The following is a 98,045-nucleotide window of genomic DNA, read 5'->3' as shown; positions in this document are numbered from 1 at the left end:
TGCAGATGGAAACCGTCCAGCGAACCATCGCCCAGCGGATCCGCCGCGTACCCGACCTTCGCCAGCGCGCGCTTGGTGAACTCGTCGGTGTTCACGATGATCTCGGCACCACGCGGCAGGTCCGGCAGGTTCGCCTTCAACGCCGCCGGGTTCATCGCGACCAGCACGTTCGGCGCGTCACCCGGCGTCAGGATGTCATGATCCGCGAAGTGCAACTGGAACGACGACACACCCGGAAGAGTCCCGGCAGGCGCCCGGATCTCCGCCGGGAAGTTCGGCAACGTCGACAGGTCGTTACCGAACGACGCCGTCTCCGACGTGAAACGGTCACCGGTCAACTGCATACCGTCACCGGAATCACCGGCGAAACGAATGATCACCCGATCGAGTCTGCGGATCGGCTTGCCCGGCTTCACGGGAGGGCCGCCCGTGGCCGGCGGTCCCGCGGGAGCGGCCGAACCCGAGCGGACACCGCCGCTCCCGGCGCGGGCCTCGTCGCCGTCCGGACCGTCCACTGCCTCTGACTGATCGACCTGACTGGTCACTGCCGCGGACCTCCTCGTGGGCGCACCACCGCGGGCGCGGCCCCGTGCCCCGTCCGCCTGGTGCACCTCTCGCATCCTATGCGGGCCGACTCGACGGCGGCCGGAGCCACGGCAGTTAATTCACCGGCCCGCGGCAACACAGCACACAAGCGTCAACACCCGCCTGCCGGAGATCATTCCGGCTCCGGCGGGCGGGCGCGAGCCACCTGGCGAACCTTGGCCGAGATGCGCTCAACGAGGCGGGTGTCAGGAGTTGAGGTAGGTGAGCACGGCCAGCACCCGGCGGTGGTCCTCGGAGCTCTGAGCCAGGCCCAGCTTGAGGAAGATGTTGCTGACGTGCTTCTCCACCGCGCCGTCCGAGACCACCAGCTGCCTGGCCACCGCGGCGTTGGTGCGGCCCTCCGCCATCAGCCCGAGCACCTCGCGCTCGCGCGGCGTGAGATTGGCCAGAACATCGCCCTTGCGACTGCGGCTGAGGAGCTGCTGCACCACCTCGGGGTCCAGCGCGGTGCCGCCCTCGGCGACCCGGACCACCGCGTCGGCGAACTCGCGCACCTCGGCGACCCGGTCCTTGAGCAGGTAGCCGACGCCCCGGGTGGAGCCGGCCAGCAACTCGGAGGCGTAGCGCTCCTCCACGAACTGCGACAGCACCAGCACGCCCAGCTGCGGGTAGCGGCCGCGCAGCTCCACGCAGGCGCGCAGGCCCTCGTCGGTGTGGCTCGGGGGCATCCGCACGTCGGAGACCACCACGTCCGGCAGGGCGTCGGCCGCGGCCAGGTCGTGGATGGTCTTCACCAGGGCGTCGCCGTCCCCGACCCCGGCCACGACCTCCAGGCCGCGATCGGTGAGCAGCCGGGTCAGTCCCTCCCGCAGCAGTACGGAGTCCTCGGCGATGACGACGCGACGCATAACGACCTTCCCGGCAGGCGTGGGCTGACGGGAGTCAGTCTCCCCCATCCCCGGACGCGCCGAGGGGGCGGGCCCGGCCACATCGCGGCCGGGCCGGCGCGGCCCCGGTCGGGGCTCACATGGTGCGGATCGCCACCGCGTCGCAGAGGCCCTCCAGGGCGGCCTTCGCCGCGCAGTCCGGCAGCGGGGCGAGCAGCGCCCGGGCCTCCTCGGCCCGGCGCAGGGTCTCGGCGCGGGCACGCTGCAGCGCGGGGTGGGCGCGCAGCAGGCGCAGCGCCTCGGCGTGCAGGTCGTCGTCGGAGAGGTCCTGGTCGAGCAGTTCGCGCAGCCGGGCGTCGTCCGGGTCGGCCGGGTCGGCGGGCATCTGCTGCAGCAGCAGGGTCGGCAGGGTCGGCACGCCCTCGCGCAGGTCGGTGCCGGGGGTCTTGCCGGACTCGTGGCCGTCGCTGGCGATGTCGAGCACGTCGTCGGCCAGCTGGAAGGCGATGCCGATCCGCTCGCCGAACTCGCCGAGGGTGTCCACCAGCTCGCGCTCGGCACCGGCCATCAGCGCTCCTATCCGGCAGGAGACGGCGATCAGCGAGCCGGTCTTGCCCTCCAGGACGTCCAGGTAGTGCAGCAGCGGGTCCATGTCCTGGCCGGGGCCGCGGGTCTCCAGGATCTGGCCGGTGACCAGCCGCTCGAAGGCCTCGGCCTGCATCCGCACGGCCTCCGGGCCGAGGTCGGAGAGCACCTGGGAGGCGCGGGAGAACAGGAAGTCGCCGGTGAGGATCGCGACCGAGTTGTCCCAGCGGGAGTTGGCGCTCGGGGCGCCCCGGCGCACCGGCGCCTCGTCCATGACGTCGTCGTGGTACAGCGTGGCCAGGTGGGTCAGCTCGACCACCACGGCGGCGGGCACCACGCCGGGCGCCCCCGGGTCGCCGAACTGGGCCGCCAGCAGCAGGAGCAGCGGACGGAAGCGCTTGCCGCCGGCCTCGAGGAGGTGACTGGCGGTGACGGTGATGAAGGGGACGTCGCTCTTGACGGCCTCACCGAGCGCCGCCTCCACCGCGTCCAGTCCGGCCTGGACGTCCCGGGTCAGGTCGCGGTCCTGCACGCTGAGCCCGAAGGGTTCCACGACGGTCACGAAGACCACTCCTCTGTCCCTGGTCGATCTAGCGGCCTGGTCCCTGAGTGCCGCCGCTGGCCATACAGGCAGGGTATCCGGTCGCGAGTGGATCACTGCACGGGCGTGCGGATCCTGTCATGATCGGGCCTGATGCCCTGGTCAGGGCGGCTGTGCGGGCCGGACGGCGGTGGGGGCGAATTCGGCTGGAAATAAAGGTGGGAGAGCTCCCGGAACTCCCCCGGCCCCCGTACCCGACAAAGACCCGTCCGGGCCGCGCGAACTGGGCGCGGCCCGGACGGGGCCCTGGTCGGAGGCGGGGGAGGTGAAGGTCAGCGCACGAACAGCGAGGCCTTGGACGCTAGGTCGAGGAAGTACTGGGGCAGCAGCCCGAGACCCAGCGTGACCAGCACCCCCACCCCGATCGCGGTCGCCGTGAAGGCGCTGGGGATCGCCACCGTGGGGCCCCCGGGCTGCGGGTCCGAGAAGAACATCAGCACGATGACCCGGATGTAGAAGAACGCGGCCACCGCCGAGCTCAGCACACCGACGACCACCAGGGGCATCGCCCCCCCGCTGGCCGCGGCCTGGAAGACCGCGAACTTCCCGGTGAACCCGGAGGTCAGCGGAATTCCGGCGAAGGCCAGCAGGAACAGCGCGAACACCGCCGCCACCAGCGGCGAGCGCCGCCCCAGCCCGGCCCAGCTGGACAGGTGGGTCGCCTCGCCCTTGGAGTCGCGCACCAGGGTGACCACCGCGAACGCGCCGAGCGTCACGAAGGCGTACGCCAACAGGTAGAACAGCACCGAGGAGATGCCCTGCTTGTTGACGGCGATCACGCCGGTCAGGATGAACCCGGCGTGCGCGATCGAGGAGTACGCCAGCAGGCGCTTGACGTCCTGCTGGGTGACCGCGAGCACCGCGCCCACCACCATGGTGAGGATCGCCACGCCCCACATGACCGGCCGCCAGTCCAGCCGCAGACCGGGGAAGGCCACGTAGAACAGCCGTAGGAAGGCCCCGAAGGCCGCGACCTTGGTGGCCGCCGCCATGAAGCCCGTCACCGGGGTCGGCGCGCCCTGGTAGACGTCCGGGGTCCAGGAGTGGAAGGGCACCGCGGCGACCTTGAACAGCAGGCCGACCGCCAGCATCGCCAGGCCGGTCAGCACCAGCGCGTCGCTCTGGGTGGTGCTCAGCTGCGCGGGGGTGGTCATCGCCTTGCCGGAGATGACGTCCCCGATGTCGCCGAGCTTCACGCTGCCCGCGTAGCCGTACAGCAGCGCCGTGCCGAACAGGAAGAAGGCCGAGGCGAAGGCACCGAGCAGGAAGTACTTGACCGCCGCCTCCTGGGAGAGCAGCCGGCGGCGCCGGGCCAGCGCGCACAGCAGGTACAGCGGCAGCGAGAAGACCTCCAGCGCCACGAACATGGTCAGCAGGTCGTTGGCGGCGGGGAACAGCAGCATGCCGCCGACCGCGAACATGGTGAGCGGGAAGACCTCGCTGGTGGCGAAGCCGGCCCGGACCGCGGCCCGCTCCTGCTCGCCGCCGGGGGTGGCGGCGGCCTGGGCGGCGAAAGCGTCGGCGGGCAGGCCGCCGGCCTTGGGCTCCAGCCTCCGCTCGGCGTAGGTGAGCACCGCGACCACCGAGGCCAGCAGGATCACGCCCTGGAGGAACAGCGCCGGGCCGTCCATCGCGACCGTCTCCATGGCCAGCAGGTCGATCCGGGTGAAGCCGTGGCTCTGCACGGCCAGCACCACCACGGCGACGAAGGCGCCGCCCAGTCCGGCCAGGGCGAGCGTCACCTGGGTCCAGTGCCGGTACCGGCGGGGTACGAAGGCCTCCACCAGGACGCCGGTCACGGCGGCAGCGAACACCACGAGCATCGGGGACAGCTGCCCGTACTCGATGTGCGGCGCCGGGATGCTGGCGGTGTTTCCGCCGGCGGCGGCGAGCACTGCGGTGGCGCTCACTTCTGCTCACCTCCTGAGGTGGCGGCGACCGGGTGGGCCGGCGCCGGGTCGGTCTGGTGGATCTGCGAGAGCGTCGCGTTCACCGAGGGGTTGACCAGGTCGGTGAGCGGCTTGGGGTAGACGCCGAGCAGGATGGTCAGCGCCACCAACGGGCCGACCACGGCGAGTTCGCGGAGCTTGAGGTCGGGCATGGTGCGCACGTCGTCCTTCACCGGGCCGGTCATGGTGCGCTGGTAGAGCAGCAGGGCGTACAGCGCGGCCAGCACGATGCCGAAGGTGGCCACGATGCCGATCGCCGGGTATCGGGTGAAGGTGCCCACCAGCACCAGGAACTCGCTGACGAACGGGGCGAGCCCGGGCAGCGACAGGGTCGCCAGGCTGCCGATCAGGAACGTCCCGGCGAGCACCGGGGCGACCTTCTGCACTCCGCCGTAGTCGGCGATCAGCCGCGAGCCGCGACGGGAGATCAGGAACCCGGCGACCAGCATCCACGCCGCCGTGGACAGGCCGTGGTTGACCATGTAGAGGGTGGCGCCGCTCTGGCCCTGACTGGTCAGGGCGAAGACACCCATGATGATGAAGCCGAAGTGCGAGATCGAGGCGTACGCCACCAGGCGCTTGATGTCCTTCTGGCCGACCGCCAGCAGCGCGCCGTAGACGATCCCGACCAGCGCGAGGACCAGGATCGCCGGGGCGAAGGTCTTCGAGGCGTCCGGGAACAGCCCGAGGCAGAAACGCAGCATCGCGAAGGTGCCGACCTTGTCCACCACGGCGGTGATCAGCACCGCGGTGCCGGCGGTGGACTCGCCCATCGCGTTCGGCAGCCAGGTGTGCAGCGGCCACAGCGGGGCCTTCACCGCGAAGGCGAAGAAGAAGCCCAGGAACAGCGCCTTCTCGGCGGTGCCGGTCAGCTGGAGCCGGCCGTCCGCGATCGCGGAGGTCAGCGTCGGCAGGTCGAAGGTACCGAAGCCCTGGTCCTGCGCGATCACGTACAGGCCGATCACCGCGGCCAGCATCACCAGGCCGCCGAGCAGGTTGTAGAGCAGGAACTTCACGGCCGCGTAGGAGCGCTGGCGCGCCGAATCGGGGCCGCCCGCGCGGTCCCCGAAGCCGCCGATCAGGAAGTACATCGGGATCAGCATGGCTTCGAAGAACACGTAGAACACGAAGACGTCGGTGGCGTAGAAGGAGACGACCACCATCGCCTCCACCGCGAGGATCAGGGCGAAGAAGCCCTGGGTGCGGCGCCTGTTCTCGAAGCTGCCGTCGGGCCCGGCCGGCCCCGGGTCGGCGTCGTGCCAGGAGGCGAGGATCACCAGCGGCACGAGCACGGCGGTGAGCAGGGCGAGCACGGCTCCGATGCCGTCCACGCCGAGCGAGAAGTTGATGCCGAAGGAGCGGATCCAGCTGTACGACTCGTTCAGCTGGAAGCGGGTGCCGTGCGGGTCGAACCGGGTCGCCACCACGGCGGCCAGCGCCAGGGTGACGACGGAGACGCCCAGCGCGACGGCCTTGGTGGTCCTGCGCCGGCTCTCGGAGGACCCGGCGGGCAGCGCGGCCGTCAGCACCGCGCCGGCCGCCGGGACGGCGCAGGTGGCGGTCAGAAGGACGCTCATGCCCGCTCCCCCCAACGGATATCAGGACGAGTCATCACGTGGACCTCATCAGGAGAGTCGTGGCGACCAGCACCAGCGTGCCGCCGAACATGGAGAGCGCGTACGAGCGGACGAAGCCGTTCTGGATCCGCCGCAGCCGGCCGGAGAGCCCGCCGATCCCGGCGGCCAGGCCGTTGACCACGCCGTCCAGGCCGCGGCTGTCGAAGAACACCAGCGCCGCGGCGAGCGCCGAGCCCGGCCGCACCAGCACCGCGTGGTTGAAGTCGTCCTGCAGCAGGTCGCGGCGGGCGGCCCGGGTGAGCGGGGAGCCGACCGGCGGCACCACCGGGACCGGCGAGCGCCCGTACATCAGGTACGCGAGGCCGACGCCGGCCAGCATGCAGGCCGTGGTCAGCAGGGTGACGGTCAGCGGGGCGAGCGGGGAGTCGCCCTCCTCGTACCCGGTGACCGGCTCCAGCCACCTCAGGAAGGAGTCGTGGAAGGCGAACAGCCCGCCCGCGAAGACCGAGCCGAAGGCCAGCAGGACCATCGGGACGGTCATCGTCCGGGGCGACTCGTGCGGGTGCGGGGTGTTGCCCTCGCCCGCGGCGGAGCCGCTGGTGTCGTCAGTGGGCTGCCAGCGCTTCTCCCCGAAGAAGGTCAGCACCATCACCCGGGTCATGTAGAACGCGGTGACGGCCGCGCCGACCAGCGCGCACAGCCCGAGGATCCAGCCCTCGGTGCCGCCCTTGGCGAAGGCCGCCTCGATGATCTTGTCCTTGGAGAAGAAGCCGGACAGGCCGGGGAAGCCGATGATCGCCAGGTAGCCGAGGCCGAAGGTGACGAAGGTGACCGGCATGTACTTGCGCAGGCCGCCGTAGTGGCGCATGTTCACCTCGTCGTTCATGCCGTGCATGACCGACCCGGCGCCGAGGAACAGCCCGGCCTTGAAGAAGCCGTGGGTCACCAGGTGCATGATCGCGAAGGCGTAGCCGATCGGGCCGAGCCCGGCCGCCAGCACCATGTAGCCGATCTGCGACATGGTCGAGCCGGCCAGCGCCTTCTTGATGTCGTCCTTGGCACAACCGACGATCGCACCGAACAGCAGCGTCACCGCGCCGACCACCACCACGGCGGTCTGCGCGTCCGGCGCCAGGTCGAAGATCGCCGAGGAGCGGGTGATCAGGTAGACGCCGGCGGTCACCATGGTGGCCGCGTGGATCAGCGCCGACACCGGGGTCGGGCCCTCCATCGCGTCCCCCAGCCAGGACTGCAGCGGCACCTGCGCCGACTTGCCGCAGGCCGCCAGCAGCAGCATCAGGCCGATCGCCGTCAGCTTGCCCTCGCTCGCCTCGTGCGCACCGCCGAAGACCGGGCCGAAGGCGAAGGAGCCGAACTCGGCGAACATGAGCATGATCGCGACGGACAGGCCGACGTCGCCGACCCGGTTGACGATGAAGGCCTTCTTCGCCGCCGTCGCCGCGCTCGGCTTGTGCTGCCAGAAGCCGATCAGGAGGTACGAGGCCAGGCCCACGCCCTCCCAACCGAAGTACAGCAGAAGGTAGTTGTCCGCGACCACCAGCAGCAGCATGGCGGCCAGGAACAGGTTCAGGTAGGCGAAGAAGCGGCGCCGGCGCTCGTCGTGCGCCATGTAGCCGACCGAGTAGAGGTGGATCAGCGTACCGACGCCGGTGATCAGTAGGACGAAGGTCATCGACAGCTGGTCGAGCAGGAAGGAGGCGTCGGCCTGGAAGCCGTTCACCGGGATCCAGCTGAACAGGTGCACGCCGACCGCCCGGTGCTCGGCGTCACGGCCGAGCATGTCCGAGAACAGGGCCAGACCGAAGCCGAACGAGAGCGCCGCGAGTGCGGTGGCCAGCCAGTGGCCGTACCGGTCCAGAGCCCGGCCGCCGAGCAGCAGCAGGGCGGCGCCCGCCAGTGGAGCCGCCACCAGCAGCGGAATGAGAGAGTTCACCGAAGGCCCTCCGCCTACAGCTTCATCAGGTTGCTGTCGTCGACCGAAGCGGAGTGCCTGGTCCGGAAGATGGAGACGATGATGGCGAGGCCCACCACGACCTCGGCCGCCGCGACCACCATCGTGAAGAACGCGATGATCTGACCGTCCAGGGTCCCGTGCAGCCGGGAGAACGTCACCAGGGCGAGGTTCGAGGCGTTCAGCATCAGCTCCACGCACATGAACAGCACGATCGCGTTGCGCCGGATCAGCACCCCGGCCGCGCCGATGGTGAACAACAGGGCCGACAGGTAGAGGTAGTTGACCGGGTTCACTCCGTGCCCTCCTCGCCGGCCGGATGCTTCACGTTGTTCGCCGCCACCGGCTCGCCGTTCGCCGCGGCCCGCTCGCCGTTCGCCGGACCGCCGTTCGCGGTCCCGCCGTTCGCGGGCACCGGCTCCAGCGACTTGCGCGGGGACGCCACCGCCGGCCGCTCCGAGGACGGACGGCCCAGCCAGTCCGCCGTGGTGTTCTCCAGCTCCGCCATCCGCTGCAGCATCGCCTGGCTGACGTCCCGGACCTGGCCGCGCTCGCGCAGCGTCGCCATCACCGAGTCCTCGGCGACCGTGCCGTCCGGCAGCAGCGCCGGGACGTCCACCGCGTTGTGCCGCGCGTACACGCCCGGCGCCGGCATCGGCGGCACCTGGATGTTGTCCCTGATCCGCTGCGCCGCCAGCTCGCGCTGCGTCTTCGGCGCCTTCACGTGCTCCCGGTGGGTCAGCACCATCGCGCCGATCGACGCGGTGATCAGCAACGCGCCGGTGACCTCGAAGGCCCACACGTACCGGGTGAAGATCAGCCGGGCCAGGCCCGGCACGTTGCCCTCGGCGTTCGCCTCGGACAGCCCGGTGAAGTGGTTCAGCTTCGCGTTGGCGATCCCGGCGATCAGCAGCACGCCGAAGCCCAGGCCGCACAGGGCCGCGGCGAACCGCTGGCCCTTCAGCTGCTCCTTCAGGGAGTCCTCGCTGGTGACGCCGACCAGCATCACCACGAACAGGAACAGCATCATGATCGCGCCGGTGTAGACCACGATCTGCACCACGCCCAGGAACACCGCGCCCTGGGCCATGTAACAGACCGCCAGCGCCAGCATGGTGGCCGCCAGGCAGAGCGCGCTGTGCACGGCCTTGCGCATCAGCACCATGCCGAGCGCACCGCCGACCGCGACCACCGCGAGCACCCAGAACTGGAAGGCCTCACCCGTCGAGGTCGTCCCGGTCGCCTCCGCCAACCGCGCGATCACTGCCGCACCTCCTTGTCCCGGTCGGTGCGCTCCTGCTGGACCGTCCCCGGCGCCGCCGCGGTGACCTCGCCCCGGTAGTACGCGCCCTCGTCGGTGCCCGGGAAGATCGCGTGCGGGGTGTCGACCATGCCCTCGGACAGGCCCACCAGCAGCTGCTCCTTGGTGAAGATGAGGTCCCGCCGGGAGGAGTCGGCCAGCTCGTACTCGTTGGTCATGGTCAGCGCCCTGGTCGGGCAGGCCTCGATGCACAGCCCGCACAGGATGCAGCGGGCGTAGTTGATCTGGTACACCGCGCCGTAGCGCTCGCCCGGGGAGTAGCGCTCCTCGTCCCGGTTGTCCGCGCCCTCCACGTAGATCGCGTCGGCCGGGCAGGCCCACGCGCACAGTTCGCAGCCGACGCACTTCTCCAGGCCGTCCGGGTGCCGGTTCAGCTGGTGGCGGCCGTGGAAGCGCGGAGCGGTGGGCTTCTTCTGCTCCGGGTACTGCTCGGTGAGCCGCTTCTTGAACATGGCCTTGAAGGTCACGCCGAAGCCGGCGGCCGGGCCGAGGATCGACGGACGGTCGGCCCGCTCGGGGCGGCCCGCACGATCGGACTGGTCGGACATCTCGGTTCAGCTCCCTTCGGAATGGTCGGCCCCGTTGAGGGCGTCCTGGAGTTGCTTCGGGGCGCGACTGCGCCGGCGCGGCACCGGCGGGAGCACCTGGCCGGGCATCGGCGGGACCGGGTAGCCGCCCGCCATCGGATCGAACTCGCCCTTGGGGGGCGCCTCCTCGACCTCCGGCTGCTTCCGCATGAAGTCCCGCAGCAGCGCCAGCAGCAACAGCACCCCGACCGGGGCGCCGACGTACAGCACCACCTGACCGAAGCCGTAGCCCTCGTTGCGCAGCGCCCGCACGCTCGCGATCAGCACCAGCCACACCAGCGAGACCGGGATCAGCACCTTCCAGCCCAGCTTCATGAACTGGTCGTAGCGGAACCGGGGCAGCGTGCCGCGCAGCCAGATGAAGAAGAACAGCAGCAGCTGGATCTTCAGCGTGATCCACAGCATCGGCCACCAGCCGTGGTTGGCGCCCTCCCAGAAGGTCGACACCGGCCACGGGGCCCGCCAGCCGCCCAGGAAGAGGGTCGAGGCCACCGCCGAGACCGTCACCATGTTCACGTACTCGGCCAGCATGAACATCGCGAACTTGAGCGAGGAGTACTCGGTGTTGAAGCCGCCGACCAGCTCGCCCTCGGCCTCCGGGAGGTCGAACGGCGCCCGGTTGGTCTCGCCGACCATCGCGATGACGTAGACGATGAACGAGACCGGCAGCAGCGCCGCGAACCAGGTCGGTTGCTGGTGCGCCACGATCTCCGAGGTCGACATCGAGCCGGAGTAGATGAAGACCGCCGCGAAGGACAGACCCATCGCGATCTCATAGCTGATCATCTGCGCGGACGAGCGCAGCCCGCCCAGCAGCGGGTACGTCGAACCCGAGGACCAGCCGGCCAGCACGATGCCGTAGATGCCCACCGAGGCCGTCGCCAGGATGTACAGCAGCGCCACCGGGAAGTCCGTCAGCTGCAGCGGCGTGCGGGTGCCGAAGATCGACACCTCGTTGCCGGCCGGGCCGAACGGGATCACCGCGAAGGCCATGAACGCGGGGATGGCGCAGACGATCGGGGCCAGGATGTAGACCACCTTGTCCGAGCCCTTGACCACCAGGTCTTCCTTCAGCGCCAGCTTCACGCCGTCCGCCAGCGACTGCAGCAGGCCCCACGGGCCGTGCCGGTTGGGCCCGATGCGCAGCTGCATCCAGGCCACCACCTTGCGCTCCCAGACGATCGCGATCAGCACCGTCAGGACCAGGAAGGCGAAGCAGAACACGGCCTTCAGCAGCACCAGCCACCACGGGTCCTGCCCGAAGAAGTGGAGCGTCTCGTACGGCTGCGAAGTCATCGGTCCTCCCCTTCGCCGGCGGTGTGGTCCGCGGTCTCCTGGGCCTTCGCCGCCCGGGCCTGTGTCGTCGGCTCGGATTCGGGTTCGGTCTCGGCTGCGGGTTCGGCCGCGGATTCGGTCTCGTGCTCGGCTGCGGGTTCGGCCGCGGGTTCCGTCTCCGGTTCGGGTTCGGGTTCGGAGTCGGGTTCGGAGTCGGGTTCGGCCGCGGTGATCGTGACCAGGTGGCCGACGGTGGTGCCGAGCGCGCGGCGGGCGCCGCCCGGCGTGGAGTCGAGCGGGATCCAGACCGTGCGGTCCGGGATCGAGTCGGTGACCTCCAGCGGCAGGGTCAGTGATCCGGCCGGGCCGGTCAGCCGCAGCGCGGCGGCCGCCTCGGCGCCGACTTCCTTGGCCGTCTCCGCCGAGATCCGCGCCACCGCCCGGTGCCGGGTGCCCGCCAGGTTCGGGTCCCCCTGCTGCAGCACGCCGTTGTCCAGCAGCAGGCGCCAACCCGCCAGCACCGCCTGGCCGGCGGCCGGCCGGGGCAGCACGCCCGGGTGCGCCGCCGGATCGGCCGCGCGCTCACCCTCCCAGGGGGTGAAACGGTCCAGCTCCAGCCGGGCCGCCCGGACGTCCGGCAGGCCCAGCCGGTGCCCCAGGGCGTCGGCCAGCATGCTCAGCACCCGCAGGTCCGACTGGAGGTGACGGCCCATCTGCTGGTCCGGCTTGAGCGCGGACTCGAACATCCGCACCCGGCCCTCCCAGTCCAGGAAGGTGCCGGCCTTCTCCGCCACCGCCGCCACCGGCAGCACCACGTCGGCGCGCGCCGTCACCGCCGAGGGCCGCAGCTCCAGCGACACCAGGAACGGCACCGCCGCCAACGCCTCGTCGGCCAGCGCCGGATCCGGCAGGTCGTCCGGGTCCACCCCGCCGACCACCAACGCCTCCAACTCGCCGGCCACGACCGCCGCCAGGATCCCGTCGGTGTCACGGCCCGGCCGGGACGGCGGCTCTGCCCCGCCCCACACCGCGGCCGCCTCCGCCCGGGCCGCCGCGTCCGCCACCGGACGGCCGCCGGGCAGCAGGCCCGGCAGCGCACCCGCCTCGACGGCCCCGCGCTCACCGGCCCGGCGCGGCACCCAGGCGAGCTTCGCGCCGGTCGCGTGCGCCAGCCTCAGCACCGCGGTCAGTGCGCCCGGGACGGCGGCCAGCCGCTCGCCCGCCAGGATCACCGCACCCGGCGTGCGCAGCAGCTCGGCCGCCCGGCCCGCCTCGTCGTTCAGCGGCTCGTCCGCCGCCAGCGCCGCGAACCACTCCGGCTCGGTGCCGGGGGCGGCCGGCAGCAGCGCGCCGTGCAGCTTGGCCAGACCCCGGGAGCCGAACGCGGCCACCGAGAACACCTTCAGGCCCGCCGCCCTGGTCGCCTTGCGCAGCCGCAGGAAGACGATCGGCGACTCCTCCTCCGGCTCGAAGCCCGCCAGCAGCACCGCCGGCGCCCGGTCGAGGTCCTCGTAGGCCGGCCCGGCGCCGTCCAGGTCGACGCCCCGCCCGGCCACCGCGGCGGCCAGGAACTCCGCCTCCTCACCGCTGTGCGGGCGGGCCCGGAAGTCCACGTCGTTGGTACCCAGGGCCACCCGCGCGAACTTCCCGTACGCGTAGGCGTCCTCGACCGTCACCCGGCCGCCGGCCAGCACCCCGGCCCGGACCCCGCGCAGCCCCTCGGCCGCCCGGGCCAGCGCCTCCGGCCAGGAGGCCGGCACCAGTTCGCCGTCCACCCGCACCAGCGGGGTGGTCAGCCGGTCGCGCTGCTGGGCGTAGCGGAAGGCGAACCGGCCCTTGTCGCAGTTCCACTCCTCGTTCACCGCCGGGTCCTCGCCCGCCAGCCGGCGCAGCACCTTGCCGCGCCGGTGGTCGGTGCGCTGCGCGCAGCCCGAGGCGCAGTGCTCGCACACGCTCGGCGAGGAGACCAGGTCGAAGGGGCGCGAGCGGAACCGGTACGCCGCCGAGGTCAGCGCGCCCACCGGGCAGATCTGGATGGTGTTCCCGGAGAAGTACGACTCGAAGTCGTCGCCCTCGCCGGTGCCGACCTGCTGCAGCGCCCCGCGCTCCACCAGGTCGATGAACGGGTCCCCGGCGATCTGCTGCGAGAAGCGGGTGCAGCGCGCGCACAGCACACAGCGCTCGCGGTCCAGCAGCACCTGGCTGCTGATCGGCACCGGCTTCTCGTAGGTGCGCTTCATGCCCTCGAAGCGGGAGTCGGCGGCGCCGCTGGTCATCGCCTGGTTCTGCAGCGGGCACTCGCCGCCCTTGTCGCAGACCGGGCAGTCCAGCGGGTGGTTGATCAGCAGCAGCTCCATCACGCCGCGCTGGGCCTTCTCGGCCACCGGCGAGCTGAGCTGGGTGCGCACCACCATGCCCTCGGCCACCGGGATGGTGCAGGAGGCGACCGGCTTGCGCTGGCCCTCGATCTCGACGATGCACTGGCGGCAGGCACCGGCCGGGTCGAGCAGCGGGTGGTCGCAGAAGCGCGGGATCTGGGTGCCGATGGTCTCGGCGGCCCGGATCACCAACGTTCCCTTGGGGACCCGCACTTCGACGCCGTCGATGGTGAGCGTGACCAGTTCGACCGCGGTCTCGGAGGCGGTTGGCTCTGTGATCGTCACGCGTGCACCTCCCTTTCGGTGGCGGACTGGTGGCCGGGGCGGGGGCCGTCGGCCCAGACGGTGGAGGCGGCCGGGTCGAACGGGCAGCGGCGCTCGGCCAGGTGCTGCTCGTACTCGGCCCGGAAGTGCTGGAGCGAGGAGACGATCGGGCTGGCCGCGCCGTCGCCCAGCGCGCAGAAGGACTTGCCGTTGATGTTGTCGGCGATGTCGAGGAGCTTCTCCAGGTCCCCGTCGACGCCCTCGCCCGCCTCGATCCGCTTGAGCAGCTGGACCAGCCAGTAGGTGCCCTCGCGGCAGGGGGTGCACTTGCCGCAGGACTCGTGGGCGTAGAACTCCGTCCAGCGGGTGACCGCCCGCACCACGCAGGTGGTCTCGTCGAAGACCTGGAGCGCCTTGGTGCCGAGCATCGAGCCGGCCGCCCCGACGCCCTCGTAGTCCAGCGGGACGTCGAGGTGCTCGTCGGTGAACATCGGGGTGGAGGAGCCGCCCGGGGTCCAGAACTTCAGCCGGTGCCCGGGGCGGATGCCGCCGCTGAGGTCGAGCAGCTGGCGCAGCGTGATGCCGAGCGGGGCCTCGTACTGGCCGGGGTTGGTGACGTGGCCGGAGAGCGAGTAGAGCGTGAAGCCGGGGGACTTCTCGGTCCCCAGCGCCTTGAACCACTCCTTGCCGCGGGACAGGATCGGCGGCACCGAGGCGATCGACTCGACGTTGTTGACCACCGTCGGACAGGCGTACAGGCCGGCGATCGCCGGGAACGGGGGCCGCAGCCTGGGCTGGCCGCGGCGGCCCTCCAGGGAGTCCAGCAGCGCCGTCTCCTCGCCGCAGATGTAGGCGCCGGCGCCGGCGTGCACGGTGATGTCGAGGTCGGTGCCGGAGCCGAGGATGTTCCGGCCCAGCAGCCCCGCCCCGTACGCCTCGGCGACGGCCGCGTGCAGTCGGCGCAGCACCGGGACGACCTCGCCGCGCAGGTAGATGAAGGCGTGGTCGCAGCGGATCGCGTAGGAGGCGATGATCATGCCCTCGATCAGCGCGTGCGGGTTGGCGAACAGCAGCGGGATGTCCTTGCAGGTGCCCGGCTCGGACTCGTCGGCGTTGACCACCAGGTAGTGCGGCTTGCCGTCGTTCTGCGGGATGAACTGCCACTTCATGCCGGTGGGGAAGCCGGCGCCGCCGCGGCCGCGCAGGCCGGCGTCCTTGACCAGGGCGATCACGTCGTCCGGTGGCATGGCGAGGGCCGCCTTGAGGCCCTCGTAGCCGTGGTGGCGGCGGTAGGTGTCGAGCGTCCAGGGGCGGCCGTCGTCCCAGGAGTCGGACAGGACCGGGGTGAGCAGCTTCTCGGCCGGCTCGGCGGAGGTCATCACGCCTCGCTCCCTTCCTGGCCGTTGGTCGGCTGGCCGCTGGTCGGTTGACCGTTGACCGGTTGGCCGTTGGCGGGCTGGCCGTCGCCCGGTTGGCCGGTGGCGGGCTGGCCGTTGGCTGCCCGGCGGGGCGACTCGGGGCGGGGGGAGACCACCTTGGTGCCGGGGGTGCCGGGCAGGGCCTCGCCGCGGGCCAGCCGCAGGCCGGCCAGGGAGGGCGCGCCGCCGGCGCCGGACTCGTCGTTGGCGCCCGGGCGCTCGTCGGGGAAGCCGGCCAGGATCCGGGCGGTCTCCTTGAAGCCGCACAGCCGGGCGCCGCGGGTGGGCCTGACCTCGCGGCCGGCGCGCAGGTCGTCGACCAGCTGCCGGGCGCTCTCCGGCGTCTGGTTGTCGAAGAACTCCCAGTTGACCATCACCACGGGCGCGTAGTCGCAGGCCGCGTTGCACTCGATGTGCTCGATCGAGAGCTCGCCGTCCTCGGTGGTCTCGTTGTTGCGGATGCCCAGGTGCTCCTGGAGCTCGGCGAAGATCTGGTCGCCGCCGAGCACCGCGCACAGGGTGTTGGTGCAGACCCCCACGTGGTACTTCCCGGCCGGGCGGCGCCGGTACATGGTGTAGAAGGTCGCGACCGCGGTGACCTCGGCGGTGGTGAGGTCCAGCTGCTCGGCGCAGTAGCGGATCCCGGTCGGGCTGACGAAGCCCTCCTCGGCCTGCACCAGGTGCAGCAGCGGCAGCAGCGCCGAACGGGGCTGCGGGTAGCGGGCGATCAGCTCGGCGGCGTCGGCGGCCAGCCGGGCGCGCACCTCCTCTGGGTACGGTGCGGCCGGCAGCGCCGGCAGTCCCAGTTCGACGTTGGTCACCGGTCCACGCCTCCCATCACCGGGTCGATCCCGGCCACCGCGACGATCACGTCGGCCACCTGGCCGCCCTCGCACATCGCCGCCATCGTCTGCAGATTGGTGAACGACGGATCCCGGAAGTGGACCCGGTACGGGCGCGTCCCGCCGTCGCTGACCACGTGCACGCCCAGCTCGCCCTTGGGCGACTCGACCGCCGCGTACGCCTGGCCGACCGGGACCCGGAAGCCCTCGGTGACCAGCTTGAAGTGGTGGATCAGGGCCTCCATCGAGGTGCCCATGATCTTGCGGATGTGGTCGAGGGAGTTGCCCATCCCGTCCGGGCCGACGGCCAGTTGGGCCGGCCAGGCGATCTTCTTGTCGGCCACCATGACCGGGCCGGGCCGCAGCCGGTCCAGGCACTGCTCGACGATCCGCAGCGACTGCTTCATCTCCTCCAGGCGGATCAGGAAGCGGCCGTAGGAGTCGGCGCTGTCGGCGATCGCGACCTCGAAGTCGTAGTCCTCGTAACCGCAGTACGGGTCGGTCTTGCGCAGGTCGTGCGGCAGGCCGGTGGCGCGCAGGATCGGGCCGGTGGCGCCGAGGGCCAGGCAGCCCGGCAGGTCCAGGAAGCCGACGTCGACCAGGCGGGCCTTGAACACCGGGTTGCCGGTGGCCAGCTTGTCGTACTCGTGCATCCGGGAGCGGAAGACCTTGACCGCCTCGCGGATCTGGTCGACGGCGCCGGGCGGCAGGTCCTGGGCGAGGCCGCCGGGGCGCACGTACGCGTGGTTCATGCGCAGGCCGGTGACCAGCTCGAAGACGTCCAGGATCAGCTCGCGGTCCCGGAAGCCGTAGATCATCAGCGTGGTGGAGCCGATCTCCATGCCGCCGGTGGCCAGGCAGACCAGGTGCGAGGCGATCCGGTTGAGCTCCATCATCATCACCCGGATGACGCTGGCGCGGTCCGGGACGTCGCCGGTGATCCCGAGCAGCTTCTCGACCGCCAGGCAGTAGGCGGTCTCGTTGAACAGCGGGGTCAGGTAGTCCATGCGGGTCACGAAGGTGGTGCCCTGGACCCAGCTGCGGAACTCCATGTTCTTCTCGATGCCGGTGTGGAGGTAGCCGATGCCGCAGCGGGCCTCCTTCACCGTCTCGCCGTCGATCTCCAGGATCAGCCGCAGCACGCCGTGGGTGGACGGGTGCTGGGGGCCCATGTTGACGATGATGCGCTCGTCGTCGGCCCGGCCGATCGCCTCGACCACCTCGCCCCAGTCGCCGCCGGTGACGGTGAAGACCCGGCCCTCGGTGGTCTCGCGGGCGTCCGCTTCCTCGGTCTCTCCAAAGTGCTGGGTGTTCATCAGCTGTACGACCTCCGCTGGTCGGGAGCCGGGATCTGGGCGCCCTTGTACTCGACGGGGATGCCGCCGAGCGGGTAGTCCTTGCGCTGCGGGTGGCCCAGCCAGTCGTCCGGCATCATGATCCGGGTGAGCGCCGGGTGGCCCTCGAAGACCAGGCCGAAGAAGTCGTAGGCCTCGCGCTCGTGCCAGTCGTTGGTCGGGTAGACGCTCACCACGGAGGGGATGCGCGGGTCGGCGTCCGGCGCGGTGACCTCCAGCCGGATCAGCCGGCCGTGGGTGATCGAGCGCAGGTGGTAGACCGCGTGCAGCTCGCGCCCCTTGTCGCCGGGGTAGTGCACGCCGCTCACGCCCAGGCACAGTTCGAAGCGCAGCGCCGGGTCGTCGCGCAGGATCCGGACCGTCCTCAACAGGTGGTCGCGGTCGACCTGGAAGGTGATCTCGCCGCGGTCGACCACGGTCTTCTCGATCACCTCGACCGGGTCCAGGCCCTGCTCCTCCAGAGCGCCCTCCAGCTCGTCGGCCACCTCGTCGAACCAGCCGCCGTACGGGCGTTCGCTCGGACCGGGCAGCACGATCGGGGCGGCCAGGCCGCCGAAGCCGGAGGTGTCGCCGCTGCCCTTGGCGCCGAACATGCCCTGGCGGCGGCCGACCACCTCGACCGGGATCTCGCGGACCGGCTGCTCGCGGCGGGTCTCGGGTACCTGGTCGTTCATCGCAGCTGCCCCCGCATCTCGCTGATCGGGGTGGCCTTCAGGGCGAGCGCCTCGCCGAGCGCCTCGGCCCGGCGCTTGTTCACGCCCAGCGGCTCGTGCTGGATCTTGTCGTGCAGCTTCAGGATCGCGTCCATCAGCATCTCCGGACGGGGCGGACAGCCGGGCAGGTAGATGTCCACCGGGACGATGTGGTCGACGCCCTGGACGATCGCGTAGTTGTTGAACATCCCACCGGACGAGGCGCAGACACCCATCGAGATGACCCACTTGGGATTGGGCATCTGGTCGTACACCTGGCGCAGCACCGGGGCCATCTTCTGGCTCACCCGGCCCGCCACGATCATCAGGTCGGCCTGCCGGGGGGAGCCCCGGAAGACCTCCATGCCGAACCGGGCCAGGTCGTAGCGGCCCGCCCCGGTGGTCATCATCTCGATCGCGCAGCAGGCCAGACCGAAGGTGGCCGGGAAGAGTGACGCCTTGCGCACCCAGCCGGCGGCCGTCTCCACGGTCGTGAGCAGAAAGCCGCTCGGCAGCTTCTCCTCGATTCCCATCAGATCCCTCTCAATGCCCTCAAGTCCTCTGATACGTGGGCCGGTTCTGGCTTGTCCGCTCGTTCACAAGCGGGCGCGCAGCCGGCGGACGGGTGGAGTAGCCACCCCGCGCTCGGACCGCCCCGCGCTCAGTCCCACTCCAGGCCGCCGCGCCGCCACACGTAGGCGTACGCGACGAAGACGGTGGCGATGAACAGGAGCATCTCGACCAGCCCGAAGATCCCCAGGGCGTCGAAGGTCACCGCCCAGGGGTAGAGGAAGACGATCTCGATGTCGAAGACGATGAAGAGCATCGCCGTCAGGTAGTACTTGATCGGGAACCGACCGCCGCCCACGGGCTGCGGGGTCGGCTCGATGCCGCACTCGTACGCCTCCAACTTGGCCCGGTTGTAGCGCTTGGGGCCGGTGAGTGAGGCCATCACGACGGAGCCGACCGCGAACGCCGCCGCGATGGCACCGAGTACGAGGATCGGCGCGTAGGCATTCATAGCCCCCGCTCCCTCCGTCCAGTCGTCCTTGACTGCAGATCGGAACCGGCGGGTCACGCTGAGGTGAACCCGCGCTCCAGTTCCCGAGATCCACCTCATGTGAGGCAGTTCACAAACCCTGGAACGAGCGCATCCTATGCCCGTCGGCTTGTGATCTGCGACACGCAGTTCACCGCCTTCTTTGTGATCTACGACACCATACGAATGGGGTCGAATACGAACATGCCCAAATTTGTCGACGCAAAGCAGTCGAATGATCACAAGCTGTCGCATTTGCTCGTGAAGCGGCTGGTCAGGGGCGTGTTCCTATATCAACTATGCGTCGCTTGGAGCAAATTTCCTGGCGTCATGTTGACGTGTTATAGCGGCTCACTCGGAGGGGTGGCGGGGGGCCGAACGCTCGCTTGACCCTTCGTTCACAAGCGCTCGAGGCGATCTTCGGCGCTGCACCGGTGCTGGTCGCCCCGGCCCGGAGTGCGGGCCCGCACTCCGGGCCGGGGCCGGTTGCCCGGGCCCTCGTACTCCGGGCCGGGGGCTGGTTGCCCGGGCCCTCGCACTCCGGGCCGAGGCCGGTCGGTTACTGGTGGCCGGCCGCCTGCTCCCAGACCCAGGCCGCGATGCCCACCCGGTTACGGGCTCCGATCTTGCGCTGGACATTGGCGAGGTGGTTCTTCACCGTTCCCGGTGAGATGAACAGCCCGGCGCCGATCTCGGCATTGGTCGCGCCGTCTGCCACCAGCTCGGCGATCTCCCTCTCTCTCGCGGTCAGTTCCTCCGTCGGCCCGGCTGTCGGTTGCGCCGCGGCCGCAGCCGACGTGGCGCCCGGCCCGGGCTTCGGCTCCATGCCGGGGATGGCCATGTGGCGCAGGAGCCGTACGGTGATCTGCGGGCTGATCAACGCGTCCCCGGCCATCGCCGCCCGGACCGCCTCGATCAGCAGCACCGGCCCCGAGCGCTTCAGCAGAAACCCCGCCGCTCCGTGCCGCAGTGCCGTGTGCACGTACTCGTCCAGGTCGAAGGTGGTCACTACGATCACCTTGCACTGGTCCGCCAACTGGCGTGTGACCTCCAGCCCGTCGAGCTTCGGCATCCGGATGTCCGCGAGCACCACATCCGGCCGCAGCCGCCTTGCCTCCTGCACGGCTGCGGCACCGTCCGCCGCCTCCGCCACCACCACCATGTCCGGCTGGACGTCCAGGATCATCCGGAACGCACTGCGAACGTCCGCCTGGTCGTCCGCGATCAGGACCCGAACCGGCCCTTTGCCACTGCCCATCCCCGTACCTCCCCGTCACCGATCCGCTACCGATCCGCCGGCAGCCGCTACGATCCCGCCGGCCCCGCGCCGGCCTGCTCCAGCGGCAGCACCGCCCTCACCCGCCAGGCCTCCCGCTCGTGCGGGCCGGCCTCCAGCGAACCGCCGAGGGCCTCCACCCGGGCCGCCAGCCCCGGCAGCCCGCTGCCGCCGCCCCGGCGAGACCGCCCCGCCGGGCCCGGGGCCCGACCGTCGTTGGTCACCGTCAGCTCCAGCCGTCCGCCGCTGCGGCGGGCCCGGATCTCGACCGCCCGCGCCGCCGGAGCGTGCCGCCGGACATTGGTCAGGGACTCGACCACGATCCGGTGGACGGTACCCTCCACCTCGCGCGGAACCGACTCCTCCGGCAGCTCCAACCGGACCTCGGCGCCGCCGGTCGCGGTGAACCGCTCGGCCACCCCGTGGAGTTCGGCGAGCCCGGGCTGCGGACCGCGGCCGCCGCCTTCCTCGCTGCGCAGCAGTTGCACGGTCCGGTCCAGCGAGGCCAGCGCCCGCTGCCCGGCCTGCTCTATTCGCTGGAACATCTCGGCCGCCCGGGCCGGATCGGCCCCCGCCAGATAGGCCCCCGCCTGGGCCTGGGCGACCATGCCGCTGACATCGTGCGCCACGAAGTCGTGCAGGTCATGGGCCAGTTCGAGCCGCTGTGCCCGCCTGGCCTCGGCCACCGCCTTCCTGCGCCCCTCGTCCAGGCCCCGTAGGTAGAGCCCGACCAGCACCGCCGGCAGGGAGAGCATCGACCCGAACCCGAAGAGCGTGAGCGTGTCCGCGGGCCCCTCGACGAACGCGAAGCGGGACGGCCAGAGGGCGACCGCTCCGCAGGCCGTCCAGGCCGCCGCCGCACACCGCGGGCCGTCCTCGGCTCGCAGGCTGACGACCACGGCCAGCAGCAGGACGGCCAGCTCGGCCAGGCCCGCCAGCCCGGCCCAGCGCTGCCCCTCCGCCCAGCGGCCGAGGAGCCAGACGGCGACCGTGACCACGACCGACGCCGCCCCGAGCGCCATCGTCACGGCCACCGGCCCGTGCCGCCGCCACGCCGCCCAGGCCGGCGGCACCAGGACCAGGACGGCCCCGGACAGGATCTGAGTCATCGTCACCACCTCTCCTCGACTCTTCGACTGCCGTCACACTACGACGCCGCCCGGGCGGTACGCCTGTGCCGATCGGCATATTTCAAAGGCCGGTTGAGCAGGGGGAACAGCCCGATCGGCATCTGCCGCGAACCCCCGCCGGGCCTCCAGTCTTGAGTCATCGCACCGGCCACGGAGGCCGGAGCCGAGAGGAGGCCACCATCGTGTCGAAGCTCGTGATCAATGCCCGCGCCGCCACCCGCCGGGCCGGCACCACGGCCCCGGACGTCCCGCCCGCACCTCGCTGGGCCCGGCTCGCCGCCAAGGCCGCCGTCCTCGCCACCGTCCCCTCGGGGCTGTGGCGGATCGTCTTCGGGTTCGGCGTCCCGCTCGGCTTCACCGGCGCGACGGCCGCGGCGTACGCCGAGCACCAGCCGGGCTGGGGCACGGTCTACTGCGTGGCGTTGAGCGTCCTGGCCGAGTCGCTGGCCTTCCTCACGCTGGGCCTGGTCCGGCCCTGGGGGCTGGTGGCGCCCCGGTGGATCCCGCTGATAGGCGGGCGTCGGGTCCGGCCGCTCGCCGCGATCGTCCCGGCGCTGCTGGGCTCGGTGGTGCTCACGGTCCTCGGCATGGAGGGGCTGTTCGGCCGCTGGGCCCACAACCTGGCCGAGCCCGGTTCGCCGCAAGGCTTCGCCGCCGTGGTGATGACGCTCGCCTACCTGCCCCTGGTCGCCTGGGGCCCGCTGCTCGGCGCGGTCACGCTCGACTACGCCCGCCGGACGTTGCGGCGGCACCGGTGACGAGGGCGGCCGGTCACACCGGAGTCGGCTCCGGGCTCGGCCCCGTCGCATCGCTCTCGTTCGAGCCCTCGACCCCGGCCGGGCCGGGCACGGGTTCGATCGCGGGCACGGGTTCGGTCGCGGGCGGAGGCACGGGCGCGGGTGCGGTGCGTCGGCCCCACTCGGTCGCGACCAGGACCAGGACCCCGCCGAGCAGGGCGAGCGGGCCCATCCGGTTCCCGGCCACGGTGATGCCGAAGACGGCGGCCCACAGCGGCTCGGTGCCGAGCAGCAGGCTGACGCGGGAGGGCGAGGTGGCCCGCACGGCCCACATCTGGACGAAGAAGGCGAACAGGGTGCAGAACAAGGACAGATGCAGCAGCCAGGCCCACTGGCCGGCCCCGTACGAGCGCGCGACCGTCCAGGGCGCGGGCCCCACCACGAGCGCGACGACGGCGAACACCCCGGTGGTCACGGCAAGTTGGACCCAGGTGACGGCGAGCATGTCGGTGTCGCGGACGGCCCGGGTGCGGGCCGTCGCGAGGACGTACGCGGTCCGGACGAGGGCGGCGCCCAGCACCAGCAGGTCACCGAGCGTGGGAGGGCGCAGCCCGCCGTCGCCGGTGAGCAGGGCGACACCGAGGACGGCCAGTCCGGCGGCCGCGAGGAAGGCCTTGGGTGGCGCGGTCCGGCCGAGGGCGCTCTCGCCGAGCGGGGTCAGCACCATCGCGAGGCTGATGATCAGCCCGGCGTTGGTCGCGGAGGTGTGCACGGCTCCGTAGGTCTCCAGCAGGAAGATCCCGCTGAGCACCAGCCCCAGCGCGGCGCCGCCGAGCCACTCGGTGCGGCTCAGCCTCCGCAGGGCGCGCCAGGCGACGGCCCCGAGCAGCGGCAGCACCAGCCCGAACCGCAGTACGAGCATCGCCACGACCGTCCCCGGTTCGGCCACCCGCTGGACAGCGAGGAAGCTCGACCCCCACACCACGGCCACGAGCAGGACCGGAAGATCACGAAGGACCGACGAGGACGACCTCTTGGACAGGTCGGGCAAGGAGGCTGGCATGCGAAAGACCCCTCCGAACGGACGGAACCGGCAGGCGCGAGTACCGTACGGCGTCGGACGGACCCAGGAGCCGGGCGGAAGGCCCGGCGGTGGACGGGGTGGAGCACGGAGCAAGGGTGCGCCATCTTCGCGCACCGGGCCGCCGGTGATCAATGCCCTGCGGGGGCGCGGGTGGATCAGACGGCGAGCAGACCGTTCGCCGTGGCGATCGCCTCGATGTCGGCCGGGGTGCCGGACATGATCGCGCGGACGTGTTCGGTGACCAGCTCGGTCGGCCAGTCCCACCAGGCCGCACGGAGCAGGCGCGCGATGTCGGCCTCGTCGAAGCGGCGGCGGATCGGGCGGCCCGGATTGCCGCCGACGACGGTGTACGGCTCGACGTCGGAGGTGACCATCGCTCCGGCCGCGATGATCGCGCCGTCGCCGATCCTGACGCCGGGCAGGACGGTGGCCCCGTGGCCGAACCAGACGTCGTTGCCGATCACGGTGTCGCCCCGGCTGGGCAGGCCCGCGACGATGTCGAGGGTCCGCTCCGTCCAGCTGCCGCCGAACATGGTGAAGGGGAAGGTGGAGACCCCGATGGTCGGATGAGCGGCGCCGGCCATCAGGAACCGGGTGCCGGTGGCGATCGCGCAGTACTTGCCGATCACCAGCCGCTCGGGGCCGTACGCGTAGAGGACATTGCGCTCCTCGAAGCGGGTGGCTCCGTCGGGGTCGTCGAAGTAGGTGTACTCGCCGACCTCGATCCGCGGGTCGGTGACGAGCGGGCGCAGCAGGACGACCCGGTCGTGGCCGGCGAGCGGGTGGAGGGCGGTGGGGTCGGGAATGGCGGTGGCGGGCACGCAGACTCCTCTCGTAATGCGACATAAGTCGCATTACGATGAGCATCGCATGACCGCCACCCCGTGGCAAGCCTTAATGCGACTGGAGTCGACTTTGACTGAAGCAACCCGCCCCGGGCCGGAGCCCCGCACCCCCACCCCGCGCCCCGGCGGCCGCAGCACCCGGGTCCGGGCGGAGGTGGTCGCCGCCACACTCGCCGAGGTGACGGCCAAGGGCTACGACGGCCTCACCGTCGAGGCGGTCGCCACCCGCTCCGGCATCCACAAGGCGACCCTCTACCGGCGCTGGGGCGGAGTGGACGGCCTGATCGCCGACGCCCTGACCGCCTCCGCCGACCAGCCCTGGCCCCTGCCCGACACCGGAGACCTCCAGCAGGACCTCCGGCGGATCACCCAGGAGGTGTTCAGCGTCTTCACCGACCCGGAGCTCGGCCCCACGCCCACCGCGCTGATCTCCGCGGCCCAGCGCTCGGACGCCGGCGCGACCGCCCTGCGCGCCTTCTTCGCGGCCCGCCACCACCAGGCCGCCGAGGTGGCCGAACGGGCCGTCGCCCGGGGCGAACTGCCCGCCGGGACGGACGGCGCCGAGGTGGTCCGGGCCGCCACCGCACCGCTCTACTACCGGCTGTTCGTCTCCGGTGAGCCGCTCGACGCCCGCACCGCCGAGCGGGCCGCCGACGCCGCCGCCCTGGCCGCCCGCGCCGGACTCTTCGCACCCACCACGGCCACCCCGGAGGTGAACTGACGAATCATCACGCCGCTGCCACCCGAGGAACCACGGCCGCCCCAACCCTCTACCGCATCCCCGCCCGGCCGTGGATGATGCACCCATGACAATCCCGCCGTCCACCACCCCCCGGAAGGCCCGTCACGTGAACCGCAGGCACTGGGCGCTGGTCGCCGCCGCCACCGTCCTCCCGCTCGTGGCGAGCACCGGCACCGCCATCGCGGACGCCCCCACGGCCGCCGCCCCCGCCGCGGGCTGCACCTACACCCCGGCCGTCCCGGCGGACAACTTCAAGGGCATCCCGGTGTTCGACGCCAAGAAGGCGGCGAAGCCCTACCGCGCGACACTACGGACCACCCAGGGCCAGATCACCTTCGAGGCCCTGACGGACAAGGCGCCCTGCACCACCTTCTCGTTCCGGTTCCTCGCCGAGCACGACTACTTCGACCGCAGCCACTGCCACCGCCTCACCACCCAGCGGATCTACGTCCTCCAGTGCGGCGACCCGACCGGCACCGGCAGCGGCGGTCCCGGCTACTCGTTCCCGGACGAGAACCTGACCGGCGCCACCTACCCGGCCGGCACCGTGGCCATGGCCAACGCCGGCCCGAACACCAACGGCAGCCAGTTCTTCTTCGTCTGGAAGGACACCAAGCTCTCCCCCGCCTACACCCCGTTCGGCCGGATCACCGCCGGCCTGGACGTCCTCCAGAAGATCGCCGCCGGTGGCGAGGACGACCAGAACAACCCGGGCGACGGCTTCCCCAACCTCCCCGTGAACATCCGCAACGTGAAGATCAGCACCCACTGATCCGCACACACTGATCCGCGCTCACTGATCAGCGCCCGCTGATCCGCACCCACCGACCCGGCGGGCCGGACGGCCCCGGCCCGCCGTCCACCCCGCCTACCGCCCGTCCTCCCGCCGGCCCCGCTCCCGTACGGTGGCAGCACCAACGACACCGCATGGGAGCAGGAGCAGCGCCGCATGGACAGCCGGATCTGGGAGAGCGTCGACCACCTGGTCGCATGGCTGGACGAGCAGGGCACGCAGTCGCCCCAGGAGGAGCGGCTGCTGCGGATCCTCAAGCTCTCCGAGGAGGTCGGCGAGGTCGGCGCGGCGGTGATCGGTGCCACCGGTCAGAACCCGCGCAAGGGCGTCACCCACACCTGGGAGGACGTCCAGCACGAACTCTGCGACGTCGTCTTCTCCGCCCTCGTCGCCCTCAGGACCCTCACCCCCGACGCGGCCCGGGTCTTCGCCGAACGCCTCGCCTACGTCGAACAGCGCTCCGCCGCCTCCCGTCGAACGACGGACGCCGCTCCGGCCCCGGCTGAGGCGCCCGACGAGGCGTAGCCGACCGCTCCACCCGGGGCTGGGCGTCTCCGCGACAGGGGTGAGGCCGGGGTCAGGCCTCCGGTCGGAGCGCGGTGAGGAGGCTGCCGCGGTGGGCTTCGGCGACGCGGTCCACGGAATGCCGGTCCCGGGACGAACGCCCGGGACGAACCCCCGAGCCGAACGCCCCAGCCGAACCCCCGGGGCGACGCGTCAGGCGTTCGGCGCGACCCTGGCGAGGCCGTTGATCACGCGGTCCATCGCGTCGCCGCCCTGCGGGTCGGTGAGGTTGGCGAGCAGCTTGAGGGTGAAGCGCATCAGCATCGGGTGGGTGAGGCCGCGCTGAGTGGCGATCTGCATCACCTTGGGGTTGCCGATGAGCTTCACGAAGGCGCGACCCAGCGTGTAGTAGCCGCCGTACACGTCCTTGAGGATGCGCGGGTAGGCCTGGAGGGCGCGCTCGCGGCCGCCGTCGGTGACCCGGGCGAGGGCCTGCACGATGACCCCGGCGGCGATCTGGCCGGATTCCATCGCGTAGGCGATGCCCTCGCCGTTGAACGGGTTGACCATCCCGCCCGCGTCACCGACGAGCAGCAGACCGCGGGTGTAGTGCGGCTGCCGGTTGAAGGCCATCGGCAGTGCGGCGCCGCGGATCGGCTCGGTCATGTTCTCAGGGGTGTAGCCCCACTCCTCCGGCATGCCGGCGCACCAGGCCTTGAGCACCTCGCGCCAGTCCAGCTCGCCGAATGCCGGCGAGGAGTTGAGGATGCCGAGGCCGACGTTGGAGGTGCCGTCGCCCATGCCGAAGACCCAGCCGTACCCGGGCAGCAGCTTGCGGTCACCGTCGCGGGTGTCCCACAGCTCCAGCCAGGACTCCAGGTAGTCGTCGTCGTGGCGAGGCGAGGTGAAGTAGGTGCGGTAGGCGACGCCCATCGGGCGGTCCTCGCGCCGGTGCAGGCCCATGGCGAGCGAGAGCCGGGTGGAGTTGCCGTCGGCGGCGACCACCAGCGGGGCCCGGAAGGTGACCGGCCGCTTCTCCTCGCCGAGCTTGGCGGTGACGCCGACGATCCGGCCGGTGCGCTCGTCCAGGACCGGACCGCTGACGTTGCAGCGCTCGTAGAGCCGCGCGCCGGCCTTCTCGGCCTGACGGGCCAGCAGCTCGTCGAAGTCGGCGCGCTTGCGGACCAGGCCGTAGTCGGGGAAGGAGGACAGCTCGGGCCAGTCCAGCTCCAGCCGGACGCCGCCGCCGATGATGCGCAGGCCCTTGTTGTGCAGCCAGCCGTTCTCGGTGGAGACGTCGATGCCCATGTCCACCAGCTGCTTGGTGGCACGCGGGGTCAGGCCGTCGCCGCACACCTTCTCGCGCGGGAAGGCGGTCTTCTCCAGCAGCAGCACGTCCAGCCCGGCCTGGGCCAGGTAGTACGCGGTGGTGGAGCCGGCCGGGCCCGCGCCGACCACGATGACGTCGGCCGTGCTCTCCACGGGGCTGTCCGGCTTCGTCAGATCGGCTGCGGTCTCGGACACGTGGACACACTCCTGGAACTGCGGCGGGGGACGGCGGCTTTGTCTCCGGCAGTCTAGTTCCGCTCACGCCACGGGCTGCGCCCCCGCCCCCGACCACCGCCCCCGACCACCGGCCGCGAACCGGCCCCGTCCCCGACCGAGGCGCCCGCCGCGTCCGTCACGTCCGCCGCGTCCACCGCGTCCACCGCGTCCACCGCGTCCACCGCGTCCACCGCGTCCACCGCCCGGCTACGCGATCTTGTACGCCCGGTGCAGCGCGACGATCCCGCCGGTCAGGTTCCGCCAGGCGACCTTCGACCAGCCGTTGTCCTGGAGCTTGGCGGCCAGCCCCGGCTGGTCCGGCCAGGCCCGGATGGACTCGGCGAGGTAGACGTACGCGTCCGGGTTGCTGCTGACGGCGGTGGCCACCGGCGGCAGCGCGCGCATCAGGTACTCGGTGTAGACCGTCCGGAACGGCGTCCAGGTCGGGGTGGAGAACTCGCAGATCACCAGCTTGCCGCCGGGCTTGGTGACCCGCAGCATCTCGCGCAGCCCCGCGTCGGTGTCCTGGACGTTGCGCAGCGCGAAGGAGATCGTCACCGAGTCGAAGGTGTCGTCCGCGAACGGCAGCCGGGTGGCGTCGCCGGCGGTGAGCGCCAGCTCGGGGTGGCGGCGCTTGCCCTCGGCGAGCATGCCGACCGAGAAGTCGCACGGGACGACCTTCGCGCCGGCCTCGACGAAGGGCAGCGAGGAGGTGCCGGTGCCGGCCCCGAGGTCGAGCACGATGTCGCCCGGCCCGGCGTCCACCGCCTCGGCCACCGCCCGGCGCCAGGCGCGGGCCTGGCCCAGGGAGAGCACGTCGTTGGTGCGGTCGTACTTGGCCGCGACGTCGTCGAACATGGCGGCGACTTCGTGCGGCTGCTTGTCCAGAGAGGCTCGGGTCACGCCCCCCATTGTTCACCCTCGCACGGACACCCCGACCAAGGGGGCACACCGACCCCCGGAGCGCACCAGGAGCCCCACCCGCCGGGCCGCGCCCACGGGCCCGTCAGCGCTGAGCGCACCGCCCGTGAGTGCCGGGCCCGTGAGTGCCGAGCCCGTCAACGCCGAGCCGGTCAGCACCGAGCCCGCCGCCCGTGAGTGCCGGGCCCGCCATCCGTCAGCGCCGAGCCCGCCGCCCGTGCGTGCCAGGCCCGCCATCCGTCAGTGCTGAGCGCGCCGCCCGCCCGCGCGGCGCCGCCGGCGGGACCGCTTGCCGTGCGTTATCGCGGGCATCCCGTCCGCCAGCGCTCCGGTCGCCAGGGCGAGGTTGGCGGCCAGCTTCCCCTTCCCGCTGCGGACCGCGAGGGCCTTGTGGTGCCGCCAGATGCGCAGCACGCAGATCAGGAAGAGCACGACGCCCACCGGCACGCTGAACCGGGCCAGGCCCACGCCGACCGGCTGCGGGTAGGTGTCACCGCAGATCCGCACCGCGCCCGGGTCGTCGGCGGCGTGCTCCAGGCAGACCTTGTCGCCGAGCCTGGCGCCGTCCGAGAGCGGAAGCGCGGCCGCGGTGTGCGGTTCGCCGCCGGCCCGGTAGCTGACGGCGCTGTAGGTGCCGCCACCGGTCGGGAGCTGGGTGACGACCCCCTCGACTCTCACCGGGTGTGCCTCGATCCGGTCGGCCTGGTCGGCCTGACGCCAACCCAGCAGGCACATGCCGACGGCCAGCACGGCGCTGAGCACGGCGGCGAGGTACCAACCACGGCCCAACCGCGGGATGCGCGGCGGGGGAACGGTCGCGGTTCGCATGGTTCCTGTCCTGGCTTGCCTTCGGGGCCGGGGACACGGCCCCGCCGCCCGCGGGCGCGGGCGGTGGTGTGGTGAGGGTACGGAGGGAGCTGTCCGGGATCGTATCCGCTGGCGGGCCCTCAGGTCACGATGAAAGGGCAATCACTCCCCGGAACCGGCACAGGAGTTCGGGTGCACACGAAGGAAGTCCCGTACGCCACAAGGGATTCCGGCTACTGGCGGGTACGTCACACCCGCCGTGACGGTCGTCTCACCGTCGGCGGTACACCAACCGCCCGCCCAGAACCGTGGCCAGGCACCCGCCCGCCGCCGGTTCGACGTCCACGGCACCCCCGACACCCGCGACGTCCGCGGCACCCGCGCCACCCGCGCCACCCGCGACCGCGAACACCGCGAAGTCCGCCCGCCCCCCGGCCGCCACCCGCCCGTACACGGCCTGCGCCAACGGCAGCACCGCCAGCGGGTCCAGCGGCCCCACACCCCCACCCGAGGAGCCCGAGGAGCCGGTAGGACCTGGGCCGGAGGAGCCGGTAGGACCTGGGCCCGAGGAGCCGGAAGGGCCGGAGCCGGCGGAGCCGGAGCCAGGCAGCCCCACCACCCCCGACCGCGCCACCGCCGTGCGCACCGAGGCCCGCTCGAAGGGCCCGGCCACCGCCGTCACCCCGTACCCGAGCATCCGCTGCAGCCCCCGCCGCGCGCTGGCCCCGCAGCGCGTCTCGTCCGTGGACCCGGCCAACCCGTCCGCGACCGGTTCGAGGCCGACCTCCTCCCGCGGATCCGGGTGGTACGCCCGTTCCAGCAGCCAGTGCCCGTACGGATTGCGCAGCCCGGGGGCGAGCACGGCCGCCCCCCAGTCCCGCACCCGCGCGCCCGGGTGCGCGGCCGTCAGCTCCTCGTACGGTCCGACCGCCTCCACCAGCTCGCCACGCACCACCACCGCCCCGTCGGCGATGGACGGGGCGGTGGGATCGGCCGGGTCGGGCAGCAGGAACGCCGCCCGGTGCAGGGTCAGCATGACGGGGTCAGCACACCGTGGGGAGAGGGGTCAGTTGTCCAGGATCTTCAGCTCGGGGTGCGCGGTGCCGCCCTCGATCGCCGTGGAGGCGATGTGCGAGGCGACCCGCGGGTCGACCGGGTCGTTGGCCGGGTCGTCCAGCACGCGCAGGTGCTCGTAGGTGGTCGAGCGCTGCGCCGGGACGCGGTCGGCGGCCCGGATGAGGTGGATCAGCTCGGTGAGGTTGGAGCGGTGCTTGGCGCCCGCCGCCGAGACGACGTTCTCCTCCAGCATCACGGACCCGAGGTCGTCCGCACCGTAGTGCAGCGACAGCTGGCCGGCCTCCTTGCCGGTGGTGAGCCAGGAGCCCTGGATGTGGGCGACGTTGTCGAGGAACAGGCGGGCGATCGCGATCATCCGCAGGTACTCGAAGACGGTGGCCTGGGTCGAGCCCTTCAGGTGGTTGTTCTGCGGCTGGTAGGTGTACGGGATGAAGGCCCGGAAGCCGCCGGTGCGGTCCTGCACGTCGCGGATCATCCGCAGGTGCTCGATCCGCTCGGCGTTGGTCTCGCCGGTGCCCATCAGCATGGTGGAGGTGGACTCCACGCCGAGGCCGTGGGCGATCTCCATGATCTCCAGCCAGCGCTCGCCGGACTCCTTCAGCGGGGCGATCGCCTTGCGCGGCCGCTCCGGCAGCAGCTCGGCGCCGGCGCCGGCGAAGGAGTCCAGGCCCGCCTTGTGGATCCGGGTGATGGCCTCCTCGACGGAGACGCCCGAGATCCGCGCCATGTGCTCGACCTCGGAGGCGCCCAGCGAGTGGATCACCAGCTGCGGGAAGTCGGCCTTGATCGCCGAGAACGCGCGCTCGTAGTACTCCACGCCGTAGTCCGGGTGGTGGCCGCCCTGGAACATGATCTGGGTGCCGCCCAGCTCGACCGTCTCGGCGCAGCGGCGCAGGATCTCGTCGAGCTCGCGGGACCAGCCCTTGTCGCTCTTCGGCGGCACGTAGAAGGCGCAGAACTTGCACGCCGTCACGCAGACGTTGGTGTAGTTGATGTTGCGCTCGATGATGTACGTCGCGATGTGCTCGGTACCCGCGTAGCGGCGGCGGCGCACCGCGTCGGCGGCGGAGCCGAGCGCGTGCAGCGGCGCCGAGCGGTAGAGCTCCAGCGCCTCCTCCGGGGTGATCCGGCCGCCGGCGGCGGCCCGGTCGAGCACGGCCTTCAGGTCGGTGCTGGACGCATCGAGGGTGGTCGCTGCGAGCTCGGTCACCTGGCGGCCTTCTCTCTCTCAAGTGCTACTGGGGTACGGCCGAACCAGCCTACGCCAGCACATTCGGCCGCCCACCTCCGCTGTCACCCCCCGGCGACGGCGCCGGTCACCCCGGCGGCAGGGCCCGTCGCCCGGGGCGGCACGGCCCGTCACCCCGGCGGCACGGCCCGTCGCCCGGGGCGGCAACACCGATCACCGGCCGCCCCCGGGCGGCAACGCCCGGCACCCCGCAGGCAGGACCGGTCACCCCACCGGCAGGGCCGCCGGCTCCAACAGCCGCACCGCGACATCCGGGGCGAACCCGCTGTCGTGCGCGACGCGTCGGGCGAACTCGGCGACGCCGGCCAGCTGCCGCTCGCCGAGCGAGAAGTCGAGCGCCTCGCTGAAGTACCGCTCCAGCACGTCCGCCCCGAAGGACTCCCAGCGGGCGGCCTGCTCGGCCACCTTGGTGGCCTCGACCAGCGACAGGTCGCGGGACTCCAGGAAGGCCCGGTGCACCGCGGCGGTCAGTTCCGGGGCGCGCTCGGCGAACTCGCGCCGCACCGCCCAGACCGCGAAGACGAACGGCAGGCCGGTCCACTCCTTCCACATCTCGCCGAGGTCGTGGACGGTGAGCCCGAGGTCGGCGGCCTGTCCGAGGTAGGCGCGCAGGGCCGGGTCGCCGATCAGGACGGCGGCGTCGGCCTCGGCGAGCATCGCGCTGAGGTCCGGCGGGCAGCTGAAGTAGTCCGGACGCACGCCCTCACGCTCCTCCAGGAGCAGCCGGGCGAGCCGCACGGAGGTGCGGCTGGTGGAGCCGAGGGCGACCCTGCGGCCGTCGAGGTCGGCGAGCGGCACCTTGCTCACGATCAGGCAGGACATCACCGGGCCGTCGCTGCCGACCGCGATGTCCGGCAGGACCAGCAGGTCGTCCGCGTTGCGCAGGTACTCCACGCAGGTGATGGGGCCGATGTCGAGGGCGCCGCCGACGAGCTGGTCGCTCAGCTTCTCGGGGGTGTCCTTGGTGAGATCCAGGTCGAGCAGGTTGCCGGTCCTGGCGAGCCCCCAGTAGAGGGGTACGCAGTTCAGGAACTGGATGTGGCCGACCCTGGGCCTGACCGGGGTGTCCGGGGTGTTCTGTCGGGGCTCCCGCGTCCGCGCGTCCGGGGTTCGTGCTTCCGGTGCTGCCACTGCGCCGCTCCCTTGCTGTTCGTGCCTCCCCGCAGCGTATGCCTGCTGTTCGCGGCGGCCCGCACCGGCCACCCGACACGCCCTCGCGCGCCTCCGGCACGCCTTTCCGCGACCGCTCCCGCCCTTACGACACGCGCCTTCCACGCCGCAAGTGACCTCTGGTCGTCACAGCGGCCGCATGCTAGCGTTGCCCTCAGTTGCAGTTTGATTCCCCTTGCAGTACTTGAAGCCTGCGGAGCATGTAACCGCAGGCTTTTTGTAGTTTTTCAGCAATATCGAAAAATTTCGGACACGTCCGGAGGCAGGGCGATCAGCGCAGCGGACCGGGTGTCACACGGTGTGGCCCCCGACACGCATCGCAAGGAGAACGGCATGGCTCAGGGAACCGTCAAGTGGTTCAACGCTGAGAAGGGCTTCGGCTTCATCGCCCAGGAGGGCGGCGGCCCCGACGTCTTCGTTCACTACTCCGCCATCAACGCGAACGGCTTCCGCTCGCTGGAGGAGAACCAGCAGGTCACCTTCGACGTCACCCAGGGCCCGAAGGGCCCGCAGGCGGAGAACGTCAGCGCTGTCTGACCATCCTCTGATGATCTGATCGCTCGGGACCCGAACGGGTCCGCCGGCGGCTCCCGACAGCCGCCACCATGAGCACAAGAGCAGTACCCAAGGGGGCCCGCCCATCCGGCGGGCCCCCTGCCTTTTCGAAAACCGCGGCCGGACGGAAGTTCGGGTGCGGAACGAAGGAATGCGGAAAGGGCCCTCTCCCGTCACCGGGAGAGGGCCCTTTCCGTCGCGGATCGAACGCCCCCTCTGACGTCCGATCGGACATCCGACCTCCGACCTCCGGCCGAGCGGCCTGGCCGGAAGGCCGGACGAGCCTCAGGCCGCGGCCGGGGCCACCTCGCCCTGACCGGCGGCGACGGCCGGCTTGGCGTCCTCCTCGTACAGGTCCCCGGAGGGGTTGTTGTACGCGGCGACGTCCAGGATCCGCTCCCGGGCGGCGACCACGATCGGCACGACGACCTGGCCGGCGACGTTGGTCGCGGTGCGCATCATGTCCAGGATCGGGTCGATGGCGAGCAGCAGGCCGACGCCCTCCAGCGGCAGGCCCAGGGTGGACAGGGTCAGCGTCAGCATGATGATCGCGCCGGTGAGGCCCGCGGTGGCGGCCGAGCCGACCACCGAGACGAAGGCGATCAGGATGTAGTCCTTGATGCCCAGCTCGACGTTGAAGACCTGGGCGACGAAGATCGCGGCGACGGCCGGGTAGATCGAGGCGCAGCCGTCCATCTTGGTGGTGGCGCCGAACGGCACCGAGAAGGACGCGTACTCGCTCGGGACGCCGAGGCGCTCGGTGACGCGGCGGGTGACCGGCAGGGTGCCGACCGAGGAGCGGGACACGAAGGCCAGCTGGATCGCGGGCCAGGCGCCCTTGAAGAAGTGCACCGGGTTGAGCCCGGCGGCGAAGCGCAGCACCAGCGAGTAGACGACGAACAGCACCAGGGCGCAGCCGAGGTAGATGTCCAGGGTCAGCGTGGCGAAGGGCTTCAGCAGGTCCCAGCCGTACTTGGCGACGGACTTGCCGATCAGGCCGAGGGTGCCGAGCGGGGAGAGCCGGATGACCCACCACAACGCGGTCTGGGTCAGCTCCAGCACGGACTCGCTGAGCTTGAGGACCGGCTCGGCCTTGGCGCCGAGCTTGATGATCGCCGCGCCGACCACGACCGCCAGGAAGACGATCTGAAGGACGTTCACCTTGGCGAAGGAGTCGACGATGTTGGTCGGGAAGATCCCGGTCAGGAAGTCGACCCAGGTGCCCTTGGAGTCGAGCGCCTTGAGGCCCTCGGTCTTCAGGTCGGTGCCCTCGCCCGGGTTGGTCAGCAGGCCCAGGCCGATGCCGATGCCGACCGCGATCAGCGAGGTGATCATGAACCAGAGCAGCGTGCGGGTGGCCAGGCGGGCCGCGTTGGTCACGTTGCGCAGGTTGGCGACGCTCACCACGATCGCGGTGAACACCAGCGGCGGGACGGCCAGCTTGAGCAGCTGGACGAAGATCTTGCCGATGGTCTCCAGGGTGGTGGCCAGCCAGGAGATGTCGGCGGCACGGGCCAGGTAGCCGAGGCCGACGCCGAGCACGAGGCCGGCGACGATCTGCACCCAGAAGGGCGTCTTGCGGATGCGGGCGAGCACGGACGGCGACGTGGTCGCCTCGGGCGCTGTGGACATGGGGGAGCGTCTCCGGGGAGGGCGTTGCTGACGGTGAGGTGGGGGCGGAGCAGGCGGCACGGCGCGGGGCCGGACGGGAGAGGTCGGGCCCCCGGTCAGGGGCGTGCCGCCGCGGTACAGCACAGGGCAGTACAGCGCGGGGCGCGACAACGGCGCGGGCTGTCCACAGCACCGGCCAGAGCACACGGGCGGGCGGCGCCGGGCAGCTGGCCCGGGCCGTGCATCCGCAGTGCGTCTGAGGCTGTCATGGCCGATACGTTAGCAGCAAAGGTTTGAGATGTTCAAAGTACTTGTTTGAGGTCACGCAGAGCTCCTGCCCCCTCCGGGCCCGCCGCGAACTCGAACTCCGGACACGAACGAAGCTGACGCCCCATCAGGTCGGCTCGGCGGTCCGATTGACCGCTGAGCGGTTATACGTATAACTTTGTCGGCGTCCCCGCCCCTGCCTGCCCACCCGGAGAGGACGCCGATGGGCTACCTCGCCCTGCTCCGTGCCCCGCACGTCACCCGTCTGCTGCTCGGCACCCTGCTCGGCCGTCTGCCCGCCGGCATGACCGCCCTCGTCATCGCCCTCGCCCTGCGCGACGCCGGGGTGCCGTACGGCCGGGTCGGACTGGCCACCTCCGCCTACGCGTTCGCCGTCGCCATCGGCGGGCCGGTGCTCGGCCGGATCGTGGACCGCACCGGGCAGCCGAGGGTCCTGCTCGTCTCCGCCGTGGTGGCCGGCGGCGGGTACGCGCTGCTCGCCCTCGCCCCCGGCTCCGCGATAGGCGCACCGGTCGGGGCCGCGATCGCCGGCCTCGCCATGCCCCCACTGGAGCCCTGCCTGCGCTCGCTCTGGCCGGACGTGGTCGAGGAGAAGCAGCTCGACACCGCGTACGCCTTCGACTCCGCCTCCCAGCAGACGCTCTACGTGGCCGGGCCGCTGGCCGTCGCCGCCATCTCCGGACTGTTCAGCCCGGTCGCCGCGCTCTGGGTGGCCGCCGGGCTCGGGCTGGCCGGCGCGCTGATCGTGGCCACCACCGGGCCGGGGCGCGCCTGGCGCGCCCCGGCCCGGGAGCAGTCCGCCGGACTGCTCGGACCGCTGCGCTCCCCCGGCCTGGTGCTGCTGCTGATCGGCCTGGCCGGGGCCGGCTGGGCGGTCGGCGCCCAGAACGTGCTGTTCATCGCCTACGCCGAGCGGCACGCCGGCGAACTGCCGGGCGGCGGGAGCACCCTGCTGGCGCTGGCCGCGCTCGCCGGCCTGCTCGGCGCGCTCGCCTACGGCGCGGTCGACTGGCGGCAGAGCACGGCCACCCGCACCTGGGCGATGGCCCTCGCGATGGCCGCCTGCTACCTGCCGCTGGTCACCCTGCCCGGGCCGTACCCGATGGCCGCGCTGGCCTTCCTCTCCGGGATCATGCTGGCCCCGCTGCTCGCGGCGGCGTTCGTGCTGGTCGCCGAACTGGCGCCGACCGGCACCGTGACCGAGGCCTTCGCCTGGCTGATCACGCTGTTCGCCACCGGCAACTCGCTCGGCTACGCCGTCTCCGGCAAGCTCGCCGAGGACTCGCTGCGCCCGGTGGCGCTGTGCGCGGTGGGTGGGATCGCGCTCGGCGGACTGCTGCTGTTCGGCGCCCGGCGCTGGTTCCGCCCGGCGCCGGTGGCCACCACCGCGCAGCCCGTCCCGGTGGGCTGACCCACCCCCACAGACGACTGTGCCCGCCGGCGGTCTGGCCGGCGGGCACGGTCTTGTCCTTCGGTCGGTTACGGATGATCAGCTGTGACGGCCCCGACGGCGCCGGGCGACCACCGTGAACAGCACGCCGAAGCCCAGGGCGACGGCGCCCAGCACGGCCGGCAGCAGGCCGGGCCCACCGGTGTGGGGCAGCTCGCCGCTCCCCTGACCCGGGGAAGGCCGCTGCGGATCCTGCGACGGGGCGCCGGGCTCACCCGTACTCGGGGGCTCGGTCGACGACGGGCCGTTCGACGGGCCGTCGGTCGGGGTGCCCGACGGGGTGCCCGACGGACTGCCGGTCGGGCCGCCCGACGGCGAGGGCGAACTCGTCGGCGAGCCCGTCGAAGTCGGCGAACCCGTCGCGGAGGGCGAACCCGTCGCGGACGGCGAGTTCGTCGGGGTGGGCGTCGGCGACGAGGTCGGAGACGGGGACGAGGTCGGCGTCGGCGAACCCGTCGAAGTCGGAGTCGGAGTCGGCGTGGGCGTGGGCGCCAGTACCAGCCCCAGGTCCAGGCTCAGGTCCCGCGCCCCGCCCGAGAGCCGCACCGTCTGGGTGGTCCCGGTGGCCGGGTCGGCGTCCGAGTCCCGCGCCGGGTCCTTCCCCGCGTGCCGCACGGTGACCTTGGCGTCCGCCGGGACGGTCGTCAGGTCGAAGCGCACCGCGTACTCCCCGTCCGGCAGCTGGTCGAACAGGTAGTTCCCGTCCGCGTCCGTGACCGTGGTGACCGGCTTGCCCAGCTTGTCGCGGACCGGCTGTCCGGTCCCGTCCAGCAGTTCCACCCGGACGCCCGGGACTCCGCTCTCGCCGGCGTCCTGGAGGCCGTTGCCGTCGCGGTCGGCCCAGACGTGGTCGCCGAGCGCGTTGTTCGGCGGCGCGGGTGCCTGGACGCCGACGCCGACCTTGGCGGGCTCGGCCGGCAGCAGCGGACTGCCGGTGGAGTCGGTGGCGGTGTAGGCGAAGCTGTTCCACGCGAAGTCGGCGTTGCCGGCGTCCACCGAGGCGACCATCGGCCAGGTCAGGGTGAACAGTCCGCCCGACGGCAGGGTGCCAGGACGGCTGACCTTGAACCAGGTGGCGTTGCCGGGGCCGGGGAAGTCGGTGCTCCACCGGGCGCCGGCGTCGCACGGCCCGGGCACGGTGATCGCGCCGGTCAGGCAGGGCTTCGGCGAGGTGGCGTACTCGATCACCACGGTCGGATCGCTGGAGGTCAGCGGCCGGGTGAGCGAGGGTGTCCAGGCGGAGCCGCGCGGGACGTCCGGGCGCAGCAGGTAGGAGTCCCCCGGGGTGGGCAGCTTGTCGTACGCGACGAAGTCGGTGACCGGGTCGGGCGAGTCGTTGCGCACGGTCAGCCGGTAGGAGAGGCCGCCGCCGGGCGTGGTGGTGCCGGTGGTGGCGTAGTCGTTGTCCAGGTCGCCCCTGACCTCCTTGAAGGAGCGCAGCACGGCCGGGACCTGCACCTCGACCTTGGAGGAGGCGTGGCACATGGTCTCGGTGGTGTTGCCGTCGCCGTTGAGGTCGCGGGTGTCCGGCACGCCGCTGTCGGTGCCGAAGTAGGAGCAGGTGACCGGCTCCCTGGCGCCCTCGGTGGTGACGTACACGTCGTTGGTGAGGGTGCCGGGCCTGGCGCTGCCGGCCACCTGGACGTCGATCAGGGTGCGGTGGGCCCGGTGGTCGTCGAGGTAGGTCATGTCGGGCGCGCCGGCCGGCCAGGTCAGCTTGAGCAGCTGGCGGCCGTCCGGCCCGGGCAGCACCTGGACGGACTGCGGGGCGACGGACTCCGGGTAGCCGGGGTCGCGGCGGGCGCTGCCGTCCTGGTAGACGAGGCCGGCCGGCAGCAGGTCGTACATCACCAGCGGGGTGCCCAGGGTGCGGCCGGTGCGGTTGTACGGGGTGATCTGGAAGGTCGCGATGCCGCCGGGGGCGAGCACCTCCCCGGAGATGGTGGTCTTGGCGGCGCCCAGGTTGGTGGCCGCGGAGACGTCGGCGTCGGCGCAGGCGCTCGCCGAGGAGGTCGCGCCGGCGGCGTCGGTGCCGGTCACGTCCACGCAGTTGTGCAGCGGGCCGGGCGCGGTGCGGCCGTCGTGGCCGGGGGTGACCACCTGGGCGAGCACCTGGACGGCGTTGCCGGGGCTCCAGCCGGTGGGGACGGGGCCGTTCCACTCGAAGCGCAGCCCGTCCAGCCGGCGCCCGGCGGGGATGCCGAGCTCGTCGTTCGCGGGGTTGCCGGCGCCTGCGGCGAAGGTGATCCGGCGGCTGCCCGAACCGTCGAAGGGCTTGCCGGGGGTGAAGGTCCGCCAGGTCGGGTCGCCGTCCAGCCGGTACTGGAGGGTGAGGCCGATGCTGGTGGGGTTCCAGGCCTCCAGCTGGATGGACTGCGGGATCAGCCAGTTGTAGAGGTTCGCGGTGGTGCCGCTGCCCGGGTCGGTCATCACCAGGCGGGTGGCGGGGCCGGCGATGTTGCCGGGGTGGAGGCTGAAGGAGGCGATGTCGCCGGAGACGACCTCGTCCTGCCAGATCTTGGAGGCGGTGACCTGGAGGCCGGTGGTCGGCGGCTGGAAGGTCGGGGAGTCCGCGGTCGCCTTCGAGAGGTCGCGCATGCCCTCGGAGCCCAGAGGATCGCCTTGCAGGACCACCGAGTTGGTGGAGGTGGTGCCGCTGGGGAACGTCGGGTCGGGGTAGTTGACGACCAGGACGCCGGGATTGCGGCAGCCCGCCTGGCCGTTGCCGGCCCGGAAGTCGCCGATGTCGAACACCCAGCGGTCGGGGTCGGCCGGGTCCCGGGTCCAGCCCGGCGAGCGGCCGGTGTCGACGACGGCGCCGGGCGGCAGGGTGTCGACCAGGCGGGCGGCGTCCAGGTCGACGTTGGGGACGCCGCTGGTGGAGCAGGCGCTGAACTGGTAGGTGACCGACCGGCCGTCCTGACTGCTGGTCTGGACGCCCTTGGTGACCTTGTAGTCGGGCTGGACGACGGCGCCGGTGGTGGCGGAGCCGGACTGCTCGGGCTCGCCGTCGGCGGTCAGGGTGGCCGAGTTGACGGCCTTGGTGCCGTTGGGGGTGGTGAAGTTGGGGAACCTGAGGACGACCTTGACGGTCGCGGTGGTCCCCGGGGTGAGGGTGAGGAGCCTGATGTCGAGGGTGCCGCCCATGGTGCCCGCCGCCGGGACGGTCGAGCCGGCGACGTCGACGGTGCTCGCGTCCGGGGTCCAGCCGACGAACTCCATCCCGGCGGGGAGGGTGTCGGTGATCCGGCCGTCGGCGCAGTCGGTGACCGAGCAGGTGTAGCGCAGGGTGTAGGTGATGTTCTCGCCGGGTGCCGCCGTCGGCTTGTCCACCGTCTTGGTGAAGCTGACGGCGGCTTCGGCGGTCGGGGCGGTGAGGGTGCCGGTGAGCAGCGTGCCCGCAAAGAGGCCCATGGCCATGGCCGTACGGCCTGCCCTGGACGAGGGTGAGGGTATTGATCGGAGCGTCCGCATGCTGGAATCTCACCCTCTGTTAATTCGAATGGAGGTACGGCGCGAGAGCGAGGGAGTACTTTTCACCCGATCGGAGCAGCCAACGGGCAAACCGGACGGAACAACGCCACCCGGCGATTACGAAAAGTGATCAGATTGTCGGGGGCGTACCGGCCGGCGCCGTGGAGGAGCGCAGCACCAACGAGGTGGCCAGCGGCGCGACCGGCGCCACCCGCTCGCCGCGCAGCAGGCCCGCCAGCGCGGCGGCGCCCGCCCGGCCCAGCTCCTCACCGGGCAGGTCGACGGTGGTCAGTGGCGGGGCGAGCAGCGCGGCCACCGCGACGTTGTCCATGCCGACCACCGACAGGTCCTCGGGCACCCGCAACCCCAGCTCGGCGGCGGCCTGGTAGACCCCGGAGGCGACCACGTCGTCGTCGCAGATCACCGCGCGCGGCCGGTCCGCCCGCTCCAGCAGCCGGCCCGCGACGGTCCGCGCGGCCCGGTGGCCGTCGTTCAGACTCACGCCCAACTCCACGACGTCCAGGTCGAGTTCGCGCACAGCCTGCTCGAAGGCGGCCTGCCGGACCCGGAAGGTGTACGCGGAGTGGCTGGAGCGCAGCCGACCGATCCTGCGGTGGCCGAGCGCGGCCAGGTGCTCGACCGCGGCGCGCATCCCACCGGCCACGTCGAGCTCGACGGTCGGGCGCGCCCGGTCGGTGCCGGGGTCGGCGTCCAGGAAGACGGCGGGGGTGTCGGCGGGCAGCTCGCCGAGCTGGCTGTCGTCCGGGGAGCAGATCAGCAGGCCGTCGAAGCGGCCGGCGGTGGCGGCCTCGGCGAGGGTGGCCCGGCCCCAGCCGGAACTGACCACGACGGCCAGGCCGTTGCGGCCGGCCTCCTCGTGGACGCCCTCCAGCACCCGGCCGAAGAACGGGCCCTGGAGGTTCGGCACGGCCAGCAGGATCATCCCGCTGCGGCCGAGCCGCAGCTGCCGGCCGGCCGCCTGCGGGCGGTAGCCGAGGCTGCGGGCGGCCTCCCGGACCCGCTCCCGGGTGGCCTCGGAGACCCGTCGGCCGGCCTCGGCACCGGAGAAGACCAGGGAGACGGTCGCCTGGGAGACCCCGGCGAGCCGGGCCACGTCCCGTCCGGTGGGCCGGCGGACGGGGGCCGGCCAGGTGCCGAGCGCCCCCTCGGCGGGCGGCCCCTCGACGGGCGCCGCCTCAGCGGGCGTCCGCTCGGACGACGGCTCGGGCGGCTCGGACGGCTCGGAGTCTCTGGTGGCGGGCACGGCGACTGCGCTCGTGGGGCGGGACGGAGCCGGGGTCAGCTCTGGCCGGCGGTGGCCGCGCGGGCGGCGTCGTCGGCGGCGTCCTCCTCGGCGTTCTGCGCGGCGATCCGCTCGGCGGTACGGCTGCGCCTCCCGGAGACCTTGCCGCTGATCTGCGCGGACATCTCGTCGCGCTGCTTGCTCAGCAGCGCGTAGCTGAGCGGCGCGGAGGCGATCGCGGCCAGCAGGAACAGGAAGATCATGCCGGCCTCACCGCTGACCGGGATGATCTGGAAGTGCCCGAGCAGCAGGGCCACCAGCAGGCAGCCGAGGAAGATGCTGACCCGCAGGGAGGTGTAGCGGAGCGTGGCGTGCGACTTCTCCGGGCCGTTGCTGGTCACTCGACACATCCTTCTTCTTGCGCTGGGGCGGGTCCTCCAGTCAAGCATGCCTGACGGCCGGCGCGGGGCACGGGGCACCGATCCGGCCCGCCCGGCCGCCCCGGCTCCGTCCCGGTCCGTCCCGGGCGGGTGTCAGCGCAGGTCGAGCCACATGGTGATGTCGTCCCGGTCGTCCCCGGGGGCGACCCGGATCGCGGCCGGCACCCGGCCGACCTCCCGGTAGCCGGCGCGGGCGTAGAAGTGCTCCAGCCCCAGGCCGCCGCGCGCGGTGAGCCGCAGCGACTCCAGGCCCCACTCCCGGGCCACCCGCTCGGCCTCGGCGAGCAGCCCGGCCCCGTGGCCGTGGCCCTGGAAGTCCGGGTGCACCATGACGCGCTTGAGCATCCGCCAGTGGTCCATCAGGCCGAAGCGCATCGACTCGAAGAACAGCAGGCCGACCAGCCGGCCCGTCCCGCTCTCGTGCGCGACCAGCAGCCGGTCCGGGCCGTCCGGCTCGACCCCGGCGAACTGGCGGTCGGCGGTGTCCCAGACCTCGTCCTCGGTGACCGGAGCCACGAAACCGACCGCCCCGCCCGCGTTGGTGACGTCGGCCCACAGTCGGACGATGTCCGTGCGCAGGTCGGGGTCGAGCTTCGGGTCCAGGGTGAAGATGAGCGCCATGAGGCGGAGCCTAGACCTCCGGTACGACCGTCCTACCGGGAGGTCCGGCACCGCCCCCGCCCACCGGGCCCCGCCGTCACGAGAGCGCCGGCACCGCCCCGCCGTCACCGGCCCGCCGGCACCGCCCGACCGTCACGAGAGCGCCGGCACCGCCCCGCCGTCCCGCCCGGTGCCGCGCAGCGCCAGGCAGAGCCCGACCGCGACCGTGCACAGCGCGCCGGCGCCGTACCAGGTGAGGTCGTAGTTGCCGAGCGCGTCCCGGGCCAGGCCGGCCAGCCCGGCGACGACGGCCGCGCCGATCTGGTGGGCGGCGAGCACCCAGCCGAAGACGATCGGGGCGTCCTCTCCGAAGTGCCGGCGGCACAGCGCGACGGTCGGCGGCACGGTGGCCACCCAGTCCAGGCCGTAGAAGATCACGAAGGCGAGGATCGGCGGCTGCAGCGAGCCGGCCAGCAGCTGCGGCAGCAGGAGCAGGGACAGGCCGCGCAGCCCGTAGTAGACGGTCAGCAGCAGCCGGGAGTCGACCCGGTCGGTGAGCCAGCCGCTGAAGACGGTGCCGAGCACGTCGAACACGCCGATCAGGGCGAGCAGGCTCGCGGCGGTGGTGACGGGCATGCCGTGGTCGTGCGCGGCCGGGATGAAGTGGGTGCCGACCAGGCCGGCGGTGGTGGCGCCGCAGATCGCGAAGGAGCCGGCCAGCAGCCAGAACGCCCGGCTCCGGGCGGCGTCCCGCAGCACCCGCAGCGAGCGGGTGAGGGCCCGGCCGTCGGCGACCGGCGCGGGCGGGGCTTCGGTGGCGCCGTACGGGAGCAGGCCGAGGTCGGCGGGCCGCTCGCGCATCAGCAGCAGGACCGGGACGGCGACGGCGCTGGCGGCGAGCGAGACCACGACCACGGCCGAGCGCCAGCCGTGCTGCTCGACCAGCCAGGCGCCGACCGGCAGGAAGACCAGGTTCCCCGCCGCGCCGGCGGCGGTCAGCACCCCGGTGACGAGGCCCTGGCGGGCCCGGAACCAGCGGCCGGTGATGGTGGTGGCGAAGGCGCCGGCCATCGAGCCGCTGCCGAGGCCGACCAGCACGCCCCAGCAGAGCACCAGTTGCCAGGGCTGACGCATCAGCATGGTCAGCCCGGCACCGACGGAGATGGTCAGCAGCGCGCAGACCACCACCAGGCGCACCCCGAAGCGGTCCATCAGGGCGGCGGCGAAGGGGGCGGTGAGGCCGTAGAGCGTCAGGTTGACGGAGGTGGCGCTGGAGATCGTCCCGAGCGACCAGCCGAACTCGTTGTGCAGGGCGTCCATCATCAGGCTCGGCGTGGAGCGGAAGCCGGCCGAGCCGAGCAGCACGAGCAGGGAGACGGCGGCCACCACCCAGGCGTAGTGCACCCGGGGGCGTCGGGCCGGGGCGGGCGGTTCGGCGTGGGGGACGGTGGGGGCGGGGGCGCTGCGTTCGGTCACGCGGACGAGTGTTCCGGGCGGTCCGGAGCCGGACGAGTGGCCTGAATGACAGCTTTCGCAAGAATCGGGCCAAGGGTCGCGCTAGCCTGGCCCGGACCCACCGACACCCGAGGGGACGGCATGGCACACCTGGTCGCGGTACTCGCGCTGGAGGGCGTGATCGCCTTCGAACTCGGCATCCCCGCCCGCATCTTCGGCGGCGCCAGGGACGCGGCCGGTCGGCCGCTGTACGAGGTGGCCACCTGCACCCTGGACGGCCGGCCGGTCACCACCAGCGCCGACTTCCGGGTGCTGGTCGACCACGGGCCCGAACTGCTGGAGCGGGCCGACACGGTGCTGATCCCGGCGTCCGCCGACTCCGCCCCGGACGTCGCCGACGCCTGCTTCACCCCGGCCCTGGCCGGCGCGCTGGCCAGGATCCGGCCCGGCACCCGGCTGATGTCGATCTGCACCGGGTCCTTCGTCCTGGCCGCCGCCGGCCTGCTGGACGGCCGCCCGGCCACCACCCACTGGCGCTACACCGAGCACTTCGCCCGGTTGTTCCCCCGGGTGCGGCTGGACCCCGACGTGCTCTACACGGACGACGGCGACGTCCTCACCTCCGGCGGGGTGGCCGCCGGGGTGGACCTCTGCCTGCACGTGGTGCGCCGCGACCACGGCAGCGCGGTCGCCAACGCGGTGGCCCGCAACTGCCTGGTGCCGCCGTGGCGCGAGGGCGGCCAGAAGCAGTACGTGGAGGCCCCGAGCCCGGTGGACGCCGACGACAGCGGCACCGCCGCGGTGCGCGCCTGGGCCCTGGAGCACCTGGACGAGCCGCTGGCGCTGCGCCGGCTCGCCGACCGGGCCGGGATGAGCGTACGGACCTTCACCCGGCGCTTCCGCGAGGAGACCGGCGCCAGCCCCGGCCAGTGGATCACCACCCAACGCACCGAGCGGGCCCGGCAGTTGCTGGAACGGACCGATCTGACGATCGACCAGGTCGCCCGGGAGTCCGGATTCGGCACCGCCGCCTCGCTGCGGCTGCAGCTGCGCGGGCGGCTCGACGTCGCGCCGAGCGCCTACCGGCGCACCTTCCGCGCCGTCCCGGACGGACACGCCCACTCCGGAAGCACCCGCCCCGAAGGCCCTGCCCGGCAGGCTTCCTGAGTGCGGCCGGGGACCCGGGCCGCCGGTGGCCGGATCTCATCGTTCCCCGACGGCGCCTTGGATGGCGGCAGGCCGCGCGTGCCTCCGGCACAGCACGGCAGGCCGCCATCCAAAAACGGCGCGCGGACCCTGAACCAGCGCCACACCCTCCGCACTCGCCGAGGAGCGGCCCATGACCGGCCGTCCGCGGTCCCCCCTGCTGGCACGAATCCCCTGGACAGCAGCACCGCGGCGGTGGACGGACTCCCCTCGGCGTCCCCTCGCGACGGAGCGCCGCACCCAAGCGTGATCAGTCGGATACGTCACGTCAATGGCTAGTCCGAAATTCGGAATGGTTGCGTCACCTTTCGGCCGGTGATCAGCACCGGGGTTCGGCACCGTCCGACGGCCGCCGCGACAGCCGCTATTGCGCCAAAGCCGCCCAGTCCACGTCGGCCAGCGGATCGGCCGGGCGGGCGTCGCTGCCGATCTCGCACCAGACCCGCTTGCCCGAGCCCTCCGGATCCCAGCCCCAGCGCTCACAGAGCAGCTCGACCAGTTCCAGGCCGCGGCCGTTGGTCGCGTCCTGGTCGGCGCCCGCGTGCCGCGGGGTGGGGGCGGCCTGGCTCGCGTCGGCGACCTCCACCCGCAGCGGCGCGGCCGGCCCGCCCTCCTCGCTCCCGTCCGCCACCGGAAGACAGAGTCTCAGCACGGCCGGACAGCCGGTGTGCACCACGGCGTTGGTCACCAGCTCCGAGACCACCAGCACCACCGTCTCGGCCATCGGCGCGTCCGGGTCCACCCCGTGGTTCAGCAGCCTCGAGCGCACCCACCGGCGGGCCCGGCCGACCTCGGCGGGGTCAGCCTGGACCGCCAGCTGTACCTGAAGAACCTGCACCGCTCCACCACCCGCACTCGCAGTTCGGCCTTAGTTCCGATCGGGCCGGATCGGCCGGCGGGCCCTCGCACGTCGCCCGGTACCACCCGAGCCGCGCCCGGGCGCCCGCCCGATCCGTCCGCCCGCGCCCACTCGTCCGCGCCGCCTCGTCGGTCGGGTACCGGCCGCGACACGAATACGCCTCAGGATGGGCGGGGGGACCGACAGCAGCAAGCGCTTCGGGCATATTCCGGCGATCGGGCGACAGGGCAGTGCATACTGTCCCGCTCACTCTCGCGAGCCTCGCACCGGTGATCGTCCGGGCCGGGCCGACCTGCCGGTCCCGCGGTCGGGAACCTACCGCCGCGCGCCGCGCGAGCCCCGCCCGCCCCTCGCGGACCACCCGTGCGACATGTGTCCGACGGCCGTCGGACAGCGGCACCCCGAACGGCCCCCGGACGGCCTCGGGACGGCCTCGGGACGCACTCCCGGACACTCCCCGAGCCGGGAGCCGGAAGGCGTGCGGCACCTCCCTACCGGAGGGCCCACCCATGAGGAGGGCGAAACGCTCGGAACGGTTCCGATCTTGCCGGAATCGCTCCCGGCGCCACCCGGCCGCAAGATACCGTTGGGTACGCCAGCGAACCCGGTCAGGAGGGTGGTTTCCCGATGGCCACCCCGGAGCGGAACCCGCGCTGGGACGAGCAGTTGCAGCGCCGCCTCGCCCGCGGCGAGGAGACGGCGCTCGGCGAACTCTACGACCAGCTCGCACCGATGGTGCACGGCCTGGCCGGGCGGATACTGGCCGACCAGGCCGCCGCCACCCAGCTCACCCGGGAGATCTTCGCCCACGTCTGGGAGCACCCCGAGGACTACGACCCCGCCCTCGGCACCCTGCGCTCCTGGCTCGGCGCGCTGACCCACCACCGCGCGGTCGAACGGCTGCGGGCACGGCGGGCCGCCGAGCGGGCACCGGGCGCGGAGGCCGAGATACGCGCCGTGGCCACCGCCGCACGGGTCCAGTACGTGGTCGACTCCCTGCCCCAACCCCTGCGTGAGACCATCGCGGTGACGTACTACGACGGCCGCACCTACCGCGAGACGGCCCGGCTGCTCGGCATCAGCGAGCAGGCCGCCAAGCAGCGGATGCGGCTCGGTCTGGAGCTGCTGGCCACCGAACTGGCCGACGAGCGCGCCCGCCAGGCCGCGGCCGGGGACGGGAACGGGGAGACGTGAGCAGCACAGAGGAGCGACACGACGCCCTGCGCTCGCTGCTCGGCGCGTGGGCCCTCGGCGCCTGCCCGGCCCGCGAGGCCGCCGAGTTGGAGCAGCACCTGGGCGACTGCCGGGAGTGCGCCGAGGAGGCGGCCCGGCTGCGCGAGGCGGCCGGCTGGCTCTCCCTGGACGAGCCGCTGGACCAGCCGGGCCCGCTGCGCCAGCAGGTGCTCGACTGGTGCCTGGCCCGCCGGCCGGCCGAACTGCCCGTCCCGGCCTGGGGCATGCCGTACACCGCGGAGACCGCCAAGCTCGACGCGCTGCTGCGCGACCTCGGCCCGGAGGAGTGGCAGGAGGTGGCCGAACTGCCGTGGCACGGCGGCACCGAGCGGCTGCGCCCGGCCGAGGTGCTGGGCCACCTGACCGCGGTGGACGGCTTCCTGGCGCTGGCGCTCGGCCTGCCCGACCCGGTGCCGGCCCTCCCCGGCCTGGCCGCCGCGCCGGCCGGACGGCGGGTACCGCCGCAGGAGCCGGCCGCCGGGCCGGCCGTACCGCGCGTCCCGCCGCAGGGCGGCCCGTACGACACCATCACCGCGCGCTCCGCCCGGCTGATCGCCGACCAGGGCGGCCTGGCGCCGCAGTCGGTGCGCTCCCGCTGGCGGCGGCAGGCCCACGAGCTGGTGCGCAGCGCCGCGCTCGCGCCCCAGGGCAACACCCCGGTCGACTACGGCTTCGCGGTACTGCCGCTGCGGGACGCCTTCGTGGACCGCGCCTTCGAGTGCTTCGTGCACGGCGAGGACGTGGCCAGGGCGGTCGCCTACCCGTACGATCCGCCGGCCCCGCAGCACCTGCGGCAGATGGTGGAGCTGGTGGTCCGGCTGCTCCCCCGGGCGCTGGCCGGGCTGCGCGCGGCCCGGCCCGAGCACGCCGGGGCGCCCGGCCTGCCGGAGGGCGGGGTCCGCCCGGCCCGGCGGGTGCGGCTGATGGTCGACGGCCCGGCGGGCGGCGAGTGGCTGATCACCCTCGACGGCGACGAACGCGCCGGCGGGGCGGGCGGGGAGCCGGTGGCCTCGATGGTGCTGGACGGCCTGGAGCTGTGCCAGCTCGCCGCGGCGCACCGGGACCCGGACCGGCTGCCGGTCGGCGAGCACGGCGACCGGGCCGCGGTGCGCGAGGTGCTGCACGCGCTCCCGCTGCTCTCCCGGCCCTGACCCCGGTTACGCGAAGACGACCGTACGGGTCCCGTCCAGCAGCACCCGGTGCTCGCTGTGCCACTTCACCGCGCGGGCCAGCGCCTGGCACTCGACGTCCCGGCCGAGCGCGACCAGCTGGTCGGGGCTGACGTCGTGGGTGACCCGGGCGACCTCCTGCTCGATGATCGGGCCCTCGTCCAGGTCGGCGGTGACGTAGTGCGCGGTGGCGCCGATCAGCTTCACGCCGCGCGCGTGCGCCTGGTGGTACGGCTTGGCGCCCTTGAAGCTCGGCAGGAAGGAGTGGTGGATGTTGATCACGCGGCCGGACAGCTCGGTGCACAGCTGGTCGGAGAGCACCTGCATGTAGCGGGCCAGCACGACCAGCTCGACGTTCTCCGCCGCGACCAGGTCGAGCAGCTGCCGCTCGGCCTGGGCCTTGGTGTCCTTGGTGACCGGGATGTGGTGGAAGGGGATGCCGTAGCTCTCGGTCAGGTCCCGCAGGTCGGTGTGGTTGGAGACCACCGCGGCGATCTCCACCGGCAGGGCGCCGATCCGGGTGCGGTAGAGCAGGTCGTTCAGGCAGTGCCCGAACTTGCTGACCATGAGCACGATCCGCATCCGCTGCTCGGTCGGGTGGATCTGCCAGTCCATCCCGAAGGAGGCGCCGATCGCGGCGAAGCTGGCCCGCAGCTTCTCCACGGTGACCGGCTCGGGGGCGGAGAAGTGCACCCGCATGAAGAAGAGCCCGCTGTCGCCGTCCCCGAACTGCTGGCTGTCGATGATGTTGCAGCCGGTCATGAAGAGGTAGCTGGAGACAGCGTGGACGATGCCCTGCTTGTCGGGGCAGGACAGCGTGAGGACGTACTGGGCGCCGGCCGGCTGCTGTACCACTGGGGGTATCCCGTTCTGAGGTCGTGACGTGCGTGGATGGTCCAGCGTGTCACATCCCGGACACCTGCCGCCCCGCTGCCCGTACTGCGGGACGGCCGGCGTCCGGAGGTCAGACCTGGGTGAGGATGCGCAGCACGTCCAGCGACTTCGGCGGCGCGTCCGGGTCGTCCCCGTCGCCCGTGGCCAGCGCGACGTGCGCCTCCCGGGCGGCCCGGACGGTCTCCGGCCAGTCGGGGTGGCCGAGGTAGGCGGAGGCCGGCGCGTCCGCACCGACCTCGTGCAGCATCTGCACGGCCCGCAGCACCGCGACGTCCACCAGCGCGGCCTCGGCCGGGTCGCGGAAGATCGTCCCGACGTACTTCTCGGCCGACCAGCGGTCCAGCCAGGTGTCCTCGACCAGCCGGTAGACGGCGTCGGTCACGTCGCCGTAGCCCTCCCGGCCGATCAGCCAGGTGTCCTGCTGGAAACCGGGGTCGGACAGCATGTGCAGCGCCGAGCGCAGTCGGGCTCGCCAGCGCCACCAGGGCAGGTCGTTGAGCGGCATGCCGCCCATCGTGCTGGAGCGGTGGCTCGGACGAGAAGTGTTTCGGGCAGACCGATACGAAGATTCTGTGCTGGCGGACATGGTGAACGATCGTACGTTCCCCGTCTGTTCGTGCTCCACTCGCGATCTACACGCGTACCTCCTCGGAGTTCGGCGGCCGTTCGCCATCCGTTCGCACTTCGGCCCTCTCGACTTGCGGCACCGGGGCTTGGCTTGCTCCGGCGCGCCGGAGGGCGCCCAGAGAGGGAATACCGATGACCAGCCGAAGGGACTCCTTCCAGGCCCGTCCCCAGGTCGTGCGACGCCGCCGCCGACGCCCGATCGCAGCCGCCGTGAGCACCGCGGCCCTGCTCCCCACCCTCTTCTCGGTCTCCGCGTGCGGCGGATCGGCCGATGCTTCCACCAGCGGCAACGACCTGACCGTGATGACCTGGGCCCCGGCCGGCACGGGCTCCGCCGACCGCCCCGGCATGACGGCGCTCGCCTCCGCCATCGGCCAGGACGTCAACACCAAGGGCGGACTGAACGGCCACCGGCTGCGCGTGATCACCTGCAACGAGCACAACAGCGCGGACGGTGCCCGCGCCTGTGCCCAGCAGGCGGTGGACGCCAAGGCGGTCGCCGTGGTCGGCTCCTACAGCCAGTGGGGCGAGGCGTTCATGCCGGTGCTGGAGCGCGCCGGCATCCCGCTGATCGGCGGCTACGGGCTCTCCCAGCCGGAGTTCTCCAGCCCGCTGTCCTACCCGGTGGACGGCGGCATGCCGGCGCTGATCGCGGGCAACGGCCGCCAGCTGGTCGACGCCGGCTGCAGGACCGTCTCCCTGATCCGCCCGGACACCCCGGCCGGCGACAACCTGCTCGGCTACCTGGGCACCGCGCTGCGGCCGGCCGGGATCAAGCTGACGGACGTCAAGGCGCCCGAGCAGTCCTCCGACTACACCCCGGTGATCCGCAAGGCGATCGGCAAGGACGAGCAGGGCAACTGCATCACCAGCGCCCTGGCCGCCGAGCCGACCGGCAACCTGCTGGACGCCTACCGGCGGGTCAACGTGAAGAACACCCGGATCGCCTCGGTGATCGGCAGCGTCCAGCAGTCGGTGGTGGACTCCACCGGCGGCGACACCGGCCCGCTCGGCGGCGCCTACGTCACCAGCTGGTACCCGCCGGAGTCCGCGAAGATCTGGGACGGGCTGCGCGCGACGGTGCGCACCGACACCACCGGCGGGCACCCCATCGACGTCTCCGACCCCGGTGTGCAGACCACCTGGGTCGCGTACGAGGTGTTCCGGACGGCGACGCAGAAGCTGGCGGAGGCCGGGAAGCCGATCACCTCGAAGGCCGTCTCCTCGCTGCTGGACAGCGGTGAGGGCATCGACGTCGGGATCACCCCGCCGCTGAACTGGGGCACCACCAACATGCTGCCCAGCAGCGGGTCGCCGCGGCTGGTGAACACCTGGGTCACCTACCAGGTGGTCAAGAACGGCCGGATGACCCTGCAGCAGCCGGGCTTCGTGGACATCCGCTGGGCGCTCACCGGGGGCCGTCCGCCGGCCTGACCCGGACCGCGCGCGGGAGCGGGAGGGGGACGGGCCTTCGGGTCCGTCCCCCTTGTCGTTCACCGGCCCTCGTCGTTCACCGGCCCCCGTCGCTCACAGGTCCCCGTCGCTCCGGTTGGGCAGTCCGGTCTGGGCGGCGATCGCGTTCCAGAGCGTGGCGGCCTGCTTCTTCGCGGTGGTCGCGGTGCCGCTGGCCTGGACGGCGTTCTTGTAGTGCTGGTTGTCCTGCTTCTTCGCGTCGCAGGAGCCCTGCGCGTCCTGCGCCCAGGCCGCGTACTCGTCGTCGGCCTGGGCCGAGGCCGTCCAGGCCGCGTTGAGCTGGTCGACCAGCTGCTGGCCGCCGGGCAGCTTGTCGGTCTTCAGCTGGCCGAGCTTGCTCTGCAGTTCGCGCCGCTTGCCGGCCGCTCCGGACAGCGCCTGCTGGGACTCGGGCAGCTTGTCGCACTTCTGCACCGAGGCGACCGCGGACACCACCGCGCTGCGGCTGTCGCTCGCGGTGCCCAGCAGGTCCGACAGCGGCTGCGCCTGGGCCTTGACGTCCGGGTCGACGGCCGCGCCGGAGCCGCTCGTGCTCGGCGTCCCGGCGGTGGGGGCGGTGCTGGCGGTGGCGGCCACCGGGGAGGTCTTCTTGTCGTCCTTGGCGTCGTCGCCGCCGCCCAGCAGCACCGCGACCAGGATGCCGGCCACCGCGCAGCCCGCCACCACGCCGCCGATGATCAGCTTGTTGGACGGGCGGCCGCCGCGTCCCTGAGCGCCCGCCTGGGTGACGCCGAAGCCCCGGTCGAAGCCCTGGCCGTAGCTCTGCCCCTGCTCGGGGGCGTAGCCCTGCTGGTAGTCCTGGGCCGGGTAGCCCGGCTGCGGCTGCGCGGCCGGCGGGTAGGCCTGGTAGCCGGGCGCGGGCTGCGGCTGCGGCTGCGGCTGCGGCTGCGGCTGCGGCTGCGGCTGCGGGTAGCCGGGCTGGGCCTGCGCCGCCGGGTAGCCGGGCTGCGGGGCGCCGGCCGGGTACGGCGGCAGGTACTGGGTCTCCGGGGCCGGATCGGGCTGCGGGGCACCGTAACCGGGCTGCTGCCCGCCCCACGAGGCACCCGGCCCGGGCATCGGCTGCGCGGGCATGGCCTGGGTCGGCAGCGCGTGCGCACCGTCACCGAGGTACTCCGGCTGCCCGGAAGGCTGCCCCACCGGCGGCACGGCCGTGTGGGCCTGCGGCTGCCCCGGCTGCCCCGGCTGGCCGGGCTCGGGGCGGAACAGGTCGTCCAGGTTGAAGTCACCGGAGTTCGGGTACGAGCGGCGCTGACTCAACGCGATTCCTCACCTGTGCAGGACCGCGCACTGATGGCGGACCACATCTCGTCGGTTCTTGGGAGCATCACAGTTCCTTGGACGTCGCGCCCACGCTACCGGTTCGCCTCACCGGGTGACCACGTGGGCGGGACATCCATCACGCTCCCTGCACAGACGATCCGCGGCCGCCCCGGGCTCGGGCCGCCGCCCGGGCCCCGGGGACCGGGAGGAGCCGCGGAGACGGCCGCTACGCCGCCTCGGCGTCCGCCCGGGCGTGGAACTCGCGGACCACCCGCTGCTCCCGGTACGGCTCCAGCCGGCGCCGGAACTCGTCCAGGTACTCCACGCCCCGGTTGGAGCGCAGCCCGCTGAGCAACCGGACCGCCTGGGCACCCGTCTCGCAGGCGCGTTCCAGGTCCCGCTGCTGGAGCTGGGCGGTGGCCAGCAGGACGAGGTCCACCGCGCGGCGCCGGACCCTGGTCGGCGGGTGCAGGTCGAGCGCCCGGCGGGCGTAGTGCTCGGCCTGGCCCGCCTGTTCCAGGTCCCGGTGGCAGTGGGCCAGCTCGTCCGCGAGGTAGGCGTCGTCGAAGTGGGCGATCCAGTCCGGGTCGTCCTCCGGGCGGCGCTTCTCCATCATCTCCAGCGCCCTGGCCGACACCGCCTCGCAGGAGCGGGCGTCGCCGAGCAGGGCGTGGCCGCGGGCCTCGGCGGCGTAGAACATCGCCATCGCCGTCGGGGTGGCCACCGAGCGGGCGCCCTCCTGTGCGGCGCGCGCGAGTTGGGCGATCTCCCGCGGGTTGCCGAGGGTCGCCGCCAGGTGGCTCATCGAGGCGGCCAGCACGTAGCCGCCGTAGCCGCGGTCGTCGGCGGCCTGGGCCAGCCGCAGCGCCTGGATGTAGTAGCGCTGGGCGAGCCCGGGCTGCCCGGTGTCCACCGCCATGTAGCCGGCCAGTTCGGTCAACCGGGCCACCGCGGCGAAGAGTTGGCGCCCGGTCTCCTCCCGGTAGGCGCCGCCGAGCAGGCCGGAGACCACCGAGTTGAGGTAGTGCACCACCACCGGGCGCACATGGCCGCTGCCGAAGCGGTGGTCGAGGTCGACCAGCATCGCGGTGGTCGCCCTCACCGCGGCCACGTCCGTCGGACCGACCCGGGGGCCACCGGCCCGCGCCACCACCGGGTCCGGCGGGGTGATCAGCCAGTCCCGGCTGGGCTCCACCAGCGCGGAGGCGGCGACCGTCGCGCCGGTCAGGAAGTCCCGCCGGCCGACGTCGCTGCGCCACAGCTCGCAGACCTGCTCCAGGGCGGCACCGATGGTCGGCGCGAACTGGAGCCCGATGCCGGAGCTCAGGTTCTTGCCGTCCGCCATGCCGATCTCCTCGACCGACACGCTGCGGCCGAGCTTGCGGCCCAGGGCCTCGGCGATCACGGCCGGCGCCTGCCCGCGCGGCTGTTGCCCGCGCAGCCAGCGGGCCACGGAGGTCTTGTCGTACCGAAGGTCCAGCCCGTGTTCGGCGCCGCAGAGGTTGACCCTCCGGGCCAGGCCGGCGTTGGAACAGCTGGCCTCCTGGATCAGTTGCTGCAGACGCTCGTTGGGCTGTCGTGCGACGAGTGGTCTCGCGGCCATTGGGCTTCGCCTCCCCACACCCTCCGGTCCCGGCCGGCGGGCGACGCTTCTGCTGATCTGTTGCCGACTGTCCGACCATCCAAGGAATCTGACACAAGGTTAGCGATCAGCGACGCCAGCGGGATACCCACGGTGACGAACCGCACCCCCCTTGCGCCCCGGGAAATGCTCCTGTGCGCCCCCGCTGCGCCTGCCCTCAGCCCCTTCAACTCGGCCGACTAACCGGAACGGGTGACATTGCCGGGATACGCCCAACCGGGCGCCATCGGGCCGTAACCAGCCTCACACACGGTAGTTGAGCACCCCGTGGAAGACATCCCCGACGCCCAGGACCGGAACGAGAGGGCCGACCCGCCCCTCTTACTCGCGGAAGCCGTCGGCTACGCCGAGACCCGCCACTGGGAGGTGGCCCCGGGCGCCTGGCTGGTCGACGACGGCGACGGCGCAGTCCGCTGCTCCTGCGGGGACCGGCGCTGCACCCTGCCGGGCGCCCACCCGCTGGACCCGGACTGGGCGAGGCAGGCGAGCGCCGGCCCCGGTGCGGTGCGGCGCTGGTGGACCGAGCGGCCCGACGCGTCGGTCCTGCTGCCCACCGGGCGCTCCTTCGACGTCCTGGACGTCCCGGAGACGGCCGGCTGCCTGGCGCTCGCCCGGATGGAGCGGATGGGCCTCCAGCTCGGCCCGGTGGTGGTCCAGCCCGCCGCGCCCGGGCGGATCGGGCGGCGGCTGCACTTCCTGGTGCTGCCCGGAGGCGCGGCCAGACTCCCGGAGATGCTCCGCCGGCTCGGCTGGCCGCCCGGCCGGCTGGACCTGGTCGCCCGCGGCGAGGGGGACTGGACGGTCGCCCCGCCGTCCCGGATCGGTTCCCTGGGGTACGCCCAGTGGGCCCGCTCCCCCTCCGCGCTCAACCGCTGGCTGCCGGACGCCGCCGAACTGATCAGCCCGCTCGCGTACGCCTGCGGCCGCGAGACGCCCTCGGCCCGCACCGCCCGGGCCGCCCAGCCGGCGCCGGTGGGCTGAACACCGCCCACCCCGGAACGGCCGCCCTCTGCCGATCGGGTGAGGGCGTGCACCGCGCGACACAACGCGCGCACGTGACGGGCCTTGTCTCCCACCGGAGACGGGGCCCGTCATACGCATGTCCGGATAAGGCTTCCGTGTACCCGCTGGTCAACCGGCAAAGCCCCTCGTACGAGTGACAGCGCTCAAGGATTGCCATGATCGGCCGAGGGGAGGAATTGCGATGTGTGGGGACGCCGGCAGGGGCGCTCGGACGGGGAAGCCGGGCGGCGGCGGTGGAGGTGGAGGGGAGCGGGAGGGGCCGGGAGGGGCGGAGGGGAGAGGGAGGGAACGGGGAGGGCGAAGGGGCCCGCTGCACGGAGAGCAGCGGGCCCCTTCTCGATACCGACGGGATGTCGGCTCAGGCCTGGGCGACGAAGACGTGCTGGGCGATGTCCTTGCCCAGCTCCGCCGCGTTGTCCCCGGTACCGACCAGCACGCCGCCGACGCCGGCGGACACCTTGACCGTGGAGCCCGGCCGCACGCCTGCCCGGCGCAGGGTGCTCATCAGGGCGCTGTCGGTCTGGATCGGCTCGCCGATCCGACGGACCACCACGTCGGCCCCGGCCTCGCCCGGCTTGACGGTGTCCAGCGGGACGAGCCCGGCGTCGAAGCCCTCGCCCTCGGCCTTGGTGTCACCCAGCTCGTCCAGGCCCGGGATCGGGTTGCCGTACGGGGACTGGGTGGGGTGGCCGAGCATGGCGAGCACCTTGCGCTCGACCGTCTCGCTCATCACGTGCTCCCAGCGGCAGGCCTCCTCGTGCACCTGCTCCCACTCCAGGCCGATCACGTCGACGAGCAGGCACTCGGCGATGCGGTGCTTGCGCATGACGCGCACCGCGAGCCGGCGCCCCTCCGCGGTCAGTTCGAGGTGGCGGTCCCCCGCGACCTGGAGCAGCCCGTCTCGCTCCATCCGGCCGACCGTCTGGCTGACCGTGGGGCCGCTCTGTTCCAGGCGCTCCGCGATCCGGGCGCGCATCGGGACGATGCCTTCCTCCTCCAGCTCCAGGATGGTGCGAAGGTACATCTCAGTGGTGTCGATCAGCCCAGACATCGCCGCTGGCTCCGTTCTTCGGTGTCCTCACCGCCAATTCTGACGTACGGGACCGACAACCGGGCCCGCCCGGGGGCCACGGAGCCCCGTTTCGTTCCTGTTGACAACGGTGCCGCCGGGGCGCGACCGTGCTCGCCGAAGCTTTCTCCACCGGCGGTCTGGACCACCCGGACCACCCCACCCGGCCGGATCCCCCACCCGGCAGAGAGCGAAGGCACCAGATGAACGACCTGGTCGACCGGTACTTCGACGCCGCGATCGCCCACCTCCGGCGGGTCCGCGTGGAGGAGGCCGACACCATCGAGGCCGCCGCCGCGCTGCTGGCGGAGGCGATGACCGAGGGTCGCCGGGTCTTCACCTTCGGTGCCGGGCACTCCGCGCTGGCGGCCCAGGACGTGGTCTACCGGGCGGGCGGGCTGGTCCCGGTGAACCTGCTGAACGTGCCCGGGATGGCCGGGGTGACGGTGATGCCCGCACCGCTGTCCAGCGCGCTGGAGCGGGTCTCCGGGCTGGCCACCGCCACCCTGGACCTGACCCCGGCCACCACCGGGGACCTGCTGTTCGTGATCTCGCTCTCCGGCCGCCAGGTGATGCCGGTCGAGCTGGCCCGGTACGCCCGGGACCGCGGCCTCAAGGTGGTCGGCGTGACCTCGCTGGCCTACCCGGCGGAGGTGTCCTCGGCGCACCCGACCGGCACCTACCTGAAGGACCACTGCGACGTGGTGCTGGACAGCAAGATCGCGGTCGGCGACGGCGAGCTGACCCACCCCGGCGCCGAGACCACCTTCGGCCCGGTGTCCACCATCGTGACCAGCGCGCTGATGCAGGCGGTGGTCGCCTCGGCCGTCGGCCGGCTGGCCGACCGGGCGGCCGCCGGGGAGTGCCCCGCGCCGCCGCTGTTCCGCTCCGGCAACGTCCCCGGCGGCACCGAGTGGAACGCCAAGCAGATGGCCGAGAACGCCGACCGGGTCTTCTACACCTACTGAGCCCCCTCCCGCACCCGCCGAGCCGCCCCGCCCACCCCCGGCCGGTCGCCCGCGCACGCTCGCGGGCCGCCGCGCGCCCCCACCGCCTCCCCGCACGCTGGGTGCAGAAGCGAACACGAGGAGTACCGGACAAAGCAGCGGGCCTTCCCGGCCACATCCGGCCGCACCGGTCGTCACCAGGCGTACCGGCCTGCCCCCCGGGGCAGGAGAGCGGTGCGACCGGAGCGACTGGTGGGGGCCGAACATGGCGTCTGTTGCGGGACGGACCGGGTGGGTGCGCGAGCGGGACCTCCTGCCCGAGTTCTTCTGGGCCGCCGACGCGGCCTCGCTGCGCGGGCAGCGGCGTTCGGTGCTGCTCTGCGCCTGGGAGCTGGTCCTGCTGGTGGCCGCCGCGGCGACCGGCTCGGCCGACGGCGAGCCCTGGGCGTGGCCGGCGGCCGCGGCCTACCTCGGCGCGATCGCGCTGGCGGTGGTGGTCAGCCGGCAGAACCCCCAGGGCCTCTGGTACGAGGGCCGGGCGGCCGCCGAGTCGGTGAAGACGCTGGCCTGGAAGTACGCCGTCCGGGCCGACGCCTACCAGCCGCCGCCGCGCGCCCTGCCGGACGCCGAGGGCCTGTACCGCTTCCAGCTCGGCCGGGTGCTCGGCGCGTTCCGGGACAGCCCGGTCGCCGTCCCGGACGGCGGGGTGGAGATCACCCCGGCGATGCACGACCTGCGCGGACAACCGCTGGCGGTGCGCCGCGAGGTGTACCTGGCCGAGCGGATCCAGCTGCAGCACGACTGGTACCGCGCCAAGGCCCGCTACTGCGCCCGCGCCGGGCACTGGGCCGGGGTGCTGGGCGTGCTGCTGCCCGCGCTCGGCCTGGTGCTCGCCCTGCTGCGGGCGCTCGGCGCCTTCAGCTACGACGCGCTGGGCACGGTCTCGGCGGTGGCCGCCTCGGTCGCCGCCTGGGCGCAGCTGCGCCAGTACCGGCCGCTCGCGGCCGCGTACGCCCTGGCCGCCGAGGAACTGGCGCAGATCCAGCACCAACTCGCCCAGCTGGACCTGGAGTCGATGGAGGCCGAGGAGGTCTGGGCCCGCCTGGCCCGGGACGCCGAGGACGCGATCTCCCGCGAGCACACCACCTGGCAGGCCCGCCGGGAGGTGCGCACCACCACCGACCGGGAGCACGCAACCGACCCGGAGCACTGAGGAGGCCGCAGGTGTCGTTACGGACGGTCAAAACGGCGGACGACCGCGCCCTCGCCGTCGAGTCCCTCGGCGACCCGCGCGGCCGTCCGGTGTTCCTGCTGCACGGCATGCCCGGCAGCCGGGTCGGCCCGCACCCGCGCAGCACCGTGCTCTACCGGCTGGGCGTCCGGCTGATCTCGTTCGACCGGCCCGGCTACGGCGACTCGACCCGGCTGTTCGGCCGCCGGGTGAGCGCGGCGGCCACGGACGTGCGCACCATCGCGGACGAGTTCGGGCTGGACCGCTTCGCGGTGCTCGGCCGCTCCGGCGGCGGCCCGCACGCGCTGGCCTGCGCGGCGCTGCTGCCGGACCGGGTCAGCCGGGTCGCGGTGCTGGTCGGCCTGGCCCCGCGCAACGCGGCCGGCCTGGACTGGTACGCGGGGATGACCCCGTCCAACGTCCGCGCCTACAAGGAGGCCGAGCGCGGGCACGGCCGGATCGCCGACGCGATGGAGTTCCGCTCCCGGCAGATCAAGGACGACCCGGTCCGGCTGCTGAACGGGCTGCGCACCGAACTCTCCGCCGCCGACCGGGAGGTGGTGGCCGACAGCGGGCTGCGCCGGATGCTCCAGAGCAACTACCGGGAGGCGTTCCGGCACGGCGCGGACGGCTGGATCGACGACGTGCTGGCCTTCACCGCCGACTGGGGGTTCGAGGTCGGGTCGATCCGGGTGCCGACGTGGCTCTGGCACGGCGCGGACGACCAGTTCTCGCCGGTCGAGCACTCCCGCTGGCTGGCCGACCACATCCCGGACGCCCAACTGTTCCTGGAGCCCGGCGCCGCCCACTTCGGGGCGTTCCGGGTGATGACCACCGCCCTGGCCTGGGCGGCGGGCTAGGGCGATCCGGGATCAGACCCGCACCGGCGTCAGGGGCGCACCGGCGTCAGGGGCGCCGAACCACCGAGCACCGCCAGCACGTTGTCCACCGCCAGGCCGCCCATCGCCTGGCGGGTACGGACGGTGGCGCTGCCCAGGTGCGGGGCGAGCACCGCGCGCTCCTGGGCCAGCAGCGCGGACGGGACGGCCGGCTCGCGCTCGAAGTTGTCCACGGCGGCGGCGAACAGCGCGCCGGACTCCAGCGCGGCGGCCAGCGCCTCCTCGTCCACCACCCCTGCGGTCATGCTGACCACCACCGCGCCGCGCGGCAGCAGGGCGAGCCGGCGGGCGTCCAGCAGGTGCCGGGTCTCGGCGGTGAACGGGCAGGTGACGACCAGCACGGTGGAGGTGGCGAGCAGTTCCTCCAGCGGCTTCCGGTCGGCGCCCTCGGCCTGCTCGGGCGGCAGCTCGCGGCGGTTGTGGTAGCTGACGGGCATGTCGAAGGCGCGGGCCCGGCGGGCCACCGCCTGCCCGATCCGGCCCATGCCGAGCACGCCCAGCGGGGTGCCGGCCAGCTCCAGGCCGAGCAGGAAGTTCGGCGCCCAGGTCCAGGGCGCGCCGGAGCGCAGCAGCCGCTCGCCCTCGCCGAGGCGGCGGGTGGCGGCCAGCAGCAGCGCCCAGGCCATGTCGGCGGTGGCGGTGGTGAGCACGCCGGGGGTGTTGGTGACCAGCACGCCGCGTTCGGCGCAGGCGGCCACGTCCACGTTGTGGTAGCCGACGGCGTGGTTGGCGACGACGGCCAGCTGCGGGCCGGCCGCGTCGAGGAACCCGGCGTCCACCCGGTCGTCCAGGGTGGTGATCACGGCCCGGCGCCCGCGGACGGCGGCCAGCAGCGCGGCCCGGTCCATCGCCAGGTCGGAGTCGTGGCAGGTGACGGCGTGGTGCGCGGTGAGCCGCTCGACGACGCCGGGGGCGAGGCGCCGGGTGACCAGGACCGGGGGCGGGGTGTCACTCATGGTCTGGGAGCGTACCCCGCCCCTTCTCGATCTCCCTGAACGTCCCGATCAGACCGGCTGCGGCTCCAGGTCCCGGTTGATCCGCTTCCAGCCGCGCGCGGAGACCGTGTTGGGGTGCTCCTCGCCGACCTGCCGGATCAGTTCGGAGATCGCCCGCGCCCGCAGTTCTGCCGCCTGGGTGTGCCGGCCGCCCGCCCGCAGGGTGATCGCCAGGTTGGCCTCGCAGGCCACCGCGTCCGGGTGCTGGGCGCTGTAGCGGTCGCACAGCCCCTGGTACGCGGCCCGGCCGAGCCGCTCGGCGCGGTCCAGCTGCCCGTCGTCGCCGTAGGCGTTGGCCAGGTTGATCATCGCGTTGAGGGTGTACGGGTGCTCCGGCCCGACCGAGCGGGTCAGCCCCTCGACGGTGAGCCGGCCGCGCTCGATGGCGCCCTGGACGTCGCCGCTGCCCCGCAGGTAGATGCCGAGGTTGTTGGCGCAGGCCAGGGTGAACGGGTGCTCGTCGCCGAACAGCCGCCGGTGGCCCTCGAAGACGGTGGAGCAGAGGTCGCGGGCGGCCTCCTTGTCGCCGGAGGCGCTGTGGTCGGCGGCCAGGTTGAGCGCGCAGGCGAGCGCGTCGGGGGCGTCGGCGCCGTAGCGCTCCAGGTAGCGCTCGTAGGTCTCCTTGGTGATCCGGCGGGCCTCGGCGAGCTGGCCGATCCGGCGCAGCGAGACGGCCAGCGACTTGGCGTTGCGCAGGTTCTCCGGCAGGTCCGGGTCGAGCACGTCGCCGAGGTCGGAAGTGACCTCCTGGAGCAGGTCCACCGAGCCGCGGTAGTCGCCGAGTTCGCGCAGGTCGCGGGCCAGGTTGGACTTGGTGGACAGGGTGTAGGGGTGCTTGGGGCCGAGGACGGCGGTGCGCCGGTCGAGGGTCTCCTGGTCGAGTTCGCGGGCCGCCTCGCTGTCGCCGACCAGCCGGTAGTCGATCGCCAGGTTGTTCGCCATGGAGAGCGTGCGCGGGTTGTCGTCGCCGAACAGCTCGCGGAACTGGTCGAGGATCTCACGGTCGAGGTCGAGGGCGGCCTGGAACCGGCCGAGCGCCCTGCGGTCGGCGCCCAGCGAGCCGGCCGTCATCAGGGTGTACGGGTGGTGCTCGCCGAGCAGGGCGCGCTGGCGCTCCAGGGTGTCCTCGTCCAGGGCCAGCGCCTCGCCGTAGTTGCCCTGGGAGCGCAGCACGTTGGCGAGCTGGAAGCGCAGCAGCAGGGTCTGCCGGTCGTCCTCGCCGAGCTTGCCGGTCCACTCCACGTCCAGGGCGTGGCCGAGGTCGCGGGCGCGGTCGAGTTCGCCGCGCTTCCACAGGTAGCGGACCCGGTCGATGAGCAGCTGGCGGGTGTCCGCCTCGTCGCAGTTGTGCGCCTTGGACGGCGACAGGTGCGGCCAGATCTCGTCGAAGGCGGGCCAGTTGGCCGGGTCGTCGGTGTCGCCGAGGACGGGCCGGGCGCCGGTGAGGATGCGGTGCACCTCGTGGACGGCGATCTCCTGCTCGTCGGCGGTCATCCCGGCCCGGATCACCGCCTGGACGAGCCGGTGCACCTGGAAGCTGTTGCTGCCGGCGTCGACCTTGGCCAGCGCGTACCGGCCGATCGCCTGGATCACCTTGCCCAGCATGAACTTGTCGCTGAGGTCGGCGTCGAACTTCACCAGCGCCCGGATCATCTGGTCGCTGTAGAAGAGGTTCATCGAGATCGGCTCGGGCGCGAAGAACGCGCAGAGCTGGAGCAGCCGGACGGCCGCCGGGGACTGCTGGCGCAGCCGTCCGATCGACACGTTCCAGGTCGCGGCGACCGGGGTCGGGTAGTCGGCCGGGCGGCCGACGGCCAGGGCACGGGCGGCCTCGGCGTGCAGCTGGGAGACGTAGGTGTCCACCGGGGTGCCGGTGGTGTCCAGCCAGGCGGCGGCCACCTCGACGGCCAGCGGCAGGTCGCCGACCGCCTCGGCGACCCGGTCGGCGTCCGGGCGGGAGAGGCTGCGGGCGCGCCGGCACAGGTGCTCGACGCTCTCGCCGCGGGTGAAGACGTCGACCTCCAGCGCCTCGGCGTGCCCGGTCCAGGCCTGGTTGCGGGAGGTGACCAGGATGTGGCCGGAGCCGCCGGGGAAGAACCGGCGGATCTCGGCGGGCTCGTCGGCGTTGTCGAAGATCAGCAGCCAGCGCGAGGTGGGCACGCCGCGCCGCAGCGCCTCCCTGGCCGCCTCGGCGGCCTCGGTCACCGAGTCGCCGACCCGCAGCCCCAGCCGGCGGGCCAGTTCGGCGAGCGCCGGGGCGACCAGCTCGGTCTGCTCGGCGTCGATCCACCAGACCAGGTCGTAGTCGGACATGAAGCGGTGGGCGTACTCCAGCGCCACCTGGGTCTTGCCGACGCCGCCGAGCCCGTACAGCGTCTGCGGGGTGGGCAGCACGGCCGCCATGCCGCCGCGCAGCTGGTTGCGCAGCTGCTCCAGCACGGCGGCGCGGCCGGTGAAGGACGGGTTGCGCGGCGGGACGTCCCACACCGAGGGCTTGCTGCCGGGGAAGCGCGGCCCGCCGCTGGGCGCGTCGCCGAGCGGGGTCTCGCCGCGGCCGAGCGCGCGCAGCAGGCTCTGGATCGACTGCATCTCGTCGCGGCCGACCAGGTCGACCGGGTTGCGGTTGCTGAACGGCGCGGTGAGCCGGACGTCGCCGACGCGGACCGGCAGCAGCTGGCGCCGGGTGCCGGAGGGGTCGGAGCTGACCACCGACTCCCACAGCGCCCGCGCCTGCGGGGAGCGCTGGTAGGCGGGCGAGAGCACCGCGACCGTCCGGTACGCGGAGTCGATGCCGCGCTCGGTCTCCTCGCGCGGGTCGGTGCCGGCGCTGAGGTCGCGCGGCAGCACCCGGAAGCCGGCCCTGGTCAGGACGGACTCGATCCAGTCCGCCCACATCCGGTCCTCGGGGACGTAGGAGAGGTAGAGGTCGGCGGGCACGGACGGGCGGCGGCGGGTGAACGCGTCCACGTAGCGCAGCCGCACCTCCTCGTCCATCGGCGGCAGGCCGGCCGCCCGGCCCTCGCTGATCATGGAGGTGAGCCGCTCGCAGGCGGCCAGCATCGAGGTGGGCGTGCCGGTCTGGTCGCCGAAGGTGGCGAGGATCTCCTCGTAGGCGTAGAACGGCCGGTACGGGATCTCCACCGAGCCCCAGTACTGGGCGAGTTCCTCGCCGTCCAGGCCGACCGGCAGCCCGTCGAAGCGGACCCGGGCGAGGGCGCGGCCGGCGTCCGCCTTCTCCTTCTCGCCCTCGTCGATGCGCATCGGGACGGGCAGGATGCGGATGCCGCGCTCGCGGTAGCGGTCGTGGATGTGCTGGGCGATCCGGGAGGCGCCGTCGATGGACTGGTCGCTGAGGGTGAAGCAGACCACCAGGTCGTCGGGCATCTGGACGGTGCAGATCTCGGCGATGTCGGACAGGCCGGTGCGGGAGTCGATCAGAACGTAGTCGTAGCGCTTGGCCATGTCGGCCTTGAGGGCGTCGAAGAACTGCCCGCCGTCGAAACGGTCGTAGAAGATGTCCCAGTCGAGGTGGGTGACGGCCTCGGAGTAGTCGCGGTTGAACTGGCCCGCGGAGAGGAAGTCCAGGCTGCCGCCGGCCGGGAAGTGCGGCCAGGTGAGCGAGAGCGCGTGCGGGTGCACCCGGGCGAAGTCCAGGTGCCAGCCCTCGGCGTGCTCGACCGGGCGCAACGCCTCCTCGCGGTACTCGGCGATCAGGTCCATCATGCCGGTGGTGCCGGCCAGCGAGGCCTGGTCGAGGAACGGGTGGAAGAACTTGGCGAGGCCGGGCGCCTCCAGGTCCCAGTCCACGGTGAGGACGCGGAAGCCGTTGGCGGCCAGGATCCAGGCGGTGTTGGCGAGCGCCATGGTGCGGCCGGTGCCGCCCTTGTACGAGTAGAAGGTGATGATCCGGCCGTTGCGGTCGCGTTCCGCCGCCTGCCGCTCGGCCTCCCGCTGGGCGGCCAGGTCGGCGGCGGTGAGCCCGCCGAGGCGGAGGTTCCTGGTGCGGTTGTCGTCGTTCATCGCGGTCCTCGTCCTCCCAAGGGCGCCATCCCGTCATCGGGTTCATCGCCGTCGTCGCGGTACGGGTCGTGCGCGCGGTGCGGGTCGTTGCCGTTGGTCCGACTTCGACGGGTGGTGCGGCCGTTGCCGCGGTCGTTGCCGTTGGTGCGGTCGTTGCCGTTGGTGCGGTCGTCGGTGCGGTCATCGGTGCGGTCGTTGCCGTCGGTGGCGCCGTCGTCGCCCTGGTCGTCCTCGAAGGGGTCGCCCGGGGATCCGTCCGGTCCGTACCCGCCTCTTCCGTGCCGGAACGCGTCCCGCAGGCTCGGCCGGGGCGGCGGCGGCTCCTCCGGTTCGGCCCGGGTGCGGCCCTCGAACGCGTACTTGGCCTTCATCGCCGCCCGGGGCAGGGCGTCGTCGAAGTCCTCCAGGGTGTGCAGCCCGGTCGGGCCGGTCGCGCCGAGGAAGCTCGGCCGGCTCGCCCGCCGGGTGATGCGCAGCGTCTCGTCGCTGAGGTCGCCGAGTTCCTCCGCGCGGTCGGCACACTCCGGGTCGTCGCCGTTGAACGGCTCCAGGATGCTCACCCAGGCGGCGTCCGAGCGGTCGAAGCGCCGGACGAGTTCGCGCCGGCGCGGGTCGCGCAGCGCCCAGCGGTCGAGCAGCAGCAGGCCGGGCGCCTCGGCGTTGCCCTCGATGATCGACTCGACCTCGTCGTCGAACTCGTGCACGGTCGGTTGGAACCCCAACTGTCGTGCCAGCCTGGCCGCGTGCTGGGCGATCGGCGAGCCGGTCGGCCGGTACGGGTGCCAGTCGGTGCGCCGCTCGCCGTAGTAGTCGGGGCTGCGGTCGGCGGGCAACTCGTTCTGGTGGTAGGCGAGTACGGAGATCCGCAGCTGCTTGGTCGGGGCGGTGACGTTGAAGGCGCTCGGGAGGCCGTTGAACCCCAGCCGCCGACCGACCGGGATCACCGTCTCCTCCGCGACCTGGACGATCCGGGCCGCCAGCCGGTGCACGGCCAGCTCGTAGGCGGAGCGGAAGTAGCTGAGCTTCATGAGTGCGTAGAGGCCCTCGGTGGCGTACTCGGGGCCGAAACTCGCGTGGTTGAACTGGAGTTCACTGGCCACGTTCGGCAGCCGGTAGCGGCTCATCGGGGCCCACAGCACCGGAACGATGCCGCTGGTGCGCTCGGAGTCGAGGTTCGCCGGGTAGACCGGCCGACGGGTGAAGGCGTGCCATTCCTGGCCGCACGGCACGCTGTTGAAGTACCTCGGGGAGTAGAGGGGCACGAAGACCCGGCACGTCGCCAACTCGTCGGACAGCCGTTCGGCCCACAACTCGCCCTGGTGCATGGACTCGTCCATGAAGCCGACCGCTGCTCCGTCCGGGACGGTGGTCAGCTGGAGCACAGCCTCGCAGAGATCCCGGTACAACTGCCTGACCCAGTGGTTCGGGTCGCTCGCGCCCCGCGCACCGGCCTTGGGGGTGTGCGCGTAGGAGAGGAAGAAGTACGGCCGGGCGTCGTCCTCGTCCCAGCCCCGGTCAGTCACACGCGCCTCCCCCGGGCCCGTCGGCAAACCTGCCTCCCGCAGCCCCCGTGCGGCGGGGCTTCAGTGTAGGAACGACTGACACCCCAATGGAATAGCACAACGTCTCGCACGAATTGACATGACCGAAACGATGCCGCCACCCGTGCACTGGGAGCAGTACCCTCGTTCCGGCCGTCGCGCACCACCACCAGGAGGGAACTCGTGGAACACCTCGACTGGCAGAGGGCCAGCACCAGCATCGGCAAGGACGAATGGATCGAGATCGCCTCCGAGGGCGACCACGTCTACATCCGGCAGTCCGACGACCCCACCCTCGTCGTCACCACCACCCGCATCAAGTTCAACGCCTGGGTCCGCGGCGCCAAGGCCGGCGAGTTCGACCACTTCGTCGCCTGACGGCGGTGGCCGGAAAGGTCGCCGACGGCGCGGGAAGCCGGCCGGGCCGACTTCCCGCGCGGGCGCTTACGCTTCCGCCCCGGTGAGCCAGTCGTCCAGCGGGACCTTGCAGGAGTTGAGGATGCCCGCGACCATCCCGTAGGTCCCGACCAGGGCCATGAGTTCCAACACCTGCGCCCCGGAGTGCCGTTCGATCAGTGCCTGCCAGGTGTCCGGAGCGAGCGCGTGCCCGTCGTGCAGTTCGTCGACGGCCCGCAGCAGCGTGCGGTCCGTCTCCGACCAGTCCGGGTGCTCCGGGCCCTCCTGGACGCGGGCGATCTCCGGCCCGGACAGCCCGGCCATGGCGCCGAGGCGGGCGTGGTGCTCCCACTCGTACGCCGAGCCGGTGCGGTGCGCGGTGCGCAGGACGGCCAGTTCGCGCTCGCGGAACGGGAGCAGTCCCTGGTTGAGCTGGGCGAGCAGGGGCGCGAGGGCGACCAGCAGGTCGGGGTGGTGGCCGATGGTGGCCAGGACGTTGAGCACCGGGCGGCCCGCCAGCGGGCCGGCGCCGTCGGCGAAGAGCCGGGCGGCGGGGCCCTCCAGGCGCCCGGCGAGGGCCGCGATCTCGGCGGGCGGCCGCGGCGCCAGCCGGGGGACCGCGGTGAACTCGTCCATCCCGACCAGCAGCTCCTCCTCCCCCGGGGTCCCGTCGCCGTTCAGTTCGCGGTACACGGCACCGATGTTGAGCAGCAGACGCTCGCGGTCGTCCCAGTCCTCGAAGCCGTCCAGGTCCATCTCCCGCGCGGCCCGCAGCACCGGGACGCCCGCCCGGTGGGCGCGCCCGGCGTGGTCGCGGACCCGCTCCAGGTAGCCGCGGAAGGTGCGGACCTCCGGCTTGCCGACGACCGGCCCGTGCCCGGGCACGATCGTCTCGACGTCCAGGCCGAGGATCAGGTCGCAGGCGGCGATCCAGCGCTCCACCGGCCCGCTGTGGATCACCGGGTGGCCGCCGACGAACAGGATGTCCCCGGTGAACAGCACGCCGGCGTCGGGGGCGTGGACCAGCACGTCCCCCCAGGTGTGGGCGGGCCCGACCTCGATCAGCCGCACGGTCCGCCGCCCGACGGCGACGTCCAGCTCGCCGCTGAAGGTCCGGTTCGGCAGGGTCGGCACGATGCCGGCGAAGTCGAAGGCCCGCCGCATGTCCTGGACGACGCGCGGGAGCGGCAGGTCGCCGGGGGCGGCGAGGAGTTGGTGGAGGTGGTCGCGGCCCATGTCGATCGCGGCGGCCTCGGAGGCGATCACCGTGGCGTCGGGCAACAGCTGGTTGCCCCACCAGTGGTCACCGTCGCTGTGGCTGTTGACCAGGGTGTCGACGGTGACGCCGGGCAGGGCGCGCGTGATCGAGGCCAGCAGCTCTCGGGTCTGCGGGACGGTGAACAGGGTGTCGACCAGCAGCGCCTCGTCGCCGGAGACGATCAGCCCGGCGTTGCTGAGGCCCCAGGAGCCGTTCGGCTGGAGGTAGGCGTAGGTGTCGGCGGCGATTTCGTGCAGGCCGAGGGTGTACGGGACGGCCATGACTGGGCCTCCTCGTTAGGTGGACTGGAGTCTCAACATGTACTCCAGTCCACTAATAGATTCAAGTACACTTTTCCCGTGTCCTCACCCACCCGACGCGACCAGCGCCGCACCGCCACCCGGGAACGACTGCTGGCGGCAGCGCTGGAGCTGTTCGCCACCCAGGGGTACGCGGCCACCACCTACGACCACATCGCCGAACGCGCGGACGTGGGACGCCAGACGGCCTTCAACCATTTCCGCCGCAAGGAGGACTTCGTCACCGCCTGGGTCCAGCAGCGGCACGAGGTCCTGGACCGCCTGGACGAGGCCCATGCCTCCGCCACCGAGGCGCTCGCGGGCGCACTGCGCGCCCTCGCGGAACTCAACGAGCGGGAGTACGCGCTGGCGAAGGAGCTCCACGACAGCGGAGTACTCCACGCCGCCTTCGGCCTCGGCGCCACGACCCCCCGGGCATTCGTCGCGGCCGCCTCCCGGGGGCGCGAACAGGGCGAGATCCGCGCCGAGTTGGACCCGACCGCCGTCGCCGACCTGCTGTTCGACACCTACATCACGACCCTGGGCCGCTGGCTCGCCGCCGACGCGCCTCACTCGCTCGCCGACGCCCTGCTCGCCCGCCTCGACCTCCTCGCGGCCGGCTTCAGGGCCTGAACATGCGGGCGCGGGCCCCGCCGGACGGGCGGGGCCCGCATTCGCGCCTACCCCTGCCGCCGCCTGAACTCGCGGACGAGCGAGAGGAGGTTGACCAAGGTGCTGGCCGGAACACTACCGAGCGAGACGAGGACCTGGCCGTTCAAGACGGTCTCGCCGGGCTTGGCCGAGGGCCAGAGCAGACCCAACTCACGGCCCTCGGTGCGGAGCTCCACGATCAGGTCGGTGAGATCCCGGCGGCTGAGGCGATGGAGGGCGGGATCACGCGGGTCGAGGGGGTGGAGGGCGCTCACGCGACGCAGTCCAGCTCGAACCAGACCCGCTTCCCGAGCGCCTGCGATTCGGCACCCCAGCGGTTGGTGAGCCCCTCCACCAGCTGCAGTCCGCGGCCCGACTCGGCCTGCGGGTCGAACTTCTGACACTTCGGCAACTCGCTGCTGCGGTCCGCGACGGAGACACGGAGGGTGTTGCCGGAGTAGACGACCGTGACGACGGGCGAGCGCGTCATCCCGTGCCGCCACGCGTTCACCACCAGTTCCATGAGGGCGAGTTCGGCGTCCCCGATGGAGGAGTCGGGGTACCCGGCGCGCGACATCGCGTCGCGCAACACCTCGCGGGACACGGTGAGGGAGGGGGAGTTGAGGTTGGGGTCACACATGGGGAGTCTCCCATCAGCTCAAATGAGCTACGCGCAGAGAGGCTTGACGCCACATCCGGCGAGCAGTGTGGTGAAACTTTAGAGCCATCACGCCAAAGTTGACAACACGCTCCGCGCACGCCTCTACACTTTGCGTAGGTAACTGTCTGCGAGGAAGGCGCGCCGATGGCATTCAGGACTGGGATCAGCGAACGTCAACGCCGGTTCGGTGAGGAGCTTCGCCGCGTACGCGACGCCGCTGGACGCTCAGCGCTGGAGATCGGGCAGGCGATCGGTGTTAAGGGGCCAGCGGTCAGCCACATCGAATCTGGCCGGATGGGCCTAAATCTTGACCGACTGAACATCTGGCTTGATCTCTGCGAGATCACGGACACCGACTACCGAGCCGGTCTCGCGGCGATGAGCAAGGGCTCCAAGACGGCGTGGTGGAACGACTACAAGCCTCACGTGCATCCCACCGCGATCGATCTCGCCGAAGCCGAGGCAAGCGCGACGGCCCTGGACAGCTATCAGACACTCCTGATTCCCGGCCTGCTCCAGACCAAGGCCTACAGCGAGATCATCCACGACTACGCGGAGAAGAGGGTCGAGTTCCGTCAGCGTCGCCAGGCGCTGCTGACCGTCGAAGACGCCCCGCCGTTCCACGCTGTCATCCATGAAGCAGCTCTGCACATGATGTACGGCGGACCGACCATCATGCGCGACCAACTGAACCACCTCATTGAGATCAGCAGGCTGCCCCATGTGACGATCCAGATCCTCTCGTTCGACTGCACCACCTACTCACGGAGCGAGACCCCGTTCGTCCTGATGCACGGGGCTCACGCACGCCTTGACTCAGTTCTGCTGGAACATCCACATGATTCAGACTTCTTGGGAGATCCTGAGGACGTGGCCGCATTCCGACGTAGGTTCGAGCGACTCAGGGGACTGGCTCTGCCACCTCTGAACACGGCCACTCCCGCGTCGCCGTCCCATCGCGACTCGTGGGGCTTGATCCAGCACGTTCGGTACAAGATCCAAGGTAGGTAGTCATGAGCCAGCTCAACTGGCAGAAGTCGAGCTTCAGCGGCGACAGGGCAGACTGCGTCGAAATCGCATCCGACGGCGACCGCGCCTACATCCGCGAGTCCGACGACCCCACCACCATCGTCACCACCACCCGCACCAAGCTCCACACCTGGATCCACGGCGCCAAGGCCGGCGAGTTCGACCACCTCACCGAAGCCTGACCACCGCCTCGCGCTCCGGTCGACAACTGGGGCACGAGGAGATCAGCTCAGCCAGCACAGCCGTGACACGCGACAGGGCAGGTAAGCATGACGCACCTCAACTGGCAGAAGTCGAGTTTCAGCGGTGAGGAGGCCAACTGCGTCGAGATCGCTTCCGCCGGCGACCGTGTCTACATCCGCGAGTCCGACGACCCCACCACCATCGTCACCACCACCCCCACCAAGCTCCACACCTGGATCCACGGCGCCAAGGCCGGCGAGTTCGACCACTTCACCGCCAACCCCTGAAACGGATCCTTCCCGGTAATCCCATACGGGGCGCCACACTGGCCAACGCGATGGCCACCCGCGCAGGGCACTACGGGTAGAACGCGGCGACCTTCCGCCACCCTTCGTGCGTGAGAAGTCGGCCGGGCCGACTTCTCACGCACGCGATGGGGCTGGGGCCCGCGTCGGCGCTTCGGCGGAGCCCGCGCGCCCCGCGCGCCGCCGCTCCCGCCCCCCCCCCCACGCGCCCGGGCGGCGGGGGGGCGGGGGTGGACGGGGTGGGTGTGGGGGCGGGGGGTGGGAAACGGCGGGATCACATGTCGGGCGGTGGGAACAAGGAGCGGGTTTCAGGGGCGGCCGCGGCGCAGGATGGCTTCGGCGAGGTCGACGGCCTCCCGGACCGGCACCAGGCGGCAGCCGGCGGCGCCGATGCGCGCGGTGGTGATGCCGCGGGCGGTGCGCAGGACCTCGGCGCCGAGGCGGCCGAAGTGGAGGTCGTCCAGGTCGGCGGCCCGGAAGGCCGTCCAGCCGTCCTCCCCGACGCAGCGGTACTCGCGCACCGGCACGTCGGGCATGCGGAGGTCGGCGAGGTGGAACGCGGTGAAGCGGTCCATCGGGACGCCGAGCATCAGCACCCGGGCGTCGAGTTCGTAGAGCCGCCCGAGCGGCGTCTGCGGGCCGAGGTGGGAGGTCAGCGGATGGTGGGCGGTGATCTCCCGGGCGAGCCGGCCGACGGCCGCCCAGGAGGTCTGCGGGTGGCGGCTGCGCAGCGCGCCCGGCCAGGTGCGGATCGCTTCCGACAGCGCCCCCATGGAGGGCGAGGCCGGGGTGGTGGCCGGATCGAAGCGGGGCATCCGGTCCTGGTAGTCGGCCACCTCCGCCGGGGAGAGACCGGCGGTGGCGGACTGGTGGATGCGGGAGGTGGCGGAGTTCTCGGGCGTGGCGGTGTAGGCGACCAGGGTGCCGTCGGGGCCCAGGACTTCGAGCAGGGCCTCGACCACACCGGCCGCCCCGCCAGGCACCGGTCCGAGGGCGCGCAGGGACGCCTGGACGTGCAGCACCGTGCCCGGACGGACGCCGAGCTCGACGAGGTCGCGGACGAGGGGGTGGACGGAGGAGGCGACGGCGACGCCGCCGGCGCGGGGTTCGGTGAGGATGGCGTTTCCCCGGGGTTGAGGGCCCCGGGCGAGGGAGGTCCCGGGGCGGCGCGGGTGGGAGGTCAGACCCCGGCCCGTTCCCGCCGTACCCGGTCGGCCGCCTGCTCGGCGGCTGCGGGCAGCGGCAGGGCGAGCCAGGGTGCCACGGTGGCACGCATGCCCTCGGCGAAGCGCAGGCCGGTCCCGGTCAGGGACCCGGACGACGCCAGCCGCTCCACGGCGTCGGCGGTGTACCGCCGCCAGAGCGCGAACTGTTCCCGCGCCCGGTCGGCGGCCGCGCCCGGCAGTCCGTCGTACGCGAGGGTGCGGGTGCCCCAGTACTCGGTGACGGCCAGGTGGGCGTACGTGCCCTGGAGCAGCCCTTCGAGCGGCCGGGGGTCGGGCCGCCAGGGGGCGAAGTACAGCGCGGTGTCGCCGCGGTCGTACAGGTCGGTCAGGTCCAGCACCGCGCCGAGCTTGACGTGCTGGAACTCGTGGGCGAGCAGCATGGCGAGGGTCGGCGCGGTGGCGGGCCGGGCGATGCCGACGGCGCCGTACGCCTGCCGGGCCGCGGAGCTGACGTCCCGGCCGGTCGGGCCCGGCCGCAACGGGGTGACCGTCGTCAGGCCGGCCCGGATGCCTTCCGCGTACCCGGGCAGGTCCCGCCCGAGCAGCTCCCAGGCCTCGCGCAACGCGCCCGTCCAGTCGAGCAGTTCGCTCTCGGAGAGGCGGTCCGCGACGGGGTGGTCGTGGCTGTCCCGCAGCGGGTCGGTGTCCTCCAGGGCGACCGTCCAGCCGTCGGCCAGCCGGATCCGCCACCGCGGCTCGTCCAGCACGGTGTGCACGGATCCGTCGGACGCCCGCACCTGGAAGCCGTCCGCCCGTCCGGTGACCACGGCCTCGCCGTCGGGTACGGCGAGGCCGCCGAGCGTCGGCAGGTGCAGCCGGCCGCCCCGGACGGGCACGGCGACCGTGTCGCCCCGTCCGGCCCGCACCGCGGCCGCCGCGGCGAGCGCGGCCAGCGGGCCGAGCCCGACCGGGAGGTCCCCGGCGAGCCGGCGGGCGGCCCAGGCTCGGGCGTAGGGGTGGGCGAGCACGGTGTCCACGGCGGCGGGGGCCGCCGCGTCGAGCTCGGCCAGCAGGGCCCATGCCTCGGCCCGCCCCTGTCCGGAGGCGTCCCAGGCGGCGGCCAGCATCGCCCGGGTGAGGGCGAGTTGGGAACGGCCGAGCGCGGCGATGGTGTTCGCGCTCCCGTATCCGGCGGCGAGCTCGTCGAGTTGGGGCGGGGTGAGCGCGCCGGGCGGCAGCGGCTCGGCGCCGGGCCGCGACGGCCCGGCAGCCTGCACGGGAACGCCGCCCCCCGGAGCACCGGCAGAACTCCCGCTCCCCGCGATGCCGTTGATGAACGTCATGAGATCACCGCAGTAGACGGAGGGATGGTCGAAGCTGCCTCCTCCATCGTCGCTCCGATAGCGGTGGGCGTACAGCCCGCCGCCGCAGGAGCGCACCACGGAGCAGGCGCGGCAGGCCTCGCTCAGTCCGGCCAGGCCGGACTGGCGGGCGGCGATGCCGGGGTGGCGGGCGAGGTCGTCGAGGCTGTGCGCGAAGACGTTCAGCCCGGTGGCGGGCGCGCCGTCGTACGCCGTCTTCAGGCTGTCGGCCTGCTCGAAGGTCCCGTCCGTCTCCAGGACCGCCAGGTCGGAGGGCTCCAGGCCGAGCGACTCGGTGAGGCTGGAGAACCCCCGCAGGGTCCGGTGCACGGACTCGAAGGTCCGTACGGCGAACGGCCGCCCGTCCGCTTCCCACAGCCTGTGGACGGTCAGCAGCCAGTCGGCGTACGGGGTGGCGCCGAGCGCGGCGGGGCGCTTGGGCGGTTCGTCCCAGGTGGCGTGCGGGAGCAGGAAGTCCACGGCGGGCGGCCGGAGTTCGGCCAGCGCCCGGTACACGGCCACCGGGTCGTTCTCGACGTCCATCGTGCACAGCAGCCCGACGAAGAGGTGCCGGTACTCGGGCTCGTTCAGCAGGGCGACGGCCCGCAGCACCTGCGGGTGGCTGCTGCGTCCGTCGGCGAACCGCCGGTGGCGGTCGTTGGCGGCCTTGTCGCCGTCCAGCGAGATGCCGACCTTGATCTCCTGCTCCGCGAACAGCGCGCAGAAGTCCCGGCTCAGCAGCACGCCGTTGGTGTGGATGCGCAGGTCGAGCGCGCAGCCGGGCGGGAGCGCCGCCCGGAGCGCCTCGGCGGCGCGGCGCAAGCGGTCCGGGCCGGCGAGCAGGGGCTCTCCCCCGTGCAGGACGACCCGGACGGCGGGCAGCCGGTGGGCGGCCGCGTGCTCGCCGATGCGCTCGGCGGCCTTGGCCAGGATCCCGTCCGCGATGACCTTCGGCCGGGAGCGCCAGCTGCTGTCCGCGTGCTCGTAGACGTAGCAGTGGTCGCAGGCCAGATCGCACCTGCTGTGCATCTTGACCACGAACTGCGTCAGCGGCAGCGGAGTTGACGTCGTCATGGAGCTCGGACTGTTCGGTTCGGCTCGGTCTGGGTTCCGCTCGGTGTTCCGGGTCGGGTCAGATCGAGGAGTTGAAGGCAGCGACCGGCACGAGGCCGGATTCCGCGCCGGGGAGCGCGCGCTGGAGCCGGGAGGCCAGTTCTTCCGCGCCGAGCGCGGCGAGATCGGCGAGCGAGGGGCGTTCCGGCGTCTCCTGAGGGTCAGTGAGCTTGCCGGCCGGCCTGATGCTGGTTACCGGAGTCATATTCGTTTCCTTAGGCGCGGTTAGGACCTGCCGAGGGTGGGTAAGCCCACCCAGTTGCGACCAATGTAGTGCCCTCGAAGACTCCGCGCGGCACGTTCGGAGTCACGTTGGGCTCCCCAGGCGGCCGACGCCGCACCACAGCCCGCGCCGTGCCACCAGAATTCACCTGATCAGCCGCCGCGCCCTTCGCCGTGGCGCACGCCGAAGCGTGTCGCCGGGGCGAAAAGATGGACCGCCGCCAGGGCGAAATTGTGGCCCGCCGCCAGGGCGACCATGTGGACCGCTGCCTGGGCACACCCCGGGAGTGCCCAGCAGAGCACCCCCACAAGCGCGCCATCCGGTCAAGCCTGCGCCTCCCCGGATTCATTCCCCCGGATTCACTCCCCCCGGCTCGCCGAGCTCCCCCACGGCCCGCACCAACTCCCTGGTGAACTCCAGCCCGTCCGGCGTGAGTTCGCCGCAGCTCAGGAGCGTCTGCCCGGCCGCCAGGGTGTGCGTCCGCCAGCGCGCGAACTCCGCGTGCGCACGGGCCGCGCGCGCCACCTCGCCCGCGCCCGAGCCGGGCGTCGCGCCCGAGCCCACCCCCGGCCCCGGCGCCGCCCCGGAAACCCCCGCGCCCGCGCCCGACCCTGCCCCGGCCGCCGCCTCCGCCTCCGCCCGCCAGAAGTCCGCCACGCCCAGGTGCGCGTACGCCCCCTGGAGCAGCGCCCCGGCCGGGCGCGGGTCGGCCCGCCAGGGGGCGTGGTAGACAGCCGGACCGTTGGGTCGGTGCAGCGGCACCAGGTCCATCAGGGCACCGAGTTGGACGTGCAGGAACTCGTGCACCAGGGCCAGCGCCAGCAGCACCGGATCGTCCGGCAGCGAGGCCGCCACCGCACCGTACGCCCGCCGGGCGGCGGCGCTGACGACCTCCCCGCCGGGGGCCGGCCGCAGCGGCACGACGGTGGCCACGCAGGCCGCGAGGGCCCGCGCATGGCGGCGGTGGCGGCGCACCAGGATCTCCCAGGCCTCGGCCAACCGCCGCTCCCAGCGAGCGAGTTCGCCGCCCGCGAGCGGCCCGGCCGGCGGGCGCCCGTAGTCCACCCGGCGCGGACCGGCCTGGTCGATCGACGGCGTCCAGCGCAGCCCGTCGCACTCCAGGACGAGGGACGGCCCCGGGCCCGACCGGAGGAACTCGCCCAGCCCGTCGAGCGGGGCGGCCTCCCCCGCCGCCGCGCCGCGCAGACAGTCGGCCGCCCAGGCGTCCAACTCCGGCCGCAGCAGCACCTCTTCCCAGCCGTCCCGGTCGTCCCGCTGCAGCGCCCGCACCCGGGCGTACGCCTCCCGGTAGCCGTCGTGCTCCGGCACCGACCGGCGCAGTGCCAGCAGCAGCAGCGCCCGCTTGCTCAACTGCCCCGCGCGCAGCAGCCGGACGGCCTCCGGCCCGCCGCGCGCGCCCGCGATCGCCCGGAACGTCGCCCGGTCCACCCCGTGCCGGGGCAGTCCGTCCGCCCCGCGCGCGCCCGGCACCCCGGCCGCCACCACCTCGCCCGTACCCGTCACCGGTCCTCCTCCTCGTGTGTGCGGCTCCCGGCCAGGTCGGCCGGTCCCTCGCCCAACCCGCCGGATCCGCCCGCGGTCTCCCCACGCGGGGGCGGATCAGCCGGACGGCGGCCGGGCATGACCCGGACGGGTGAACCGACGCCCCGCCCCCGCCGTCACCTCGGCCCCACCCGCGCCGCCGATGCCGCCTCCGTCACCCCGCCGCCCGTGTCGCACCCGCCAGTCCCGCGACCCCCGCCCGCAGCCGCCCCGCGATGTGCCGGATCAGCCGGTCCAGGTCCGCGCAGTACACCGACGGGTGCCCGAAGCCGTCTCCCGCGTACCGGTGCGCGTACAGGCCCCCGCCGCAGACCCGGGCCAGCGGGCACCCGGCGCAGACCGCCCCGAGGCCCGCGAGGCCGCGCTGGCGGGCCCGGAAGGCCGGGTGCGCGCCCGCCTCCCGGAAGCCGTGCCGCCACACGTCCAGGCCGGTCCCGGGGGCGCCGTCGTAGGCCGCCTTGAGGCTGTCCGCCTGCTCGATCGCCCCGTCCGTCTCGACCACCACCAGGTCGACGGGCGCCAGCCCGACCGCCTCGCTGGCCGCCCGCCCGCCGAGCAGCAGCACCGCCAGCTCCTCGAACAGCCGCACCCCGGTCTCCCGGCGCGGCGCGCCGTACCAGCGGTCGAAGGCGGCGATCAGCCACTCCCCGTACGGCGCGGGCCCCCCGCCCGACGGCGGCGCTTCCGGCACCGGCCGCGGCGGGACGCCCGGCGGGGGCTCGCGCCAGGTGGCGTGCGGCAGCAGCAGGTCGATCCTGGGCGGCGCGAACTCCAGCAGCGCCTCGTAGGTGGCCACCGGGTCCGACGCCAGGTCGACGACGCACAGCAGCCCGGCGAACAGCTCCCGGTGCCGCTCCGAGCCGAGCAGCCGCACCGCCTCGGCGGTGCGCGCCCAGCTGCCCGCGCCGGAGGGCAGCCGCCGGTGCCGGTCGTGGCCGGCCCGGGTGCCGTCCAGCGAGACCCCGACCGCGACCCGGTGGCGGTGCAGCACGTCGAGCAGCGCCGGTTCGTCCAGCAGCCGCAGCCCGTTGGTCTGCACGGTGAACCGCACCCTGGACCGGACGGCCGCCAACTCGCCGAGCAGCGCGTCCAGATGGGCCGCGCCGACGAGCAGCGGCTCGCCGCCGTGCAGCACCACGGACACCTCGTCCAGCCCGTGCTCGGCCGCGTGCTCGTCGATCCGCCGGGCGGTGCGGCGGACGGTCGCGAGCTCCATCCGCCGGGGCCGCCCGCGCCAGCTCTGGTCCGCGCCCTCGTACACGTAGCAGTAGTCGCAGGCCAGGTTGCACCGACTGTGGATCTTCAGCAGGAACTGCCGGAACGGCACCATGCCCGTGAGCCTAAGGCCTGACCGCCACGCCGCCAGACCGTCTGTCCACCAGTCCGCCCGGCCGCCTGACTGCCCGCCCGACCGCCTGACCGCCCGTCACACGTGCGGCGGCTCCACGTCCGAGTCCAGCCGCGTCCCGGCCCGCACCGCGATCGTCGTCGGGTGCTCCTCCCCCAGGGTCGACCGCGCCCGCCGGATGCACTCCGCCCGCAGCTCCGCGGCCCGCTCGGCGTACCCGAGGGCGGCCAGCGACAGCGAGAGGTTGGAGTTGATGCCGATGGAGTCGTAGTGGTCCTGGCCGAGGGCGTCGGTCATCAACGGCTCGGCCTCCAGCTCCAGTTCGAGCGCGGCCTGCAGTTCCCCGGCCAGCGCCAGGTCGTTGGCGTGGTTCATCATCGCGATCGGGATGTAGAGGTGGTGCGCGCCGAGGACGGTGCGGAACTGCGCCAGCGTACGGCCGGACAGCTCGCGCGCCTCCGCCGTGCGCCCCGCCAGCCGCAGGTACACCGAGAGGTTGTTGGCGCCGGCCAGCGTCACCGGGTGGTTCTCGCCCAGGTAGTCGCGGTACCGCGCCAGCGCCCGCTCGGCCAGCGGGATCGCCCGCCCGGTGTCGCCGAGCGCGTTGAGGTCGCTGGCCAGGTTGGTGGCGGCCGCCAGGGTGTCGGGGTGCTCGGGGCCGTTGATGTCCAGGTAGCGCTGGTAGATGTCCTCGTCGATCTCCAGGGCCTCGTGGTACCGGCCGGCCCGGCGCAGCGCCACGGCCAGGTTCTTGCGGGCGCGCAGGGTGTCGGTGTGGCTGTCGCCGATGGTCTGCTGGTAGATCCGGACGGTCTCCTCCAGCAGGTCCAGGGCCTCCCGCAGCCGCCCGGTCTCGCGCAGGTCGCGGGCGTAGTTGGAGGCGGAGGAGAGCGCGTAGAGGCTGTGCGCGCCGAGCGCGTCGCGCTGCTGGAGGTAGTTGCTGCGGTGCCGTTCCAGGGCGGCCCGGCGGTCGCCGGCCAGGTAGTCGGAGACCGCGAGGTTGTTGGTGATCATCAGGGTGCGCGGGTGGTCCGGGCCGAGGGTGCGCCGGGCGGCGTCCAGGGTGCGGCGGTCGAGCGCCCTGGCCTCGTCGTAGCGGCCGAGGAAGCGCAGGTCGGCGCCGAGGCTGTTGGCGACGGCGAGGGTGTGCGAGTGCTCCGGGCCCAGGGTCGCGGTGAAGCGCTCCAGGATGTCCCGGTCCATCTCGTACGCCTCCTGGAGGGCGCCCTGGGAGCGGCGGATGTTGCTCAGCTGGGTGCGCAGCATGAGTGTCTGGGCGTCGTTGTCGACGTCGAAGCCGGGCCCGCCGTAGCCGTCCTGGCGCCAGTGCTCCAGGGTCCGCTCGGCGAGTTCCCGGCCGGACTCGTGCAGGCTGCGCTTCCACTGGTAGCGCACCGAGTCGATGATCCACTGCCGGACGTCCTCGTCGGCGCTGTCGAGCGCCCCGGACGGCCAGAGGTGGGGCAGGAGTTCGGCGTACTCGGCCCAGTTCGCGGGCACGTCCGGGTCGCCGGGGTTGGCGGTGGCGAGCGCGGCGTGGACGACGCCGCTCAGTTCGGCCCGCCGCTCCTCCTCGACCTGGTCCCGCAGCACGGCCTGGACCAGCCGGTGCACGGTGATGGTCTCGCTGCCCTGGTCGGTGCGGGCGAGCCCGAACCGGTTGATGGCGCGCAGGAACTCGCCGATCGCGAGCTTGTCGCGGGGCGCGCGCGGGGGCAGCCGCAGGGCGCGGGTGACGGCCCGGCTGTAGAGCAGCCGCATCGGGATGGCGTCCGGGCCGAAGAACGCGCAGATCTCCAGGATCTGGGCGGCCGGGGCGTTCATCCGGCGCAGTTCCTCGACCGAGATGCGCCAGGTCGCGGCGGCCGAGTGCGGGTAGTCGGCGGCCCGCAGCCGGGTGCGTTCCAGCATCTCGGTGAGCTCGTCGTCGAGCAGTTCGAGGTAGGTGGCGATCGGCATCGACGTCTCCTGGAGCCAGACGGCGGCCTGGCCGACGGCGAGCGGCAGGTCACCGAGCCGGTGCGCGACCTGGTCGGCGTCCTCCGCGGAGAGGCCGCCGTTGAAGCGGCGCAGCAGCCGGACGCTCTCCTCGCGGAGGAAGACGTCGACCTCCACCAGGCCGGCGTGCCGGGCCCAGCCCTGGTTGCGGGAGGTGATCAGCACGTGCCCGCCGGAGGAGCCGGCCGGCTGCCAGGGGGCGAGTTCCTCGGGGGTGCCGGCGTTGTCGAAGACGAGCAGCCAGCGTCGGTACGGCTGGCCGCGGCGCAGCGCGTCGAGCACGGCGGCGGCGGTGTGGGCGACGTCGTCGCTGGTGGGCACACCGAGCCGGGGCGCGAGTTCGGCGAGCTTCTGCGGGATGTTGGCGGGCTCCTCGGCGGGCACCCACCAGATCACGTCGTAGGCGGCCTTGAAGCGGTGCGCGTACTCGGCGGCGATCTGCGACTTGCCGGCGCCGCCGAAGCCGTAGAGCACCTGGCTGAGCACGGCGGCGGGGCCGCCGGTGAAGCGGTTGCGGAGCAGTTCCAGGAGCTTGCCGCGGCCGATGAAGGCGGCGTTGCGCGAGGGCGCGTCCTGGACCTGCGGGGCGGTGCCGGGGAACCGCGCGGGGGCGGCGAACTCTCCGCTGTCGGTTTCGAGTTGGCGGTTGCTGCCGGGCGGGGGGCCGAGTTCGGCGTAGAGCTGGGACTCGGCCCCGACCGCGGAGGAGCGGACCAGGTCGGGCACCGGCTGCCCGGCGAACGGGCGGGGCACGGGCTCGTCCGGGTCCTGGAGCCGGAAGGAGACCAGCGCCGGTGATCCGGAGGCCAGTTCGCGCCCCTGGAGGAGCTGCCAGACCTCGGCGGCCCGGGGCAGCGCGGTGTACTCGGGCGAGAGCAGCGCGAGCAGCCGGCCCTGGCCGTCGACCGGCCCGGCGACCTCGGGCGGCCGGGGGCCGGTGTACGGTTCGGCGGCGCTGTGCAGGGAGGCCTGGTAGCCGAAGCGGGTGAGCGTCCCGGCGGCCCACTCGGCCCACATCCGGTCCTCGGGCGCGTAGCTGACGAACACCTGGCGCGGCACCGCGCGGGCGGAGCGCAGGTAGGCGCCGTAGAGCCGGCGGCGGGTCTCGGCGGTGAGCGGGCGCAGGGTGCGGACCCGCCCGTCGGTGATCCAACCGGCCAGCCGTTCGAAGGCGTTGAGCAGGCTGCGGGCCTCCTGCGGCCGGTCGGCGACGGTGGCGGGCACCTCCTCGTACGCGTAGAAGGGCTTGTACGGCACCTCGACGTCGGCCCAGTAGCCGGCCCGGCGGTCGCCGGCCAGCCAGCGGCCGAGGTAGGGGGCGAAGGCCTCGCGGGCGTAGTCCCGGCCGGCCTCCAGGCGCTCCTGCTCGGCGTCCTCGACCCGCATCGGCACCGGCAGGACCCGGATCGCCCGCTCCTCGGCCTCGGTGATGTCGCGGGCGGCGTCGACGCCGCCGCGGATGTTCTGGGCGCTGAAGGTGAAGCAGTCCACCACGGTGTCGGGCATCAGGACGGTGCAGATGCCGGAGGTGTCGCTGACGCCGGTGCGGCTGTCGATGAGCACGTAGTCGTAGCCGCGGGCCCAGCGTTCGCGCAGCTCGCGCAGGAACTCGCCGCCGCGGATGTCCCGGCCGTGGTAGAAGCTGCGCCAGTTGAAGCTGGTGACGGCGGCGGCGTAGGCGGCGTTCTGCCGGCCGGCGGGCAGGAAGTCGAGCCGGCCGCCGGGCGGCAGGTCGAGGGCGAGGCCGCAGATGTAGCCCTCCAGGCGGCCGGGCTCGTCCAGCCAGGCGGCCGGGGACTGCCCGACCGGCCCGCTGGCGGAGGGCAGCGCCTGCTTGACGTAGGAGCGCAGCAGGTCGATCAGGCCTTCGGTGGAGTGGAGTTCCGGGTCGACCAGCAGCGGGTGGTAGTAGCGGTGGAGGCCGGGCGCCTCCAGGTCCCAGTCGACGACCAGGACGCGCAGGCCGCGGCTGGCGAGGATCCAGCCGACGTTGGCGAGCGCCATGGTGCGGCCGGTGCCGCCCTTGAAGGAGTAGAACGTGACGACCGATCCCGGTCCGCCGCGCTCCAGCTCTGCGCCGGGCTCAGTGGTCATCGTCCTGGTCTCCCCTCAGCGGGACGGCATCGTCCTGGCCCCGGCGCTGGCCGGGTAGTTCCGGTGGAGCGGGATCGGGGTGGTGCCGCGCGGGCGGTCGGCCCCGGCGCGGACCCGACGGGCCGGACGGACCGGCCGGGATGGTCAGCCCGGGCATGTCCGGGCCGTCGCCGAAGCCGAAGGCGTCGCCGTCCGGGCCGAGGCCGAAGGCGTCCCCGCCATCGTCTCCCCAATCGAGGTTGTCGTCCATGAGCTTGTTCTGGGCGACCGTCACCATGATGGTGAGGTCGTTGTCGAAGCTCTCCTGGTTCACGCGCACCCGGAACAAGTGCTCCAGGTCGCTCCGGCGCAACCAGTTGCGACGGAACACGCCGCGCACGCCGGTCCACGGCGCTTCGCGCTCCCCGTCCGGGTCGTTGCTGCCGATCGGCACCACCACGCCGGTGACCGGGTGGTTCTGGTCGTCGTACTCGCTCAGCGCGGCCCGGTAGCGGCCGCTGCCGGCCACCCACGGGTCGACCAGCAGCACGCTGACCTGGCTGTCCTCCCGGGCCTGGTCGAGCTTGCGGCCGAGGCCCGGGCCGATCTCCTCCAGCGTGGTGGTGTGCCCGGCCGCGGTGATCACCTGCTGGGCGCGCGCCGCCAGGGACGGCCGGGCGGGCGGGTAGTAGGGCGCCCAGTGCCAGGGCTTGGCCCCGTACCAGCCGCCCGTGTACGAGCCGCCCTGCGCGGCGGCCTCCGGGGCGCTCCCGGCGGCGATGAACAGCCGCACCATCCCGGGGCTGGGGGCCGGCTCCGGCGCCGCCGGGGGCGGGAAGTAGCCGCGCACCGCGCCCAGGTCGAACTCGGGCAGCTCGCCGAGCCGCCGCGCGGCCGCGTCCCGCACCCGCTCCGCGACCACCCGGACGACCTGCTCGTACGCCCCGCTCTGCGCGGTGCGCAGCAGGGCCCGCAGGCCGTGCCGGGCGTAGGCGTCGCCCATGTCCGGCTGGACCCACTGGACCTTGGTCACCTCGGCGGCCAGTTCGCCCGAGCCGACGGGCTCCCAGAGCACCGGGATCAGCGCCGGGACGAGCTCCCCGGTGTCCTCGTGGTGGCGCCGCACCCGGCCGCGGAAGGCGGTCCACTCCTTGCCGCAGTAGAGGCTGGCGAAGTAGGCCGGGGAGTAGAGCGCGATCATGGTGCGGCTGCGGCCCAGCATCGTCGCCAGGCGCTCGGCCCAGTCGTCGCCGAGGCGCAGCTGCTCGGTGTCGCGGAAGGCGAGCTCCTCGGCCCGGACGGCCACCCCGAGCAGTCGGCCGAGTTCGTCCCGCAGGTCGTTGAAGAACTGGTTGACGAAGGCGTCCTCGGCCTCGAAGTCCCGACGCGCGTAGCTGAAGAAGAAGTACGGCCTGTGCTGTTCCTGCCCCATCACCTGTTCCCCCCGTGCCCGACGGTCCGCGACGGCGCTGGTTTCATACCCCAGCATGTCGCGAACTCCCCCGGCCCCGCTGGCGAGTTGGAGGATTCGGTACCTCGGGTGGTTTAGCCGGTGGTCAGGCGCACACGGACGGCCCGCGGTGCTCCGGCGCCCGGGGGCGCGCGGACGGGACCGCGGGGCGCACCGACGGGATCGGCGGGTGCCACCGGTCGAGCGCCGCCGGCGGGGTGCCTCCGACGGGGTGCCGCGGGCCGGATGCCGGCGGCGCGGCGACCTACCGGTCGAGCGCCGACTGGAAGGCGGCGAGCGGCTCGGCGCCGGGGGTCAGGGCGTCCGCGACCACCCGGCGCAGCAGGTCACCGAGGACGGTGTCGGGCAGGGCCTCGAGTTCGTCGAGCGACAGGGCGGCGACGTCGACCAGGTCAGAGCCGAGTCCAGCGGCGGTTTCCGCACCGGTGACGCCCATCAGTCCCTCACTCGATCGTGTCGGCACAGCGGGCCGTTGGCCGGGGGTGCATCGACCCAGGTCCGCGACGGGCATCCTACACCCGGGGAGTGACGGGCCATCAGCTCCGCGCGAGCGCCGCGCGGAGCCGATGGGCCGAACGGATCACGGGCAGAGCCGCTCCACCCGCCACCCCGTCGGGGCGGCCGGGTCGGCGACGTAGCGGAGCCGGTCGTGCAGCCGGTTCTCCCGGCCCTGCCAGAACTCGACGCTCTGCGGGACCACCCGGTACCCGCCCCAGAACGGCGGGACGGGCACGCCCTCGCCCTCCGGGTAGCGGCGCTCCAGCTCGGCGTAGCGCCGTTCGAGCACCTCCCGGCTCTCGACCGGGCTGGACTGCTCGCTGGCCCAGGCGCCCAGCTGGGAGCCGTGCGGGCGGGTGCGGAAGTAGGCGGCGGTCTCGTCCCGGCCGACCTTCTCCACCCGGCCCTGGACGATCACCTGGCGGGCCAGCGCGATCCACGGGAACAGCAGCCCCGCGTACGGGTTGGCGGCCAGCTCGGAGCCCTTGCGGGAGCCGTAGTTGGTGAAGAACACGAAGCCGCGCAGGTCGTAGCCCTTGAGCAGGACGGTGCGGGAACTGGGCCGCCCCTGGGCGTCGGCGGTGGAGAGCACCATCGCGTTGGGCTCCACCACGCCGGCGTCGTCCGCCTCGTGGAACCAGCGGGTGAACTGGCCGATCGGCTCGGGCGCGAGCTGCTCCTCGACCAGGCCCTCGTGACTGTAGTGCTTGCGCATCACGGTGAGGTCCGGGCCTGGGCGGGCCTCGTCGGCCAGGGTCCGGTTGGCGGGGCTCAGGGGCGTCGACTGGGCGCGATCCGGGGTCTGCACGCCAACATCATCCCGTACGACAAGCAACGGGCACCGCTACCTCCGGACAAACCTCGGTGGGAGATGAGATGACCCGCCCCCGGTTGACCACCCACCCTGCGGGGAATTGTCCGGAACCGGGCGTTTGGTTCTGCGGCCTCCCGGGGCGGGGCGGCCCCTCCGCGGGAGAGTCGAGCGGGACGACGGGAAACATCACCACGGTGGTGTATGGCGCAATGCACCCCGTGCCTGTCACCCTGGCACCGAGTGCCAAACACCATTCGGTCACTGGTGCGCCGCCCCACCACGGCGGAGCGCCGATCGCAGAACTGAAGGAGCCGTCGCATGTCCGATTTCGTACCCGGGCTTGAGGGAGTCGTCGCGTTCGAGAGCGAGATCGCCGAACCCGACCGCGAGGGCGGCGCCCTGCGGTACCGCGGTGTCGACATCGACGACCTGGTGGGCAACGTCTCCTTCGGCCACGTCTGGGGCCTGCTGGTGGACGGCAAGTTCAACCCCGGCCTGCCGGCCGCGGAGCCGTTCCCGATCCCGGTGCACTCCGGCGACATCCGCGTCGACGTGCAGTCCGCGCTCGCCATGCTCGCCCCGGTCTGGGGCCTCAAGCCGCTGCTGGACATCGACGCCGAGCAGGCCCGCGACGACCTCGCCCGGGCCGCCGTGATGGCCCTGTCCTACGTCGCCCAGTCGGCCCGCGGCCAGGGCCTGCCGATGGTCCCGCAGAGCGAGATCGACAAGGCCGAGACGGTCGTCGAGCGGTTCATGATCCGCTGGCGCGGCGAGCCGGACCCGAAGCACGTCAAGGCCGTCGACGCCTACTGGACCTCGGCCGCCGAGCACGGCATGAACGCCTCCACCTTCACCGCCCGGGTCATCGCCTCCACCGGCGCCGACGTCGCGGCCGCCCTCTCCGGCGCGGTCGGCGCGATGTCCGGCCCGCTGCACGGCGGCGCCCCGTCCCGCGTGCTCGGCATGATCGAGGAGATCGAGCGCACCGGCGACGCGACCGCCTGGGTCAAGAACGCGCTGGACAAGGGCGAGCGCCTGATGGGCTTCGGCCACCGCGTCTACCGCGCCGAGGACCCGCGCGCCCGGGTGCTGCGCCGCACCGCCAAGGAGCTCGGCGCGCCGCGCTTCGAGGTCGCCGAGGCCCTGGAGAAGGCCGCGCTGGAGGAGCTGCACAACCGCCGCCCCGACCGCGTGCTGGCCACCAACGTCGAGTTCTGGGCCGCCATCATGCTGGACTTCGCCGAGGTCCCGGCGCACATGTTCACCTCGATGTTCACCTGCGCGCGCACGGCGGGCTGGTCGGCGCACATCCTGGAGCAGAAGCGCACGGGCCGGCTCGTGCGCCCCTCCGCGCGCTACGTCGGCCCCGGCCCGCGCCGCCCCGAGGAGATCGAGGGCTGGGACGCCATCGCCCGCTGATCCCTGCGGCGTAATACCGGACGAGCGTCCGGTCAGTGCCCCTGAGCAGCGGGTCCGGCTCCGGCCGGGCCCGCTGCCGCGCGTCCCCGGGCGGCTCCCGGGCGGGCGGGACGCCAGTCTCAGCGGGCGGACGGCCGTACCTCCGCCAGGCCCCCGGCCGGTAGGCTGCGCCCGTGGCTCAGATCCAGATCCCCGCTGACATCAAGCCCGCAGACGGCCGTTTCGGCTGCGGACCGTCCAAGGTGCGCCCCGAGGCCCTGAGTGCCCTCGCCGCCACCCAGACCTCCCTGCTCGGCACCTCACACCGCCAGGCCCCGGTCAAGAACGTGGTCAAGCGCGTGCGCGAGGGCGTGAGCAGCCTCTTCTCGCTGCCGGACGGCTACCAGGTCGTCCTCGGCAACGGCGGCTCCACCGCCTTCTGGGACATCGCGGCCTTCGGCCTGGTCCGGGAGAAGTCCCAGCACCTCGACTTCGGCGAGTTCTCCTCGAAGTTCGCCTCCTCGGTCGAGGCCGCGCCCTGGCTCGGCGAGCCGAGCGTGATCAAGACCGCCCCGGGCACCCACCCGCTGCCGGTCGCCGAGGCCGGCGTGGACGTCTACGCGCTCACCCACAACGAGACCTCGACCGGCGTCGCGATGCCGATCCGGCGCCCGGCCGGCGCGGACGAGGGCTCGCTGGTGCTGGTGGACGCCACCTCGGGCGCCGGCGGCCTGCCGGTGGACATCACCGAGACGGACGTCTACTACTTCGCCCCGCAGAAGTCCTTCGCCTCCGAGGGCGGCCTGTGGCTGGCCACCTTCTCCCCGGCCGCCCTGGAGCGCGCCGCCGAGATCGCCGCCTCCGGCCGCTACATCCCGCCGTTCTTCTCGCTGCCGACGGCCATCGACAACTCGTCGAAGGACCAGACGTACAACACCCCGTCGCTCTCCACCCTCTTCCTGCTGGCCGACCAGCTGGAGTGGATGAACGGCAACGGCGGGCTGGACTGGGCGGTCGCCCGTACCGCCGACTCCTCGTCCCGGCTGTACTCCTGGGCCGAGAAGTCCTCCTACGCCACCCCCTTCGTGGCGAACCCGGCCGAGCGCTCCCAGGTGGTCGGCACCATCGACTTCGACGAGTCGGTGGACGCCGCGGCGGTCGCCAAGGCACTGCGTGCCAACGGCATCGTGGACACCGAGCCGTACCGCAAGCTGGGCCGCAACCAGCTGCGCATCGCGATGTTCCCGGCGATCGACCCGGCGGACGTCGAGGCGCTCACCCACTGCATCGACTACGTGGTCGAGCAGCTCTGACCCCGTCCCCCGAGGACACGGCCGAGGGCCACCGCCGACGGGCGGTGGCCCTCTCGCCGTTCCGGGGCCGGGAGGCCCGAGGTGCCTAGCGGCCGACCAGCGAGCTGATCAGCACGACGACCAGCATCAGCACCAGGGTGCCGGAGACGATGCGCATACGAGTCTTGGGGTCCACGGTCAACGAGCGTACCTCCGGCTCACCCCGTACTCCGCCCGGGCCCCTTGCCGGGCCCTCCCGGGGAGCTCAGCTCCAGTCCGCCAGCGCCCAGGAGCGGAGCGTCTCGTAGTGCGCGAAGCCACCGCCCAGGTCGCTGCGCACCAGGTGCAGCTCGGCCGCGTCCCACTCCGGCCCCCGGTAGTCGGCCAGCGCCGCCACCAGGCCGTCCAGCTCGGCCGCCGCGACCCGCTGCACGGCCCGCCGGTGGCCGCGCGAGGAGCCGGCCCGGGCGAGGGTGAGGTGCGGGTGGAAGGCGAAGTCGTCGGTCGCCCCGGTGACCTCGGCGGTCGCCCCGGTGACGGCGTCGGCCAGCCGCCGCAGCGCCCAGGCCTGACCCTCGACCCCGGCCCAGAGCACCCGGTCGCCGAACCGGCCCGCGCCCGCGATCCGCAGCCGGTGCACCGGGTGGACCTCGGCGACGGCGGCCAGGCCCGCCTCCAGCTCCGGCAGGCTCCCGGCCGGCACCTCGCCCAGGAAGGCCAGGGTCAGGTGCCAGCCCTCGACGCCGGTCCAGCGCAGCCGCTCCGCCCCGGGCAACTCCCGCACCGGCGCGACCACGTCGGCGAGCCCCTGCAACGCCTCGACCGGCGGCAGCACCGCCACGAACAACCTCATGGGCCCATCTTCCCGCGCCCGGCCGGCTGGGGTAGAACGTTCTCCCATGAAGATCCGCAACGGGGGGTCCGCGGACGTCCCCGACATCCTGTCCCTGCTCGACGGCGCCGTCTCCTGGCTGACCGCCCAGGGCCGCACCGGCCAGTGGGGCGACCAGCCGTTCAGCGCCATCCAGGCCCGGATCGACCAGGTCTCCTCGTACGCCGAGGAGCCGTTCCTGATCCGCCTCGCCGTGGACGAGGACGGCCGTACGGTCGGCTGCTGCGTGCTCTCCGAGGACCGCGGCCGGTGGATCCCCGCCGTGGACGAGCGCGAGCTGTACGTCCGCAACCTGGTCACCGACCGCGACCGCAAGGGCTCCGGCATCGGCGCCGCGCTGATCGCCGACGCGATCGAGGAGGCCCGCCGCCGCGGCATCGGCCTGCTGCGGGTGGACTGCTACAACGGCGCCGACCGCAAGCTGGTCGGCCGGTACCGGGCGCTCGGCTTCAGCGAGACCGTGACGTTCGAGGTCGACCAGCCGAACGGCGTCTGGCCCGGCCAGGTGCTGGAGATCCGGCTCTGACCACCGCAGGCCCCCGGACGCGTCCGGGGGCCTGACGTTCCGTCAGCAGGCCGGTGCCAGCTCCGACTTGCTCGCCGCGCCGGTCCGCGGCACAAAGGCCACCACCCGGCCGCCGCGGCCAGGGTGCAGGTCGAACCGCACCCGCAGGTCCGCGCTGCGGGCCAGCACCAGGCCCACCACGCCGGCCGCCGCCGCGGACACCAGACCGCAGGCCAGCAGGCCGAGCCGGGGCCCGTACGAGGCGGTCACCCAGCCGACGATCGGGGCGCCGATCGGCGTGCCGCCGGTGAAGACCAGCACCAGCAGGCCCATCACCCGGCCGCGCATCTCGGGGTCGGTGGCCAGCTGCAGCGAGGAGTTGACCGAGGTGTTGAAGCTCAGCCCGAACACCCCGATCAGCATCAGCAGCAGCGCGAAGGTCCAGTAGTCGGGCGCGAACGCGGCGACCACCTCCAGCGCGCCGAAGGCCAGCGCCGCACCGACCAGCCGGCGCAGCCGCGGCACGCCCCGGCGGGCGGCGAGCAGCGCGCCGGTCAGCGAACCGATCGCCATCGCGGTGTTCAGCAGGCCGTACTGGCCGGCGCCCACCTCGAAGGTGTCGTACGCGAAACCGGAGAGCAGCGTCGGGAAGTTGAAGCCGAAGGTGCCGATGAACCCGGCCAGCACCATCGGCCAGAGCAGCTCGGGCCGTTCCCTCACGTACCGCAGCCCCTCGCGCAGCTGCCCCTTCTCGCGGGCGATCGGCTCGGTCGGGCGCAGTTCGCTCTCCCGCATCGCGAGCAGCCCGCCGATCACGGCGGCGAAGGACAGCGCGTTGACGGCGAACGCCCAGCCGCTGCCGACCGCGGCGATCAGCAGGCCCGCGACGGCGGGGCCGACCAGCCGGGCGGTCTGGAAGTTGGCGGCGTTCAGGCTGACGGCGTTGGCGAGGTCCTTGGGCCCGACCATCTCGGAGACGAAGGCCTGCCGGGTCGGGTTGTCCACCACGGTGACCAGGCCGAGCAGCAGCGCGAAGAAGTACACGTAGTACGGCGTCACCACGCCGCCGACGGTCAGCACCGCGAGGCCGGCGGCCAGCAGGCCCATCGCGCCCTGGGTGTAGATCAGCAGCCGGCGCTTGGGCATCCGGTCCGCGAGCACGCCGCCGAACAGGCCGAGCAGCAGCATCGGCAGGAACTGCATGGCGGTGGTGATGCCGACCGCGAGCGGACTGCCGGTGAGACTCAGCACCAGCCAGTCCTGGGCGATCCGCTGCATCCAGGTGCCGGTGTTGGACACCACCTGGCCGGCGAAGTAGTAGCGGTAGTTGCGAACGCGCAGTGAGGAGAACATCCCCCCGGGCCGGGTGAATCCGGCACCCGTGGGAGATGAGAGGGGCCGAGCGGAGCTCGTCGCCGGAAGGGTGGTGGCGGGCGACGGGCGGGCCGAGTGGGAGCGGCCCTGAGCGGCGGAGTCCGCCGCGGTGCGTTCGTCGGGGTCGTCGTCGCCGTTGCCGGGCAGCCCCGTGGGGGCGGGTGCCTGGGCGTCGGCGGCCGCGGCGCTCGCCGCGGCGGGGTCGGTGGTCGGGTCGTCGGTACGGATGGCGGCGGCGCTGGCTGCGGCCGGCGGTGTCACGGTGGTCTCCCCTCGTGGCGCGACGGCCATGGCGGTGGCCGTCGCGCTCCTGGTGTCAGTGGTCGGTCCTGCGGTGATGCAGTGCTCCTCGTTCTTCCGGCGGCTTGCCGGATCCGGTGTGCCTAGAGGTGTGCGAGCTTGTAGAGCACGGGCGCGGCCTCCCTGAGGACGGCCCACTCCTCCTCGTCGAGCCCCTGGGCGAGCTCGGCGAGCCAGACGTTCCGGCGTCGACGACTCTCCGCGAGGATCGTCTCGGCCTGCTCGGTGCTGCTGACGACCACCTGGCGGCGGTCCTCGGGGTGCGGCTCGCGCCGCACCAGCCCCTTCTCCTCCAGCATCGCGACGATCCTGGTCATCGAGGGAGGCTGCACGTGCTCCTTCCGGGCGAGCTCACCCGGCGTCGCCTTTCCGCACCGGGCGAGGGTGCCCAGCACTCCCATCTCGGTGGGACTCAGCGACTCCTCCACCCGTTGGTGTTTGAGTCGTCGGGAGAGGCGCATCGTGGACGATCGCAGCTGACTGATCGCTGCGAGGTCCTGCTCGGACATCTCGGGCATCTCTTTAGACTACGTCATTACTCTCGCTAAGGAAAATGAGATCCGCCGTGCCGGAGGGTCACCCCGGTGCGATATTGGTCATGGGCCCCAGCTCTCGACTCCCAGAAGGGCCGACCTGCCATGTCCGACCTCGCCACCGAGCCGTCCGGGCGGTCCGAACGGCCGCAGCCGTCCGAGCAGTCGCAGCCGTCCGTGCCGTCCACCCGGGCCGAGCCCGGCGACACCGGCTTCGCCCGGCTCGCCATGGTCACCATCGACTGCGCCGACCCGGTCGCGCTGGCCTCGTTCTACGGCGAGCTGCTGGGGTGGGAGACCAGGCACGCGGACGAGCACTTCGCGATCCTGGACAACCCCGAGGGCGGCAGCCCGATCGGCTTCGGACGGGTGACCGGGTACCGGCCGGAGCCGTGGAAGGAACCGGACGGCAGCAAGCACTTCCACCTCGACTTCTACGTCGACGACCTGGACGAGGCCACCGAGAAGGCCCTCGCGCTCGGCGCCACCGAGCCCGCCTACCAGCACGGCCGCACGCTGCGGGTGCTGATCGACCCGGCCGGCCACCCGTTCGGGCTAGCCCCCCTGGAGTGAGCACCGACCGCCGCGGTGGGCCACCGGCCGCCGGCGTGAGCGCCGGCCGCGGCCCGGGGGCGGTGCGCAGGCGGTGTCAGGGGTTGGTGCCGGGATCATGCAGGCCACGTAAAGGTCCATCCTGACCTGGGACTTCACAAAAAACGCGAACATTGTGCGATCCGCAGGACAGTGGCTACTCTCCCCGTTTGTCAGGGGCACCACATACCAGGCTCCTCCCCGCGGGACCGCGTTCCCGCTCCGGTGCCCGTTGCCGCGCGCCTTCCCCGGCCAGCCGCGTCCGCCCGCGTCCCGGTGCCCGCAACCCTCGTCCAGGGAGCTCTGTTGGGTGAGATCCACCATGCCGACCACGGCTGGGTGACACCGGCGGTCTCGTACTTCGTCGCCTGCCTCGGCGCCTTCGTCGCGCTGCGCAGCGCCCGCTGGGCACTCGTCTCCCGGGGTCGCACCCGGGCCGTCTGGCTGCTGTTCGCCTCGACCTCCCTCGGGGCCGGGATCTGGTCCATGCACTTCATCGCGATGCTCGGCTTCTCCGTGACCGGCGTCGAGATCAGCTACCGTCCCGGACTCACCGTCCTCAGCCTGCTGGTCGCCGTCGCCGTGGTCGGCGTCGGGCTCTTCACCGTCGGGTACTGGCGGCGGCGCGGCCCGGCCCTGCTGGTCGGCGGGCTGACCACCGGCCTCGGGGTCGCCGCGATGCACTACCTGGGCATGGCCGCGATGGTCCTGCCCGGCCGGCTCGACTACGACCGGCTCACCGTGGCGGCCTCGGTGGCGATCGCCGTGGTCGCGGCCACGGCCGCGCTCTGGGCCGCGCTGAACATCCAGGGCACGCTCGCCGTACTGGCGGCGGCCCCGGTGATGGGCGTGGCGGTCTGCGCGATGCACTACACCGGCATGGCGGCGCTCTCCGTCCGACTGGACCTCTCGCGCTCCACCGCGGACGGCGTGATGGCGCTCCAGTTCATCTTCCCGCTCGGGGTCGGGCTCGGCTGCTACGTGTTCTTCGGCTCGCTGGCCTTCGCCGTCTCACCGAGCCGACCCGACTCCCGGCCCCTGCTGGCCGGTCCGGCCGCCCCGCTGCCCCCGCGTGCTCCCGCCACCGAGCGGGCCGGGTGGGCCGCGCGCACCCCGGGCGGCCCGGACGACGACCCGCCGCTTCCGCTTCCGCGGCGGCAGCGGTCACCGGGCGGGGCGGCCCGGCGCTGACGCCGGGTACGGGAGCGGGGCCCGGGCGGGCGTCCGGCCGGGCCCCCCACCCCGGCCGGGCGTCCGCCCGGGCCCTTTCCCGTTCAGCCGGGTGCCGCCGCGTCAGGCCTGGGAGGGCCGCCCGAGGAGCCCCGCCACGTGCTCCGGCGTGGCCACCGGGCAGACCTTGTGCACGAAGTCCCGCCGCAGCGCGTGGTACGGCTCGCCCGCCCGGTAGAAGTTGGCGTGCATCCGGCGCAGCTCCTCCGCCCGGTACTCGGCCAGCGGCTTGGCCTCCTCGTCGACCGCCCGGCGGCGCTTCTTGTCCACCAGCCGCCCCGTGAGGTCAGGTGCGGCGGCGATCCGGGCGGCCTCGCGGGCCACCCAGCGGCGGAACCCGGCCGCGTCCCCGCCGACCGTACGGTCCACCAGGCCGATCCGGCGGGCGTGGTCGGCACCGACCGGCAGCGCCTCGGCGGTCAGCCGCTCGGCCTGCTCGGCGCCGACCCGCCGGGGCAGGGTGTACGTCCAGTACTCGGAGCCGTACAGGCCCATCAGCCGGTAGTGCGGGTTGAGCACCGCCGACTCCCGGCACCACACCTCGTCGGCGGCGAGCGCCGCCATCAGCCCGCCGGCCGCCGCGTTCCCGGCCAGGGCCGCCACCGTCACCTTGTCCGTCGTGGTCAGCACCGCCTCGACGAAGTCGTCCATCGCGTTGATGTTCTCCCAGGACTCCAGCGCCGGGAAGGCCGCGCCCTGGATGACGTTGAGCTGGATCCCGTTGGAGTAGAAGTCCCGGGGCGCGCCGAGCACCAGCACCGAGGTCGGCCGCTCGGCCGCCTCCCGGTAGGCGGCGAGCAGCCGGCGGCACTGCCCGGTGCTCATCGCCCCGCCCGCGTAGGCGAATTCGAGGAAGCCGACCTCGCCCTCCTCGCGGTAGCGCAGCTCCGACCAGGTGTCCCGGCGGCTCGCCGCCGCCGGGCTCACCGGCACCTCGCGGACCGCGTACAGCTCGTCGGCGAGCACGGTGGCCGCCGGCAGCTTGAAGGTGGCCGGCCCGCCGGGAGTGCGGCGCGGGCGCAGCTGCGGTATCCACACCGCGCCGTCCACGGTGGCCCGGCAGATCGCGCCGTCCCGGGTGGCCAGCACGGCGCCGGGCTCCGGTCCGCGCAGCTCGTCCTCGGGGTGGCCGCCGTGCAGGAAGAACTCCCGCCCGTACAGCTCGTCCGGCACGCCGGGCTGGGAGTCGGCGGCGCGCAGCTTGCGCAGCACGGTGGCGGTGTCGTCCCGCGCCCAGTCGATCCGGCGCGCCTCCTGCCGCAGGGGGGGCCGCGGCACGCCCTGCACGTCCGGCCGGGCGTAGTCCAGCGGCTCGGGGGTGAACAGCCCGCCCTCGAACCGCTGGACCGCCAGCAGTACGGCCTCGACGGCGGCGTCGGCGAGCTCGCCCCGGTACAACTCGCTCTTGCCGCAGGCGGGGACGGGGAACTCGACAGAGGCCCAGATGTCCCCGGCGTCCATCTCCTCGACCGCCTGCAGCACGGTGACGCCCCAGCGCTCCGCCCCCTCGGTGATCGCCCAGTCGAGCGAGGAGGGGCCGCGGTCGCCCTTGGGCCCCGGGTGCACGATCAGGACGGTCCGGGTGGACCAGATGTCCTGGGGGACGGCCTTGGTGAGCATCGGGCAGATGATCAGCTCGGGGTCGGTACGGGCCACCGCCTCCCTCATCCCCTCGTCGCCGAGGGCGAGTTGGACGGCGACCCGGTGGCCGCGCTCGCGCAGTCCGGTGTGGACGCGCTGGGTCAGGCTGTTGAACGCGCTGGCGATCAGGAGAATGCGCAAGGAGGGCCTCCGGCGGGAACTGGGGTCGCGCGCAGGCGATGAAACCACGGCATGGACACGTAATGATTACGGTCCGTGTCCCGGCGCTCTACTCTCACGCACCCCGCACACCTGTGCCCCGCGTTTCGCCGGATCTCCCCAACTCTCCTTTCCCACCGGGTACTCTCCGCCGCCGACGGACACGCCCTGACGCGGGAACGCCCGGTGGGCCCGCCCTGGCGCGGGAACGCCCGGCGAACACGCCCTAACGCGGGAACGCCCGGCGGGCCCGCCAGGTGGTGTGCTCCCGGGAGACCGCGTCCTCCGCCTCCGCGGCCAGCCGGGCCCAGCGCTCCTCGGCGTCCGGCGCCCGGAGGTCGAGGTCGGACAGCTGGTTGCCGACGTTCTCCAGCTCGCGCGCGGCCAGCTGGTAGGCGGCGGCCAGCGGGCCGAGCTGCTTGAGCTGCGTCCAAGCGATGATCGCCGCCGCCGCGGCCGAGGTGGTGCCGAAGACGTGCACCGGCAGCGCGCCGGTGGCCTGGGCGACGGCCGCCGCGGCACCGACGATGATCAGCACCGCGACGCCGAGCCCCCAGGAGACCGCCTGCGAGTCGCAGGCCTCGGCCCGGGAGCGGTACCAGGTGCGCTGGCCCTCGACCCGGGCGCGCAGGTAGAGGGTGCGCCGGGCGGTCAGGTTCTCGGCGCGCTGCCGGCGCATCTCCGGGGTAATCTCGGCGACGCTGCCGGGCGGCACGATCTCCGGGTCTTCGAAGGCCCGCAGCACGTCCTCGACCTGGAGCAGGTAGCCGCGGTCGACGTCCACGGACTCGGCCTCGCCGTCGAACGGCGTGGCCCGGACGGTGTACTTCCAGGCCAGCGTCTTGACCGACTCGGCCGCCGCCCGGGCCTGGTACCAGCGGCTCTGTGGGTTGCTCCGGCGCAGCCGCGACCAGAAGTAGCCGGCCACCAGGAAGGCGGCGACCGAGAACAGCGGCCAGACGTCGAAGTCGCCCTTGTCGTCCGGGCCCGGGAACGACCCGATCACCGCGGCGACCACCAGCATCGCGATCAGGCCGCGGTACCAGCGCAGCGTCTCCCGCTGGCCGTCCAGCGATGCCTTGTCCGTCATCCAGAACAGCTCCGGCAGAAGCTGTGCCTCGACGCCCCCCGGCGGATCCTGTTGCACCATCGGTCGAGTCCCCTCCCCCTTCTCCGTCCAGCCAGTATTCCCATCGCCAACTCGCCTACACGGGCGCATTTTTGACAACTTCCGACCGTTGGTGACGGGTGCGGCAAGAGGGGCGCCCCGCGGAGACGCCGGGCGATGGGAGGAGCGCCCGGCGAAAACGCCGCGGCCCCGGCCTCCCGGGGCTAAGCCGGGGGGACGGGGCCGCGCGGGCCGTACGGCGTCAGAGCAGGCCGAGGGCCGGCATCAGGTAGTAGAAGGCGAACACCGCCGCCACCGTGTACATCGGGACGGGGACCTCGCGGCCGCGGCCGGCGGCCAGGCGCATCACGCAGAAGACGATGAAGCCCATGCCGATGCCGTTGGTGATGCTGTAGGTGAACGGCATCATCACGATGGTGACGAAGGCCGGGATCGCGATCGTGTAGTCGGCCCAGTCGATCTCCTTGATCGAGTTGGCCAGGATCAGGAAGCCGACGGTGACCAGGGCCGGGGTGGCGGCCTGGGCCGGGACCATGGTGGCGAGCGGGGTGAGGAAGAGCGCCACCACGAAGAGCAGGCCGGTGACGATCGAGGCGAAGCCGGTCCTGGCGCCCTCGCCGACACCGGCGGTGGACTCGACGAAGCAGGTGTTGGCGGAGGACGAGGTGGCGCCGCCGGCCGCGGTGGCGATGCCGTCCACCATCAGGACCTTGTTGATGCCGGGCAGGTCGCCCTTCGCGTCCAGCAGGTGGGCCTCGTCGGCCACGCCGAGGATGGTGCCCATCGCGTCGAAGAAGCAGGACATCAGCACGGTGAAGACGAACAGCACGCCGGTCAGCACGCCGACCTTCTCGAAGCCGCCGAACAGGCTGACCTTGCCGACCAGTCCGAAGTCCGGCGCCGAGACCGGGTTGCCCGGCCAGGTCGGGACGGTGAGGCCCCACGTGAGCGCCGGGATGTCCGCCACCTTGTCGATGATCGCGGCGAGCGCGGTGGAGACCGCGATGCTGATCAGGATGGCGCCGGGCACCTTGCGGATCAGCAGGATCAGGGTCAGCAGCAGGCCGACCACGAAGATCAGCACCGGGAAGCCGAGCAGGTGCCCGTTGCCGCCGAGCTGGAGCGGGACCGTGGTGTGGGCGGCGTCCGGGATGCGGCTGACGAAGCCGGAGTCGACCAGGCCGACCAGGCTGATGAACAGGCCGATGCCGATCGCGATCGCCTTGCGCAGACCGAGCGGCACGGCGTTCATGACCCGCTCGCGCAGACCGGTGGCGACCAGCAGCATGATCGCGAAACCGGCCAGCACGACCATGCCCATGGCGTCCGGCCAGGTCATCTTGGGGGCGAGCTGGAGCGCCACGATCGTGTTGACGCCGAGGCCGGCGGCCAAGCCGATCGGGACGTTGCCGATGACACCCATCAACAGGGTGGTCAGACCCGCGGTCAGCGCGGTCGCGGTGACCAGCTGGCCGCTGTTCAGGTGGGCCCCGGTGACGTCGGTGCCGCTGGCCAGGATGATCGGGTTCAGCACCAGGATGTACGCCATGGTGAAGAAGGTGGCGACACCACCGCGGATCTCGCGCGGCAGGGTGGAGCCCCGCTCGCTGATCCGGAAGAAGCGGTCGACGGCGCTGGTGGGGGGCTTCGGCGCGGCGTCGGCGGGTTCGGGCGACTCGGTGGTCGGCTGGACCACAGGCATGTGCGTGCGTCCTCTGTGGGGGAGCTGAGGAGAGGGAGGGGACGCCCGGGGCGACGATGGCCGGGCGCAGATCTTTAAGTATGGTTTCCCGATCGCACACGCGCTATCTTCGCGCGTAGAGCCCGCATGGGGCCGAGGGGCCCGCACAGCCGCCCCCCGCACCGTACGCTAGGCCCCATGCCCAAGACGCCACTGCACCCCTCGCCCCCTCCGCTGGAGGCCAACGACGTCGCCATCGTCGGCGGCGGCACGGTGCTGTGGTTCGTCGCCTTCCTCGCCCTGCTCCCCTTCCAGGGCACCCTCTCCGCGCACGGCCACGGCACCTGGCCCTGGATCTGCCTCTCCGGCGGCCTGCTCGGCCTGATCGGCCTCTGGTACTGCCGCGCCCGCCGGGACGCGATCGCCCGCGGCCGCGCCGCCGAGGCGGCCGCGCACAAGGCCGAACACACGGCCGAGCGCCCGGCTGAACACCCGGCCGAGGACAACGGCCAGAACCCGGCCACCCGGTCGGACT

Annotated in this window: 86 protein-coding genes (1 of these 86 running past the window's edge); 25 read left to right on the top strand and 61 right to left on the bottom strand. The window is 72.9% G+C overall.

Annotation, left to right across the window (positions count from 1 at the left end; genetic code table 11):
- From ACIQ87_RS16155 to ACIQ87_RS16065, 19 genes are all read right to left on the bottom strand, one after another.
- Nucleotides 1-416: 2-oxoacid:acceptor oxidoreductase family protein (locus ACIQ87_RS16155; protein ID WP_402406507.1), on the bottom strand; the 416-nt coding region annotated here is incomplete at its 3' end.
- Between the two features lie 375 nt (nt 417-791).
- Nucleotides 792-1,454, bottom strand: a complete 663-nt coding sequence (locus ACIQ87_RS16150; protein ID WP_402406484.1) for a LuxR C-terminal-related transcriptional regulator — start codon at nt 1,452-1,454, stop codon at nt 792-794.
- A gap of 115 nt (nt 1,455-1,569) precedes the next feature.
- Nucleotides 1,570-2,580 carry a polyprenyl synthetase family protein gene (locus tag ACIQ87_RS16145; protein WP_402406483.1) on the bottom strand — a complete coding sequence of 337 codons (1,011 nt, stop codon included), beginning with the start codon at nt 2,578-2,580 and terminating at the stop codon, nt 1,570-1,572.
- Nucleotides 2,581-2,891: 311 nt separating this feature from the next.
- Nucleotides 2,892-4,529 (bottom strand): NADH-quinone oxidoreductase subunit NuoN, encoded by a 1,638-nt coding sequence (gene nuoN, locus ACIQ87_RS16140; RefSeq protein WP_402406480.1) that lies wholly within the window; start codon nt 4,527-4,529, stop codon nt 2,892-2,894.
- A complete protein-coding gene (locus ACIQ87_RS16135) occupies nt 4,526-6,145 on the bottom strand; it encodes an NADH-quinone oxidoreductase subunit M (RefSeq protein ID WP_402406478.1) in 1,620 nt (539 codons plus the stop codon). The genes nuoN and ACIQ87_RS16135 overlap by 4 nt, the downstream gene beginning before the upstream one ends.
- A 34-nt stretch (nt 6,146-6,179) precedes the next feature.
- A complete protein-coding gene (gene nuoL / locus ACIQ87_RS16130; RefSeq protein WP_402406477.1) occupies nt 6,180-8,099 on the bottom strand; it encodes an NADH-quinone oxidoreductase subunit L in 1,920 nt (639 codons plus the stop codon).
- Nucleotides 8,100-8,113: 14 nt separating this feature from the next.
- The gene (nuoK, locus tag ACIQ87_RS16125) at nt 8,114-8,413 is read right to left on the bottom strand and encodes an NADH-quinone oxidoreductase subunit NuoK (protein WP_195911268.1); all 300 of its coding nucleotides are present in this window, start codon (nt 8,411-8,413) and stop codon (nt 8,114-8,116) included.
- Nucleotides 8,410-9,378, bottom strand: coding sequence for an NADH-quinone oxidoreductase subunit J (locus ACIQ87_RS16120; protein WP_402406504.1), 969 nt, complete (start codon nt 9,376-9,378; stop codon nt 8,410-8,412). The genes nuoK and ACIQ87_RS16120 overlap by 4 nt, the downstream gene beginning before the upstream one ends.
- Nucleotides 9,378-9,986 carry an NADH-quinone oxidoreductase subunit NuoI gene (gene nuoI, locus ACIQ87_RS16115; RefSeq protein ID WP_402406474.1) on the bottom strand — a complete coding sequence of 203 codons (609 nt, stop codon included), beginning with the start codon at nt 9,984-9,986 and terminating at the stop codon, nt 9,378-9,380. The genes ACIQ87_RS16120 and nuoI overlap by 1 nt, the downstream gene beginning before the upstream one ends.
- Before the next feature lie 6 nt (nt 9,987-9,992).
- Nucleotides 9,993-11,321, bottom strand: coding sequence for an NADH-quinone oxidoreductase subunit NuoH (nuoH, locus tag ACIQ87_RS16110; RefSeq protein WP_402406472.1), 1,329 nt, complete (start codon nt 11,319-11,321; stop codon nt 9,993-9,995).
- Nucleotides 11,318-13,963, bottom strand: coding sequence for an NADH-quinone oxidoreductase subunit G (locus tag ACIQ87_RS16105; protein ID WP_402406470.1), 2,646 nt, complete (start codon nt 13,961-13,963; stop codon nt 11,318-11,320). The genes nuoH and ACIQ87_RS16105 overlap by 4 nt, the downstream gene beginning before the upstream one ends.
- Complete coding sequence (nuoF, locus tag ACIQ87_RS16100; protein ID WP_402406467.1) at nt 13,960-15,321, bottom strand: NADH-quinone oxidoreductase subunit NuoF; 1,362 nt, start codon at nt 15,319-15,321, stop codon at nt 13,960-13,962. The genes ACIQ87_RS16105 and nuoF overlap by 4 nt, the downstream gene beginning before the upstream one ends.
- Nucleotides 15,321-16,160 (bottom strand): NADH-quinone oxidoreductase subunit NuoE, encoded by an 840-nt coding sequence (gene nuoE, locus ACIQ87_RS16095; RefSeq protein ID WP_402406502.1) that lies wholly within the window; start codon nt 16,158-16,160, stop codon nt 15,321-15,323. Before nuoE ends, nuoF begins: the two co-directional genes overlap by 1 nt.
- A gap of 17 nt (nt 16,161-16,177) precedes the next feature.
- Nucleotides 16,178-17,518, bottom strand: coding sequence for an NADH-quinone oxidoreductase subunit D (locus ACIQ87_RS16090; RefSeq protein WP_402406465.1), 1,341 nt, complete (start codon nt 17,516-17,518; stop codon nt 16,178-16,180).
- Nucleotides 17,518-18,231 (bottom strand): NADH-quinone oxidoreductase subunit C, encoded by a 714-nt coding sequence (locus tag ACIQ87_RS16085; RefSeq protein ID WP_402406463.1) that lies wholly within the window; start codon nt 18,229-18,231, stop codon nt 17,518-17,520. The genes ACIQ87_RS16090 and ACIQ87_RS16085 overlap by 1 nt, the downstream gene beginning before the upstream one ends.
- The gene (locus ACIQ87_RS16080; protein WP_402406460.1) at nt 18,228-18,782 is read right to left on the bottom strand and encodes a NuoB/complex I 20 kDa subunit family protein; all 555 of its coding nucleotides are present in this window, start codon (nt 18,780-18,782) and stop codon (nt 18,228-18,230) included. Before ACIQ87_RS16080 ends, ACIQ87_RS16085 begins: the two co-directional genes overlap by 4 nt.
- Before the next feature lie 128 nt (nt 18,783-18,910).
- Nucleotides 18,911-19,270, bottom strand: a complete 360-nt coding sequence (locus tag ACIQ87_RS16075) for an NADH-quinone oxidoreductase subunit A (RefSeq protein ID WP_030060100.1) — start codon at nt 19,268-19,270, stop codon at nt 18,911-18,913.
- 577 nt (nt 19,271-19,847) lie between these two features.
- The gene (locus tag ACIQ87_RS16070) at nt 19,848-20,546 is read right to left on the bottom strand and encodes a response regulator (RefSeq protein WP_402406458.1); all 699 of its coding nucleotides are present in this window, start codon (nt 20,544-20,546) and stop codon (nt 19,848-19,850) included.
- Between the two features lie 47 nt (nt 20,547-20,593).
- A complete protein-coding gene (locus tag ACIQ87_RS16065; RefSeq protein ID WP_402406456.1) occupies nt 20,594-21,673 on the bottom strand; it encodes a sensor histidine kinase in 1,080 nt (359 codons plus the stop codon).
- Nucleotides 21,674-21,876: 203 nt separating this feature from the next.
- Here ACIQ87_RS16065 and ACIQ87_RS16060 point away from each other — a divergent pair, with 203 nt between their 5' ends.
- Nucleotides 21,877-22,452 (top strand): hypothetical protein, encoded by a 576-nt coding sequence (locus tag ACIQ87_RS16060; protein WP_402406453.1) that lies wholly within the window; start codon nt 21,877-21,879, stop codon nt 22,450-22,452.
- Between the two features lie 13 nt (nt 22,453-22,465).
- On the opposite strand, the gene ACIQ87_RS16055 is transcribed toward ACIQ87_RS16060, so the two are convergent.
- On the bottom strand, nt 22,466-23,494 hold the full coding sequence (locus tag ACIQ87_RS16055; protein ID WP_402406451.1) for a DMT family transporter: 1,029 nt from the start codon (nt 23,492-23,494) through the stop codon (nt 22,466-22,468).
- Between the two features lie 176 nt (nt 23,495-23,670).
- The gene (locus tag ACIQ87_RS16050; RefSeq protein WP_402406448.1) at nt 23,671-24,336 is read right to left on the bottom strand and encodes a CatB-related O-acetyltransferase; all 666 of its coding nucleotides are present in this window, start codon (nt 24,334-24,336) and stop codon (nt 23,671-23,673) included.
- Nucleotides 24,337-24,430: 94 nt separating this feature from the next.
- Between ACIQ87_RS16050 and ACIQ87_RS16045 the strand changes: the two genes are divergently transcribed.
- The 3 genes from ACIQ87_RS16045 to ACIQ87_RS16035 all read left to right on the top strand — a co-directional run bounded on the left by ACIQ87_RS16045 (nt 24,431) and on the right by ACIQ87_RS16035 (nt 26,420).
- Nucleotides 24,431-25,081 carry a TetR/AcrR family transcriptional regulator gene (locus ACIQ87_RS16045; protein WP_402406445.1) on the top strand — a complete coding sequence of 217 codons (651 nt, stop codon included), beginning with the start codon at nt 24,431-24,433 and terminating at the stop codon, nt 25,079-25,081.
- A gap of 85 nt (nt 25,082-25,166) precedes the next feature.
- Complete coding sequence (locus ACIQ87_RS16040; RefSeq protein ID WP_402406443.1) at nt 25,167-25,874, top strand: peptidylprolyl isomerase; 708 nt, start codon at nt 25,167-25,169, stop codon at nt 25,872-25,874.
- Nucleotides 25,875-26,051: 177 nt separating this feature from the next.
- Nucleotides 26,052-26,420 carry a MazG-like family protein gene (locus ACIQ87_RS16035; RefSeq protein ID WP_402406440.1) on the top strand — a complete coding sequence of 123 codons (369 nt, stop codon included), beginning with the start codon at nt 26,052-26,054 and terminating at the stop codon, nt 26,418-26,420.
- Between the two features lie 192 nt (nt 26,421-26,612).
- On the opposite strand, the gene ACIQ87_RS16030 is transcribed toward ACIQ87_RS16035, so the two are convergent.
- The 7 genes from ACIQ87_RS16030 to ACIQ87_RS16000 form a co-directional block, all read right to left on the bottom strand.
- Complete coding sequence (locus ACIQ87_RS16030) at nt 26,613-27,923, bottom strand: geranylgeranyl reductase family protein (RefSeq protein ID WP_402406437.1); 1,311 nt, start codon at nt 27,921-27,923, stop codon at nt 26,613-26,615.
- Nucleotides 27,924-27,976: 53 nt separating this feature from the next.
- A complete protein-coding gene (locus tag ACIQ87_RS16025) occupies nt 27,977-28,144 on the bottom strand; it encodes a hypothetical protein (protein WP_402406436.1) in 168 nt (55 codons plus the stop codon).
- A gap of 7 nt (nt 28,145-28,151) precedes the next feature.
- Nucleotides 28,152-28,847, bottom strand: coding sequence for a demethylmenaquinone methyltransferase (locus ACIQ87_RS16020; RefSeq protein WP_402406434.1), 696 nt, complete (start codon nt 28,845-28,847; stop codon nt 28,152-28,154).
- Nucleotides 28,848-29,105: 258 nt separating this feature from the next.
- On the bottom strand, nt 29,106-29,693 hold the full coding sequence (locus tag ACIQ87_RS16015) for a hypothetical protein (RefSeq protein WP_402406431.1): 588 nt from the start codon (nt 29,691-29,693) through the stop codon (nt 29,106-29,108).
- Between the two features lie 250 nt (nt 29,694-29,943).
- Nucleotides 29,944-30,708, bottom strand: coding sequence for an imidazolonepropionase-like domain-containing protein (locus tag ACIQ87_RS16010; protein WP_402406428.1), 765 nt, complete (start codon nt 30,706-30,708; stop codon nt 29,944-29,946).
- A 30-nt stretch (nt 30,709-30,738) separates the two neighbouring features.
- Entirely contained in the window at nt 30,739-31,959 is a 1,221-nt protein-coding gene (mqnC, locus tag ACIQ87_RS16005) for a cyclic dehypoxanthinyl futalosine synthase (protein WP_049651178.1), read from the bottom strand.
- A gap of 243 nt (nt 31,960-32,202) precedes the next feature.
- Nucleotides 32,203-33,129 (bottom strand): menaquinone biosynthetic enzyme MqnA/MqnD family protein, encoded by a 927-nt coding sequence (locus ACIQ87_RS16000; protein WP_402406425.1) that lies wholly within the window; start codon nt 33,127-33,129, stop codon nt 32,203-32,205.
- Nucleotides 33,130-33,501: 372 nt separating this feature from the next.
- Here ACIQ87_RS16000 and ACIQ87_RS15995 point away from each other — a divergent pair, with 372 nt between their 5' ends.
- A complete protein-coding gene (locus tag ACIQ87_RS15995) occupies nt 33,502-33,705 on the top strand; it encodes a cold-shock protein (protein ID WP_316526772.1) in 204 nt (67 codons plus the stop codon).
- 303 nt (nt 33,706-34,008) lie between these two features.
- On the opposite strand, the gene ACIQ87_RS15990 is transcribed toward ACIQ87_RS15995, so the two are convergent.
- Nucleotides 34,009-35,355 (bottom strand): dicarboxylate/amino acid:cation symporter, encoded by a 1,347-nt coding sequence (locus ACIQ87_RS15990; protein WP_402406422.1) that lies wholly within the window; start codon nt 35,353-35,355, stop codon nt 34,009-34,011.
- A gap of 469 nt (nt 35,356-35,824) precedes the next feature.
- Here ACIQ87_RS15990 and ACIQ87_RS15985 point away from each other — a divergent pair, with 469 nt between their 5' ends.
- The gene (locus ACIQ87_RS15985; RefSeq protein WP_402406419.1) at nt 35,825-37,033 is read left to right on the top strand and encodes an MFS transporter; all 1,209 of its coding nucleotides are present in this window, start codon (nt 35,825-35,827) and stop codon (nt 37,031-37,033) included.
- 78 nt (nt 37,034-37,111) lie between these two features.
- Here the strand turns inward: ACIQ87_RS15985 and ACIQ87_RS15980 are convergent, their stop codons facing one another.
- The 5 genes from ACIQ87_RS15980 to ACIQ87_RS15960 form a co-directional block, all read right to left on the bottom strand.
- Nucleotides 37,112-40,486, bottom strand: coding sequence for an SdrD B-like domain-containing protein (locus ACIQ87_RS15980; protein ID WP_402406416.1), 3,375 nt, complete (start codon nt 40,484-40,486; stop codon nt 37,112-37,114).
- A gap of 190 nt (nt 40,487-40,676) precedes the next feature.
- Complete coding sequence (locus ACIQ87_RS15975; RefSeq protein ID WP_402406414.1) at nt 40,677-41,810, bottom strand: LacI family DNA-binding transcriptional regulator; 1,134 nt, start codon at nt 41,808-41,810, stop codon at nt 40,677-40,679.
- Between the two features lie 35 nt (nt 41,811-41,845).
- Nucleotides 41,846-42,190 carry a DUF4229 domain-containing protein gene (locus ACIQ87_RS15970; RefSeq protein WP_402406411.1) on the bottom strand — a complete coding sequence of 115 codons (345 nt, stop codon included), beginning with the start codon at nt 42,188-42,190 and terminating at the stop codon, nt 41,846-41,848.
- Nucleotides 42,191-42,322: 132 nt separating this feature from the next.
- On the bottom strand, nt 42,323-42,850 hold the full coding sequence (locus ACIQ87_RS15965; RefSeq protein WP_402406409.1) for a GNAT family N-acetyltransferase: 528 nt from the start codon (nt 42,848-42,850) through the stop codon (nt 42,323-42,325).
- A gap of 132 nt (nt 42,851-42,982) precedes the next feature.
- The gene (locus ACIQ87_RS15960; protein ID WP_402406406.1) at nt 42,983-44,305 is read right to left on the bottom strand and encodes an MFS transporter; all 1,323 of its coding nucleotides are present in this window, start codon (nt 44,303-44,305) and stop codon (nt 42,983-42,985) included.
- Between the two features lie 120 nt (nt 44,306-44,425).
- Between ACIQ87_RS15960 and ACIQ87_RS15955 the strand changes: the two genes are divergently transcribed.
- Nucleotides 44,426-45,451 carry a GlxA family transcriptional regulator gene (locus tag ACIQ87_RS15955; protein ID WP_402406403.1) on the top strand — a complete coding sequence of 342 codons (1,026 nt, stop codon included), beginning with the start codon at nt 44,426-44,428 and terminating at the stop codon, nt 45,449-45,451.
- 403 nt (nt 45,452-45,854) lie between these two features.
- Here ACIQ87_RS15955 and ACIQ87_RS15950 read toward each other — a convergent pair whose 3' ends face one another.
- A complete protein-coding gene (locus ACIQ87_RS15950; protein ID WP_402406400.1) occupies nt 45,855-46,328 on the bottom strand; it encodes an ATP-binding protein in 474 nt (157 codons plus the stop codon).
- 648 nt (nt 46,329-46,976) lie between these two features.
- On the opposite strand from ACIQ87_RS15950, the gene ACIQ87_RS15945 reads away from it, so the two are divergent.
- Nucleotides 46,977-47,543 carry a sigma-70 family RNA polymerase sigma factor gene (locus ACIQ87_RS15945; protein WP_402406398.1) on the top strand — a complete coding sequence of 189 codons (567 nt, stop codon included), beginning with the start codon at nt 46,977-46,979 and terminating at the stop codon, nt 47,541-47,543.
- The gene (locus ACIQ87_RS15940) at nt 47,540-48,733 is read left to right on the top strand and encodes a zf-HC2 domain-containing protein (RefSeq protein WP_402406396.1); all 1,194 of its coding nucleotides are present in this window, start codon (nt 47,540-47,542) and stop codon (nt 48,731-48,733) included. Before ACIQ87_RS15945 ends, ACIQ87_RS15940 begins: the two co-directional genes overlap by 4 nt.
- 6 nt (nt 48,734-48,739) lie before the next feature.
- Here ACIQ87_RS15940 and purU read toward each other — a convergent pair whose 3' ends face one another.
- Together purU and ACIQ87_RS15930 are read right to left on the bottom strand one after the other, a co-directional pair.
- Entirely contained in the window at nt 48,740-49,606 is an 867-nt protein-coding gene (gene purU / locus ACIQ87_RS15935; RefSeq protein WP_402406394.1) for a formyltetrahydrofolate deformylase, read from the bottom strand.
- Between the two features lie 109 nt (nt 49,607-49,715).
- Nucleotides 49,716-50,231 (bottom strand): hypothetical protein, encoded by a 516-nt coding sequence (locus ACIQ87_RS15930; protein ID WP_402406391.1) that lies wholly within the window; start codon nt 50,229-50,231, stop codon nt 49,716-49,718.
- Between the two features lie 173 nt (nt 50,232-50,404).
- Between ACIQ87_RS15930 and ACIQ87_RS15925 the strand changes: the two genes are divergently transcribed.
- Nucleotides 50,405-51,706 carry an ABC transporter substrate-binding protein gene (locus ACIQ87_RS15925; protein WP_402406388.1) on the top strand — a complete coding sequence of 434 codons (1,302 nt, stop codon included), beginning with the start codon at nt 50,405-50,407 and terminating at the stop codon, nt 51,704-51,706.
- Nucleotides 51,707-51,799: 93 nt separating this feature from the next.
- Here ACIQ87_RS15925 and ACIQ87_RS15920 read toward each other — a convergent pair whose 3' ends face one another.
- Together ACIQ87_RS15920 and ACIQ87_RS15915 are read right to left on the bottom strand one after the other, a co-directional pair.
- A complete protein-coding gene (locus ACIQ87_RS15920; protein WP_402406385.1) occupies nt 51,800-53,005 on the bottom strand; it encodes a hypothetical protein in 1,206 nt (401 codons plus the stop codon).
- A gap of 229 nt (nt 53,006-53,234) precedes the next feature.
- A complete protein-coding gene (locus ACIQ87_RS15915; protein WP_402406382.1) occupies nt 53,235-54,611 on the bottom strand; it encodes a transcriptional regulator in 1,377 nt (458 codons plus the stop codon).
- 306 nt (nt 54,612-54,917) lie between these two features.
- Here ACIQ87_RS15915 and ACIQ87_RS15910 point away from each other — a divergent pair, with 306 nt between their 5' ends.
- Entirely contained in the window at nt 54,918-55,631 is a 714-nt protein-coding gene (locus tag ACIQ87_RS15910) for a bifunctional DNA primase/polymerase (protein ID WP_402406379.1), read from the top strand.
- Between the two features lie 400 nt (nt 55,632-56,031).
- Here ACIQ87_RS15910 and ACIQ87_RS15905 read toward each other — a convergent pair whose 3' ends face one another.
- Nucleotides 56,032-56,724 carry a metal-dependent transcriptional regulator gene (locus ACIQ87_RS15905; protein WP_402406376.1) on the bottom strand — a complete coding sequence of 231 codons (693 nt, stop codon included), beginning with the start codon at nt 56,722-56,724 and terminating at the stop codon, nt 56,032-56,034.
- Nucleotides 56,725-56,945: 221 nt separating this feature from the next.
- Between ACIQ87_RS15905 and ACIQ87_RS15900 the strand changes: the two genes are divergently transcribed.
- The 3 genes from ACIQ87_RS15900 (at nt 56,946) to ACIQ87_RS15890 (ending at nt 59,780) form a co-directional block, all read left to right on the top strand.
- Entirely contained in the window at nt 56,946-57,710 is a 765-nt protein-coding gene (locus ACIQ87_RS15900) for a sugar isomerase domain-containing protein (protein ID WP_402406373.1), read from the top strand.
- A gap of 274 nt (nt 57,711-57,984) precedes the next feature.
- The gene (locus ACIQ87_RS15895) at nt 57,985-58,902 is read left to right on the top strand and encodes a DUF4231 domain-containing protein (RefSeq protein WP_402406370.1); all 918 of its coding nucleotides are present in this window, start codon (nt 57,985-57,987) and stop codon (nt 58,900-58,902) included.
- An 11-nt stretch (nt 58,903-58,913) separates the two neighbouring features.
- Entirely contained in the window at nt 58,914-59,780 is an 867-nt protein-coding gene (locus ACIQ87_RS15890) for an alpha/beta fold hydrolase (protein WP_402406367.1), read from the top strand.
- Nucleotides 59,781-59,809: 29 nt separating this feature from the next.
- On the opposite strand, the gene ACIQ87_RS15885 is transcribed toward ACIQ87_RS15890, so the two are convergent.
- The 3 genes from ACIQ87_RS15885 to ACIQ87_RS15875 are packed head-to-tail and all read right to left on the bottom strand — an operon-like array spanning nt 59,810 to nt 66,357.
- The gene (locus tag ACIQ87_RS15885) at nt 59,810-60,775 is read right to left on the bottom strand and encodes a 2-hydroxyacid dehydrogenase (RefSeq protein WP_402406364.1); all 966 of its coding nucleotides are present in this window, start codon (nt 60,773-60,775) and stop codon (nt 59,810-59,812) included.
- A 48-nt stretch (nt 60,776-60,823) separates the two neighbouring features.
- Nucleotides 60,824-64,834: an FxSxx-COOH system tetratricopeptide repeat protein gene (fxsT, locus tag ACIQ87_RS15880; protein ID WP_402406362.1), complete on the bottom strand. Its 4,011-nt coding sequence runs from the start codon at nt 64,832-64,834 to the stop codon at nt 60,824-60,826.
- Nucleotides 64,831-66,357: a TIR-like protein FxsC gene (locus tag ACIQ87_RS15875; RefSeq protein WP_402406360.1), complete on the bottom strand. Its 1,527-nt coding sequence runs from the start codon at nt 66,355-66,357 to the stop codon at nt 64,831-64,833. The genes fxsT (ACIQ87_RS15880) and ACIQ87_RS15875 overlap by 4 nt, the downstream gene beginning before the upstream one ends.
- A gap of 201 nt (nt 66,358-66,558) precedes the next feature.
- Here ACIQ87_RS15875 and ACIQ87_RS15870 point away from each other — a divergent pair, with 201 nt between their 5' ends.
- Nucleotides 66,559-66,753: a DUF397 domain-containing protein gene (locus ACIQ87_RS15870; protein ID WP_392882380.1), complete on the top strand. Its 195-nt coding sequence runs from the start codon at nt 66,559-66,561 to the stop codon at nt 66,751-66,753.
- Between the two features lie 66 nt (nt 66,754-66,819).
- Here the strand turns inward: ACIQ87_RS15870 and ACIQ87_RS15865 are convergent, their stop codons facing one another.
- On the bottom strand, nt 66,820-68,310 hold the full coding sequence (locus tag ACIQ87_RS15865; RefSeq protein ID WP_402406357.1) for an MBL fold metallo-hydrolase: 1,491 nt from the start codon (nt 68,308-68,310) through the stop codon (nt 66,820-66,822).
- Nucleotides 68,311-68,388: 78 nt separating this feature from the next.
- Here ACIQ87_RS15865 and ACIQ87_RS15860 point away from each other — a divergent pair, with 78 nt between their 5' ends.
- On the top strand, nt 68,389-68,961 hold the full coding sequence (locus ACIQ87_RS15860) for a TetR/AcrR family transcriptional regulator (protein ID WP_402406354.1): 573 nt from the start codon (nt 68,389-68,391) through the stop codon (nt 68,959-68,961).
- 47 nt (nt 68,962-69,008) lie between these two features.
- Here ACIQ87_RS15860 and ACIQ87_RS15855 read toward each other — a convergent pair whose 3' ends face one another.
- Nucleotides 69,009-69,254: a hypothetical protein gene (locus ACIQ87_RS15855; RefSeq protein ID WP_402406351.1), complete on the bottom strand. Its 246-nt coding sequence runs from the start codon at nt 69,252-69,254 to the stop codon at nt 69,009-69,011.
- Nucleotides 69,251-69,619, bottom strand: a complete 369-nt coding sequence (locus tag ACIQ87_RS15850) for an ATP-binding protein (protein WP_402406349.1) — start codon at nt 69,617-69,619, stop codon at nt 69,251-69,253. Before ACIQ87_RS15850 ends, ACIQ87_RS15855 begins: the two co-directional genes overlap by 4 nt.
- Nucleotides 69,620-69,784: 165 nt before the next feature.
- Between ACIQ87_RS15850 and ACIQ87_RS15845 the strand changes: the two genes are divergently transcribed.
- From ACIQ87_RS15845 to ACIQ87_RS15835, 3 genes are all read left to right on the top strand, one after another.
- A complete protein-coding gene (locus ACIQ87_RS15845; protein ID WP_402406346.1) occupies nt 69,785-70,651 on the top strand; it encodes a helix-turn-helix domain-containing protein in 867 nt (288 codons plus the stop codon).
- 2 nt (nt 70,652-70,653) lie between these two features.
- Nucleotides 70,654-70,851: a DUF397 domain-containing protein gene (locus ACIQ87_RS15840; RefSeq protein ID WP_402406344.1), complete on the top strand. Its 198-nt coding sequence runs from the start codon at nt 70,654-70,656 to the stop codon at nt 70,849-70,851.
- 87 nt (nt 70,852-70,938) lie between these two features.
- Nucleotides 70,939-71,139, top strand: coding sequence for a DUF397 domain-containing protein (locus tag ACIQ87_RS15835; RefSeq protein WP_402406341.1), 201 nt, complete (start codon nt 70,939-70,941; stop codon nt 71,137-71,139).
- Between the two features lie 326 nt (nt 71,140-71,465).
- Here the strand turns inward: ACIQ87_RS15835 and ACIQ87_RS15830 are convergent, their stop codons facing one another.
- The 9 genes from ACIQ87_RS15830 to pdxH all read right to left on the bottom strand — a co-directional run bounded on the left by ACIQ87_RS15830 (nt 71,466) and on the right by pdxH (nt 84,686).
- The gene (locus ACIQ87_RS15830; RefSeq protein WP_402406338.1) at nt 71,466-72,179 is read right to left on the bottom strand and encodes an aminoglycoside N(3)-acetyltransferase; all 714 of its coding nucleotides are present in this window, start codon (nt 72,177-72,179) and stop codon (nt 71,466-71,468) included.
- A gap of 158 nt (nt 72,180-72,337) precedes the next feature.
- Nucleotides 72,338-74,758, bottom strand: a complete 2,421-nt coding sequence (locus ACIQ87_RS15825) for an FxsB family cyclophane-forming radical SAM/SPASM peptide maturase (protein ID WP_402406336.1) — start codon at nt 74,756-74,758, stop codon at nt 72,338-72,340.
- Between the two features lie 58 nt (nt 74,759-74,816).
- The gene (locus ACIQ87_RS15820; RefSeq protein WP_359913873.1) at nt 74,817-75,002 is read right to left on the bottom strand and encodes a hypothetical protein; all 186 of its coding nucleotides are present in this window, start codon (nt 75,000-75,002) and stop codon (nt 74,817-74,819) included.
- Between the two features lie 363 nt (nt 75,003-75,365).
- A complete protein-coding gene (locus ACIQ87_RS15815; RefSeq protein ID WP_402406333.1) occupies nt 75,366-76,544 on the bottom strand; it encodes an aKG-HExxH-type peptide beta-hydroxylase in 1,179 nt (392 codons plus the stop codon).
- Nucleotides 76,545-76,737: 193 nt separating this feature from the next.
- Nucleotides 76,738-77,913: an FxsB family cyclophane-forming radical SAM/SPASM peptide maturase gene (locus tag ACIQ87_RS15810; RefSeq protein ID WP_402406330.1), complete on the bottom strand. Its 1,176-nt coding sequence runs from the start codon at nt 77,911-77,913 to the stop codon at nt 76,738-76,740.
- A 96-nt stretch (nt 77,914-78,009) separates the two neighbouring features.
- Nucleotides 78,010-82,023, bottom strand: a complete 4,014-nt coding sequence (fxsT, locus tag ACIQ87_RS15805) for an FxSxx-COOH system tetratricopeptide repeat protein (protein ID WP_402406327.1) — start codon at nt 82,021-82,023, stop codon at nt 78,010-78,012.
- The gene (locus ACIQ87_RS15800; RefSeq protein WP_402406324.1) at nt 82,013-83,434 is read right to left on the bottom strand and encodes a TIR-like protein FxsC; all 1,422 of its coding nucleotides are present in this window, start codon (nt 83,432-83,434) and stop codon (nt 82,013-82,015) included. Before ACIQ87_RS15800 ends, fxsT (ACIQ87_RS15805) begins: the two co-directional genes overlap by 11 nt.
- A 283-nt stretch (nt 83,435-83,717) precedes the next feature.
- Nucleotides 83,718-83,909: an FxSxx-COOH cyclophane-containing RiPP peptide gene (fxsA, locus tag ACIQ87_RS15795; RefSeq protein ID WP_392882446.1), complete on the bottom strand. Its 192-nt coding sequence runs from the start codon at nt 83,907-83,909 to the stop codon at nt 83,718-83,720.
- 144 nt (nt 83,910-84,053) lie between these two features.
- The gene (gene pdxH / locus ACIQ87_RS15790) at nt 84,054-84,686 is read right to left on the bottom strand and encodes a pyridoxamine 5'-phosphate oxidase (protein ID WP_402406499.1); all 633 of its coding nucleotides are present in this window, start codon (nt 84,684-84,686) and stop codon (nt 84,054-84,056) included.
- A 417-nt stretch (nt 84,687-85,103) separates the two neighbouring features.
- Here pdxH and ACIQ87_RS15785 point away from each other — a divergent pair, with 417 nt between their 5' ends.
- Both ACIQ87_RS15785 and serC read left to right on the top strand, forming a co-directional pair.
- Nucleotides 85,104-86,204, top strand: a complete 1,101-nt coding sequence (locus ACIQ87_RS15785) for a citrate synthase 2 (protein ID WP_355263959.1) — start codon at nt 85,104-85,106, stop codon at nt 86,202-86,204.
- A 173-nt stretch (nt 86,205-86,377) separates the two neighbouring features.
- Nucleotides 86,378-87,496 carry a phosphoserine transaminase gene (serC, locus tag ACIQ87_RS15780; RefSeq protein WP_402406320.1) on the top strand — a complete coding sequence of 373 codons (1,119 nt, stop codon included), beginning with the start codon at nt 86,378-86,380 and terminating at the stop codon, nt 87,494-87,496.
- A gap of 244 nt (nt 87,497-87,740) precedes the next feature.
- On the opposite strand, the gene thpR is transcribed toward serC, so the two are convergent.
- Entirely contained in the window at nt 87,741-88,328 is a 588-nt protein-coding gene (gene thpR, locus ACIQ87_RS15775; RefSeq protein ID WP_402406318.1) for an RNA 2',3'-cyclic phosphodiesterase, read from the bottom strand.
- Between the two features lie 46 nt (nt 88,329-88,374).
- On the opposite strand from thpR, the gene ACIQ87_RS15770 reads away from it, so the two are divergent.
- Complete coding sequence (locus ACIQ87_RS15770; RefSeq protein ID WP_402406316.1) at nt 88,375-88,893, top strand: GNAT family N-acetyltransferase; 519 nt, start codon at nt 88,375-88,377, stop codon at nt 88,891-88,893.
- Between the two features lie 42 nt (nt 88,894-88,935).
- Here ACIQ87_RS15770 and ACIQ87_RS15765 read toward each other — a convergent pair whose 3' ends face one another.
- Nucleotides 88,936-90,537, bottom strand: coding sequence for an MFS transporter (locus ACIQ87_RS15765; protein ID WP_402406313.1), 1,602 nt, complete (start codon nt 90,535-90,537; stop codon nt 88,936-88,938).
- A gap of 92 nt (nt 90,538-90,629) precedes the next feature.
- On the bottom strand, nt 90,630-91,064 hold the full coding sequence (locus ACIQ87_RS15760; RefSeq protein ID WP_030235202.1) for a MarR family winged helix-turn-helix transcriptional regulator: 435 nt from the start codon (nt 91,062-91,064) through the stop codon (nt 90,630-90,632).
- Nucleotides 91,065-91,184: 120 nt separating this feature from the next.
- Here ACIQ87_RS15760 and ACIQ87_RS15755 point away from each other — a divergent pair, with 120 nt between their 5' ends.
- Together ACIQ87_RS15755 and ACIQ87_RS15750 are read left to right on the top strand one after the other, a co-directional pair.
- Nucleotides 91,185-91,652 carry a VOC family protein gene (locus tag ACIQ87_RS15755; protein ID WP_402406310.1) on the top strand — a complete coding sequence of 156 codons (468 nt, stop codon included), beginning with the start codon at nt 91,185-91,187 and terminating at the stop codon, nt 91,650-91,652.
- Nucleotides 91,653-91,976: 324 nt separating this feature from the next.
- Nucleotides 91,977-92,861 (top strand): MHYT domain-containing protein, encoded by an 885-nt coding sequence (locus tag ACIQ87_RS15750; RefSeq protein ID WP_402406307.1) that lies wholly within the window; start codon nt 91,977-91,979, stop codon nt 92,859-92,861.
- A gap of 102 nt (nt 92,862-92,963) precedes the next feature.
- Here the strand turns inward: ACIQ87_RS15750 and ACIQ87_RS15745 are convergent, their stop codons facing one another.
- From ACIQ87_RS15745 to ACIQ87_RS15735, 3 genes are all read right to left on the bottom strand, one after another.
- Nucleotides 92,964-94,682, bottom strand: coding sequence for a hydrogenase maturation protein (locus ACIQ87_RS15745; protein WP_402406304.1), 1,719 nt, complete (start codon nt 94,680-94,682; stop codon nt 92,964-92,966).
- A 244-nt stretch (nt 94,683-94,926) separates the two neighbouring features.
- Nucleotides 94,927-95,850, bottom strand: a complete 924-nt coding sequence (locus ACIQ87_RS15740; RefSeq protein ID WP_402406302.1) for a DUF4231 domain-containing protein — start codon at nt 95,848-95,850, stop codon at nt 94,927-94,929.
- 220 nt (nt 95,851-96,070) lie between these two features.
- Entirely contained in the window at nt 96,071-97,531 is a 1,461-nt protein-coding gene (locus tag ACIQ87_RS15735) for an NCS2 family permease (protein ID WP_402406299.1), read from the bottom strand.
- Between the two features lie 177 nt (nt 97,532-97,708).
- Here ACIQ87_RS15735 and ACIQ87_RS15730 point away from each other — a divergent pair, with 177 nt between their 5' ends.
- Nucleotides 97,709-98,045, top strand: partial view of a DUF2530 domain-containing protein gene (locus ACIQ87_RS15730; protein ID WP_402406296.1) — the 5' portion only. The gene runs 2 nt beyond the window's last position; only the first 337 of its 339 coding nucleotides appear in the window; it begins with the start codon at nt 97,709-97,711; its stop codon straddles the right edge of the window (only 1 of its three bases is visible, at nt 98,045).

The organism is Kitasatospora sp. NPDC096204, assembly GCF_044763205.1.
Classification (GTDB): domain Bacteria; phylum Actinomycetota; class Actinomycetes; order Streptomycetales; family Streptomycetaceae; genus Kitasatospora.
Note: the sequence above shows the minus strand (reverse complement) of the source record. Positions and strands in the feature narration are given on the sequence as shown.

Excerpts from the sequence above, each read along its gene's own strand:
- ACIQ87_RS15820 (WP_359913873.1), bottom strand. The coding sequence starts at position 75,002 with ATGACTCCGGTAACCAGCATCAGGCCGGCCGGCAAGCTCACTGACCCT.
- ACIQ87_RS15900 (WP_402406373.1), top strand. The coding sequence starts at position 56,946 with ATGAACGACCTGGTCGACCGGTACTTCGACGCCGCGATCGCCCACCTC.
- ACIQ87_RS15760 (WP_030235202.1), bottom strand. The coding sequence starts at position 91,064 with ATGCCCGAGATGTCCGAGCAGGACCTCGCAGCGATCAGTCAGCTGCGA.
- fxsT (WP_402406327.1), bottom strand. The coding sequence starts at position 82,023 with ATGACCACTGAGCCCGGCGCAGAGCTGGAGCGCGGCGGACCGGGATCG.
- ACIQ87_RS15840 (WP_402406344.1), top strand. The coding sequence starts at position 70,654 with ATGAGCCAGCTCAACTGGCAGAAGTCGAGCTTCAGCGGCGACAGGGCA.
- fxsA (WP_392882446.1), bottom strand. The coding sequence starts at position 83,909 with ATGGGCGTCACCGGTGCGGAAACCGCCGCTGGACTCGGCTCTGACCTG.
- ACIQ87_RS15810 (WP_402406330.1), bottom strand. The coding sequence starts at position 77,913 with ATGGTGCCGTTCCGGCAGTTCCTGCTGAAGATCCACAGTCGGTGCAAC.
- ACIQ87_RS15770 (WP_402406316.1), top strand. The coding sequence starts at position 88,375 with ATGAAGATCCGCAACGGGGGGTCCGCGGACGTCCCCGACATCCTGTCC.
- ACIQ87_RS15885 (WP_402406364.1), bottom strand. The coding sequence starts at position 60,775 with ATGAGTGACACCCCGCCCCCGGTCCTGGTCACCCGGCGCCTCGCCCCC.
- ACIQ87_RS15955 (WP_402406403.1), top strand. The coding sequence starts at position 44,426 with ATGGCACACCTGGTCGCGGTACTCGCGCTGGAGGGCGTGATCGCCTTC.
- ACIQ87_RS15800 (WP_402406324.1), bottom strand. The coding sequence starts at position 83,434 with ATGGGGCAGGAACAGCACAGGCCGTACTTCTTCTTCAGCTACGCGCGT.
- ACIQ87_RS16010 (WP_402406428.1), bottom strand. The coding sequence starts at position 30,708 with ATGCTGACCCTGCACCGGGCGGCGTTCCTGCTGCCCGACCCGGCCGAT.
- ACIQ87_RS16040 (WP_402406443.1), top strand. The coding sequence starts at position 25,167 with ATGACAATCCCGCCGTCCACCACCCCCCGGAAGGCCCGTCACGTGAAC.
- ACIQ87_RS15905 (WP_402406376.1), bottom strand. The coding sequence starts at position 56,724 with ATGTCTGGGCTGATCGACACCACTGAGATGTACCTTCGCACCATCCTG.
- ACIQ87_RS16090 (WP_402406465.1), bottom strand. The coding sequence starts at position 17,518 with ATGAACACCCAGCACTTTGGAGAGACCGAGGAAGCGGACGCCCGCGAG.
- ACIQ87_RS15835 (WP_402406341.1), top strand. The coding sequence starts at position 70,939 with ATGACGCACCTCAACTGGCAGAAGTCGAGTTTCAGCGGTGAGGAGGCC.
- pdxH (WP_402406499.1), bottom strand. The coding sequence starts at position 84,686 with ATGCGCAAGCACTACAGTCACGAGGGCCTGGTCGAGGAGCAGCTCGCG.
- ACIQ87_RS15995 (WP_316526772.1), top strand. The coding sequence starts at position 33,502 with ATGGCTCAGGGAACCGTCAAGTGGTTCAACGCTGAGAAGGGCTTCGGC.
- ACIQ87_RS16035 (WP_402406440.1), top strand. The coding sequence starts at position 26,052 with ATGGACAGCCGGATCTGGGAGAGCGTCGACCACCTGGTCGCATGGCTG.
- ACIQ87_RS15740 (WP_402406302.1), bottom strand. The coding sequence starts at position 95,850 with ATGGTGCAACAGGATCCGCCGGGGGGCGTCGAGGCACAGCTTCTGCCG.
- ACIQ87_RS16080 (WP_402406460.1), bottom strand. The coding sequence starts at position 18,782 with ATGGGAATCGAGGAGAAGCTGCCGAGCGGCTTTCTGCTCACGACCGTG.
- ACIQ87_RS15925 (WP_402406388.1), top strand. The coding sequence starts at position 50,405 with ATGACCAGCCGAAGGGACTCCTTCCAGGCCCGTCCCCAGGTCGTGCGA.
- ACIQ87_RS15785 (WP_355263959.1), top strand. The coding sequence starts at position 85,104 with ATGTCCGATTTCGTACCCGGGCTTGAGGGAGTCGTCGCGTTCGAGAGC.
- fxsT (WP_402406362.1), bottom strand. The coding sequence starts at position 64,834 with ATGAACGACGACAACCGCACCAGGAACCTCCGCCTCGGCGGGCTCACC.
- ACIQ87_RS15945 (WP_402406398.1), top strand. The coding sequence starts at position 46,977 with ATGGCCACCCCGGAGCGGAACCCGCGCTGGGACGAGCAGTTGCAGCGC.
- ACIQ87_RS16135 (WP_402406478.1), bottom strand. The coding sequence starts at position 6,145 with ATGAGCGTCCTTCTGACCGCCACCTGCGCCGTCCCGGCGGCCGGCGCG.
- ACIQ87_RS16070 (WP_402406458.1), bottom strand. The coding sequence starts at position 20,546 with ATGGGCAGTGGCAAAGGGCCGGTTCGGGTCCTGATCGCGGACGACCAG.
- ACIQ87_RS15865 (WP_402406357.1), bottom strand. The coding sequence starts at position 68,310 with ATGGCCGTCCCGTACACCCTCGGCCTGCACGAAATCGCCGCCGACACC.
- ACIQ87_RS16150 (WP_402406484.1), bottom strand. The coding sequence starts at position 1,454 with ATGCGTCGCGTCGTCATCGCCGAGGACTCCGTACTGCTGCGGGAGGGA.
- ACIQ87_RS16055 (WP_402406451.1), bottom strand. The coding sequence starts at position 23,494 with ATGCCAGCCTCCTTGCCCGACCTGTCCAAGAGGTCGTCCTCGTCGGTC.
- ACIQ87_RS15980 (WP_402406416.1), bottom strand. The coding sequence starts at position 40,486 with ATGGGCCTCTTTGCGGGCACGCTGCTCACCGGCACCCTCACCGCCCCG.
- ACIQ87_RS15915 (WP_402406382.1), bottom strand. The coding sequence starts at position 54,611 with ATGGCCGCGAGACCACTCGTCGCACGACAGCCCAACGAGCGTCTGCAG.
- thpR (WP_402406318.1), bottom strand. The coding sequence starts at position 88,328 with ATGAGGTTGTTCGTGGCGGTGCTGCCGCCGGTCGAGGCGTTGCAGGGG.
- ACIQ87_RS15990 (WP_402406422.1), bottom strand. The coding sequence starts at position 35,355 with ATGTCCACAGCGCCCGAGGCGACCACGTCGCCGTCCGTGCTCGCCCGC.
- ACIQ87_RS15985 (WP_402406419.1), top strand. The coding sequence starts at position 35,825 with ATGGGCTACCTCGCCCTGCTCCGTGCCCCGCACGTCACCCGTCTGCTG.
- nuoH (WP_402406472.1), bottom strand. The coding sequence starts at position 11,321 with ATGACTTCGCAGCCGTACGAGACGCTCCACTTCTTCGGGCAGGACCCG.
- ACIQ87_RS16075 (WP_030060100.1), bottom strand. The coding sequence starts at position 19,270 with ATGAATGCCTACGCGCCGATCCTCGTACTCGGTGCCATCGCGGCGGCG.
- ACIQ87_RS15930 (WP_402406391.1), bottom strand. The coding sequence starts at position 50,231 with ATGTCCGCCAGCACAGAATCTTCGTATCGGTCTGCCCGAAACACTTCT.
- ACIQ87_RS16085 (WP_402406463.1), bottom strand. The coding sequence starts at position 18,231 with ATGAACGACCAGGTACCCGAGACCCGCCGCGAGCAGCCGGTCCGCGAG.
- ACIQ87_RS15755 (WP_402406310.1), top strand. The coding sequence starts at position 91,185 with ATGTCCGACCTCGCCACCGAGCCGTCCGGGCGGTCCGAACGGCCGCAG.
- ACIQ87_RS15850 (WP_402406349.1), bottom strand. The coding sequence starts at position 69,619 with ATGTGTGACCCCAACCTCAACTCCCCCTCCCTCACCGTGTCCCGCGAG.
- nuoI (WP_402406474.1), bottom strand. The coding sequence starts at position 9,986 with ATGTCCGACCAGTCCGATCGTGCGGGCCGCCCCGAGCGGGCCGACCGT.
- ACIQ87_RS16065 (WP_402406456.1), bottom strand. The coding sequence starts at position 21,673 with ATGACTCAGATCCTGTCCGGGGCCGTCCTGGTCCTGGTGCCGCCGGCC.
- nuoF (WP_402406467.1), bottom strand. The coding sequence starts at position 15,321 with ATGACCTCCGCCGAGCCGGCCGAGAAGCTGCTCACCCCGGTCCTGTCC.
- ACIQ87_RS16015 (WP_402406431.1), bottom strand. The coding sequence starts at position 29,693 with ATGCGAACCGCGACCGTTCCCCCGCCGCGCATCCCGCGGTTGGGCCGT.
- ACIQ87_RS15845 (WP_402406346.1), top strand. The coding sequence starts at position 69,785 with ATGGCATTCAGGACTGGGATCAGCGAACGTCAACGCCGGTTCGGTGAG.
- ACIQ87_RS15735 (WP_402406299.1), bottom strand. The coding sequence starts at position 97,531 with ATGCCTGTGGTCCAGCCGACCACCGAGTCGCCCGAACCCGCCGACGCC.
- ACIQ87_RS15765 (WP_402406313.1), bottom strand. The coding sequence starts at position 90,537 with ATGGCCGTCGCGCCACGAGGGGAGACCACCGTGACACCGCCGGCCGCA.
- ACIQ87_RS15825 (WP_402406336.1), bottom strand. The coding sequence starts at position 74,758 with ATGACGACGTCAACTCCGCTGCCGCTGACGCAGTTCGTGGTCAAGATG.
- ACIQ87_RS15965 (WP_402406409.1), bottom strand. The coding sequence starts at position 42,850 with ATGGCGCTCATCTTCACCCTGGACCCGAAGCTCGACCCCGACCTGCGC.